Consider the following 113888-nt stretch of genomic DNA (forward strand, 5'->3'; position numbering starts at 1 on the left):
CACCATCGTCAAGGTGAGCATGCCGATGGTGACCCGCCGGCGCGTGGCCAGCTCGGGGAGGCTCATGCGGCTTTTCCGGGCTGCGTGTTGGACGCCACGGCGGGCTGGTTGGCTTCGTCGAGCACGTGCACCTCGGTGCCGTCACGGACCGCGTTGCGGCCGATGGTGATGACGCGCTCGCCGTCCTTGAGGCCGTCACGGACTTCGACGCGATCGCCTTCGACGTAGCCGGTCTTGACGATGCGGCGCTTGGCGACGAACAGCGGCACTTCCGGCTTGGCCTGCTCGGATGCGACCGCCTCGCCGGGCTTGCCCTTCTTCGCCTCGGGCTTGTCCGACTTCGGCTTGGGCGGCGCCGGCTCGATAATGAAGACCGAGCTTTCGCCGTCCTCCTCGACCAGTGCCGTGCGCGGCACCACCAGCGCGTCGTGGCGCTGGTCGTAGGCGACCTCGATGCGGCCGAACATGCCCGGCTTGAGCGTGCCGCTCTCGTCGCGGAACTGGCAGGTGGCGCGGAACGTGCCGCTGGCCGCGTCCACCACCGGCGCGATGCGCGCGATCGACCCGGCGAAGCTCTTTCCGCCGAGCGCGTCGACGCGCATCTGCACCGGCTGTCCGGTCTTGAGCGTGTCCAGGTCGCGCTCGGGCACGTTCAGCACGGCCTCGAGCGGATCCAGATCGACGACCTGGAACAGGTTCTGGTTGGTCTGCACGAGGTTGCCGATCTTGATCGAGCGCTTGGCGATGACGCCTGCGATCGGCGCGACGATGCGCGTATAGGAAAGGTCCAGCTGCGCCCCGGCGACCACCGCCTTCTGCATCTCGAGGTCGAACTTGTCGCGGTCGTAGTCCGCGCGCGGCGTGATCTTCAGCGCCAGGCCCTTCTCCGCCTTGTCATAGGCCGCCTGCGCCTTCTTCAGGGTGGCGTCGGACTGCGCCAGCTTGTTGCGCGCGGTGTCGTCGTCGAGCGTCGCGAGCAGTTGGCCTTTCTCGACGCGCTGTCCCTCCTCGACCAGGATCTTCAGCACGATGCCGGTGGTCTTCGCCACCACCTGGGCGTCGCCGACCGCCTCCAGCGTGGCGGTGCCCGAGTAGTTGGCGGTGACCGACTGGTGCTTCGCCGCGGCGACTTCGACCGGGATCGCGGTCTGCGCGTTCGCGCCGGCGTCCTTGCCTGGACCGCCGCCGCCGCAGGCGGCCAGGGAAACGGCCACGGCAGCGGCGAGGACGGACCAGCGGGCACGGCGAACCGCCCAGCGAAGGGAACTTGGCATGCGAGTCGGAAGCATAGGACGAGGTCCTGAGGGGGATTGATATGGTGTTATACTAAACTACATCACTATCCATGTGCAACTGCCGCATTCAACGCGGAAGTCACGGGGGCTGAAAGCTGCCGCTGGCCGGATCGCTCTCCCAGGACACGATCCGGTGCATCGAGGTTGCAGGCGGAAGCTTGATCGTCCTCGCGAGAGAAATCGTGAGCCGGTAGTCACGAGCCGGCGCCCCGCAATGGATGCGCGAGGCGCGCAAAAGGTTGCGGCAATTTGTCGCCAACCGGCCACGCGGCGCGATCGCCGGCCTCGCGTGCGCGCGGACCCGGTCCGAAATTCTTAACGACACGTTATACTCGCCGGGTTTTACGTCCGCGCGATCAACCCGGTACCGACATGACCCGAGCCTCCTTGCTGGCCCTCGCCCTGCTGACTTTCTCGCTGCCCTGCGCCGCCGCTGCCGAAAAGGGCGACGCCGCCGCCGGCAAGACCAAGGTCTACACCTGCTCCGGCTGTCACGGCATCACCGGCTGGAAGAACGCCTACCCGAACTACCACGTGCCGAAGATCACCGGCCAGAACTACGACTACCTGGTCACCGCGCTCAGTTCCTACAAGAAGGGCGAGCGTTCGCATCCGACCATGCGCGCGCAGGGCGAAAGCCTGTCCGAGCAGGACATCCGCGACATCTCCGCCTACCTTTCCAGCATCACGCCCTGAGTTCGGGCCGCACCGGAACAGTTCTCGACATGAAGCGCTATATCGCCCCGCTGTTGACCACGTTCGTCTTCTCGGCCGGCGCCGCCACGGCCGCCACGCCGGACCTCGAAGCCGGCAAGGCCAAGGCCGTCGTCTGTCAGGCCTGCCACGGCGCCGACGGCAATGCCGGCACCGATCCGCAGTACCCGCGCCTCGCCGGCCAGTACCGCGACTACCTCGCGCGCGCGCTGCACGAGTACAAGAAGGGCGAGCGCAAGAACCCGATCATGGCCGGCTTCGTCACGACCCTGTCGGACCAGGACATCGAGAACCTGGCGGCCTACTTCGCCAGCCTGCCGGGCAGCAAGCTCGGCGATCTGCACGGGCACGTGCAGGGCGAGTAAGGTCGGGATTCGGGATTCGAAGAAAGGCCCGCAGAACTGGCGGGCCTTTTTCGTTCCGGCGCATTGGATTCTTGGCGGCGCCTAGCCTCTCGCCGCCGCTTCCCGCCGCATGTACGGATGGGTGCCGCTGGCGTGATCGGTCGCGTCGGCGACGCCGGTCACTTCGGGGACCCGCTGCTTCAAGGTGCGCTCGACGCCGCCGCGCAGCGTCGCGTCGACCATGCCGCAGCCGTGACAGCCGCCGCCGAACTGCAGCACCACCACGCCTTCCGCCGTCACTTCGCGCAGCGAGACGCGGCCGCCGTGCGAGGCGAGCTGCGGGTTGATCTCCGACTCGATCACGTAGCGCACGCGCTCGACCACGCTCGCGTCTTCGCCCGGCACCGCGCCGCGCAGCGCCGGCGCGCGGATCGTCAGCTGCCCACCGGTCGGCGAGCGGTCGTAGTCGATCGTCGCGCCATCGAGGAACGGCACGCTGGCCGCGTCGACGAACAGCGAGTAGCCCTCGCACTCGACCTCCCATTCGCTGCCGTCGCGATCGGACGGCTCGGAGAATTCGAGCTGACAGTCGCCGCGCGGGGTACCCGGCTCGATCGCGCGCAGGCCGATGCCCAGTCCGGGCGTCTCCTGCTGCTCGACCAGCTTGCGGAAGTGTTCCTGTGCGGCAGCGGAAAGCGAAATCATGGAAGGCTCTGATTCTCGTGAAAGCATGCTCGTCGAAGCGTGCGGGCGGAATGTCCGCCGTCAATACAGCACCAGTTTAGTCCTGAATCGACCCTGCGTCATCCGCGGCTATACTTCGCGTCTTCCCGCACCGGATTCAAGCGATGACCGACCTCGCCTCGCTGCGCACGCAGCACTGCCAGCCGCGCAAGGGCAAGGACGCCGGCCTGTCGGCGGACGACGTCCGCAACACACTGGCCGCCCTGCCCGGCTGGACGGCCGACGCGAACGGCACGCAGATCACCAAAGAATTCCGCTTCGCCGACTATTTCCGCACCATGGCCTTCGTCAACGCAGTCGCCTCGATCGCGCATCGCGAGGACCATCACCCCGATCTGGAAGTCCACTACGACCGCTGCGTGGTGCGCTATTCCACGCACGACGTCGGCGGTCTTTCCTTGAACGACCTGATCTGCGCGGCGAAGGTCGAGGACCTGCGCGTTCCGGACTGAGCCGCCGCCTCAGCCGCAGCGCGCAACCGCGTCCGGGATCGCATCCGGCGCGTCGATCGTCAGCACGCGCGGGTGGCCGCTCTCGACGCCGTGCTCCAGCTCGTGCGCCCAGGTCACGTGATAGGGCATGTGCACGCCCCAGCCGCCCAGTTCGATCACCGGCTCGACATCCGAACGCAGCGAATTGCCGACCATCGCGAAGCGCATCGCCTGCGTGCCGCATTCGGCGATCACGCGCGCGTAACTGCGCGCATCCTTCTCCGACACGATCTCGATGCGCTCGAACAGGTCGCCCAGTCCGCACTGGGCGACCTTGCGCTCCTGGTGGAACAGGTCGCCCTTGGTGATCAGCACGACGCGATGCTTCGCGGCGACGGCCTCGACCGCGGCGCGGATGCCCGGCAGCAGTTCCACCGGATGCTCGAGTATGTTCTTGCCGAGCACGACGATGCGGTGGATGTCGCCGGCCGAGATCGCGCCGTTGGTCAGCTCGATCGCCGCTTCGATCATCGACAGGGTCATGCTCTTGGCGCCGTAGCCGAACAGCGCGAGGTTGCGCCGTTCCGCCGCGTGCAGCCGGCTGCGCACCTGGGCGTCGCCGGTGTCGATCCAGGCGCCGAGGATGCGCTCGAATTCCGCTCCCGCGTGCTGGTAGTAACCCTCGCTGTGCCATAGCGTGTCGTCGCCGTCGAAACCCACCAGCTCGATCATTTCCTTCGCCTCAGTCGATCCGCCGTCGCGCCGAGCGCGCGCAGCGCCTGCTCCATTTTCGCATCCCAGCGCAGGCCGCAGCTCAGCCGCAGGTGATGCCGGTAGTCGTCGCGGTTGGAGAACAGGTGCCCCGGCAGGGTGCCGATGCCCTGCCCGAGTGCGGCCTCGAACAGCGCGCCGCCCTCCACTCCGTCCGCCAGTTCCAGCCACAGCGCCATGCCCCCGGCCGGTTCGCTCACGCGCGTGCCGGCCGGCCAGTGCCGGGCGATGGCTTCGCGCCAGCGCTGCGCGTTGGCCGAAAGCTCGCGGCGCAGGCGGCGCAGCGGCCGGTCGACGTCGTGGTGCGCCAGGTAGTCGGCGATCGCCAGCTGCGGCAGGCTCGCCGTGGCCACGCTCGAAAAGCACTTCGCGCGCAGCAGTTCGCCGGTCCAGTGCGGACCGAGCGCCCAGCCGACACGCAGGCCGGGCGCGAGCGTCTTGGAGAACGAACCGCAGGTGATCACGCCGCCCTTGCGGTCGAACTTGCGCAGCGGCGGCGGCCGCTCGCCGGAATACGCCAGCTCGCCGTAGAGGTCGTCCTCGATCAGCACCACGCCGCGCGCCGCGCAGGCGGCGACCACCGCCTGCTTGTCCGCCTCGCCGGTCAGGCTGCCCACCGGGTTGTTGAAGTTCGGCACCAGCACGGCGGCGCGCACGTCGTGACGCGCGAGCAGCGCGTCGAGCTGCGCGGCGTCGATGCCGGTACCGACGCGGTTGGGCACTTCGACCACGCGCAGGCCGAGCGCGGCGACCGCCTGCAGCAGGCCGTAGTAGGTCGGTGTTTCCAGCAGCACGACGTCGCCCGACCGCGTGACGCTGCGCAGGGCCAGACTGATCGCTTCCATCGCACCGGCGGTTACCACGATCTCGTCCGGATCGACGTCCACACCGCACTGCGCGTAGCGCCGCGCGATCTGCAGGCGCAGGTCGGGATGTCCCTGCGGCGCGGCGTAGCGCAAGGCCTCGTCGCGATGGCGCCGCATCGTGCGCGCGACCGCCGCGGCGATGCCGGCCGCCGGCAGCAGGTCGAGCGCGGGTGTGGCCGCGTGCAGCGGCAGCAGATCCGAGCGCGTCAGCACGTCGAGCACGCCGAGCAGCGCCGGATTGCGCATCGGACGCGGCGCGCGTACTGCCGGGCGCGACGCGGCGCCGGACAGCGGCGGCGCCGTGCTGCGCACGTAGTAGCCGGAGCGCGGACGCGCCTCGACCAGGCCTTCGCGTTCGAGCTGCACGTAGGCCTCCACCGCGGTCGCCAGGCTCACCTGCTGCTGCCGCCCGACCCGGCGCAGCGAAGGCAGCCGTTCGCCGGCACGCAGCACGCCGCGGCGGATCTGTCCGCGCAGGGACTCGGCGACTCTTTCGTAGAGCAGGCTCATGCGGAAATCTGTACTGGTGTTCTTTGATGATAACTGCATCTGTATCGAGAACGCATCCGAGCCTAGGCTGCCCGTTCGTCCGATCGATCCGCCCGCATGCCGACCTCCCCGCCCAGCGAAACGCGCACCGCCCTGCTCCAGCTCGTCGCCGCCGAGATCCTGATCGGCTCGGTCGGCGTGTTCGCCCACGAGGGCGGACAGGATCCGGTCACGACCGTGTTCTTCCGCTGCGCCTTCGGCAGCGCGTTCCTGATCGCCTGGGGCCTGCTGCGGGGACAGTTCCGCGGCCTGATGCGCGAGCGCGAACTGATCGGCGCGGCCGTGTTCAGCGGCGTGCTGCTGGTGCTGAACTGGGTGGCGCTGTTCGCCGGCATGGCGCGCTCGTCGATCGGCGTGGCGACGATGGTCTACCACTTCTTTCCGTTCGCGATGCTCGGCTTCGCGGCCATGCTGTACGGCGAACGCACGCATCCGGCCGATCTCGCCTGGACCGCCGTGGCCTTCCTCGGCGTGGCCCTGTCGACCGATCCGCTCAAGCTGCTCGGCCGCGCCGACGCGAGCTACGCGATCGGCATCGGCCTGACGTTCGTGGCGGCATTGCTGTGCGGGGCGTCCCTGCTGCTGTCACGCCGGATCAGCCGCGAACGGCCGCTCGCGGTGGTGCTGGTCCAGTGCCTGACCGGCGCCGCGATGCTGGCACCGTTCACCGACTACGCCGCGGCCGCTCACGTCGGCCCGCACTGGATCTGGCTGGCCGGCCTCGGCCTCGTGCACAGCGGCGTATGCTACGTGCTGTTCTACTCGGCCTATCCGCGCCTGTCGGTCGCCACCATCGCGGTGCTGGCCTTCATCTATCCACTGGTCGCCCTGCTGCTCGACTACGTGCTGTACGGCCGCGCGCTGGCGCCGGTGCAGTTCGCCGGCATCGCGCTGATCGTGCTCGGCACGCTCGGCGTCAACCTGAAATGGCATCGAGCGCGGCGGCCAGCTCCGGCGCCAGCGGCGCGCTGAAGCTGTAGTCGCGCTCGCCCAGCGAGAATTCGAACCGGGCGGCGTGAAGGAACAGTCTTTTCAATCCCTTGTCGCGCATTCTTCGATTGAATTCCTTCTCGCCGTACTTCTCGTCGCCGGCCAGCGGGTGCCCCAGGTGCTGGGCGTGCACGCGAATCTGGTGGGTGCGGCCGGTCTCGAGCGCGACCTCGACCAGGCTGGCGCCCGCGTAGCGCTGCAGTTCGCTGAAGTGCGAACGCGACTCCTTGCCGTCCGGATCGACGCGCACCATGCGCTCGCCGCCCTGCAGCACCGACTTGCGCAGCGGCGCGTCGACGGTCAGCCGCGACTTCGGCAGCGCCCCCTCGATCAGCGCCAGGTAGCGCTTCTCGACCCGCCCCTCGCGGATCGCCGCCTGCAGCCCCGTCAGCGCCGAACGCTTGCGCGTCAGCACCAGCACGCCACTGGTGTCGCGGTCGAGCCGGTGCGCCAGTTCCAGCGTGTCGCGTGGACGCGCCGCCCGCAGCAGCTCGATCGCGCCGAAGCTGACCCCGCTGCCGCCGTGGCTGGCCACGCCGGCGGGCTTGTCGATGACCAGGAAATCGCGGTCCTCGTGGATGATCGCCGCCTCGACACGGCTCATCTGCCGATCCGGCGGCAGCGCCGGCTCGCCGCGCTCGGCCACGCGCACCGGCGGGATGCGCACCTCGTCGCCGGCGGCCAGGCGCCGGTCCGGCTTGGCACGGCTGCCATTCACGCGCACCTCGCCGGTACGGCAGATGCGGTAGATCAGGCTCTTGGGAACGCCCTTCAGGCGCGTGGCGAGGAAATTGTCCAGCCGCTGCCCGTCGCGGTCCTCGGAAACGACGGCGATCTGCACGCGCGGGCCTGCGTTGGCGTCGCGATTTGTCGCCGAAGTCTGTGTCTTCATTGAAAAAAAAGTCCCGAAACTGTTATGCTGCAAGTGCGTGTCGCGCCGTTCCCTGCCCCATCCGCGGGAGTACGGAACAGCCATCGACGCACCCGTCCATTGCGTCCTTTCGCGCCCAGCGCCCGCGGTGACTCCATCGGAGCGCGGCGCCGGAGCGAACGTTCATCGTAATGGCTCGGGTCGCGGATTGCTCGCCGTCGGAACGACGGCGCGGGTCCGCGGATGCGCACAACCCCACAACGCCGGCGCGCGGAAGCGCCGGTTTGGAAAACCGGCGCACCTGCCGCCGTCGGCCCGCGAAATGCGGGCATCGCGCAGCGCGACAACGCGCAGCGCCGACGACAGTCGAGCGCCCAACAGGAAAAACGACAATGAAGCGCATGTTGATCAACGCAACTCAGCGAGAGGAGTTGCGTGTCGCAATCGTGGACGGACAGAACCTCTACGACCTGGACATCGAGATCCCGTCCAAGGAACAAAAGAAAGCCAACATCTACAAGGCCCGCATCACCCGCGTCGAACAATCCCTCGAAGCCTGCTTCGTCGACTACGGCGCCGACCGCCACGGCTTCCTGCCTCTGAAGGAAATCTCCGACCAGTACTTCACGCCGGGCCTGAACCCGAACAAGGCCGGCATCCGCGAGCTGCTCAAGGAAGGCCAGGAACTGGTCGTCCAGGTCGAAAAAGAAGAACGCGGCAACAAGGGCGCCGCGCTGACCACGTTCATCAGCCTCGCCGGCCGCTACATGGTGCTGATGCCGAACAACCCGAAGGCCGGCGGCGTCTCGCGCCGCATCGAGGGCGAGGATCGCGCCAACATCAAGGAAGCGCTGGATCACCTGAACGTCCCCGACGAGATGGGCCTGATCGTGCGCACCGCCGGTCTCGGCCGCGACGCCGAAGAACTGCAGTGGGACCTGGACTACCTGCTGCAGCTGTGGAAGGCGATCTCCGAGGCCGCGCAGTCGCGCCCGGCGCCGTTCCTGATCTACCAGGAATCCAAGCTGATCATCCGCGCGCTGCGCGACTACCTGCGCAACGACATCGGCGAGATCCTGATCGACCACGAGGAGCTGTACCAGGACGCGCGCGAGTTCGTGCAGCAGGTCATGCCGAACAACCTGCGCAAGCTCAAGCTGTACCAGGACACCACGCCGCTGTTCTCGCGTTTCCAGATCGAGACGCAGATCGAGAACGCATTCGAGCGCAGCGTGCGCCTGCCCTCCGGCGGCTCGATCGTCATCGACCAGACCGAAGCGCTGACCGCGATCGACATCAACTCGTCGAAGGCGACCAAGGGCAGCGACATCGAGGAAACCGCGTTCAACACGAACTGCGAGGCGGCGGTCGAGATCGCGCGCCAGCTGCGCATCCGCGACGCCGGCGGCCTGATCGTGATCGACTTCATCGACATGGATTCGCCGCGCCACCAGCGCGAGGTCGAGGAAAAGCTCAAGGAAGCGCTCAAGCTCGACCGCGCGCGCGTGCAGGTCGGCCGCATCTCGCGCTTCGGCCTGCTGGAGATGTCGCGCCAGCGCCTGCGCCCGTCCCTGGGCGAATCGACCCAGATCGTCTGTCCGCGCTGCGAGGGTCACGGCCGCATCCGCGGCGTCGAATCGCTGTCGCTGTCGGCGCTGCGCCTGGTCGAAGAGCACGCCATGAAGGAAAGCACCGGCCAGGTGCTGGTGCAGGCGCCGCCGAGCGTGGCCAACTTCCTGCTCAACGAGAAGCGCCGCCAGCTCAGCGAGATCGAGGCACGCCACGACGTCAACGTCATCGTCGTCGCCGACGAGCAGCTCGAGACCCCGCACCTGGAAATCCAGCGCCTGCGCGCGGCCGACATCGGCGAAGAAACGCGCCCGAGCTACCAGCGCACGACCCCGGTCGCACCCAAGCCGCTGCCGACCATGCTGCGCCCGAGCGAGGAACCCGAACAGCCGGCCGTGGCCGGCGTGGTACGCGCCACCCCGGCGCCGGAACGCCCCGAGCCGGCCGCTCCCGCGCCCGCAGCGGCGGCACCCGCCGCACCGGTGCCGCCGGTCGCCCCGGCCGGTGGCCTGCTCGCCCGCTTCGTCGGCTGGTTCCGCGGCGACAAGCAGGCTTCCGCTACGGCCGCGCCGCCCACGGCTCCGGCCCCGGCGGCACGTACGCAGCCGGCGCGCAACGCGCAGACCGTGCGCAGTACGCCGGCCGGCAGCCGCCAGCCGCAGCAGCCATCGCCGCAGCAACGCCGCCAGGACAACCGCCGCGACGGCCGTCCGGGCGGCGAACAGCGCGGCGAACAGCGCAATGAGCAGCGCGGTGGCAACGCGGCGCAGAAGCAGGCCCAGCCGCAGCGCGGCAACCGCCGCGACGAGCGTGGCCCGCGCACTACCGGTGAACAGCCGGCCGTCGAGCCGCGTACGCAGACGCCCGCGCCGCCTTCGCGGCAGAACGAATCCGCACCGAAGACGCCGGCTCCGGCCGCAGCCGCCGCGGCAACGACTCCCGTGCCGGCTCCGAACGCCGGCGCGCAGACGCAGACCGCACCGAATGCCGATCCGAAACCGGCCGGCGAGCGCGACGAGATGCGCTCGCGCCGCCGCGGCCGCCGTGGCGGACGCCGCCGCCGCAAGGACGGCGCGATCACCGAAACGGGCAGTCTCGACGCTCCGCTGAACCAGGGCGACGTCGATTTCGACGACGAGGACGATGCGCCTGCCACTTTGCCGGCGAGCCCGGCCGAGCGCGCCGCGCCGAAGCCGCCGGCTGCCGCGAACGAGGAACCCCGCCAGCGCCCGGCCGCCAGTGCGGAGCCGAAGACCTCCACGCCGCCGGCGGTGACGCCTGCACCCGCCGCAGCGACGATCGCAGCGACGGCAGCGAGCGTGTCGGCGGTAGCTCCGGCTGCGCCGTCGCCGGTTTCCGTATCGCCCGCCTCTGCGCCGACGACGCCTGCGTCGATGCCTTCCGCGTCGACGCCGCCCCCCGCCGCCACGCCTGCGGCGCCCGCCGCGGAGCGTCCCGCTCCGGCCGCTCCGGCCGCCCCGGCCGCCGCCAGCGCGACGCCGTCGACGACGGGCTCGCAGGCAGCGACTCCGCCGTCCGCGACGCCCGCCCCTTCGACCGTGCAGGCCGCGGTGCGCGCAGCGATCCACTCGATCCCGGCGACGCCTTCCGCAGCGCCGCAGCCGACTTCGCCTGCCGGTGCAACGGCTCCGGCTCCGGCAGCGCCGTCTCCTGCAGCGTCGGCTCCGGCTCCGTCGGCTCCAGCTGCGGCGACGTCGTCTCCGACCGCTGCCGCAGCAGCACCGGTTGCGCCGCGTCCGGCGCCGACGGCGCCCGCTCCGAGTGCTCCGACGCCGGTGGCCGCTGCACCCGCGGCTCCTTCGCCCACCAGCGCTCCTGCACCGTCGCCGGTTGCTCCGCGATCGGGCGAAACGCCGGCCGCAGCCGAACGGCCAGCCCCGCCTGCGACGCCGGCCCCGGGCGTTCCCGAACGCGTGAAGACGGAAACGGAAGCGCGCGACGCCGTGCCCAGCCGCGGCCAGACGCTGGAATTGCCGCTGTCGCGTCCGACGCCGACGCCGGAAGTGGGCGTTCGCCGCAACGGCGAGGAAGCCGACAAGCCCGCGTCCGCGGCGAAGACCGAGGAACCGAAGCCGGCGGCTTCCGAACCGAAGGAATGACCCCCGCAGGCGGCGCGCCCGGCGCGCCGCCTAGCCGGTCAGCGCGCGTGCGCGGTTGTCGAGCATGCCGTGCATGTGCGCCAGATCGGCCAGGGCGACCGCATTGTCGACGCCGAGCTTCTCGAACAGGCGGTACTTGTAGGTCGCCACGGTCTTCGCGCTGAGCTTGAGCAGGCTGGCGATGTTCTGCATGTCGCGCCCCTGCGCGAGCATCAGCGCGACGTCGAGTTCGCGTGCCGACAGCGCGTCGAACGGCGACACCCGGTTGCCGTCGAGCACGCCGAGCGCCAGCGCCTCGGCCACGTCCGGCGACAGGTAGCGGCGTCCTTCGGCGACCTGGCGGACAGCGCGGACCAGTTCCTCCGCAGCGCAGCCCTTGGTGAGATAACCGCTGGCACCGGCCTCGATCAGCCGTTTCGGAAACGGCGCCTCGTTGACCACGGTGAGGATCACGATGCGCGTCGCCAGCTTGCTCCTGCGCACGCGATCGGTCAGCTCGATGCCGGTCAGACGCGGCATGTGCACGTCGACGAGTGCGACGTCCGGCTTGGTGCGGCGGATCAGCGCCAGGCCTTCTTCCCCGTCGGCCGCTTCGCCGACGATCTCGATGCCGGGCTGCCCTGCGAGAATCATCCGGAAACCGGTGCGGACCAGCTCGTGGTCGTCGACCAGCACGACTTCGATCATGCTCTCTCCCAAAGTCCCTTTGCTGCAGAATTGCGTCCTGTGCCCGACGGATTGTGCGCCTTGCCGACCGCGCCGTTCCGCGACACAGGACCCGGTATACTAGAAACCCTCGGTTGTAGACAGTGGTCGGTGCGCACTCCGAACGCGCCGCCGCCTGCGGCTCCGGAAGGTCGGAGCGGCAGCTTTCTCAATCCGGCTGGAATCCCCCGGAAGCGTGGCCGAGCGGTTTAAGGCACCGGTCTTGAAAACCGGCGTGGCAGCGATGCCACCGTGAGTTCGAATCTCACCGCTTCCGCCACCCGGCTTCCCGCCCGTCCCCACCGCCCCGCCCGGACGCGCCGTCCGGCCACAGTATTTCAGAATCTTCCCCCGCTTCCCTTCGTTCCTGTGCGCACCCATCGCAGTTATGATGCACTCCGTCTGCGGGGCCATCGGGGCAATCCGGCGCGATCGGCGGCCGCGGACCATCCATCAAACCTACCTAATGGAGCCCCGTCACAACGATGGCCACCAAACCGAAAACCTCGACATCCGGCAGTCGCATCAAACCCGTAACGGAAGCGCTCTCCAAGAGCGGACTGGTCGATCATCTCGCCAGCAACAGTGGTGTTGAAAAGCGTGACGTGCGGTCGGTTCTCCAGGCGCTCGAGCAGGTCGTCGCCGGTGCCGTGCACAAGAAGGGCGCCGGTCAGTTCACGTTGCCGGGCCTTCTGAAGATCACGGTGCAGGCCGTCGCGGCCAAGCCGCGTCGCAAGGGCATCGATCCTTTCACCAAGGAAGAGCGCTGGTTCGAAGCGAAGAAGGCGACGGTCAAGGTCAAGATCCGCGCGCTGAAGAAGCTCAAGGACGCGGCGCTCTAATCCGCCTCGTCGAGCAGCGACATCGAAGGCGTCGCCGGTCTTCCGGCGGCGCCTTTTTTTATGGGACGAATTTCATTGCGGCGGAACCCACGATGCGATCACGCGACGCGCACGTTCGGCGCTCCGTCCGCCAGGGTTCCGATGCGCCTGGCCTGCGCGAACCCGGCGCGCGCGAACACGCCCGTCACCGCATCGACCGCGTCGGCAGCGCAGGCGACGAGCAGCCCGCCGCTGGTCTGCGGGTCGGTGAACAGCGTTCGACGCAGCGCGACCTGCTGCGGCGAGAACTCCACGCGATCGCCGTAGGCCTGCCAGTTGCGCGCCGACGCGCCGGTCGCCAGGCCCGACTCGGCGAGCATCGCAGCCTCTGCCAGCAGCGGTACTTGCGCCGCGTCGACACGGGCCTCGACGCCGCTGGCACGGCAGATTTCCAGCAGATGTCCGAGCAGGCCGAAGCCGGTCACGTCGGTCATCGCGTGCACGCCATCGAGCGCGGCGAGTTCGACGCCGGGCAGGTTCAGCTGCGTCGTCGTGTCGATCAGCTCGCGGTACGCCGCCTCGCCCAGACGCCCCTTCTTGTACGCCGCCGAATAGATGCCGACGCCGAGCGGCTTGCCGAGCACGAGCACGTCGCCCGCACGCGCGGCGGCATTGGTGCGGATGCGGTCCGGATGCGCCGCGCCGATCACCGCGAGGCCGTAGATCGGCTCGACCGAATCGATGCTGTGGCCGCCGGCGACAGGAATGCCGGCGCGCGCGCACACCGACTCTCCGCCGCGCAGGATGTCGCGGATCGTCTCGCGCGGCAGCCGCTCGATCGGCATGCCGAGGATGGCCAGCGCGAACAGCGGCCGCGCGCCCATCGCGTAGACGTCGGAGATTGCGTTCGTCGCGGCGATGCGGCCGAAGTCGAACGGATCGTCGACGATCGGCATGAAGAAATCCGTGGTCGCGACGATCGCCTGCTCGTCGCTGATGCGATACACCGCCGCATCGTCCGCGGTCTCGCGGCCGACGAGCAGATCGGCGAACACGCCGGTCGCCGGAACGTCCCTGAGCAGATCGGCGAGCACGCCGGGAGAAATCTTGCAGCCGCAACCACCGCCGTGCGACAGCGAGGTCAGGCGCGGCGGCGTGGTGTCGGTAGTGTCCATCATCGGGTACTCGCGACTGGAGCGGAATGTGGGAGGTGGTTGCCGCCCTCCCCTCACCCGGCGCGCTGTGCGCGCCGACCTCTCCCGCAAGCGGGAGAGGTGGCTAGCTTCGCGGGATCGCTAACGAACTGCAACGAAGCCGGCTGTCCGTGAGAAGTGCGGCCATGGGCGGCTGCTCTGGACTGACCGACGCTGCCGGTCGCCGCAGCGGGCGAAAATCGTCACGGAGCAGCGATCATGGAAGATCGCAAAGACAACTGGCGGAAGGTAGCAGGAGTCGAACCTACCAGGGAGCGATCGACGCCCCCTACCGGGTTTGAAGCCCGGCCGCATCACCGGATGCGCCTGCCTTCCGGAATTTCCGCACGTCAGCGGCGATCGAGCCAGCCACCGTCGCCGCGCAGCACGTGCGCGTCGCGCGCGCGGCGAGTGTAGCCAACGCGATCGAAGAACTCCAAGATCTGGATGGCGCGCTTGCGGCCGATGCCGAGCGCGTCGCGGTACTGCGCCGCCTCAACCGCACCGAGCCGGCGAGCCAGCTCGTCGAGGATCGCGGCGAGTTCCGCGACGCGTTCGCTCGTGTAGAACAGGTCGCGCACCACCTGATGCGTGAATCCGCCCGCCGCGCTCCGGCGCAACGCGCGGCGCACGACGTCCTCGTCCGTCTCCACCGCCTGCGCCAGATCGCGTACCCACGGCGGATCGTAGCCGCCGGCCGCGATCAGCGGCTGCAGCCGTTGCAGCAGCCGCAGCTCGTCTTCGCTCGGCTCGACGCGATGTTCGGGCAGGTGCAGCCACGGTCCCTCGCGCTGGATTGCGGTGTCGGCCAGCAGATCCTCGAGCAGCCGCTGCCACGCTGCCTCGGCGAGCGCGGGTACGGCCAGGCGACGCAGCCGCCCCGCATCGACGCCGGCCTCGTCCGGCTGGCGCGCGTGGAACTCCCGCAACGCGGCGACGACGCGTTCGCGCAGGGCCTGCCAGTGCGCGGCGAGAATGACGAAACCGCCGCGGCTCGTCTCGATGCGGCGCGCCGAATCCGGCAATGCGATCCGCTCCGGCTCGCTCGCGCAGATGCGGACCAGATCCTCCAGTGCGATACCCTGCGGCGACTGTTCGAGCAAGGCGGCGATACCCTCGCCGGCCAGCAGGCGTTCGACGGAGGCCAGCCAGGCCAGGCGCGCCGGGCTGCGGCGCCTGCGCTCGGGCGGATCGGCATCCAGGACCGTGCCGCCGCCGATCGTGCACGCGGCCTGCGCATCGCGCACGATGAAGCGGTCGCCGGGAACGGCGCACATCGGCGCGTCGAACACCAGCTGCACGCGTCCGGATTCACCGGCACCCAGGCGTTCGGCGTCGAGCAGGACGACGTGCGCGACCTGGTGCGCGGTGCCGCAATGCACGTGCAGCGGCGTCCAGTTGCGCAGCAGCGCCGAAGCGCCGGGCAGCAGGCGCAGGTCCGCGTCCCAGCGCAGGCTCGGCCGGAACAGGCGCGCATCGGCCAGCCAGTCGCCGCGGGCGACCGCCTCGCGCTCGATGCCGGCGAGATTGAGCGCGCAGCGCTGCCCGGCGCGGCCGACGTCGGCCGCGCGGTTCTGCGCGTGGATGCCGCGCACGCGCACGGGCACGCCAGCCGGCATCACCGTCACGCTGTCGCCGACGCGCACGCGCCCCGCGCGCACGGTGCCGGTCGCCACCGTGCCCTGGCCGGCGAGCGTGAACACGCGATCCACAGCCAGGCGGAACAGGCCGCCCTCGTCGCGACGTGCGGCGGCCGCTGCGGCGCCGTGCAGGTACGCGCGCAGCGCCGCCACGCCCGGATCGCCCGCGGTCACCGCGTCGAGCGGAAAGACCGGCGCCCCTTTCAGCGCGGTCGGCTCGAGCAGGCCCGTAATCTGCGCCTCGACTTCGCGCACACGCGCCGCGTCGACGCGATCGGCCTTGCTCAGCGCGACCGCGCCGCGCGCCACGCCGAGCAGGTCGAGAATCGCCAGGTGCTCGCGCGTCTGCGGCATCACGCCGTCGTCGGCCGCGATCACCAGCAGGGCGAAGTCGACGCCGCCGGCGCCGGCGACCATCGTGTGCACGAGGCGCTCGTGTCCGGGCACGTCGACGAAGCCGAGCACCGGCTCGGCGTCTTCCGCTGCGCCGTCGACCGGCACGTACGCGTAGCCGAGTTCGATCGAGATCCCGCGCGCCTTCTCTTCCTTCAGACGATCCGTGTCGACGCCGGTCAGCGCGCGCACCAGACTCGTCTTGCCGTGATCGATGTGACCGGCGGTGCCGACGATCATGCGTGCAGCGCGCTCCACTGCGAGACGAACTCGGTCTCGTCCGCCTCGTCCAGGCAGCGCAGGTCCAGCCACAGTGCCTTGTCGGCGATGCGGCCGAGCACGGGACGCGGCAGCCCGCGCAGCGCGGCCTCGATGCGGCCGAGCCCGCCGCCTTTGCCGGTGCGCAGGCGCAGGCCGAAGCTCGGCAGCAGGTCCACCGGCAGCGCGCCGCTGCCGATCTGGCTGTGCATCGGCGCGACGTCGACTTCGCAGCGCGTTCCGAACGCCTGCTGCAGCGACGGCAGCAGCCGCTGCGCCTGCCGCTCGATCGACGCGACCGGACGCAGCAGCAGGCGCAGGGCCGGCAGGCGCTCGGGCAGGAGTTCGGGTTCGCGGTACAGGGCGAGCACGGCTTCGAGCGCCGCCAGCGTCTCCTTGCCGACGCGCAGCGCGCGCTTGAGCGGGTTCTTCTTCACGCGCGCGATCAGATCGGCGCGGCCGGCGAGGATGCCGGCCTGCGGGCCGCCGAGCAGCTTGTCGCCGCTGAACGTCACCAGGTCGGCGCCGGCGGCCAGGGTCTCGCGCACGGTCGGCTCCTTCGGCAGCCCCCAGCCGGAGAGATCGACGAGGCTGCCGCTGCCCAGATCGACGACGAGCGCAAGCGCGTGCGCGTGCGCCAGCGCGGCGAGCTCGCCTTCGCCGACGCTGGCGGTGAAGCCGCTGATCGCGTAGTTGCTCGCGTGCACCTTCATCAGCGCCGCGGTGCGCGCACCGATCGCCTCGGCGTAGTCGCGCGCATGCGTGCGGTTGGTCGTACCGACCTCGACCAGGCGCGCGCCGGCGCCGCGCATCACGTCGGGAATGCGGAACGCGCCGCCGATCTCGACCAGTTCGCCGCGGGAAACCACCACCTCGCGCCGGTTCGCCAGGGTGCTCAGCATCAGCAGCACGGCGGCGGCGTTGTTGTTGACGACGGTGGCCGCCTCGGCCCCCGTCAGCTCGACGACCAGGCCCTCGACGTGCGCGTCGCGGTCGCCGCGCCTGCCGCTGGCGAGATCGAACTCGAGGTTCACCGGCGCGGCGAGCGCGCGTGCGACCGCCTGCGCGGCCGACTCCGGCAGCGGAGCGCGGCCGAGGTTGGTGTGCAGCACGGTGCCGGTCAGGTTGAACACGCGGCGCAGGCCGGCGCGGGCTGAGTGCTCCAGGGCGGCCTCGACGGCGGCAGCGAAGCTCTCCGGCCGCAGGCGTTGCGCGTCGAGATTGCCGGCCAGCGCACCGGTGCGGCGATCGTCGAGTTCCGCGCGCAGCAGCGCGACGATGCGGCTGCGGCCGTGCCGTTCGACCAGCGCCGCGATCGCGGCATCGTTCAGCAGGCGATCCAGCGCCGGCAGCTCGCGGACCTGCGCCTTCGCGTGCGGCGCCCGCATGCGCTCAGCCCTGCTCCGCCGTCCACAGCAGCGGATTGCCGCTGGCGCGTTCGTAGCCTTCTTCGGCGAGCAGCAGGTCGAGCGCGAGGCTGGCCAGATCGTCGGCAACCGGCTCGAGCGCCGGGTCCTTCTCGTGGTAGAGAATCTTGCGGTAGCTGCGGCAGCGCGAGCAGCTCTCGGCGCGCACCGCCGCGTCGCCGTTTGCTTCGCCGGCGGCGGCATCGGTCAGCGAGTGGTAGGCGATGTCCTTGCCGTCGGCGCCGCACTGGCTGCACTGCACGCGCACCATGTGCCACTCGCAGGCGCACAGCGTGCAGTGCAGGTAGCGATAGCCCTGGTACGGGCGCTGCGCGCGCACCAGGCTGGCGACCGGCAGGCTGCCGCACAGCGGACACACGCCGGGCACGTCGAGCGGCTGCACGTCGCCGGCGGCGAAGCCGCTCGACAGCGCCGTCCAGTTCACCTGCAGCGCGGCCATCACGAACGGCGCGGACGCGACGTCGACCGCGCCGTCGCGAACGCCGAGCAAGGCGTCGGCCTGTGCTTCGAGCGCGTCGCCGGAAGCGGCGCGCACGCGGGCAGCCAGACGCGTCACTTCGGCGGGAAATTCCGTCTGCGCCAGGACCGCGGCGCAGATCGCCGACAGCGCCTCGCGCCACTGCGGCGCGCGCGCCCAGCTCGTCGCCGCCAGCGGCGGCATGCGGTGCTCGTGCGCCAGGGCCAGCTGCGCCGCAGTCGGCGGCGTCGCGGCGAAGTCGCCCAGCGCCGCGTGCTGAGTCTCGGCGAGCACCGCGCAGAACCGCAGGTAGTCGGCGATCGGGCTGCCCTGCGCGAGCGTGCGCAGGCGTGCGCTGCGCTGGGCGAACACCTGCGAACGCTCCGGCACGCGCACGCGCGGAATCGATCGCGAAGCGAGCGTTTCGATCTGACCGCGTTCGAGGATGCGCTGGCTCATGGGCTCGCTGCCGACGTGGCAGCGCCTATCCTCGCCGCTGCGGCGGCGCCCGTCCAGCGCGCATCGACGCGCAGGCTCCTACTTGCGGTCCGCGCCGGTCGCTTCGCGGAACCAGGCCCGGTGATGTTTCCAGGCCCAGCCGTAGCTGACCGTGCCGCGCGTCATCGCGCGCACCGACCCCTTGACCCAGATCGCCGCGTAGATGTGCACGACGATCGCGCAGATCAGCACCAGCGCGCAGACCGCGTGCAGCAGCGAAGCCAAGCGCACGAGTTCGACCGGCAGCGAGAAATACGCCCGCCACATCGCCAGGCCCGACAGCAGCAGGCCGAGCAGGCACGGCACGATGACGTAGAACAGCAGCTTCTGCCCGGCGTTGTAGCGGCCGACGTCCGGCAGATTCTCCTCGCGGTTGTCGAGCACGTCGTCCATCTGCCGCAGCCACTGGCTGTCGCGTGCTTCCCAGACGTTGTGCCGCCAGACCTTCGCGGCGAGGAAGGCGAAGGCGAACACCATGACCAGGCCGATGAACGGATGCAGGATGCGCGTCCACGGCCCGCCGCCGAACAGGTTCGTCAGCCAGAACAGCGCCGGATGGAACAGCGCCAGGCCCGACAGCGCGAGCAGGACGAAGCTGATCGCGACGGTCCAGTGATTGACCCGGGTGGAGAACTCGTAGCGGACGATCTCGCCGCCCTTGCGTTCGACGGTCATGGCGTGTCCTCCAGCTCGCGGCGCGCGGCCTCCTCGTCGTGCGCGTCGGTCTCGTTGCGGCCGACGCGCAGGTAGTGCAGGAACCCGGCCGCCGCCGTGGCGAGGATCGCGAACAGACCGAGCGGCTTGCCGATGCCCTTCCACAGGCCGACCATCGCGCTGATCTTCGGCTCCTGCGGCAGCCCGGCGTAGAGCTGCGGCTGGTCGGCGTGGTGCAGCACGTACATCACGTGCGTGCCGCCGACGCCCTGCGGGTCGTACAGCCCGGCGTGCTCGAAGCCGCGCGACTTGAGATCCTCGACGCGCTCGGCGGCGTGCTGCTGCATGTCCTGCTTGGTGCCGAACACGATCGCGCCGGTCGGGCAGGTCTTCACGCAGGCCGGCTCCAGACCCACGGCGACGCGGTCCGAGCACAGCGTGCACTTGTAGGCCTTCTTGTCCTGCTTGGAGATGCGCGGGATGTTGAACGGGCAGCCGGTGATGCAGTAGCCGCAGCCGATGCAGTTCTCTTCGTGGAAATCGACGATGCCGTTGGCGTACTGCACGATCGCGCCCGGCGACGGGCAGGCCTTGAGGCAGCCCGGATCGGCGCAGTGCATGCAGCCGTCCTTGCGGATCAGCCATTCCAGGTCGCCCTTGGGCGTCTCGTGCTCGGTGAAGCGCATCAGCGTCCACGACTGGTCGCTGAGGTCGTGCGGGTTGTCGTAGTGCCCGGTACAGGTGCCGACCTCGTCGCGCAGGTCGTTCCATTCCATGCAGGCGACCTGGCAGGCCTTGCAGCCGATGCACTTGGTCACGTCGATGAGCTTGGCGACCTGCCCCGTATGCGCGCCGCGCGCCTGCGGTTCGGGCAGGGTCGTCGCCGAACGTCGGATGATGTCGAGCGATTGCAGTGCCATCTTCGGGCCTCCTAGATCCTCTCGACCTTGACCAGGAACGACTTGAATTCCGGCGTGTTCGTGTTCGCGTCGCCGACGAACGGGGTCAGCGTGTTGGCGATGTAGCCCGGCTTGGCCACGCCGAGGAAGCCCCAGTGGATCGGCACGCCGACCGTGTGCACGGCCTTGCCCTCGATCGTAAGCGGCTTGATGCGCTTGGTGACCATCGCCACCGCCTCGATGTGCCCGCGGTGCGAGCTGACGCGTACGCGACTGCCGTTGCCGATGCCCAGCTCGTCGGCCAGCGCCGCGCCGATCTCGACGAACTGCTCCGGCTGCACGATCGCGTTCAGGCGGACGTGCTTGGTCCAGTAGTGGAAGTGCTCGGTCAGGCGGTACGTGGTCGCCACGTGCGGGAACTGGTCCGCCTTGCCGAACGCCTCCCGATCCTGCGCGAACACGCGCGCGGCCGGGTTGTTGAGCGCCTGCGGCTGGTTCGGATTGAGCGGATTGGTCGCCAGCGGCGTCTCGAACGGCTCGTAGTGCTCGGGGAACGGTCCTTCCGCCATGCCGGCGCGGGCGAAGAAGCGCGCCACGCCTTCCGGATTCATGATGAACGGCCCCATGCCGTTCTCCGGATTCTCGTCGGCCTTGAAGTCCGGAATGTCGGCGCCGCCCCAGGCGCTGCCGTTCCAGGCGATCAGCTTGCGCGACGGATCCCACGGCTTGCCGTGCGGATCGCAGGACGCGCGGTTGTAGAGCACGCGCCGGTTCGCCGGCCACGCCCAGGCCCAGTTGATCGTCTGGCCGATACCGGTCGGATCGGCGTTGTCGCGCCGCGCCATCAGATTGCCGGTCGGACCCCACGCACCGCAGAAGATCCAGCAGCCGCTGGCGGTGCTGCCGTCGTCGCGCAGTTCGGCGAAACCGGCGAGCTGCTCGCCGGCCTTGCGCGTGATCCTGGTCGGGTCCTTCGGGTCAGCGAGATCGGCCAGCGCGCTGCCGGAGTATTCGCGCGCGAGTTCCTCGGGAGCCGGACTGTGCGGCTGCGCATATTTCCAGGTCAGGTTGACGATCGGATCCGGGAACGCGCCGCCGTCCTTGCGATACGCATCGCGCAGGCGCAGGAACAGGCCGGCCATGATCTCCAGGTCGCTGCGTGCCTCGCCCGGCGGCTCGGCGCCCTTCCAGTGCCACTGCAGCCAGCGCGAGGAGTTGGTCAGCGAACCGTTCTCCTCGGCGAAGCAGGTGGTCGGCAGGCGGAACACCTCGGTCTGGATCTTCGCCGGATCGACGTCGTTGAGCGCGCCGTAGTTCTTCCAGAACTCGCTCGTCTCGGTGGCGAGCGGATCCATGATGACGAGGTACTTGAGCCTGGAGAAACTCGCGCTGAGCTTGGCCTTGTTCGGCGCGGCGGCGAGCGGATTGAAGCCCTGACAGATGTAGCCGTTCATCTTGCCCTGGTTCATCAGCTCGTAGGCCTGCAGCATGTCGTACTGCTTGTCGAGCTTGGGCAGGTAGTCGTAGGCCCAGTGGTTGTCCGCCGTCGCCGCGTCACCCCACCACGACTTCATGAAGCTGACGAAGAACTTGCGGTAGTTCTGCCAGTAGCTGAGCTGGTTCGGGCGCAGCGGCTTCTGTGCGCGCGCGCCGATGTAGCCGTCGAAATCCTGCTCCTTCTCGTTCGGCAGCGTCATGTAGCCAGGCAGCAGGTTCGACATCAGGCCGAGGTCGGTCAGGCCCTGGATGTTGGAATGTCCGCGCAGGGCGTTCATGCCGCCGCCGGCCACGCCGATGTTGCCGAGCAGCAGCTGCACCATCGCGCCGGTGCGGATCATCTGCGAGCCGATCGAATGCTGCGTCCAGCCGAGCGCGTACATGATCGTCATCGCGCGGTCCGCCGTGGCGGTGGAAGCGATCATGTCCCAGATCTGCAGCACCTTGTCCCTGGGCGTGCCGCAGACGCGCTCGACCATCTCAGGCGTGTAGCGCGCGTAGTGCTGCTTGAGCAGGTTGTAGACGCAGCGCGGATCGGCCAGGGTCGGATCGGTGCGGACGTAGCCGTCCTCGCCGCGCGCGTAGTCCCAGCTCGACTTGTCGTAGCTGCGCTTGTCCGCGTCGTAGCCGGAGTAGATGCCGTCGTTGAACGCGAACTCGTCCTTCACGATGAAGGAGAGGTCGGTGTAGTTGACGACGTACTCGCGCTGGATCTTGTCGTTCTCCAGCAGATGGCGGATCAGGCCGCCGAGAAAGACGATGTCGGTGCCGGTGCGGATCGGCGCGTAGACGTCGGCGACCGAGGCCGAGCGCGTGAAGCGCGGATCGACCACGATCAGCCTTGCCTTGTTGTGCGCCTTCGCTTCCGTGACCCACTTGAAGCCGCACGGGTGCGCTTCGGCGGCATTGCCGCCCATGATGAGGATCAGATCGGCATTCTTGATGTCGACCCAGTGATTCGTCATCGCTCCACGGCCGAACGTCGGGGCAAGACCTGCCACCGTCGGGCCGTGTCAGACGCGTGCCTGGTTGTCGAACGCCAGAAGCCCGAGGGAGCGCGCCACCTTGTGCGTGAGGTAGCCGACTTCGTTGCTCGACGCCGAGGCGGCGAGCATGCCGGTGGTCAGCCAGCGGTTGACGGTGAGGCCGTCGGCGTTCTTCGCGGCGAAGTTCGCGTCGCGATCGGCCTTCATCAGCCTGGCGATGCGATCGAGCGCCTCGTCCCACGAGATGCGCTGCCACGTGTCGGAGCCCGGTGCACGGTACTCGGGGTACTGCAGGCGGCTGTCGCTGTGGATGAAGTCGACCAGGGCCGCGCCTTTCGGGCACAGCGTGCCGCGATTGACCGGATGGTCCGGGTCGCCCTCGATGTGGAAGATGCTCGCCCGCGCGTTCTTGGCGCCGTCGCCGAGGCTGTACATGAGCACGCCGCAGGCAACCGAGCAGTAGGGGCAGGTGTTGCGGGTCTCGGTCGCGCGTGCGAGCTTGAACTGCCGCACTTCGGCCAGCGCTTGGCCGGGCGAGAAACCCATCAGCGCCAGACTCGAAGCTCCCAGGGTCGTCCCGGTGACCTTCAAGAACTGACGTCGAGTCATTGCAGACATGACGTTCTCCTCGATCGGGTCGCGCCGGAATCCTTCCCCGCGCCTTCCCGCGCCGCTCACGCAAACGTCGGACGACCTCTCGACCGACGACTTCGGAAATGCACCACACCGACGGCACCGAACGGGATCGAGTATAGGCCAAATCCGCGACACGCAACCCCTCGCGCGGCGTGGCGAGCCGCGCCGGCGACTACGCCTTTGGTCGAACGTCGAGGCGGCCTGCGCGCGGGGGACGCAGACGAAAAACCCGGCTTTCGCCGGGTTCTCGTGGAGTCGTTTTCCGCGGCGCCGGTCAGCGCGCCTGCGCCTTGCGATCGGCGGTTCGCCCGCCCTTCGCCGACGGCCCGGCCGACGGCTGCGGATCGAGATCGTTGAGCAGCGCGCGCAGGTCCACCGACACCGTCTCGCCGTCGCCGGCCAGATCGAGCGAAGCCATCGAGCGCTTGGACAGCGCCGAGCGGCTGACGTACAGCTCGCGGTCCGGCTGCGGCGGACGCTCCGCGCTGCACAGGTTCCGGTTGAGGCGCAGCAGGCTCGTGCCCGAACGCTGCCAGGGCTGGTCCGGCGAGAGCCGCTTGACCATCACGCTTTCGAGTTTGACGACGACGGTGTCGCCACTCACTTCGGTGCAACGACCGATACCGATATCGTAAGACATAGCAATCCTCATGAACGGAGTCCCGACGATCGGGCGCCCAGCGGCGCCGTGATCGCCGTGCGCCGGCCTCAGGCGGCGCTCGGGTAACTCGCGATTATGACGGACTCCGTGTAAATTTCCGTTATCCGGCGCCGATTTAGGCGCGGCCGGCCGCCTCGACGAAGGCCGCCACGCGCACGGCGACCGCCTGCGGCGCCTTCATCCAGGCGAAGTGGTCGGCCGGTATCCCGCCCAGATCCTCCGGCGCCAGCAGGTGCCGCTGCGCCGGCGACTGCGGCATCTTGCCGAGCAGCCAGTCCAGCGAGGCCTGCGGACCCAGCCAGTCGTCGCGCAGGCGCAGGGCCAGCAGCGGCAGGCGCAGGACCGCCAGGCGCCCTTCCAGATCCTCGTCCAGGCCGGCGGCGGCGTAGCGCCCGGTCCGGCCGCTGCGCGCCCAGTCGGCGATCAGCCCGCGCGCCTCGTTGCCGCCGAAACCGAGCCGCCGCCCCGGGAAATGCCCGCGCAGCGCGGCGATCCACGGGGCGATCGTGACGACCGGCCCGATCAGGCGGTACCAGGGAAAGGTGCGCCAGTACGGCGCCCCGCTGGCGACCAGGATCAGGCCGGCCTGCGCGTCCGGATCGAGCGCCGCCTGCAGCGTCGCGATCTGGCCGCCGAGGCTGTGCCCGCCGAGCCACAGGCGCGCCTGTGGAAAGGCGGCGCGCGCGGCGGCGAAGGTCGCCGGCAGATCCAGCGCGAGCAGTTCGCGGTAACCCCAGTCCGAATGCCGCCCGGCGCGGCGGTCGCTGGAACCGATGCCGCGCCATTCGTGCAGGGCGACGGCGATGCCGCGTGCGGCCAGTTCGCGTGCGAACGGCTGGTAATTGCGCGCCGCGACGCCGAGCGCCGGCAGCCACACGACGACGTCGCGCACCGGCCCCGGCGGAATCGCCTGCCACAGGTCGGCCGCGGCAGCGTCGGCCGCGACGACGCGCACGCTGGTCTCGCCGATGTCCGCGCCGGACGGATTCGTCATCGGCTAGATGTAGCCGGACTGGGCCGAACCGGTCAACGCCGCCGAGCGCGCATGCGAGGCATCGGCCGCGCGCCGCCACGGTTCGCGATCGAAGATCAGCAGCCGCGGATCGCAGCGATGGACTTTCGCGTAGATCGCCGCGGGCGGCGAGTCGAACGCCGGCAGCCGCAGGCACAGCTCGCGTGCGCCGACGTCGATCCGATACTCGCGGCCGCACGCATCGGTGGCCACCTGCTCGCCCGCCGAGCGCGGCAGCGGCAGACGCACGCGCGCGATCTCCTCGCGCCAGGCGACGACCAGCAGCAGGTCGTGCGGCCGCAGCGATCCGGCACGAGGCAGGTACAGCGGTCGCGTCGCATCCGGCGGGGCCGCCTCGTCGGCCAGCTCGAACCGGTTCGGCAGCGCCGCCAGCGCCAGCAGGCGCTTGCGGCTCAGGGCGATCTGGCTCGCATGGGCGTGCATGGCCTCGCGCTTGGCCTGCGCATCGGCGGCCGGCACCTCGAGCAGGCGGCCGTCGCCGGACGGCTTCTCGCCGTGCACGACGTAGCCCAGGCACAGGCAGCGATGCCCGCTGCGCAGCAGCGCCAGTTCCGCCAGCACGCGCAGCGCGCTGTGGTCCGGGTGACGGTCGGCCAGGTTCGGCAGCACCAGATGCGTCGGCGCGAACTGCGCGATCTCCTGCGCCAGCGCCTCGACCGCGCGGTCGTCGCGCATCAGCAGCGCGGTCAGCCCCTGGTCCGGCCAGCCGAAGAAGCGCGCCGGCGTCACCGACTTCGGCACGCCGAGGCGTTCCAGCGCGGCGCGCGCCTCGCCGCGGCGGCGGGTGCCCCAGCGCGCGCGTTCGCGCACGCCGATCTTCCAGCGCCGCTCCAGCCAGCGCTGCGGCCATGGATTGTTGTCGCCGTCGGTGGCGAACGCGACGCGCAGCGCGGAACCGGCGGCCAGCGCGGCGCGGATCAGGTCGCCTGCGGCGAGGGTCTCGTCGTCCGGATGCGGCGCCAGCACCAGCACGCGATCGGCGGAAGAAAGCTGCAGGGCCCCACTCATCGACGCTCCCACCCGCACCCCGTGACGTCCTGCGCCGCTCCGGCGCGAACGTAAAGACTAGCGCAAACCTCGCGCATATCGGCATGCCCGCGTTAAGGATGCGTGGTTCATCCGGGGTTGTCGTGAAAAAGGGAAAAATGCCGCGCCGTCTCCGCAGCCGATCCGATGAACGACGAAAACCGCACTCGCGGCGCGCTGCGCCTGCACGAATACCGCGACCAGCCCGGCGACCACTTCTATCGCGCGGCCATCCTGTTCGGCTTCGCCGCCCTGCTCTACGTGAGCTGGCGTCATCCGGCCTTCCACGGCCTGCTGCGCTCCGCGCGGCATCACGAATGGGGCCGTTACCTGGTCGGGCCGGCCGCCACCTGGGCGGTGCTCGGGCTGCTGATGCTGATGCTGCGCACCGCGCTGTGGTTCCGCTACCGCACGCCGCCGCTGGCCGATTTCGCGCAGGCGCCGGCGATGACGGTGGTGATTCCGGCCTACAACGAAGGCGAGATGGTCGCGCGCTCGATCGCTTCCGTCGCGCAGGCGCGCTATCCGCGCGAGCGGCTGGAGATCTTCGTCGTCGACGACGGCAGCAGCGACGACACCTGGCAGCACATCGAACGCGCCGCCGCGCAATTTCCCGACCTGGTCACCACCCTGCGCTTCGAGCGCAACCGCGGCAAGCGCGCCGCGCTCGAAGCGGGCTTTCGCCGCGGCCGCGGCGAGATCATGGTGACGATCGACTCCGACAGCGTGATCGAGCCGGACACCCTGCTGGCGATGGCCGGCGCGTTCGCCGATCCGAAGGTCGGCGCGGTGGCCGGCAAGGTCAGCGTGTTCAATCGCGAGGACGGCCCGATTCCGCGCATGCTGAAGGTGCGCTTCGCGCTCTCGTTCGACTTCCTGCGCGCCGTGCAGAGCACCTACGGCACCGTCTACTGCTGTCCCGGCGCGCTCGCCGGCTACCGCACCGAGGTCGTGCGGCGCGTGCTGGACGCGTGGATCCGCCAGCGCTTTCTCGGCCGCGCCTGCACCTACGGCGAGGACCGCGCGCTGACCAACGACATCCTCAACCAGGGCTACGACTGCGTCTACCAGCGCGCGGCGATCGTGCATACGCTGGTGCCGACGACCTACCGCCGCCTGTGCAAGATGTACCTGCGCTGGGACCGCAGCTACGTGCGCGAGGAGCTGCGCTTCCTCGGCAGCGTGATGTGGAAGCGCCCGCCGGTCGCGCGCGCGATGGCGCTGGCCGAATTCGTCACCGGCAACCTGCGCTATCCGATCGCGCTGGCGACGTCGCTGCTGCTGGTCGCGCTGGTCCCGCTGCGGCCGGACGTGCTGCTGCACTTCTTCAGCGCCCTGCTGCTGGTCTCCGCGTTCCACATGCTGTACTACCTGCGCAGCGAGCGCAGCTGGGATTTCCTCTACGGCATCGGCTATGCGTTCTTCTCCACGTTCGCGCTGTTCTGGATCTTTCCGTATGCGCTGTTCACCGCGCGCGCGCAGGGCTGGCTGACGCGCTGAACGCGGGCGGCGCCCGCGCAGCCGTCTTTCGCGAGCGCCGCCACTGCCCTAGACTGGGCGTTCTCCCGCATTCCATTCGAGGTATTCGTCCGATGCGCCAGTGATGCCGCCGTCCGCAGGACGGCCAGACCCGCCCCTCGCGCGAGGGGAAGTCCCCGGCATCTTCTGGAAACGACACGTGACGAATCCCCGCCTGACGCTCGACGGCGTCTCCTGCGTGCTGCCGGACGGCAGCACGCTGTTCTCCAATCTCTCCGAACAGTTCGACCACCGCCCGACCGGCCTGGTCGGACGCAACGGCTGCGGCAAGACCCTGCTGGCGCGCATTCTCGCCGGCCAGCGGGAGCCTTCCGCCGGCCGCTGCACACGCTCGGGCAGCGTGTACTACGTGCCGCAGCAGGTTTCGCGCGCCGACGGCCGTTCGGTCGCCGACCTGGCCAACGTGCGCACGGCGCTGGACGCGCTCGAGCGCATCGCCGCCGGAATCGCGCAGCCCGGCGATTTCGAGACCGTCGGCAACCGCTGGGACCTGCGCCAGCGCTTCCACGCCGAACTGGAACGCGCCGGCCTCGAACGGCTGCATCCGGACACGCCCGCCGGCGTGCTCAGCGGCGGCGAAGCCACGCGCGTCGCCCTGATCGGCGCCTTCGTCTCCGCAGCGGATTTCCTGATCCTCGACGAGCCGACCAACCACCTCGACGGTCCCAGCCGCCGCGCCCTGCTGGAGCAGCTGCGGCACTGGCCGAACGGCCTGCTGGTGATCAGCCACGACCGCCGGCTGCTGGACGGCATGGCGCGCATCGTCGAGCTGTCGGCCTCCGGATTGCGCAGCTACGGCGGCGGCCACGCGTTCTACGCGCAGCGCAAGGCCGAGGAGCGCGAGAGCGCGTCGCGCCAGCTCGAGCAGGCCAGGATCGAGCGCGAGCGTGGCGAGCGCGCGCTGCGCGACCAGCGCGAGCGGCAGGATCGGCGCCAGGCGCGCGGCCGGCGTCATGGACAGGAGGCCAACCAGGCGAAGATCCTGCTCGACCGCCAGAAACAGCGCGCCGAAACCTCCCATGGAAAGCTGCAACGGCAGCATGCAGCCGAGCGCGAGCGGCTCGATCGCGACGTGCGCAAGGCGTGGCACGCCGTGGAAGACGAAATCTCGATCGTGCTGCACGAACCCGCCGTCATGTCTGCGCAGAAGCGGGTGGCAGAACTCGACGCGGTGGCGCTGCCGTTCCTGCCGCCGTCCGCGTGCGAGGTTGACCTGATCCTCGGCGGACGGCAGCGCGTGGGCGTGGTCGGCCCGAACGGCAGCGGCAAGTCCACCCTGCTGAGGCTGCTGGCCGGACAGGTCGAACCGCTCGTCGGGCGCCGCGAGGTGCACGTGCCCGCCGCCTACCTGGACCAGCAGCTGGCGCATCTGGACCCGCGCGAATCGGCCATCGAACATCTGCTGCGCGTCGCCGGAAATACCGCGCAAAGCACGCTGCGCACGTGGCTGGCGCAGCTCGGACTGGACGCGGCGAGGATCGGCCTGCCGTGCGGCGAACTCAGCGGCGGGGAGCGGCTGAAGGCCGCCCTCGCCTGCGCGCTGTACGCCGACCTGCCGGCCCGGCTCCTGCTGCTGGACGAGCCCAGCAACCATCTCGACCTGCCTTCGCTGCAGGCGCTCGAAGCGACGCTGCGCAGCTACCGCGGCGCCCTGCTGGTGGCCTCGCACGACGAGGCCTTCCTGGACGGCCTCGCCCTCACCGACCGCCTGCGCGCGACGGCGCAGGGCTGGCGGCTGGAGCCCTGGTGAACGCCGGCCGGTGGCTCACTCGTCCGGCGCGTGCCGGATCTGACCTTCGCCGCGCACGACGAAGCGCTCGATCGTCAGCGCCTCGGCGCCCATCGGGCCGTAGGCGTGCAGGCGCGTCGTGGAGATGCCGATCTCGGCACCGAGCCCGAGTTCGCCGCCGTCGCTGAAGCGCGACGAGGCGTTGACCATGATCACCGCCGAGCGCAGCGCGCCGACGAAGCGCTCGATCGCCGCCTCGTCGCTGGCCGCGATGACTTCGGTGTGATCGGAGCCGTAGCGCCGGATGTGTTCGATCGCGGCATCGAGATCGTCCACCACGCGCACGGCGATGACCAGGTCGAGAAACTCGGCGGCATAGTCGGCCTCGTCCGCTGGCTCAACGTCCGGCGCCAGCGCGCGCGTGCGCTCGCAGCCGCGCACCTGCACGCCGCGCCGGCGCAGCGCCGCGACCGCGCGCGGCACGAAGGCCGGCGCGAGGTCGGCGTGCACCAGCAGGGTTTCGAGCGCGTTGCAGACCGCCGGGCGCGTGGTCTTGCCGTCGATCAGCAGGCGCAGCGCGAGTTCCGCGTCGGCGCTGGCGTCGACGTACAGGTGGCAGACGCCGCGGTAGTGCTTGATGACCGGCACGCGCGCGTGCTCGGCGACGAAGCGGATCAGGCTCTCGCCGCCGCGCGGAATCGCCAGGTCGACGAGATCGGTCAGCTGCAACAGCTCGAGCACGCTTTCGCGGCGCAGGTCCTCGATCAGCGTGATCGCCGCCGGCGGCAGGCCGCTCGCGCGCAGGGCGTCGCGCAGCGCGGCAGCGATGGCCTGATTGCTGTGGAACGCCTCGGAGCCACCGCGCAGCAGCACCACGTTGCCGGCCATGAAGCACAGCGCGGCGGCGTCCGCGGTCACGTTCGGCCGCGCCTCGTAGATCATCGCGATCAGGCCGAGCGGAATGCGCACGCGCTCGACGCGGATGCCGTTCGGCCGCGTCTCGCGGCGCGTGACCTGGCCGACCGGATCGGGCAGGTCGGCGACCGCGCGCACGCCGGCGGCGACGCCGGCCAGCCGTGTCGGATCCAGACGCAGCCGGTCGACCAGCGCGTCCGCACGTCCGGCCGCGATCGCGGCCTCGACGTCGAGCGCGTTCGCGGCGAGGATCGCCGCACACTGCCGCTCGATTTCGTCGGCCATCCGGTTCAGCGCCGCCCGCTTGGCCGTGGTCGACAGGGCGGCGATGGCGGCGGCCGCGTCGCGCGCTGCCAGCGCGAGTTCGCGCATCGATGCGTTCATGCGTTGGCCTCCTCGAATGCGACCAGATCGTCGCGACGGATCACCGTGTCGCCGTAGCTGAAGCCGAGGATCGCCTCGATCTCGCGTGTGTGCCGGCCGGCCAGCCGGCGCACTTCGCCGGCGGCGTACTGGCACAGCCCGCGCGCGACGACGCGCGCGCCGGCCTCGCCGACCGCCAGCACCTCGACGAGGTCGCCGCGGGCGAACTCGCCGTCGACGCCGACGATGCCGCCCGGCAGCAGCGAGGCACCGTCGAGTACCGCGCGCGCGGCGCCGGCGTCGACGCGCAGGCAGCCGCCGGAACCGGGCGCATGGCGCAGCCAGTACTTGCGTGCGGCCAGCCGCGACGCCGGAGCTTCAACCAGCGTGCCGCGCAGCTGCCCGTCGGCGAGGCTGGCGACGGCGGCCGCGTCGGTGCCGTTGAACAAGGCCGTCGCGATGCCGGCCTTGGCCGCCTTGGTCGCCGCCTCGAGCTTGGTGCGCATGCCGCCGGTGCCGAGCGCACTGCCGGCGCCGCCGGCCATCGCCAGTACCTCCGGCGTGACCGCCGCGACGCGTCCGATCGGCCGCGCCGCCGGATCGAGCCGCGGATGCGCGCTGTACAGGCCGTCGACGTCGCTGGCGATCAGCAGCAGGTCGGCGTCGACCAAGGCCGCGACGATCGCCGCGAGATTGTCGTTGTCGCCGAGCTTGAGTTCCTCCACCGCCACCGTGTCGTTCTCGTTGACGACCGGCACGCAGCGCAGGCGCAGCAGTTCGAGCAAGGTGTTGCGCGCATTCAGATAGCGGCGGCGGTTGCGCAGGTCGTCGTGGCTGAGCAGCACCTGCGCCACCGGCACGTCGAGCAGGCTCTGCCACAGCCCCACCATGCGCGTCTGCCCGAGCGCGGCCAGCGCCTGGCGCAGCACGAGGCCACCGGCGCGCCGCGCGTCCTGCGGTACGCGCGTGCGCCCCGCGGCGACGGCTCCGGACGACACCAGCACTACGTCGCGACCGCTCGCACGCGAGGCGGCGACGAAAGCCGCGAGCCCGCGCGCGTGGCGATCGGAAAGCTCGCCGTCGACGCCGGTCAGCAGGCTGCTGCCGATCTTGAGGACGGCGCGGCGCCAGGGCGGCAGGTTCTGGATATCAAAGGTCGCCACGATACGCACTCAAACTCACGAACGGAGCAAGCCCATTGCTCAACGCCTCGTCGGCGCGATTCACGATTCGAGGCAGGAGTCTCGCCACCTCGGCATACAACTGGTCTGTCGTCATCGCCTGAAAACGATCGAATTCCGCATCGTCCGGATGGCAGGCGAAAGACAGACGCCCGTGCAGGGAGCCATCTTGCCGAACCAAGTCGACGTCGACGGCGTGTCCGAAGAAGCGATCGTTCCTGCGCGCCAACGCACGAAACCCAAGGCCGTCCACGGCCAGCACCGTCTGGCCACTCATCCTCAAAATTCCCCCAGTCGCCTGCGCAACTCGTCCAGCCGCAGATCGGCCGCCGCGCCGGCAGACACGCGCGCCGCCAGGCTCGCCTCCGGAGTCCTGCCCTGCCCCGCCTCCGCGGCCGCCTCGGCGGCGCGGCGGTAGGCCTCGCGGAACGGCACGCCGGCGGCGGCCTGCTCGATCGCGACGTCGGTCGCGTACATCGACGGCTCGATCGCCGCGCGCATCGCCGCCTCGTTCCATTCCAGCCGCGCAAGCAGGTCCGGCAGCAGTTCGAGCGCCGGCAGGCCGCGGTGGAAACCGTGGAAGATCGCGCCCTTGGAGAACTGCAAGTCGCGCTGGTAGCCGGACGGCAGCGACAGCAGGTGCTCGATCTCGCTGCGCGCCGCGGCGACGCTGGCGTAGCTGGCGCGCATCAGCTCGACCACGTCCGGATTGCGCTTGTTCGGCATGATCGAACTGCCGGTGGTGTATTCCGGCGGCAGGCGCACGAAACCGAATTCGGCGGTGGTGAACAGCGACAGGTCCCAGGCCAGCCGGCGCAGGTCGAGCAAGGCGGCGCCGAGCGCCTCCAGTGCGCCGATCTCGAACTTGCCGCGCGAAAGCTGCGCGTAGACCGGGTTGACCTGCAGCCGCGCGAAGCCGAGCGCCTGGGTCGTGTGCGCGCGGTCGAGCGGCAGGTTCACACCGTAGCCGGCCGCGGTGCCGAGCGGGTTGGCGTCGATCCAGGCCAGCGTGTCGCGCGCGCGGCGCGCGTCGTCGATGAAGCTTTCGGCGAAACCGGCGAACCACAGCGCCGTCGAGGAGACCACCGCGCGCTGCAGGTGCGTATACCCCGGCAGCGGCAGCGCCTCGCGCGCAGCTCGCTCGAGGCAGACTTCGGCGGCAGCGCGGCAATGCGCCTGGAGCTCGCGCAGCCGCGCCTTCAACCACAGCCGCGTCGCCACCAGGATCTGGTCGTTGCGGCTGCGGCCGGTGTGCACCTTGCGCCCGGCGTCGCCGAGCCGCTCGATCAGGCGCGCCTCGATCGCGGAATGGCCGTCCTCGTAGCGCTCGTCGAGGACGAAGGCGCCGCTGCGGAAATCGGCCGCCAGCGCGTCGAGTTCGCGCACCAGCGCCGCCGCTTCTTCCGCATCGAGCAGGCCGATGTTGGCCAGTCCACCGACGTGCGCCTGGCTCGCCTCGACGTCGTGCAGGAAGAACTCGCGGTCGAGCACGACGTCGTCGCCGGCGAGGAAGCGCATGATGCGTTCGTCGGTACGGACTCCCTGTTTCTGCCAGAGCAGGTCACTCATAAGCGCCTCGAAGAATCCCGGTTGTCGTCATCCCCGCGAACGCGGGGATCCATCTTGATGGTTCTGCATATCCGTCAACAGCAAGACGGATGGCCAGCCTTCGGCTGCTGAAAATCGCCTCCCGCGTTCGCGGGAATGACGAGGTTTTTCCTCCCGCTCACGTGCCTGTCCTCGCGGTGCGCGCTTCGACCAGCCGCGCGATCGCGTCGTCCGGGGCCAGCTCGACGCGCTCGCCGCCGGCGCGGCGCTTGAGTTCGACCTGGCCGGCGGCAAGGCCGCGCGGACCGATCGCGATCTGCCACGGCAGGCCGACCAGGTCCATGTTGGCGAACTTGGCGCCGGCACGCTCGTCGGTGTCGTCGTACAGCACGTGCATACCGGAGGCTTCGAGCTTCGCGTACAGCGCGTCGCAGGCCGCCTCGACCGCGGCGTCGCCGGGCTTGAGGCCGATCAGTCCGACGTCGAACGGCGCGACCGGCTCCGGCCAGACGATGCCGTGCTCGTCGTGACCCGCCTCGATGATCGCGCCGACCAGCCGCGACACGCCGATGCCGTAGGAGCCGCCGTGGATCGGCCGCGAGGAGCCGTCCGGCAGGGTCACGGCGGCGCGCATCGGCTCGGAGTACTTGGTGCCGAAGTAGAAGATCTGCCCGACCTCGATGCCGCGCGTATGCAGCCTGCGCTCGGCCGGCACCTCGCTCTCGAAGCGCGCCGCGTCGTGCACGTCCGAGGTGGCGGCATACGGCGCGGTCCAGCGCCGGATCGCCGGTTCCAGATCGCCGGCGTAGTCCGTGTCCGCGGCGGGCACCGGCAGGTCGAGCAGTGCGCGGTCGCAGTACACGTCCGACTCGCCGGTGTCGGCCAGCACGATGAACTCGTGCGAGAGATCGCCGCCGATCGGGCCGGTTTCGGCGCGCATCGGGATCGCCCGCAGCCCCATGCGCGAAAAGGCGCGCAGGTAGGCGACGAACATGCGGTTGTACGAGCGGCGCGCGCCGGCCTCGTCGAGGTCGAACGAATAGCCGTCCTTCATCAGGAATTCGCGCCCGCGCATGACGCCGAAGCGCGGCCGCTGCTCGTCGCGGAACTTCCACTGCACGTGGTAGAGGTTCAGCGGCAGGTCGCGGTACGAACGCACGCCGGCGCGGAAGATCTCGGTGATCATTTCCTCGTTGGTCGGCCCGTACAGCAGCTCGCGCTCGTGGCGGTCGCGGATGCGCAGCATCTCCGGGCCGTAGGCGTCGTAGCGCCCGCTCTCGCGCCACAGGTCGGCCAGCTGCAGTGTCGGCATCAGCAGTTCCAGCGCGCCGGCGCGATCCATCTCCTCGCGCACGATGCGCTCGATGTTGCGCAGCACGCGCAGGCCGAGCGGCAGCCAGGCGTAGATGCCGGCGGCCTCCTGGCGGATCAGGCCGGCGCGCAGCATCAGACGGTGCGAGGCGATCTGCGCCTCGGCGGGATTGTCCTTCAGGGTGGGCAGGAAATAGCGGGAAAGACGCATGGGACACCTCGATCGGAAAAAGGGAGTTCGCACCGGCGACGCGCGAGCGTCACGGTCGTTCCGCCTCTTCCGCCTCGATCTCTTCCGCCTCGATGCCCTGCGTCTCGTCGAAGCCGAACGCCCGGTTGAGGTTCTGCATCGCCTGGGTCGCCGCGCCCTTGAGCAGGTTGTCCAGGGTCGCCACGATCACCACGCGCTTGCCGCCGGGAGCCAGCGCGAAGCCGCCGATCTCGGCGTGGTGCCTGCCAGCGATCGCGCTGACCCACGGCGCCTCGTCGACGACGCGCACCAGCGGCTCGCCGGCGTAGAACGCGCGGTAGCGTTCGCGCAGCGCGTCCGCCTTCGCCGCCTGCTGCAGCCACAGGTTCACCGTCATCGTGATGCCGCGGAAATGCGGCGCCACGTGCGGCATGAACTCCACCGGCAGGCCGAGCTGGCGCGTCACCTCGCGCTCGTGCACGTGATCCACCAGCGAATACGGCATCAGGTTGTCGCGCAGTTTTTCCGGATCGTTCTTGTCCGACGGCGTGGTGCCGGCGCCGGAATAGCCCGACACGCCGAAGCAGACCGGCGGCGCGGCGAGGTCGGCCTTCAGCGGTGCGATCGCCAGCTGCATCGCGGTCGCGTAGCAGCCCGGATTGCTGATGCGGCGCTGTCCCGCGTAGCGCGAGCGCGTGAGTTCGGGCAGGCCGTAGTACCAGCGCTCGTCGAAGCGATGGTCGGCGGAAAGATCGACGACGATCGTCTCCGGCGCCGTCGCATCGATCGCCGCCACGATTTCGGCGGCCTTTCCGTTCGGCAGGGCGAGCACGACCGCGTCGGCGCGCTTGTTCGCGACGTCCTCGTGCGAGAGGTTCTCGTAGCGCAACTCACCGCCGAATTCGGCGACATGGTCGGCCACGCGCTGGCCGTCGAGCTCGCGCGAAGAGACGAAGGCGAGCTCGAGCGAGGGATGCCGCGCGATCAGGCGGATCAGCTCGGCGCCGGTGTGGCCGCGCGCGCCGACGATGCCGACGGTTTTCCGGATGTCTTTCAAGCGGGTTCCTCCACGAATTCGACGTACGGCCGCCTCAGTCCGACAGGGTCGCCGGCCGCGTGCGGCAGTGTGCGACGCAACGCTCGATGTCGGCGAACTCGCGCAGGCCGTACCAGTACACCTTCCAGCGCGGTTCCTTGTAGCAGCCGTCGGATTGGGCGTAGTAGAACTGGTTGATCAGGTTGTGGTGGCGCGAGCGCCAGAACAGCTGCGGATTGTCCGCACGCATGACCTGCCAGGCGGCGCGGCCGAGGCCCTCGCCCTGCGCGTCGTCGGCGACGGCGAACTTGTCCAGGTAGGTGTAGCCCTCCTCGCGCGTCAGGATCAGCGCGGCGCGGTAGTTCTCGCTCAGATAGACCTTGTACGGCTGCGTGCGCTCGAAGTAGTCCGCCACCAGCTTGCGCTTGAAGCCGGCCTCGATCAGCGCGCGCAGGCGCTCGAGGTCGATGCCGGCCCAGCCGCCGTGCACGTCGACGCGTTCGCCGCGACGCACCAGCGTGCCGGAGCCCTTGTGCGTGAACAGTTCCTTCGCCAGCTCGTCCGGGCGCGTGATCGACACCGACGAGGACAGCGGCAGGTGATCGAGCAGCTCCTTGATCTGCTCGATCTTCACGCGCATGCCGCCGTTGATCCACGGTTGTGCGACGAGGTGCTCGTACTCGGTGCTGAGGTTGATCGAGTCGATGACCTTGCCGTTCGCGTCGAGCAGGCCGCCGGTGCCGGTCAGGAAGATGATCTTGTACGGCCTGAGCACGCGTACCAGTTCGTTCGCGGCGAAGTCGGCGTTGATGTTGAGGATCTGGCCGCCGGCCGTCTCGCCGAGCGAGGCGATCACCGGAATGGAACCGGCGCGCAGGGATGCCTCGATCGGCGCCAGATTGACACGCGAAACGCGACCGACCAGGCCGAGCGCGTCGCGGTCGATGAACTGCGCCTCGAACACGCCGGACAGGACCGAGGTCGCGCGCGCGTCGCCTTCCTGCAGCGCCTCGACCAGGTTGAGGTTCTGCGTCTGGAACACGCGGCGCACGATGGCGAGCGTCTCCGGCGTCGTCACGCGCAGGCCGTTGACGGTCTGCTTGGCGATGCCGGCGGCGGCCAGCTCCTCGTCGAGCTGCGGCCCGGCGCCGTGCACGACGATCGGCGTCAGGCCGACCTGCTGCAGGAAAGCGAGCGAGGACGTCAGCGCGTCGAGGTCGTCGCGCAGGACGGCGCCGCCGACCTTGACCACCGCGAAGCGCTTGGCGTCCAGCTGCGAGAAGCGTTTCAGGTACTGCTCGATCTCGCGCGCGCTCGCCATGCTCGAGAGCAGGCGCACGATGGTCTGGCGCACTTGCAGATGGGTTTCGGCGTTCATTCCTGCGTTCCTTCCTGAACGCGAGAGTCGAGAAGCGGCTGTCCGCGGCCGCACTGTTCAATGATGCGCTCGATGGTTTCCACGTAGCGTTGCAGTTGCTCCAGCGCGACCCACTCGTCGGCCGTGTGCGCCTGCGCGATGTCGCCGGGCCCGTAGACCAGGGTCGTGTAGCCGGCCTGCGAGAACAGCGCCGCTTCGGTCCAGAAGTCGACCGCGTTGCCGATCGGCAGGTCGAGCGCGTCGGCCAGATCGCGCGCGGCGAGGCGGCGCGCCTCCGCGCCGGCCACGTCGCCGCCCGGCAGCGGACCGCCGCGGAACGTCTCGGTGAATTCGACGGCGGCCGGTTCGGCGAAGCTGCGGAAGGTCGCCAGAAGTTCGTCGCCGTCCATCGACGGCAGCGGACGGAAGCCGAAGCGCAGCTCGGCGGTCGGCGCGATCACGTTCGCCTTGATGCCGCCCTCGATGCGGCCGATGTTGAAGCGCAGGCCGGTCAGGCCGCCGAAGCGCGCGTGCGCGAGCGACTCGACGTGGCCCATCGCGCGCGCGCTCCAGCGCACGGCCTGGTGCAGGGCGCTGTCAGCCGGAGTCTGCTCGCCGGAGGCGTGGCCGGCGCGCCCGGCGAAACGCATCAGCACCGAGCTGATGCCGCGGTGCGCGAGCACGGCTTCGCCACGCGTCGGCTCGGCCACCACCACGGCGTCGAAGGCCAGCTCCGCCGCGCGGTCCTTCAAGAACCCGGCGATGCAGCGCGCGTCGTTGGCTTCCTCGTCGCTGGTGAACAGGAAGGCGCAGTCGCCGCTCGTCGCGTTCGCGGCGGCGACGAAGGCGGCCGCGGCGCCCTTGATGTCGCAGGCGCCCAGGCCGATCGCGCGTCCGCCGTCCAGGCGCAGCTCGAACGGGCTCGCGCTCCAGTGCGGCGAGTCCGGCACGGTGTCCAGGTGCACGTTGAACAGCAGATTCGGCCGGCCGCGCATGGCCAGCAGGCTGACCGCACCGACGCCGTGGTCGGTCGTCGTGCATTGGAAGCCGGCGAGCTGCTCGCGCAGGTAGGCGAAGATGCCGCCTTCGTCGATCGCACGCGGCGGATTGCGCGTGTCGAAGGCGACCAGCGCACGCAGGTGCCGGAGGGTCGCGTCGAGCAGCTCGCTCATGCCGCCCCGCCCCGGTTCACTTCGGCCCACAAGGTGCTGCTCATGCCGAACAGCTTGATGAAGCCTTCCGCCTCGGCCACGCCCCAGTCGGCCGCCTGCGCGTAGGTCGCGCCCTTGGCGTTGAGCAGGTGCGGCGACTGGACCGCGACGGCGTCGACGCGGCCGCCGGCCGTCTCCAGCACGACCTCGCCGTTGACCGTCGCCTGGCTCGAGGCGAGAAAGGCCTCGAGGTCGGTCTTCAGCGGATCGTGGAAGAAGCCTTCGTAGACCAGTTCGACCCACTTGCGCGCCACTTCGGGCTTGAAGCGGTTCTGCTGCTTGGTCAGCACGGCCTCCTCCAGCGCGCGGTGCGCGACCAGCAGCGCGGCCAGGCCCGGCGCCTCGAACACGATGCGGCCCTTGAGGCCGATCGTGGTGTCGCCGGTGTAGAGGCCGCGGCCGACGCCGTAGGGCGCCAGCAGCTCGTTGAGCCGGGCCAGCAGCACGTGACCGGCGATCTTCTCGCCGTCGAGCGTGACCGCCTCGCCGCTGGCGAAGCCCAGGCGCAGGCGCAGCGGCGCGGACGGCCATTCCGCGCGCGGCTTGCACCAGCCGACCGCGCCGGCGCCGGGCGCCTGCCAGCGGTCGATCTCGCCGCCGGACATGGTGACGCCGAGCAGGTTCTCGTTGATCGTGTAGCTCTTCTGCTTCGCGCGCACGCCGAAGCCGCGTTCCTCGAGGTACTTCTGCTCGTAGGCGCGTACTTCGGTGTGCTCCTTCTGGATCTCGCGGATCGGCGCGACGATCTCGTAGTCGCCCTGCGACTTCACCGCGAGGTCGAAACGCACCTGGTCGTTGCCCATGCCGGTGCAGCCGTGCGCGATCGCGCGCGTACCCAGTTCCGCGGCACGCGCGAGCGCGGCGTCGACGATCAGGTAGCGGTCGGAAACGAGCAGCGGGTACTGGCCCTGGTAGCCCTCGCCGGCCCAGACGAACGGCTTGACGAAGCCGTTCCAGATCGCCGGACCGCCGTCGACCGTGCGATGCGAAGCGACGCCCAGTTCTTGCGCGCGCTGCTCGATGTAGGCGCGCTCCTGTGCGTCGACGCCGCCGGTGTCGGCGAACACGGTGTGCACGGCCCAGCCGCGCTCTTTCAGGTACGGCACGCAGAAGCTGGTGTCGAGGCCGCCGGAGAAGGCCAGGACGATGTCCTTGGTCGAGGACTGAGGGCTGAGGGCTGAGGGCTGGGAAGACATGTAAGATCCTGGAGTGGTTTTTTTTTGCGGATGGAACGTCCGAGCGCGCTGGGACGGGCTTTTCAGCCCCTGGCCCTCAGCCCTCGGCCCCGGCTCGCGAAGCGAGCGCTGCCATCACCGCCTTCTGCACGTGCAGGCGGTTCTCGGCTTCGTCGATCGCGATGCACGCCGGCGAGTCCATGACCGCGTCGGTCGCCTTCACGTTGCGGCGCAGCGGCAGGCAGTGGCTGAACACGCCGCCGTCGGTAAGCGCCATCTTGGCCTCGTCGACGATGAAGTGCTTGTGCGCGTCGCGGATCGGTTTCTCCTCGGCCCAGCGGCCGAAGTACGGCAGCGCGCCCCAGCTCTTGGCGTACACCACGTGCGCGCCGCGGTACGCCTCCTGCGGGTCGTGGCTGATCGTCAGCGAGCCGCCGCTCTCCGCCACGTTGTCGCGCGCGAAATCCATGTAGCGCGGATCGAGCAGGTATTCCGGCGTCGGGCACAGCACGGTCACGTCCATGCCGTAGCGCGTGGCGATCTGCAGGGCGGAGTTCGCCACCGCGGTGTTCAGCGGACGCGGATGGTAGGTCCAGGTCAGCACGTACTTCCTGCCGCGCAGGTCGCTCGTGCCGAAGTGCTGCTGCAGGGCCAGGACGTGCGCGAGCTCCTGCATCGGATGCGTGATCGTTTCCATGTTGATCACCGGCACCGTCGAGTACTTGGCGAACGCGTGGATCACGCGGTCCTCGCGGTCGACCGCCCAGTCCTGGAACTTCGGGAACGCGCGCACGCCGATCAGGTCGACGTAGCGCGACAGCACGCGCGCGACCTCGGCGATGTGCTCTTCGGTGTCGCCGTCCATGACCGTGCCGAAGTCGAATTCGATCGGCCAGGCGTCCTTGCCGGGCGCCAGCACGATCGCGTGGCCGCCGAGCTGGAACGCGCCGAGCTCGAAGCTCGTGCGCGTGCGCATCGAGGGATTGAAGAACAGCAGCGCGATCGACTTGCCCTTCAGCTGGTCGCCGAGCTTGTCGCGCTTGAACGCGGCGGCGTGCTCGAGCAGCGTGTCGAGCTCGGGGCGGGACCAGTCCTGGGTACTCAAGAAGTGTCGAAGCGTCATCGAGAAGCCTGTCGTCGGTGGAAAGGCCGGCCCGGAAGGCCGGTTCTGCTTCGCGCGGCGCGAGCCGTGCGCAAATCGTTCGTGTTCGGGATACGGCGGAATTGGAGGAGCCAGAAACGACGAAACCCGGCGCAAAGGCCGGGTTTTGTCGTCGAATCACATTGCAGACGTGCGACAGCCTACCCGGCGGGAATGACGCTTTCCGGTCGGCGCGCGCGCGAGGTCATGCCGGCGGCCATGCGGGCGCTGGTGACGATCTGCGGCTGGAGGGCGACGTTCTGCATGGGGCGCACGTTAACGGCAAACCTGATGCGGCGCAATAACCGGGCCGCAAATGCGACACGACCGGGCCGGGCCCGGTCGTCTTCCTTGTCCTGCGGTGGCCTACTCGGCCGGTTCGACGCTGACGCGTACGCGCAGCCGGTCGCCCGGATCGTAGTTCAGCCGCGACATGTAGACGTCGCCGCGATAGCGGTACTGCACGTCGTAGGCGACCACGCGGCGTTCGTCGCTGACGTCCTCGACCATTCGGCAGTGGCGCTCGACGTCGGTGTAGTAGCCGCCGTCGCCGCGGCCCGCGTTGTTGCCGACCGCTCCGCCGATGACCGCGCCGGCGACGGTGGCCGCCTTGCGCCCGTCGCCCTTGCCGACGGTGTTGCCGAGCACGCCGCCGACGATCGCCCCGAGCACGGTGCCGGCCGCACGGTTGCCGTTGTCGGCACGGCGCTCGACCGGAACCTCGTCGCAGACCTCCCGCGGCGAACTCGCCTGCACGCGGTCGTAGATCGGGTCGACGCGCAGCACGTCGGCCCACGCGACCTTCACATTGTCCGGGTCGGCGGGACCGCCCCGGTCATAGCCACGATCCTGCGCCTGCACCTGGGTTCCCGCCAGGGCCAACGCGATCGCAGCGAACAGCATCTTCTTCATTACCGTCTCCAGCAAAGACTCTCTCACCAGGAAATTCACCGCCGATCGTCGCCGGCTCGTGTCCGAATCTGCAGGGCTTGTGCAATCTCGGCGCGGATTACAGCAGCGGATCGCTGAACCCACGCCTAAGCCCTTCCCGACGTTCAGAAAACCGTCGGCGACCGCGGCAGCGGAGAAGCGCCCTGCTATCATCGAAGGCCGACCGAGGCCGATCCGATGCCACTGCGACTCCACAACAGCCTGACGCGCCGTACCGAGGACTTCGTTCCGACCGATCCGAACCGCGTGACGATGTACGTCTGCGGTCCGACCGTCTACAACTACGTCCACATCGGCAATGCGCGTCCGCCCGTGGTGTTCGGCCTGCTCGCCCGGCTGCTCAAGCGCCACTATCCGAAAGTCGTCTACGCCCGCAATATCACCGACGTCGACGACAAGATCAACGCCGCCGCGAAGGAAGCGGGCGTGCCGATCGAACGCATCACCGGGCGCTATACGGACGCGTATCGTGACGACATGGCGCGGCTCGGCGCCGACGTGCCGGACGTGGTGCCGCACGCGACCGCGCACATCGGCGAGATCGTCGCCATGTGCGAGCGCCTGATCGCCTCCGGCCACGCCTACGCGGCCGAGGGGCACGTGCTGTTCGACGTCGCCACATTCGACGACTACGGCCGGCTGTCGGGCCGCTCTACCGACGACATGATCGCCGGCGCCCGCGTCGAGGTCGCGCCGTACAAGAAGAATCCCGCCGACTTCGTGCTGTGGAAGCCGTCGACGCCGGACCTGCCCGGCTGGGACAGCCCGTGGGGCCGCGGCCGGCCGGGCTGGCACATCGAGTGCTCGGCGATGGCCGAGAAGCACCTGGGCGAGACGATCGACATCCACGCCGGCGGCAACGACCTGATGTTCCCGCATCACGAGAACGAGATCGCGCAGAGCACCTGCGCGCACGGCGGCAAGACCTTCGCGCGCTACTGGCTGCACAACGGCATGCTGACCTTCGACGGCAGGAAGATGTCGAAGTCGCTCGGCAACGTGCTGGTGCTGCACGAGCTGCTCGAGCAGCACCCGGCCGAGGTGCTGCGCTTCCTGCTGCTGAAGGCGCACTACCGGCAGCCGCTGGACTGGTCGGACACCGCGCTGCAGCAGGCGCGCGCGACGCTCGACGGCTGGTACAACCTGCTGCGCGACCTCGCCGACGTGCCCGCCGGCCCCGCGGCCGCCGCGGACGACGTCGAGGCCGCCCTGCTCGACGACCTGAACACACCGGCCGCGTTCGCGGTGCTGGCCAGGCTCGCCGACGCCGCGCGCGCGGCGAAGGCGCCGGAGGAACGCAGCGCGGCCAAGGCCGCCCTGCTCGCCGGCGGCGAGCTGCTCGGACTGCTGCAGCAGGACCCGGAAGCCTGGTTCAAGCAGGCCGTCGGCGTCGAGCTCGACGTGGCCGAAATCGAGCGCCTGGTCGCCGCCCGCACCACCGCCAAGCAGGCGCGCGACTTCCAGGAGTCCGATCGTCTCCGCGACCAGCTCCTCGGGCTCGGCGTCGTCGTCGAGGACACCCCGCAGGGGCCGCGCTGGAAATTCGTGAAAGCCGATGAACGCGCTGCCTGAGCCCGCCGAGGGCAGCGCCGAGCAGGCGCAGGCCGCGATCGCCGAGGAATTCGCGTTCTTCGGCGACTGGACCGAGCGCTACCAGTACCTGATCGACCTCGGCCGCAAGCTGCCGCCGATGCCGGACACCGACCGTACCGAGGCGAACAAGGTGCAGGGCTGCCAGTCGCAGGTCTGGCTGGTCGCCGGCGGCGACGCGAGCCGCCTCGATTTCCGCGCGATCAGCGATTCGTCGATCGTCTCCGGGCTGATCGCCCTGCTGCTGCGCGTGTATTCCGGCCGTTCGGCGACGGAGATCCTCGCCACCGAGCCGCGCTTCGTCGAGGCGATCGGCCTCGCCAAGCACCTCTCGGCGACGCGCTCGAACGGTCTCGCCGCGATGCTCGCGACGATCCGCCAGCACGCGCGCGACGCGCTCGGGCCGCAGGGTTCGACGCATCCGTAGCAGGGCACGATCCGGCCGGCTCCGGTCCCGGCCTCCGCCCGTTCCTCTGCGCCCCTTTCCAGCCACCGCCTCGACGCAGGCGGTGCGAGCCCGTGCGTGCCGGCGGCCAATCGCCGGCGCAATCCATGACGGACGCCGGAAATCACGAGAAATCAAGCTTCGATCATGATTCCGTCATTCCCGCCGGGCCCGGCTCTGCTCCAATTCCGCACTTCGTCAGAATCCGGTCCCGCCGATCCGCCATGAATGCACGTCCCGACTCCCGCCGCGTTTCCATTCCGCGCCAGGCACCGCTGATCGCCGCGCTCGCCCTCGCCCTCGGCGGCCTGTCCGATGCCGGCGCCGCCCAGGCCCCGCTGGCCGCCAACTTCGCGCAGGCCAGCAGCGTGCAGGCAAGCCTGCAGGCCTCGCGCGATGCGCTGCGCCGGCAGTTCCTGCTGCGCAACGGTCCCCTGCCAGTCGCTCCGGACCGGACCGCGGGCACCGTCACGGTCGACAACTGCGACGACAGCGGACCGGGCTCGCTGCGCGCCGCCTTCGAACAGGCGGTGTCGGGTGACGTCGTCGACCTGACCGGCCTCGCCTGCAGCACGATCAGCCTGACCAGCGGAGCGCTGACCAGCGGCGTCGACTACCTGACCCTGAACGGGCCGGGTGCCGACCGGCTGGCGATCGATGCGAACGGAAGCAGCCGCGCGATCGCCCTGATGGGCGGCTACGGCGAACTGAAGATCGACGGCCTGACGATCCGCAACGGCTCGTATACCTACGACGGCCCCGGCACCTACGGCGGCCTCGCCGACGGCGCCTGCGTGCTGGCCGAGCAGTACGTGACGATCAACAACAGCACCCTGGAGAACTGCAGCGCCAGCGGCAAGAGCGTGCACGGCGCCGCGGTCAAGGCCAACGGCCGGCTGACCCTGGTCAACAGCCTCGTCAGCGGCACCGAAGCCACGGCGGCGGCCGACGACATCTCCGCCACCATCACCGGCGGCGTGATCTCCGGCGGCGCCTCGTACCTGACCGACACCACGGTGCGCGACGCCACGGTTTCCGCCACCACCACCAGCGCCTACGGCGGGGTGCTGGGCGGCGGCGTGTTCGGCATGTACGGCGTGGTGATGACCGGCAGCACGGTCACCGGCGTCGACGTGCAGGTGTCCGCGGCCAAGGACGCCTACGCCAAGGGCGGCGGCGTCGGCTCGCCGATGACGGTGATCCTCGACCGCAGCACGGTCGCGGACAACTCGGTCCGCGGCACACCCGGCTTCGGCCCCGGCGAACAGGGCGTCTACCTCAGCGCGATCGGCGGCGGCGGCGTCTACGTCATGATCGTTCCGCGCTCCTCGCCGGTGCCGTCCACGATCGTCAACTCCACCATCAGCGGCAATTCGGCGCTGTGCGAGGGCGAGATCGGCGCCTACACGCGCGGCGGCGGCGGCGGCCTGGGCACCTGGGCGCCGGTGCCGGTGGCGATCGTCAATTCGACCGTGTCGGGCAATTCCACCAATCTCAACGGCGGCGGCCTGTACACGCGGGCGCGCGGCGCGCTGGCGCTGAGCAATGCGACGGTCACCGCCAATCGTGCCGACAACGGCGCGGCGATCGCCGATCTCGCCGACGAGGCGGCCTTCGCGTTCGCCACCGACAGCAGCATCGTCGCGGGCAATGCACCGCTCGCCGCGGCGAGCGCGGTCGATCTCGTCACCGCGCACGAGGTCAGCGGCGCGAACAACCTGATCGCCTCGGCGAACGTCACCCTGCCCGCCGACACGCTGAGCGGCGATCCGCTGCTCGGTCCGCTCGCCGACAACGGCGGCCCGACGCGCACGCACGCCCTGATGAGCGGCAGCCCGGCGATCGACGCCGGCGCCAATCCCGCGGACATCCCCACCGACCAGCGCGGCGAAGGCTACCTGCGCGTGTGGGGCGAAGCGGCGGACATCGGCGCGTTCGAGAGCCAGCCGCTGCCGGATGCGATCTTCGCCGACGGCTTCGACTGAGAGATGACCTGACCTAGGCTGCGCCGGCCTGCGCCGCGGCGCGGCCGGCCTCGTACACGCGCACGTGCGTGAGCGCCGCGGCCAGCAGCGGCGTGTCGAGGCCGAAGCCTTCGGCGCGCCGGCGCAGGTCGCCCAGGATGTGTTCGCCTTCGCTGCGCGCGCCGCGCTCGAGGTCGCGCAGCATCGAGGATTTCAGCGGCGAGCGTTCGGCTGTCAGGATGGCGAGCGCCGCCTCGGCCGCTTCCGCCGCCAGCGGATGCCCGCTGCGCGCGGCGACCTGCGCGCACTCGGCGTGCAGGCGGCGTACCAGTGCGGTCCCTTCCGCGGTCGCGACGATCTCGCCGACCGAACCGCGCATCAGGCAGGTGGCGCCGGCCAGGGTCGCGATGAAGACGAACTTGTCCCACATCGCGCCGAGCACGTCGGCACTGCCCGCGGCCTGCGGACCGATCGCGCGCAACGCCGCGTCGACCGCCACCGGAACCGGCTCGCCGTCGCGGCTGCCGAAGGTCAGGCGTTCGAGCGTGCCGAACTGGCGGATCGCGCCGTCCGCCTCCAGCGTCACCGAAATGTGGCACAGACCGCCGAGCACCTTGCCGGCCCCGAATGCGGCGTCGAGCGCATCCAGATGGCGCAGGCCGTTCAGCAGCGGCAGCACGCGGGTGGCGGCGCCGACCGCGGGGCGGATCGAGGCGATCGCCGAGTCGAGGTCGTAGGCCTTGCAGGAAAGCAGAACGAGGTCGTAGCTGGAATCGACGTCGACGATCGTGCGCACCGGCCCGGCGAAATCGCCGCGCGTGGCGAACACGCGCAGGCCGTGCTCGGCGAGCAGTGCGGCGCGCGCCGGCCGGACCAGGAAGGTGACGTCGGCGCCGGCCTCGATCAGCCGTGCGCCGAAGTAACCGCCGATCGCACCCGCACCGAGAATCAGGATCCGCACGCGGCACCTACATCGTATGTGTCGGCCGTTCCTGCGTGAGGATGCCGGCCAGGATGGATTCGATCTTCGTGCGCGCCGCGTCGCCGTCGGAGGAGTCGTTGAACTGCACGCCGATGCCGGCCAGACGGTTGCCCTGGGCGCCGCTGGGCGTGATCCACACCACCTTGCCGGCGACCGGCAGGCGATCCTTCTCGTCCATCAGCGAGAGCAGGATGAACACTTCGTCGCCGAGGCTGTAGCGCTTGGTGGTCGGCACGAACAGGCCGCCGCCGCGCACGAACGGCATGTAGGCGTTGAACAGCGCGCCCTTGTCCTTGATCGCCAGCGACAGGATGCCCTGCCGCGGCGCGCCGCCCGATGCCGGTGTCGCCATGTCTCATCCTCTCCCCGGATTGGTCTTCCGCCGCGGCCAGTCGCGCAACAGCTCGAGCAGGACCAGCTCCGGACGCAGCGGCGTGGCGAGCAGGCCGCGCGCGCGATTCGCGCGGCCGAACCACGCGGCAAGCTTGGGGATTTCGTCACGCGTGGTCAAGCCGAACGCGCCGGTTTCGCCACGTGCCAGACGTTCCGCTTCCTCGCGCGCGAAGGCGGCCGCGAACCAGAGCCGCAGCTCCGGCCGATCGGCGACCCAACGCTCGGCGACCTCGCTCGCCGAACGGCGCCCCTGCGCCAGCACGGCCAGGTCCTCGGCGCACTCGCGGCGCAGGTCGAGCGTCGCATCGCGGCTCCATTGCAGCGCCAGCCCCGGATTGCCGAGGCTGGCATCGAGCGCGGCGGCGGCACTCGACGCATCGACGCGCTGGCCGCGCAGCCAGGCCAGCGCCTCCTCGCGCGACGGCGAGCGCACCTCGACGCGCTGGCAGCGGCTGCGGATCGTCGCCGGCAGGCGCGCCGGTTCGTCGGCGACCAGCACGATCACCGTCGCCGGCGTCGGCTCCTCCAGCGTCTTCAGCAGCGCGTTCGCCGCAGCGGCGTTCAGGCGATCGGCGGGGTCGATCAGGGCCAGCTGCAGTCCGCCGAACTGGCTCGCCATCGCCAGCCGCTGCGACAGCGCACGGATCTGGTCGACCGTGATCTCGCTGCGCAGCTTGCCGTCGTCGCGCGTTTCCAGCGCGATGCGCACGAGGTCCGGATGCGAACCGGCCGCGCGCAGCGTGCAGCCGCGGCAGGCGCCGCAGGCGCTGCCGTCGGGCAGGCGCTGCGTGCACAGCGCCGCCGCCGCGAAGGCGTCGGCCAGCGCGCGCTTGCCCAGGCCGGATGGTCCCGCGATCAGCAGGCCGTGATGCAGGCGCTGCGCGGCGAGCGCGCCGGCGAGCATGCGCCAGGCGTCCGCCAGCCACGGCCGGTCCTTCATCGCGCCTCCCGCACGCGCGCGACGTAGGCGTCGATCGCCGCGCAGGCGGCTTCGCGCACGACCTCGACCGGGTGGCTCGAATCGATCACACGGAAACGCTCCGGCTCGGTCGCGGCGCGCGCGCGGTAGGTCTCGCGCACGCGCTCGAAGAAATCGGTCGCCTCGCGCTCGATGCGGTCGGCCTGCCCGCGCGCGCCGGCGCGCGCCAGGCCGTCGGCGATCGGCAGGTCGAGCAGCAGGGTCAGATCCGCCCGCACCGGCGCGGCCCAGGTTTCCAGTTCGGCGATGCGCGCGAACGGCTGGCCGCGCCCGCCGCCCTGGTAGGCGTAGCTCGCATCGGTGTAGCGGTCCGACAGCACCCAGCGTCCGGCCGCGAGCGCCGGACGGATCACCTCGTGCACGTGCTGCGCGCGCGCGGCGAACATCAGCAGCAGTTCGCTTTCGGCGCACAGGTCGCCACGCGCGGGATCGAGCACGAGCGCGCGCGCCGCCTCGCCGAACGGCGTGCCGCCGGGTTCGCGCGTGACCACCACCTCGATGCCGTGCGCGGCCAGCCGCGCCCGCAGCGCGGCCAGCACCGTGCTCTTGCCGGCGCCCTCGCCGCCTTCCAGCGTGATCAGCCTTCCGCTCATGGGTTGCGCCGCAGCTGGTACTTCTGCACCGCGCGGTTGTGCTCGTCCAGCGTCGGCGAGAACTCGTGGCTGCCGTCACCGCGCGCGACGAAGTACAGCGCGTCGCCGGCGGTCGGGCGGGTCGCCGCCTCCAGCGCGGGCCGGCCCGGCAGCGCGATCGGCGTCGGCGGCAGGCCGTCGCGCGTGTAGGTGTTGTACGGCGTGTCGGTTTCCAGGTCGCGCCGGCGGATGTTGCCGTCGTAGGCGGCGCCGATGCCGTAGATCACGGTCGGGTCGGTCTGCAGGCGCATGCCGAACTTGAGCCGGCGCAGGAACACGCCGGCGATCAGCGGGCGCTCGTCGCCGCGGCCGGTTTCCTTCTCGACGATCGAGGCCAGGATCAGCGCCTCATAAGGATTGTCGAGTTTCACGGCGTCGACGTCGCGCGCGGCCCAGACCTTGTCCAGCGCCTTGCGCATCGCCGCGTGGGCGCGGGCGAGCACGTCGAAGTCCGACTCGCCCTTGATCCAGGCGTAGGTCTCGGGCAGGAACCAGCCTTCGGGCCTGCCGTCGGCGATGCCGACCTTCTTCGCCACGTCCTCGTCCGACAGCGCGGACAGCGTCTGCGCCAGGCCGCTTTCGCCGGCCAGTGCCACGCGCAGCTGCTTGAACGTCCAGCCGTCGACGATGGTGAAGCGGTGCTGCACCACGTCGCCGGCAGCCATCCGGCGCAGCAGCTCGGGCGGCGTCAGGCCTTGCGGCAACGCGTATTCGCCGGCGTGCAGGCGCCCGGAGACGCCGAGCTCGCGGCCGAGGGCGCGCCAGCGCAGGTCGTCGAGCCAGCCCGATCCGGCCAGTCCTTCGCGGCGCAGCTGGGCGACGATGTCGCGATAGCTCGCGCCGCGCGCGACGTCGATCGTCGCGTCGGCACGCGCGATCGGCAGCGGGGTCTGCGTGAAGCGGCGGTAGTCGTACCAGCCCGCCGCCGCTGCGGCGATGGCGAGCACGACGAGAAGGAACAGGATGCGCAGCAGCGCGCCGCCGCGTTCGGCGCGTGGGGAGAGGCGGAATTTCGACGGCGACATGACTGCCGAGCTTAACCGGATTTCGTCGCGTTCCCCATCGCGGCGCATCAGGCGTCCCTACCGAGCGCGCGCAGCAGGCCGCGCGCCTTGGCCCGCGTCTCGTCGAGTTCGCGCTCGGCGACCGAGTCGGCGACGATGCCGGCGCCGGCGCGGAAACGGATGGTGTCGCCGTGCAGGGTCAGGGTGCGGATCAGGATGTTCAGATCGAGGTCGCCGTCGCGGTTCAGATAGCCGAACGAACCGGTGTAGGCGCCGCGGCCGACGCCTTCGAGGTCGGCGATGATCTGCATGCAGCGCACCTTCGGACAGCCGGTGATCGTGCCGCCCGGAAATACCGCGCGGATCGCCTGCCCCGGCGTGACGCCGGGGCGCAACCGGCCGCGCACGTTGGAGACGATGTGGTGCACGTGCGCGTAGCTCTCGATCTGCATGATCTCGTCGGCGAGGACGCTGCCGGGCACGCAGATGCGGCCGAGGTCGTTGCGTTCCAGATCGATCAGCATGACGTGCTCGGCGCGCTCCTTCGGATGACCGACCAGCTCGCGCACGCGGGCATCGTCGTCGTCACCGGCGAAGCGCGGCCGCGTGCCGGCGATCGGGCGCGTCTGCACGTGCTCGCCGTGGATCTCGATCAGGCGCTCGGGGGAGGAGCTGGCGATCGCCCAGTCCTCGTGCTGCAGCAGGCCGGCGAACGGCGCCGGATTGGCGCGGCGCAGGGCGCCGTACAGCGCGGCCGGCGACGGCGGCGAGGCGCAGCGCGCGCGCCACTCGCGCGAAAGATTGACCTGGAATACGTCGCCGGCGCGCAGGTGTCCGTGCACGCGCTCCACGCCGTCGAGGAAATCCTGCGGGGCGTCTTCTTCGAGGGCGTCGACGCGGCACGCCGCCGGCGCGAAAGGCTCCGCAGCATCGAGGTCCTCGCGCATCGCGTCGAGCAGGTGCGCATGCCCCGCCTCGGCGACGAGCAGGGTGCGATCGCGCTCGTGGTCGACCAGGATCGCCGCCGGACAGCGCAGTGCCAGCGCGACCGGCAGCGCCGCGTCGCGCGCCGGCGGCAGGCGCAGGCTGGGTTCGATCTGCGCCGCCAGCTCGTAGCCACAGTAGAGCAGCCAGCCGCCGCGGAACGGCAGGTCGCGATCGCCGCCGTGTCCGGACCGTTCCGCGCGCCAGGCCGCATCCAGCGCGTCGAGGAAGCTTCCGCCGCCGCGCATCGCGTGCAGCGCATCGAGGCGCAGGCTGGCCTGCGGAAAGGCGAACAGGATGTCGTGGCGCGCACGCGCATTGCCGCGGGCGGCGCTTTCGAGCAGACCCGGGTAGCGCTGCGGACGCGCGGCGGCCAGCGCCAGCAGGTCGCGGCCTCCGGCGATTTCGCGCACGAGATGGCTCATGGGAAAACCTTGCGGGCGCCGGTCACCGGTGTCGGGCGCGGAGCGCAACCGGCGCCGCGCCCGCGGGCTCAGATGCGGCGGAAGACCAGCGTGCCGTTGGTGCCGCCGAAGCCGAACGAATTGGACAGGGCGATGTCGAGCTTGGCCTCGCGCGCGGTGTGCGGAACGAAGTCCAGATCGCAGCCCTCGCCCGGCTCGTCGAGGTTGATCGTCGGCGGCAGCACGCCGTCGCGCAGGGCGAGGATCGAGAAGATCGCCTCGACGCCGCCGGCCGCACCGAGCAGGTGGCCGGTCATCGACTTGGTCGAGCTGACCGGGATCGTCTTCGCCGCATCGCCGAAGCAGGCCTTGATCGCCTGCACCTCGGCGATGTCGCCGACGCCGGTCGAGGTCGCGTGCGCGTTGATGTAGCCGACCTGCTCCGGGTTGAGCTTGGCGTCGGCGATCGCGATCGCCATCGAGCGGCGCGCGCCGTCGCCGTCTTCCGGCGGCGAGGTCATGTGGTAGGCGTCGCCGCTCATGCCGAAGCCAGCCAGCTCGCAGTAGATGCGCGCGCCACGCTTGACCGCATGTTCGTAGTCTTCGATGACCAGCACGCCCGCGCCGTCGGACAGCACGAAGCCGTCGCGGTCCTTGTCCCACGGACGGCTGGCGCGCTCCGGCTCGTCGTTGCGCGTGGACATGGCGCGCGCCGAGCAGAAGCCGCCCATCGCGGTGCCGACCGTGGCGTACTCGGCGCCGCCGGCGATCATGACGTCGGCGTCGCCGTACTGGATCATGCGCATGGCCAGGCCGATGTTGTGCGTGGCGGTCGTGCAGGCGGTCACGCAGGCGATGTTCGGCCCCTTCAGGCCGAGCATGATCGACAGGTTGCCGGAGGCCATGTTGACGATCGAGCTCGGCACGAAGAACGGCGAGATCTTGCGCTGGCCGGACTCATGGTAGGTGATCGCGGTCTTCTCGATCGTGTGGATGCCGCCGATACCGGCGCCGACGGCCACGCCGATGCGTTCCTCGTCGTGCTCGTGCGGATGCAGGCCCGCGTCGGCCAGCGCCTGCACCGAAGCGGCGATGCCGTAGTGGATGAACGGGTCCATCTTCTTGACGTCCTTCGCCGCGACGTACTGCGCCGGGTCGAAGTCGCGGACTTCACCGGCGATGCGCGTCGGGAACGACGAGGCGTCGAAATGCGTGACAGGACCGATGCCGCTCTTGCCGGCGGTGATGTTCGCCCACGCGGTGGCGACGTCGTTGCCGACGGGGCTGACGATGCCGAGACCGGTGACGACGACGCGACGCTTGGTCATGAGTGAAAACTCTTCGATTCGGGCGACCCGCGGGATCGCGGTGCTTTACTGAAAGGTGCGGCCATGGATGGCCGCTTCTGGACTCTCAGGATCGAAAGAACCGGCAAACCAGTTCTGACTTCCCGACGCAGCGATCAAGGACGATCGCACCGGTCAAAAGCAAAGCTGCGCCTCGCGGGCGCAGCATCGCATCAAGCTTGAAGGGCGGATCAGGCTTTGACGTGCGCCTTCACGTAGTCGATGGCCTGCTGCACGGTGGTGATCTTCTCGGCCTCTTCGTCGGGGATTTCGCACTCGAATTCCTCTTCCAGCGCCATCACCAGTTCGACCGTGTCCAGCGAATCGGCGCCGAGGTCGTCGACGAACGAAGCGTTCGGCGTCACTTCCTCTTCCTTCACGCCGAGCTGTTCGACGACGATTTTCTTGACGCGTTCTTCGATAGTGCTCATGTGTCTCTCTTGCCTCCCGATGGGAATTCGTGCGGTACGCGGAGTGCGGCGCGGTCCGCGGCGGGCGCCGTGCCCGAAGCCGCGGCATTGTAGTGGAAGCCGGAGCCGGGAACTACTGGAGGGCACGGGCGGCCGCGACGGCGGTCACGGCCCGGCACCCTCCGGCAGTCCGGCGGCATCAGGGCATATACATGCCGCCGTTGACGTGCAGGGTCTCGCCGGTGATGTAGGCCGCCGCCGGCGACGCCAGGAACGCGACCGCCTTGGCGATGTCCTGCGCCTCGCCCAGGCGGCCGAGTGCGATCTGGCCGAGCAGCGCGGTGCGCTGTTCCTCGGGCAGGGATCGCGTCATGTCGGTGTCGATGAAGCCGGGCGCGACGACGTTGACCGTGATGCCGCGCGAGCCGATCTCGCGTGCCAGCGACTTGGAGAACGCGATGATGCCGGCCTTCGCCGCGGCGTAGTTCGCCTGTCCGGGATTGCCGACCAGGCCGATCACCGAGGCGATCGAGATGATCCGTCCCTTGCGCGCCTTCATCATGCCGCGCAGCACCGCCTTGCTCGTGCGGTAGACCGACGTGAGATTGGTGTCGAGGATCGCCTGCCAGTCCTCGTCCTTCATGCGCATCAGCAACTGGTCGCGCGTGATGCCGGCGTTGTTGACGAGGATCGAGACCGCGCCCGACTCCTTGCCGATGGCCTCGATCAGCCCCTCGACCGCGGCGCCGTCGGTCACGTTCAGCACGCGCCCCGCGCCACCGCGCGCGGCCAGGCGTTCGCCGATGGCCTGCGCGCCGGCTTCGGTCGTCGCCGTGCCGATCACCTTCGCGCCGCGTTCGGCCAGTTCGTCCGCGATCGCCGCGCCGATGCCACGACTCGCGCCGGTGACCAGCGCGACTTCACCTTCCAGCAGCTTGCCCATCGCTTTGCCCGTATGTGTTTTGCGATCGTCCATGATTGCAGAAGACCGGACAGCCATCCACGACTGCCTTGCCCGAAACGGCGCGGGCGCGAACCTTAGTCAATCGCCGAGGCCGCCACAAGAAGGGCCGCAACGCAGGCGCGGAACTCGGTAAAAGATGCACGAAACCGATCGGACACCTCGGCGGACGGCCGTGCATCCGCCGAGCGCACGAATGCGCCGCCGCGAGGAACCGGAGAAGTCGCGCCGCCAATCCGCGGCGGCAGTCAGCTGCGCCAGTCGGCCAGCGCGCTCTCGAACTCGCCCGGCGTGCCCAGTGCGCGACCGTCGAGGGACTTGTCGATGCGCTTGACCAGACCGGTCAGGACCTTGCCCGGCCCGCATTCGGCCACGCGCGTCGCTCCCGCCGCGGCCAGCGCCTGCACGCACTGGGTCCAGCGCACCGGCAGGTAGAGCTGGCGCACCAGCGCCTCGCGGATCTCGGCGAGACCGGCGTGCGCGCGCGCATCGACGTTCTGCACCACCGGGATCGACGGCTGGCTCCAGTGGTACGCCTTGATCGCTTCGGCCAGCCGGTTTGCCGCTTCGCGCATCAGCGGCGTATGCGACGGCACGCTGACCGCGAGCTTGACCGCCTTGCGCACGCCGCGTTCGGCGAGCCTGGCCAGCGCCGCGTCGACCGCCGGCACGTGACCGCCGATCACGATCTGCCCGGGCGAGTTGTAGTTCGCCGGCGCGACCACGTGTTCGCCGGAAATCTCGCGGCAGACCTCCTCGACCACGGAATCCTCCGCGCCGAGCACCGCCGCCATCGCGCCGACGCCCTCGGGCGCGGCGTCCTGCATCGCCTGGCCGCGGATGCGCACCAGATGCGCGGCGTCGCGCAGCGAGATCGCGCCTGCCGCGACGAGAGCGGTGTATTCGCCGAGGCTGTGACCGGCCAGATGCGACGGCGTCGCCCCGCCCTGCTTGCGCCACAGGCGCCACACCGCCACGCCTGCCGCCAGCAGCGCCGGCTGCGTGTACTCGGTCCGGTTCAGCATCGCCTCCGGGCCGCCCTGCGACAGCGCCCACAGGTCGACGCCGGCGCCTTCGGACGCTTCGGCGAAGGTTTCACGCACGCCCGCGTGCAGCTCGCCGAGTTCGGCGAGCATGCCGAGCGACTGGGAGCCCTGGCCGGGGAAGACGAAGACGAGGGCTGAGGGCTGAGGGTCGAGGGCTGGGGAGGACATCGCAAGGTTCCTGGAACGTGAGGATTGAGGGCGACCGGGGCTGAAGCACGGAGCCGAAGAGGCCGTCCGGCGCTCCCGCTTTCAGCCCTCGGCCCTCTGCTCTCGGCCCTAATACTTCAGCAGCGCCGAGGACCAGGTGAAACCGCCGCCGAACGCTTCCAGCAGCAGGGTCTGGCCGCGCTGCACCTTGCCCGAGCGCACGGCCTCGTCGAGCGCCAGCGGCACCGAACCGGACGAGGTGTTGCCGTGGCGGTCCACCGTGACGATGACGCGGTCCATCGACAGCTTCAGCCGCTTGGCGGTCGCCTCGATGATGCGCAGGTTCGCCTGGTGCGGGATCAGCCAGTCGACGTCGGATTCGTGCATGCCGGCCGCTTCGAGCGTCTCGCCGACGATGCGGTCGAGCGTCTTCACCGCGACCTTGAACACTTCGTTGCCGGTCATCATGACGCGGATGCCGTGGTTCGGCTCCTGGTCGTTGAAGCCGGCGGAAACACCGACCGGGTTGTACAGCAAATGCTTGTACGCGCCGTCGGCATGCAGCTTGGTGGTCAGGATGCCGGGCTCGTTCGAGGCCTCGAGCACGACCGCACCGGCGCCGTCGCCGAACAGCACGCAGGTCGAGCGGTCGGTCCAGTCGAGCATGCGCGAGAGGGTTTCCGCACCGACCACCAGCGCCTTCCTGACCTGGCCGCTGCGGATGAACTGGTCGGCCACACCGAGCGCATACATGAAGCCGGAGCAGGCCGCATTGACGTCGAACGCGGCACAGCCGTTCGCGCCGAGGCGGTGCTGCAGCAGGCAGGCGGTCGACGGAAAGATGATGTCGGGCGTGGTCGTGCCGAGCACGATCAGGTCGATTTCGCTCGCCTTGACTCCGGCGGCGTCGAGCGCGTGCGTGGCCGCATAGAAGGCCAGGTCGCCGGTGGTCTCGCCGTCGGCGGCGCGGCGGCGCTCACGGATGCCGGTGCGCGAGGAAATCCATTCGTCGGTGGTGTCGACGACTTTTTCGAGATCGGCGTTGGTGACAATCTTTTCCGGCAGGTAGCTGCCGGTGCCGGCGATGCGTGAGTAGATCAGGACCGTTCTCCCGGCGGGGTCGTCAATGCCGCCGCCGCGGCGCAGGCCGCGGGGCGATCACGAGGAAAGGCCGCGCGCTGCGCGCCGCGGCCTCGCGGGCGGGGAAGCTCAGTCTTCCTCGCGCACCGGCGTCTTCGACTCGATGACCTTCTTGCCGCGGTAGTAGCCGTCCTTGGTCACGTGATGACGGATGTGCACCTCGCCCGACGTCGGGTCGGTCGACAGCTGCTTGGCCGTCAGCGCATCGTGCGAACGACGCATGCCGCGGGTGGACGGGGTTTTGCGACTCTTGGCAACAGCCATGACACTCTCCAATGATGATTCGTGGTGGCACGTCCTCGTGCCGAGCGGTCCTTCGATCCGCTCAATGCTTCTTCAGGGCGCCCAGCACCGCGAACGGATTGGGGCGTTCCTCTCCGGCCGCTTCGTCGGCCGGATCGTTCCATTCGAGCGGCGCGCCGGGCTTCATCGGCACCACCGGCAGGGCGAGGATCAACTCATCCTCGACGACGTCGGCGAGGTCGAGCTGTCCGTCCGGCACGAGCAGGGGCTCGTATCCTTCCGGCAGCGCCGCTTCCTCGTCCTCGCGCGCGATCAGGCCCAGGCGCTGGTCGATCTTCACCCGGTACACGAAGGTCTCGAGCGTGCGCTGGCAAACCAGCGGCAGGCCCGCCTCGACGTGCAGCGCGAGGTAGGCCACGCCCAATCCATCCTTGCCGAATTCGATCGTGTAGCGCGCCTCGCCTTCGCTCCCGGCCAGGCTGCCGCGCAGCCGCGGCATCGACGCCAGCGGCAGCGTGCCTTCGAAGACCCGCTGCGCCTGCACCTGGCGCGCAACATCCACGCGATCTGGCAGGGCCGCTGACATGGGCGCGCGATGGTAGGTGCGGACCCCCTTTCTGTCAACCGCAACCGGCTCCCGACGGCCATTTCCGGCACCTTCCGGCACCGGCGGCTGACGGCCTGACGCGAACGTGCTATCCACGCCGCATGAGCGCTCCCGCCAGTTTCGACCTCGTCCTCGCCTCCACCTCGCGCTACCGCAGCGAACTGCTGGCGCGCCTGGGACTGCCGTTCCGCACCGTCGCGCCGCAGGTCGACGAAGCGCCGCGCCCCGGCGAGGCGCCCCGCGCCCTCGCCTGCCGCCTCGCGCAGGAGAAGGCGGGAGCGGTCGCGGCGCTCTGTCCGGGCGCCCTGGTCATCGGCAGCGACCAGGTCGCCGAGCTGGACGGCCGCGCGCTCGGCAAGCCCGGCACGATCGCCGCCGCGCAGGCGCAGCTCGCGGCGAGCTCGGGCCGCAGCGTGCTGTTCCATACCGCGCTGTGCCTCGTCGACGCACGCGGCGGCGCCGCGCTCGACTGCGACCTGACCCGGGTCGTGTTCCGCACACTCGCGGCGGAGGAAATCGCCCGCTACGTCGCCGCCGAGCAGCCGCTGGACTGCGCCGGCGGCTTCAAGGTCGAAGGGCTCGGCATCAGCCTGTTCGAGCGCGTCGAGAACGAAGACCCGACCGCACTCATCGGCCTGCCGCTGATCCGCCTCGCGCGCCGGCTGCGCGAGGCGGGCGTGGCGATCTGAGCCGGCGCGGAACCTTGCGCGCAGCGTCGACTCCAACGCGCGACGCGATCGTCTTCCGCCGCCGTCGCGCGCCGCTACACTCGGGCCACCGCGGACCGGCGCACGCTTCGCCCCGCCCGCTCCGCCAGACCGCAAGGCTTCCATGATCGAATCCAGAACCGAGATCCCGAACGAACTGCGCGACTGCCTGGCGCGCGCGATCGCGCAGGTCAACACGGTCGTGCTCGGCAAGCGGCGCGAGATCCGCCTCGCCTTCGTCTGCCTGCTCGCCGGCGGGCATCTGCTGATCGAGGATCTGCCGGGTGTGGGCAAGACCACCCTCGCCCACGCGCTGGCGGCGACCCTCGGGCTGGGCTTCCAGCGCGTGCAGTTCACCTCCGACCTGCTGCCGTCGGACATCATCGGCGTGGGCATCTACGAACGCGAGACGAACCGCTTCAAGTTCCATCCCGGCCCGCTGTTCACGCAGCTGCTGCTCGCCGACGAGATCAACCGCGCGATGCCCAAGACGCAGAGCGCGCTGCTCGAGGCGATGGCGGAGGAACAGGTCACCGTCGACGGCACCACGCACCGGCTGGCGCCGCCGTTCTTCGTGGTGGCGACGCAGAATCCGCTCGACTTCGCCGGCACCTATCCATTGCCCGACTCCCAGCTCGACCGCTTCATGCTGCGCATGAGCCTGGGCTATCCCGACCGCGAGGCCGAACGCGCGATGCTTGCTTCGGCCGATCGCCGCGGCGTGCTCGAGGCACTGTCGCCGTGCCTGACGCCGGAGCAGATCATCGAGCTGCGCCACGCCTGCGCGTCGGTGTTCGCCAGCCCCGCCCTGATCGCCTACGTGCAGGCCCTGCTCGACGCCAGCCGCCAGCACGCCGACATCCGCATCGGCCTGTCGCCGCGCGCCGGCCTGGCCCTGCTCGCGGCGGCGCGCGCGCACGCGCTGCTCAGCGGGCGCTCGCATGCAATGCCCGAGGATGTGCAGGCCGTGTTTCCGTTCGTCGCCGCGCACCGCCTGACCCCGGGCGCCAGCGCCCGCGTCGATCGCGACAAGCTCGCCCTGCAGCTGCTCGAATCGACCCCGGTGAGCTGATGAGCGCTGCGCTGCGCGCGCGCCTGCTCGCCGCGGCGGAGCGCCGCCTGCCGGCGCTGACGCGCCTGCGTCGCGTCGAAGCGCTGCCGATCACCCTCGACCGCCGCCGCATCTACGTGCTGCCGACACCGTTCGGCCTGGGCTTCGCCGTGCTGCTGTTCGTGATGCTGCTCGGCGCGCTGAACTACGGCAACAACCCGGCCCTGCTGCTGACCTGCCTGCTCGGCGCCGCGACGGGAATGAGCGTGTTCTTCGGCTTCCGCATGATGAGTGGACTCGCCCTGGGCCAGGTCCGCGTCGCCGAAGCGCACGCCGAAGAGCCGTTCGACCTGCAGCTGCGCTTCGCCCCCGGCTCGCGTGCGCGCGCCAGCCTGCGCCTGCGCCGCGGCGAGGCCGAAACCGCCTTCGCCCTGCCTGCGGGCACCGAGCACGAGGTCGCGTTGCGCCTGGCCGGCGCCGAACGCGGCTGGTTCCGCCCGGGCCGCCTCCGCGTCTGGACCGAGTACCCCTTGGGAATCTTCCAGATGTGGAGCTGGCTGCATCCGGACGCGGAATTCCTCATCTATCCGGCATTGGAGACGCCGGCGCCGCCGCTGCCGGCCGGCGACGGCCGCCAGGGCGAACAGCTCGCCGCCGGCGCCAGCGAGGAACACGCCGGACTGCGCGACTACCGTTCCAGCGACCCCTCGCGGCTGATCGCCTGGAAGCCTTCGGTGCGCCACGACACCTTGCTCGTGCGCGACGTCGAACGCCGCTCTGGCGAGGCCTTGACCCTGGACTACGCCGCGCTGCGCGATCTCGACGCGGAAGCGCGCATCCGCCGCCTGGCGGCCTGGGTCTGCGCGGCCGAATCCGCGCAGCGCTCGTACACGCTGCGCCTGCCAGGCGAAATCGTCGGCCCCGGACTGGGCACCCTGCAGCGCCAGGCCTGCCTGCGCGCGCTCGCCCTGCTGCCGGGGGACGCGCATGACTGACCGCCTCGGCACGCGCCAGTTCGAGCTGCTCGCGGCCACCCTCGCGGCGACGCTGGCCACGCACCTGGGGCACCTGCCCGTGTGGCTGTGGGCTCCGCTCGCGGCGATCGTGCCGCTGCGCGTGTGGACGCGCCGGCGCGGAGCACCTGCGGTCAGCGCCTGGATTCGCGTGCCGCTCACGGCCCTGCTGCTCCTGGTCGTGATCGTCAGCTTCGGCAACGTGTTCGGCCGCGAACCGGGCAGCGTGCTCGGCGCGGGCCTGCTCGGACTGAAGCTGCTGGAAACCGAACGTGCACGCGACGCGCGCGTCGCGCTCGGCTTCGCCGCGTTCGTCCTGATGAGCGCGCTGCTGTTCACGCAGTCGCTCGGCTTCACCCTGCTGGTCTGCGCGGTGCTGGCCCTGCTGCTGGCGACGCTGGCCGCGCTGCAGCCGGCGCCGCTGCCGACGCGCGCGCCGCTGCGCGCGCACTTCCGCCTCGCCGCGGTGCTGCTCGGTGCGAGCCTGCCGCTGGGCGCGGCCGCGTTCGTGCTGGTACCCCGGCTCGGCTCGCCGCTGTGGGGCTCGCCCGGCAACGACACCGCCGCGCGCACGGGCCTGAGCGAGCGCATGACGCCGGGCGAGTTCAACGAACTGCTGTTCGACGACACGCCCGCGTTCCGCGTCGACTTCGACGCGGCCGTACCGCCGCCGCAGGCGCGCTATTTTCGCGCCATCGTGCTGTGGGAATTCGACGGTGCGACGTGGTCGCGCGAGCGCTGGCGCGGCGCGCGGCTGGCCGAAGACCTCGACGCGCAGACGCCGGCGCTCGACTATCGCATCACGCTCGAACCGACCGACCGCCCCTGGCTGCCGACCCTGGACATTCCGCTGGCCGCGCCGCTGAATGCGCGGCTGCTCGCCGACCGCGTCGTCGTGGCGGAAACGCCGGTCATCCAGCCGCGCGAATACCGCGCGCGTTCGGCCATCGGCTATCGCCTGGCCTCGAGCCTGGACAAGGCTTCGCGTGCGCGCGCCCTGGCCCTGCCGGAAGGATTCAATCCGCGCGCCCGCGCCCTCGCCGAAGGCTGGCGCCGCGAAGGCCGCGACGACCAGGCCGTCGCCCGCGCAGCGCTCGAATTGTTCCACGCGAGCTTCACGTACACCCTCAATCCGCCGCTGCTCGGACGCAATTCCGTCGATGACTTCCTGTTCGACACGCGGCGCGGATTCTGCGAACACTACGCCTCGGCCTTCGTGTTCCTGATGCGCGCGGCGGGCATTCCGGCCCGCGTCGTCACCGGCTACCAGGGCGGCTGGTGGAACGCCGCCAGCGCCTATCTGCTGGTACGCCGCTCCGACGCGCACGCCTGGGCCGAGATCTGGCTGCCCGGGCGCGGCTGGGTCCGCTTCGATCCGACCGCCGCGGTCAGCCCGGAACGCATCGAGCGCGGCGCCGCCGCCGCGAGCGGCGCCGAAGGCTGGTCGCAGACGGGATGGCTGCGTGACCTGCGCAACCGCCTCGACGTCGTGAACCGGCTGTGGACCGAAAGCGTCATCGGCTTCAACGCGCTGCGCCAGAAGGGCATGCTCACGCCGTTCGGCGTACCGGAAGCCAATCCGGGCGACCTGATGCTCGTGCTGTCCGCCATCCTCGGCGTTGCGATGCTGTTCGCCACGCTGTGGGCGATGCGCGGCACCGCCGCACCCGCGGACGGCGACGCGCTCGAGCACGCCTGGAAGCGCCTGCGCCGGCGCGCGGCACGCGCCGGCTTCGCCGCGCGCCCCGAGCAGGGACCGCTGGACTGGCTGCGACAGGTCCGCGCGCGCGAACCGGAGGCGGCCGCGGAACTGGCGCCGCTGATCGAGATCTATGCCGAGCTGCGTTACGCGCGCGCCGCGCCCGCGCCGGCCGAGGTCGATGCCTTCGCGCGCCGCGTGCGCGGCTATCGTCCGCGCCGGCGTGCCGCAAAGCCCGCCTGATGCGACGACGCATCGTTCAGCGCCGTCGAAGTAACATGCATCAATCCCCTACTCGTCCCCGATCGGTCCACACGCCATGAACAAGACCTTCACCCAGCTCCTAGCGGTCGCTCTCCTCGGCGGCGCCCTCGGCGCCTGCGTGACGGTGCCGCAGCCCCTGCAAGGCCAGTACACCAGCCTGACTCCGCGCGAAGCGGTGAACGGCAGTGCCGACGGCCAGAACGTGCGCTGGGGCGGCGAGATCATCAAGGTCGAGCCGAAGGCGACCATGACCTGCTTCGAAGTCCTCGCGCGCCGGCTCGATTCGGCCGCCCGGCCGATGCAGCGCGACGCCAGCGACGGCCGCTTCATCGCCTGCCGCAGCGGCTTCTACGATCCGGAGGAATTCGAGCGCGGCCGCGAAATCACCGTGGTCGGCCGCCTGACCGGCTCGGATCGCGGCAAGGTCGGCGAGTACGAATACACCTATCCGCACGTCGCCGCCGACACGATCTATCTGTGGCCGAAGCGTCCGCTCGTCGTGCGCACGCCGTCCTACGACCCGTGGCGCTACGGCTACGGACCGTACGGCCCGTGGGGCTGGGGCGGTCCGTACTGGGGACCGTTCTGGGGCGGTAGCGTGATCATCCACGACCGTCCGCATCCGCGGCCGCGCTGAGGCGGCGCCGCGGCCGGCTCAGCCCGGCGGCCAGTGCATCGTGCGGCCGGCGAGCAGGTGCAGATGGATGTGGTACACCGTCTGCCCGCCGTCGCGATTGCAGTTCATCACCAGGCGATAGCCGTCCTCGGAAAACCCCTGCGTGCCGGCCCAGCGCACGGCGGCGAGCACCAGCTTGCCGACCGTCGGCCCGTCGGCGTCGGACAGCTCGTTGAGCGTGGCGAACGGCTTCTTCGGAATGAACAGCACGTGCACCGGCGCCTGCGGATTGATGTCGCGGAAACCGAGCACCTCGTCGTCCTCGTAGACGATGTCGGCCGGAATCTCGCGGCGGATGATCTTGGCGAACAGGGTGTCGGTCATGGGATGGCCGGGATTCGGGATTCGTTGGATCATAAGACAAGCTTGTCCCAATCCCGAATCTCCAATCCCCGCACTAAAGCTCCTGCCGGCCCCCGAACGCGTGCGCCAGCGTGCCGCGGTCGATGAATTCCAGTTCGCCGCCGAGCGGCACGCCGTGCGCCAGCCGGCTCGCGCGCACGCCCGCGGCGCGCGCGAGCTGCGACAGCATGTGCGCGGTCGCCTCGCCTTCGACGGTGGGATTGGTCGCGACGATCAGTTCTTGCACCTCGCCTTCGGCCAGCCGGCCGGCGAGCAGGTCGAGGCCGAGCTGCTTCGGCCCGAGGCCGTCCAGCGGCGACAGGCGGCCGAGCAGGACGAAATACTGGCCGCGGTAGCCGGTCGCCTGTTCGATCGCCAGCTGGTCGACCGGCGTCTCGACCACGCAGAGCAGGCTGCGATCGCGCGACGGGCTGGCGCAGTAGCCGCAGACCGCCTCCTCGCTGAAGGTGCGGCAGCGCGTGCAGTTGCCGATGCGCTCGACGGCCAGCGCCAGCCGCTCGGCCAGCTTGCGCGCACCGTCGCGGTCGCGTTCGAGCACGTGGAAGGCCATGCGCTGCGCGCTCTTCGCGCCGACGCCGGGCAGGCAGCGCAGCGCGTCGATCAGGTCGGCCAGTAGCGGCGAGGAGGACATGTGGAGCGAGGGCTGGGATGGGGCTGAGGGCTGAGGGCTGAGGGCTGAGGGCTGAAAAGCGTACACACTCGCAGCGTCGCTGCCGCGGGCTTTTCCGCCCTCGGCCCTCAGCTCTCGGCCCTGTTCGTCAAAACGGCAACTTGAACCCGGCAGGCAGGTTCATGCCGGCGGTCAGGCCGCCGAGCTTTTCCTGGCTGAGCGCGGCGATCTTGTTGACCGCGTCGTTGATCGCCGCGGCGACGAGATCCTCGGCCATTTCCGCATCGTCCGCGAACAGCTGGCGGTCGATCGCCACGCGGCGCACTTCGTGGCGGCCGCTCATGACCACGCTGACCAGGCCGCCGCCGGACTGGCCGGTGACCTCGGTGCGCGCGATTTCTTCCTGCGCGCGCTTCATCTCTTCCTGCATGCGCTGGGCCTGCTGCATCAGGCCGGCAAGTGGACCTTTCATTGGATGTCTCCTGTGCGATCCGTCCGGATCGCCTCGGTCTGGAATGGTGGCACGAACCGTGAGGATTCAAGCTTCGGACGATCTGCCCGCGGCCGTACGGTTCAATTGTCGATCGGGCGGACGCTGTCGGGGATGACGCGGGCGCCGAAGGTGTCGATCAGCGATTGCACGACGGGATCGCCGTGCACGGCTGCCGCGGCCGCGCGCTGCCGTTCGCCGTCGGCGCGGGCGCGCTGCTCGGCCGGGCTCTCCGCGCCGTCGCCGCTGCGCTCGAACTTCACCTTGACCTCGCGACCGAGCGCGGCGCCCAGACGCTGCTCCAGCGTGCCGACCAGCGGGCCGTCGGCCAGGTGTTCGTGCGTCGGCCGGATCGCCAGCCGCACCAGCCTGTCCTCGATCGCGATCAGGCTCGAATTGCGCGCGAGCTCACCGACGGGACCGCGCAGCTCGGCCCGGTCGATCAGGTCGGCCCACGAAGCCGGAAGCGCGGCCGGCGCGCGCGGAGCGGGAACCTCTGCCGCGCGTGTCTCCATACGGGGTGCGACCGGGGTCGGCGCGACTGGCGATGCCGGCGTCGCGGGGGCGGCGGGCCTGGCCATCGGCGCTTCCGCGGAAGGCCGGGCGACGGTCGCCGCTCGGCTGCCCGCTGCGGCCGCCGCCGGCGCGAACGCGAGCATGCGCAGCAGGCTCATCTCGAATCCAACCCGCGGCGTCGGCGCCAGCGGCAGGTCGCGGCGGCCGGTCACCGCCATCTGGTACCACAGCTGCACGTCCTGAGGGGCCAGCCGGCCGGCCAGCTGCCCCAGCTCCGCGTCGCCCTCGTCGGCGGCATCGGGCACGAGCTGCACGAGCTGGATCCGGTGCAGCAGCCCGGCCAGTTCGTCGAGCACCTGGGCGAAATCCGGCGCGAAGCTGGCGATGCGCTCGACCTCGCCCATCAGCCCGGCGCCGTCGCCGGCCGCGAGCAGGTCCAGCAGCACGCGCACCTTGGCGCGCTCGACCGTACCGAGCATCGCGTGCACTTCGCCGGCGTGCAGGGCGCCGCCGCCGTGCGCGATCGCCTGGTCGAGCAGCGACAGCCCGTCACGCAGCGAACCGTCGGCGGCACGCGCCAGCACGTCGATGCCTTCGGCGTCGAACGCGATGCCTTCGGCGCCGAGGATCGAGCGCATCTGGCCGACGATCTGCTCGGCGGTCAGGCGCTTGAGGTTGAACTTGATGCAGCGCGAGAGCACGGTCACCGGCAGCTTCTGCGGGTCGGTCGTCGCCAGCAGGAACTTCACGTGCGGCGGCGGCTCCTCCAGCGTCTTCAGCAGCGCGTTGAAGGCGCTCTTGGACAGCATGTGCACTTCGTCGATCAGGTAGACCTTGTAGCGCCCGCGCGTCGGCGCGTACTGCGCGTTGTCGATCAGCTCGCGCACGTTGTCGATGCCGGTGTTGCTGGCGGCGTCGATCTCGAGCAGGTCGACGAAGCGCCCGGCGTCGATCTCCACGCAGGCCCCGCATTCGCCACACGGATTCGACGTGGGCCCGTGCTGGCAGTTCAGCGACTTGGCGAAGATGCGCGCGATGGTCGTCTTGCCGACCCCGCGCGTGCCGGTGAACAGGAAGGCGTGGTGCAGCCGCCCGCTGTCGAGCGCGTGCGCCAGCGCGCGCACGACGTGCTCCTGGCCGACCAGTTCGGAAAAGCGGCGAGGCCGCCATTTGCGCGCGAGGGCTTGGTAGGACATGGGGGATTCGGCGAGAGAGCTGGGATTGTAGCAAGTGCAGCCGGACGCCCGTCGCCGGACACCGGTTTACTTGTGCGACGCGGGCTGCACGGGTATCCTGCGCGGCTCGTTCGGGCGAGGGTGTACGTGCCCGGAACGTTCGGTCGCTCGAGGAACGCAGCGATCGAAGCCGCAGCGAAACGGAGAGGTGTCCGAGTGGTTGAAGGAGCACGCCTGGAAAGTGTGTAAACGGGTCAAACCGTTTCGCGGGTTCGAATCCCGCTCTCTCCGCCAGTTTTCCCCGCGCGCAAACGCGCACCGCCAGTTCATGGCGGCTCCGTCGGTTCTCCCGCGACGATAGCTTGCAAACCCCGCCAGGTCCGGAAGGAAGCAACGGTAGTGAGTGATTCGGGTGCCGGGATGTAGCTGGCGGAGCTGCCACCCCTCCTGTCGATTCCCCGCGCCGCGCCGTGTGTCACCGGCGCCGTGCGTCCGGTCTAGCATCGGTCCGCCATCAGACGGATGGCGCTCCGCCTCACATACCCTGTGCTCGCCCGGGTGACCATGCGATGGTGCGACCCCTGCCCCGCGCTCGCGGAAAGGCAGTCTCGCAGTCGGCACTGAATCTTGGGGAAATCGCAATGCGTGCAATACGTTCCTTCTCGTTCCCGTGGAAGGCGGCCTGCCTTCTGTCGCTGGCCGCGTTCGCGGCCTCCGCCGCGGTCGCCGCGACACCCACCGAACGCTTCTGGCAGAACGCGCAGGCGCACGCGCTGCCGGACGACGCGCCGAAGGCTTCGGTCTACCGTTCGCTGCAGCTCGATCTGGCCGGGTTGCGCGCGTACGTCGCCGATTCGCGCACCGGCGGCGCCGCGTTCGAGCTCGCCGTTCCGCGTCCGGACGGCACTTTCGCCCAGTTCCTGGTCACCGACTCGCGCACGATGCCGGCCGCATTGCAGGCGAAGTACCCGCAGATCGCCAGCCTCTCCGGCAGCGACTCCGCCGGCCGCAAGGTGCGCATCGACGTCTCGCCGTCGGGCTTCCAGGCGATGGTGTTCGAGAACGAAGGCGTCTGGCTCGTGCGCCCGGAGTCCTACGCCGGCGGCGACCGCTACCTGAGCTTCCGCCGCGCCGACCTGCCGGCGCCGAGCGAGCGGTTTCAGTGCGACGTGCACGGCGATGCGCCGGACGCCGACGGGCACGACCTGATGTCGCCGGTGGCACCGATGACGCAGACCGGCCAGACCGAGCGCGACTACCGCGCCGCCGTCGCTGCCAACCATTTCTACGTCGCCAAGGTCTGCCCGGGCAACCTGACCGTCGAGTGCGGACTGGCCGCGGTGGTCACGGCGATGAACCGCGTGAACCAGGTCTACGAGACCGAGCTCGCGGTGCACATGACGCTGATCGACAACAACGACCTGATCATCTATCCGGTGGCCGCGGGCGATCCGTATTCCAACGGCACCGGCGCGCTGAACCAGAACATCACCAATCTCAACAACGTCATCGGCCAGGCCAACTTCGACATCGGCCACGTGTTCACCACCGGCAGCGGCGGCGTCGCTCTGCGTCCGTCCGTGTGCACCAGCAGCAAGGCCGGCGGTACGACCGGATCGCCAAACCCTTCCGGCGACGCTTTCTGGATCGACTACGTCGCCCACGAGATGGGCCACCAGTTCGGCGGCAGCCATACCTTCAACTCCACCTCCGGCAATTGCGGCGGCACCAATCGCTCCGCCTCGGCTGCCTACGAGCCCGGCAGCGGCTCGACCATCATGGCCTATGCCGGCATCTGCGAAGAGAACGACCTGCAGCCGCACAGCGATCCCTATTTCCACGCCAAGAGCCTGGCCGAGATCAACACCTGGATGGACGGCACCGGCGGCTCCTGCGCGGCGGACACGCCGAGCACGAACGCCGCGCCGGTCATCGACACGGCCGGCCTGCCGGACGGCTACACGATCCCGGTCCACACTCCGTTCGTGCTGACCGGCGCGGCCACCGACGCGGACGGCGCCGACGTGCTGAGCTACAACTGGGAGCAGTACGACCTCGGCCCGGCGACGTCGCTGGCGCAGGGCGACACCGGCGCCGGCCCGATCTTCCGTTCCTTCAACGCGACGGCCGACGGCACGCGCGTGTTCCCGCGCATGCAGACGGTCCTCGGCGCCGCGCTGGTCAAGGGCGAAACCTGGCCGACGACGACGCGCGACCTCAAGTTCCGCCTCACCGTGCGCGACAACCACGACGTCCCGGGCACGCCGCAGTTCGGCGCCACCCAGAGCGCCGACGTCGCGATCCACGTGACCGACGACGCCGGCCCGTTCGTCGTCACGCGTCCGAACACCGCCATCACCTGGGGCCGCGGCGAGACGCACGCCGTCACCTGGGACGTCGCCGGCACCGACGCCGCGCCGGTCAGCTGCTCGGCGGTCGACGTCGACCTGTCCGTCGACGGCGGCAGCACCTGGCCGGATGCGCTGGCGACCGGCGTGCCGAACAACGGCCGCGCCGACGTGGTCGTGCCGCCGCAGCCGGACACGACGCAGGCGCGCGTACGCGTGCGCTGCGCCGACAACGTGTTCTTCGACGTGTCGAACGCGAATTTCTCCATCGCCGCGACCGGCGACCCGGATCCGGTGGGCGCCACGGCGAACGTGACTCCGGCCAGCCTCGACTTCGAAACCGACGTTTCGGGCGTGTCGACGCAGAACCTGCAGATCGGCAACACCGGCGATGCCGGCACGACGTTGAACTACAGCGTCGCCGAATCGACCGACGACTGCGCCACCACCACCGATGTCGCCTGGCTGAGCGCCGCGCCGGTTTCCGGCGACGTCGCCGGCGGCACGACCGCGGACGTCGTCGTCAGCGTCGACACCACGGGCCTGGGCATCGGCACGCAGACCGCCAGCCTCTGCCTCACCACCAGCGACGCGGCGCATCCGGCGTTCACGATTCCGGTGACGGTGCAGTTCAACCAGCCCGAAGGCGACCCGATCTTCGCGGACGGCTTCGACGGCGAGGCCACGACCTGCGAGCCGGTCCAGCTGCTGAACGATCCGAGCTTCGAGACCACCGGCGGCGGCACCGCGGTGTGGGACGGCGACGACAGCAGCAGCGGCGCTCCGCCGGTGTGCGACGTCTCGTGCAACTCCGACGAGACCTTCATGGCGCGTACCGGCGACTGGTTCGTCTGGTTCGGCGGCTGGGAGGAAGCCAACACGTCCTGGCTGAGCCAGAGCGTGGTCTTCCCGCAAGATCAGCCGCGCTGGCTCAACTACTGGATGGTCAACCTGATCGGCGTCGACAGCAGCGCGAGCCTGACGCTGAGCATCGACGCGAACGTCGTCCAGACCCTTCCCGCCGCGACCGGCGAGACGGCCTACAGCCTGCACAGCGTGGAAATCCCGGCCGCCTACCTCGACGGCCAGTCGCACGTCGTGCGCTTCGACTGGTCGGCGCAGGCGACCGGCGGCGCGATCGGCGAGGCCATCCTCGACGACGTCACGCTCGACTGCGCCGCGACGCCGGCGCATCTGGCGCCGTCGCCGGTGCAGATCGGCAAGCGCGTGCGCCGCTGAGGCGGCGCAACGACGCTCCCGCGAGACGGCGTCTCGCGGGAGCGTGCACACGGCAGTTCCGGCGGGGCCACGCCTCACCGCGCACGCCCGATGAAACCGTTACCGCGCGGCGCCGCGCCGCGCGAGATCAGGCCGGATCGACCGGTGTGTTGTCCGGATGCAGCCAGCCGGACTCGCCGTCGGCGTAGTGCTCGTTCTTCCAGATCGGCACGCGCCGCTTCACCTCGTCGATGATCCAGCGACAGGCCGCGAACGCGGCGTCGCGGTGGTCCGCGCTGACGCCGACCCACACCGCGAGATCGCCGATCGCCAGCCGCCCGGTGCGATGCACGCAGCGCGCCTCGCGCACGGTGAAACGCTGCACCGCCTCGGCGAGGATCGCCTCCCCTTCCGAACCGGCCAGCGGCGCATAGGCCTGGTAGTCGAGCCGCAGCACGGCGCGCCCGTCGTTGTGGTTGCGCACCCAGCCCTCGAAGCTGGCGCAGGCGCCGGCCGCGGCGTGGTCCAGCGCGCGGCGTTCGACACCGACGTCGATGGCTGCGTCCACCAGGGAAAACCGCTTCGTCGTCATCGTTCTTCTCTTGCCTCGTCCGCACTCGTACTGGCGGGCACGCCCGCCGATCCGCCGCGCGGGCTCATCCGCCGCTCACCGGCGGCAGGAAGACCACTTCGTCGCGATCCGACAGCGCATGGTCCCAGCCGACGAAGGCACCGTTCACCGCGACGCGCAGGCGCTCGGCGGCGAACGGGAATCCGTGCTCGCGCGCGACTTCCGCGTACAGGTCGCGCGGCGTGGCGGCACCGCTGTCGCGAACCTCCTCGGCGCGGCCGGCGCGATCGGCGAGGCTGGCGAAATACAGAAGCGTATAGCTCATGCGACCACCTTGCCCTGCACCACGCGCCGCTTGCCTCCGCGTTTCTCGACCAGATGCAGGCCGTCGATGACGATCTCGTGCGACAGCGCCTTGCACATGTCGTACACGGTCAGCGCGGCGACGCTGGCGCCGGTCAGCGCCTCCATCTCGACGCCGGTCTTGTGCGTGAGCGAGACCGTGCAGCGGATGCGCAGGTCCCGCCCGGTGACGAACTTCGCCTCGATGCGGCAGTTCTCGATCGGCAGCGGATGGCAGAACGGAATCAGTTCGTGCGTGCGCTTGACCGCCAGCGTGCCGGCGACGATCGCGGTGTCGACGACCGGCCCCTTCTTCGAGCGCAGGCCTTCGTCGCGCAGGGTTTTTGCCACCTTCGCCGGAAAGCGCACCCGCACTTCGGCGACCGCTTCGCGCCGCGTCGGCCGCTTGTCGCCGACGTCCACCATCGCGGGCCGCCCGGAATCGTCGATGTGGGTGAGCTTGTTCTTCGGCACGATCAGCCTCGGGATGGGTTCGTGGCACGCGCACGCACGGCTTCAGCCGCCGATTGCGTACATTTCCACGTGCTCGCGCGTGGCGAGCGTCGCCTCGCTGCGCAGTTCGCTGTAGCGGTCGTCGCGCGCCTTCCACACCGCGCCGATCAGGCCGGCCAGTTCGTCGTCACGCATCCCGGCGCGCAGCGGGCCGCGCAGGTCGTGGCCGTGGCTGGCGAACAGGCAGGTGTACAACCGCCCGTCGGCGGACAGGCGCGCGCGCGAACAGTCGCCGCAGAACGGTTCGGTCACCGAACTGATGAAACCGATCTCGCCGCCACCGTCGGCGAACGCGTAACGGCTGGCGACTTCGCCGCCGTAGTTCGGCTCCAGCGCGACCAGCGGCCAGCGCGCGGCGATGCGCGCGCGCAGCTCGGCGCTCGGCACGACCAGGTCGCGGCGCCAGTCGTTGCAGGTGCCCACGTCCATGTATTCGATGAAGCGCACGATGTGGCCGCTGCCGCGGAAGCGTTCGAGCAGGCCGAGCACCTCGCCGTCGTTGGTGCCGCGCATGACGACGACGTTGAACTTCAGCGGGCCGAAGCCGGCGCGTTCCGCCGCGGCGATCGCCTCCAGCACGACGCCGACGTCGCCGCGCCCGCCGGACATGCGGCGGAACGTCTCCGGCTCGATCGTGTCCAGGCTCAGGGTGATCCGGCGCAGTCCGGCGTCGCGCAGGTCCTGCGCGTGCGCGGCGAGCAGGCTGCCGTTGGTGGTCAGGGCGACGTCGTCGATGCCTGGCACGGCGGCCAGCTTGCGCACCAGCTCGGGCAGGTCGCGGCGCAGCAGCGGCTCGCCGCCGGTCAGCCGCAGCTTGTGCACACCCAGGTCCGCGAAGACGCGCGCCAGGCGCTCGATCTCCTCGAAACGCAGGCGCTCGGCCTTGCTGAGGAATTCGTGGTCGCGCGGATACTGGTCTTCCGGCATGCAGTACGGGCAGCGGAAGTTGCAGCGATCGACGACCGAAATGCGCAAGTCGCGCAGCACGCGTCCGTGCAGGTCACGCGGCGCGGCGGTGTCGAGCCTGAGCGGAATGGCCGTGCCCATCTCAGCCGGCCACCACCGGTTCGAGCGTGCGCAGCGGCGGCGCCAGCGCGAAGGAATCGTCGCGGCGCGCGACGCGATAGCCGCGCGCTTCCATGACCACGGCATCGGCAAGGCTGGCGTAGTGATAGAGCATGAGGCGGCGGCGCAGTTCGGCCGGATACTCGCGTTCCAGATCGTCGACGCCGGTATGCGACGGATTTCCGCTCAGGGCGCAGTCGTGCGCGACGAGTTCGTCGTGCGCGGCGTACCGCGCCAGCATCTCCGGCACCGGGCGCGTATCGCCGGTCCAGACGAAACTGCCGGCCAGGGACAGGCCGAACGACGAGTTCGGCGCGTGATGCCGCGTGGGAAACACGTCGAACCACAGGCCCTCGTGCCAGAAGCCGCGCGACAACGGCACCAGCGCGAACGCGTCCCAGAAGTTCGCGCCGCCCTCGGCCAGCACTTCCGGATAGTCGGCCACGCGCGCCTGCAGCAGCGGCACCAGCGCGGCGTGCGCGTACAGGCGCACGCGTCCGCGCAGCGCGGCGTCGAAATAGACGCGGTAGAACAGGCGCTCCAGTCCGCCGACGTGGTCCATGTGCGTGTGAGTGACGTAGATCGCGCGCGGCACCTCGCCGTAGCGGTCGAGATAGGCCGACAGCGCCTCCGGGCCGCAGTCGATCATCAGCAGCGGCGCGCCGTCGCGCTCGAGCACGCCGCAGGCCGAACCCAGCTCGGGCGACTGCGCGCCGCCGACGCCGAGGAAGCGCAGGACGAGAGTCACGACAGCACTCCGCGCGATCCGGACACCGGCCGCGACCGCGACATCGCCGCGTCGTAGGCGGCCAGCAGCGGCTGCCAGAAGCGCGCGTCGAACTGCGGCTCGCCTCGCGCGCCGAGCTTGTCGAACGAGCGGCGCAGGCGCGCCAGATTGGCCAGGCGCCAGCTTCGCGCCGGCTTGCGCAGGCGGCCGCGGTCGAAGTCGATCAGCCAGACCGTGCCTTCGCCGTCGACCAGCACGTTGTGCGCGTTGAGGTCGGCATGCCACACCTGCGCCTCGTGGAATGCGGCGATGGTGCGCCCGGTGTCGTGCGCGAGGCGTGGCGACAGCGCGCCAGCGGCCAGCCGTTCGGCCAGCGTCTGCGCATCGGCGATGCGGCGGGTCAGCAGGTCGGCGCGATAGCCGATGCCGTCGCGCACGTAGCGCGCGGCGACCGGGCGCGGCGCCGGCAGGCCGGCATCGACCAGCCGCGCGAGCAGCTCGAATTCGCGGAACGCGCGCGTGCGCGCGGCGCCGGTCCACAGGTAGCAATCGGCGCTGAGGCGCGCGACGAAACCGCCGCGGCGATAGTGGCGCAGCACGCAGGCCCCGGCCGGAGTGTCGACGAACGCGGCCGTGCCGCGGCCGGCGTTCGGCGATCCGCCGCCGGCCGGCCAGTGCGCGCGATCGAACCAGCGTTCGTCAGGCACGACGCCGAGCGAGCGGTCGTAGACGATCGCGCCGTTTGCGGTCGATTGAACTTGCGCCTCGATCATGCGTCTGCCAAGTTGCCGGCTTTGCGGGCGAAATGCCGCCCGCCCTCGATGACAGATGGTAGCAAGCGTTCCATGGATCAAGCTGCAACCGCGGGCGAAGCGCCCGATTCGCTCTGCCTGCTGCGCACCTCGGCCCTGGGCGACGTCACCCACGTGGTGCCGCTGGTGCGCACCCTGCAGGAACACTGGCCGCAGACGCGGCTGACCTGGATCATCGGCAAGCTCGAGCACCGCCTGGTCGGCGACCTGCCCGGCGTGGAATTCGTCGTGTTCGACAAGAGCGCCGGCCGCCTCGGCCGGCGCGCCGTCCGCGCCGAGCTGGCCGGGCGGCGCTTCGGCGCCCTGCTGCACATGCAGGTGTCCTGGCGCGCCAACCTGCTCAGCCGCGTCGTGAACGCGCCGCTGCGCATCGGCTACGACCGCAAGCGCTCGAAGGATCTGCACGGCCTGTTCATCAACTGCCGCATCCCGGCGCGCAGCGGCGAGCACGTGCTGGACGCGCTGGCGAGCTTCCTGGAGCCGCTGGGGCTCAGGCGCGAGGGACCGCCGCGCTGGGACATCGCGATCCCGGACGAAGCGCAGGCGTTCGCCGAAAAGCACCTGCCCGGCGACGCGCCGACCCTGCTGGTCAGCCCCGTGTCGAGCCACCGGCTGCGCAACTGGCGCGCGGAGCGCTACGCCGCCGTCGTCGACCACGCCTCGCTCGAACTCGGCTGGCGCGTCGCGCTGTGCGGCGGGCCGAGCGCGTACGAGCGCGAGTTCGCCGACGCGGTCCTGGCGCACACGCGCACGCGCCCGCTCGACCTGACCGGCAAGGACACGCTCAAGCAGCTGCTCGCGCTGATGCGGCGCGCGACCCTGGTGCTGTGCCCGGATTCCGGCCCGATGCACATCGCCAACGCCGTCGGCACGCCGGTGCTCGGCCTGCACGCGGCCAGCAATCCGCACCGTTCCGGCCCCTACTCGGACCGGCGCTGGTGCGTCGACCGCTACGACGATGCCGCGCGCAAGTACCGCAAGAAGCCGGCCGCCGCGCTGCCGTGGGGGACCAAGCTCGAACACCGCGGCGTCATGGACCTGATCGAGGTCGACGACGTGATCGAACGCCTGGAGGCGTTCGCCGCGCACCGCGCCGCCGCTCAGCGGTAGTCCTGGTAGGACTTTTCCTCGATCAGGGTCGAGCCGAGCTTCTCGTTGATCGTGCGCTTGACCGCCGCGCGCTCGTCGTTGCGGATGTAAACCGAGCGGGCCAGCTCGACGAACTCGGCGTCGAACGCCTTCGCCTTCTCCTTGAGCCGGATGCGGTCCTCGATGTCCCACAGGGCCTCGTTGACCGCGCGCAGCTGCGCGCGCTCCGTGCCAATGTCCACGCGCGACGCGGCATCGGCGTTCCAGGTGGCGTTCAGCAGATCCAGCTCCACACGCACGTTGGCGCGCTTGGCGGCGTCGCCGATGCGCTCGGACTTGATCTCGAGGATGGTGATCTTGTCGATCAGCTCGCCGTGGGAAATCGGAATGGAAATGGTGCTCATGGGCGATGCGGGATTCCGTGATGCCGGGAATGACCGCGATCATGGCCACGGCCGCAGGGCCGGTCAATCCGCGAGACGAAGCCGGGCCGCAGCGCGCACCAGCCGCTGTGTCCGCCGCGGACGGGATTTCGCGTATCCCCCGGCGTCAACATCGCAGAGGGTGCCGACATGTCGCGTTCGGAAAGCTCGCCCCGGCAGCGTTTGCAGGCCGGCCGCCGGCGCAACGGCGCACTTCCGCGGCTGGCGCTGGCCGCGCTCGGCGGAGGCCTGGCGGCGGCGGCCGGCGCGGCCGACTACGCCGCCGACCCCGCGTTCAACGGCGGCCACTACTACGCCGACGCCTTCGCATCGGACAGCAGCCTGCCCGATCACCACTACGCCGGCAGCAAGGTGGCCCGCGCCTCGAACGGCGACGTCGTCGTCGCCGCGCTGGTCGATGAAGGCTCGCTCGACCCCCAGCTGTACACCGCGGTGGGGTTGATCCGCTACGACCGCGCCGGCGTGCGCGTGCCGTGGACCGCTCCCGACCCGGCCACCACGCGCCATTTCGACAACTACGTGTTCGTGCCCGGCACCCGCAACGACGCCTCGATCGACGACCTGCGCATCGTCGACGGCCGCATCGTCCTGCTGCACACGTACCGGTCCGTACACGACCTGCCCGAATCCAGCCTCGGCTGGATTTCCGTCCTCGACGACGGCGGCCGGCTGCTCTGGTCCGACGTGCTCTATCTCAGCGATGGCTCTTCATGGGGCGTGCGCGGCGGCGGCCTGGCGACGTACGCCGACGCCGGCAGCACCTACGTGCTGGTCGCGAGCACCCACGTCGCCGCGAAACGGCCGCGATACCAGCGCTTCCGTCTGGAAGCCGGCGGCAACCTGACCCTGCTCGACGACGTCTGGCTGGCCACGTCCGCCTGCTGGAACGAGCAATGGCAGTGCGATGCGACCGGCATCGCCGTCAGCCAGGACGGCCCGGACGAGCCGCCGCGCATCTACGTCAGCTACGCGTTCCGCGGCTTCGACGGCGACGACGCCGACGTCGTCGTCTCGCGCATCGACCCGCACGGGAACGGCGACCCGGCGTGGGATCCGAACAACGTGCACTGGAACCTGTCCGACGGCGGCAGTCGCGACGACGTTCCCGTCGGCATCGCCGTGCGCCGGACCGGTGCCGGCTCGCCCTCTTCGCCGTATCGCGACGAGATCTTCGTCGCCACGCGCAGCGCGCGCACCTGCCGCCCGGGCATCGGACTGATCCGTTTCGACCACGACGGCGGGGTTGCGGGCCGGGTCCTCGCCGGCGGCAGCGCGTCGAACTGGGACTGCATCACCGGATCGACTTCGGCCGACGTGCCGAGCGGACTGGCCCTCGACGCGGACCGCCTCGTCGTGGTCGGCAGCCGCACGGTGCATTCGCGAAGGTTCACCTGGCCGGCGGACGCCCTCGTGCGCCGCTTCGGCTTCGACCTCGCCGTGCGCGGCGAGCAGACGTTCGCCTACCCGATCGGCTCGCCGCGGCAACGCGCCTCGGAATTCTCGGGCGCGGCGGTTTCCGGTCCGGACGAGATCGTCGCGACCGGCAGCCTGACCTATCCGGCGACGGCACCCGGCGGACTGGGCGGCAAGAGACAGGTGGGAACGCTGCGGCTTCGCTGGACGCCGTGACAGACGGGTTCGAAGAAGCGGTGCCGGAAAGGAGAACCGGACGCGGCCACGGTGTGGCGGAGAGGGTGGGATTCGAACCCACGTTACGGCATAACCGTAAACCGGATTTCGAATCCGGCGCATTCGACCACTCTGCCACCTCTCCGCAGGACTTCCGGCAGGCCCGAGTGCTAGGCCCGCCTCCGCGGCGTTCGTCCCTGGGCAGCTGCCTGGCGGCAGTCCGGGACGCAACGGAAGGGCGCGGATGATACGGGGCCGCGACGCGCGAGACAACCCGTCCGGCGCCGGACCTGCGCCTGCGCTACAGATCGCGGGCGACGCGGAAGCCGACGCGTGCGCTGCGCGCCTCGGCCGGCGCGGCCAGGCGAAAGGCGGAACGGACCTGGTCCGGATCGCTGCCCCAGGAGCCGCCGCGCACCACGCGCCGCTCGCAGCCGGGGTTGACCCAGGCCTTGCTGTCGCGCGGCGCGCGCACATAATTGTCGTGCCAGCAGTCCTCGATCCATTCCGAGACGTTGCCTTCCATGTCGTACAGGCCGTAGGTGCTCGGCGCGAACGTCTTCGCCGGCGCCGGGCCCCAGTAGCCATCGCTGTAGCGCGGGAACGCGCTCGACCAGCTGCGCTTGGACGGCGAGCGGTCGCCCTCGCCGGTGACGTTGCCGACCACCTTGTCCGGATCGCCGTCGCCCCACGGATAGCGCGTGCTAGAGCCGGCGCGCAGCGCGTACTCGAACTCGGCTTCGCTGGGCAGGCGGTATTTCTTGCCGGTGCGGTCGGACAGCCACGCCAGGTACGCGCTGGCGTCGTTCCACGACACGTTCACCACCGGCAGATCGTCGCCGGCGCGTTCACCGCGGTAGTCGTTCTGCCAGCTCATGCCGGAACGATTGACGATGCGTCCGGTGTTCTCCTCGTACACCGCCGCGCCGCCAAGCCGCTCGGCGTCGGTGGCGTACTTGCTCGCGCGCACGAACTCGCGGAACTGCCCGACCGTGACTTCGCTCTGGCCGAGCGCGAAACCGACCTCGATGCGCACGCGCCGCTGCGGTTCCTCGTTGTCCGAATGGCCCGGCTCGTCGGCCGCCGAGCCCATCACGAACTGCCCGGTGGGAATCACCACGATCGCCGGCGCGCTGCCGGCCGCGTCGAGGAAGCGGTCGCGCAGGACCTGCCCCGGCTTCAGGCTCGCGTACAGGCGCGCGTTGCGCAGGCGGAGGTTGAAATCGTCCAGCCCGCCGAGGTCCGCGCTGATCGACTGCGCCTTCTTCGCCAGCTCCTCGGCGAGGTCGGCGTTGCCGGAATCGAGCGCCGACCGCGCCTGCGCGAGCACCGTCTCGGCGCGCTGCCGGCGGATGCCCTCGATGCGCGCGCGCGTGTCGAGCAGCGCCTGCGAGCCGGGCCGGATCGCCGAGGCGAGTCCGAGCATGCGGTCGGCGTTTTCGAAGTTGTCCTGCGCCGCCTCGTTCAGGGCGTGGTCGAGATAGCCGCGCTCGATCTCCGCCAGGCCCGCGTCGACCAGGCGGTTGCCCGGATCCAGCTCGGCGGCCTTGCGGTAGATCGACAGCGCGTTCTCGTCTGCCGGCTCGGTGATGTTGCCCGTCTTCATCAGCTCGGCGGCGCGCGTGAGCATCGGCAGGATTTCGTGCAGGGTCTTCAGGCGCGCGCGCGCGGCGGTCAGCTCGCCGTCGGCATGCGGCAGCTCGGCGTACGCGGCGAGATAGCGCTGCGCCGTGTTCTCGTCGCCGCGATCGATCGCCGCCAAGGCCCAGTCGCGCAGCGCGCCGCCGATGCGTTCGAGTCCGGCCTCGGCCTCGACGTTGCCGTCGCCCTGCGACAGCGCGGAGCGGTACAGCGTGATCGCGCCGTTCTTCGGATCGAGCAGCGCGCCCTTCTCTTCCGCCGCGCGGGCGCGCTTGAGCAGCGCGGCGACCTCCTTGCTGGTCGGCGCCGGCGGCCCCATGCGGATCGCGTCGGCGAGCGAGGTACCGACCTCGGCGGGAGGCGCTTCCTCGACCGGCTCGCTGCGCGTCTGCGGTGCGCCCTGCTGCACGGCGGACCAGGTCGTCGGTGCACGCTGCCCGACCACGCTCGGCGCGGCCACCGGCTCCGGCGGCGGCTGCAGGTGGAACCAGCCCGGAAAGAAGCGGTATGCGAGCGCGAGCGCCAGCAAGACAATGCCGGCGGTGCCGCCGAGGGTGTGCTGCTTGCGCGTGAGTTCGCTACCGGGCATGGTGGTTCGATTATCCGTGCTCCACGCCGTCAGTAGAAGCGACGCGGCGCGCCCGGTTCAGCGAACACGAAGAGGAAACCGCCTTGGGCGAATGGATCGACCATCCCGACGCACTGACCCGCCTGCTCGAAAACCCGCCGGCGACGGTCGGGCTCGACACCGAATTCATGCGCATCGACACCTTCCTGCCGAAGCTGGCGCTGGTGCAGATCGAGATCGACGGCCGCATCGGACTGATCGATCCGGTCGCCGACGTCGATCTCGCGCCGCTCGCCGCGCTGCTCGGCGATGCGGCGCGCTGCTGCGTCATGCACAGCGCGAGCGAGGACCTGGAAGCGCTGGCGACGCGCCACTGCGCGCTGGCGCAGCTGTTCGACACGCAGATCGCCGCCTCGTTCGCCGGGCTCGGCGCCGGGCTCGGTTACCAGAAGCTCGTCAGCGCGCTGCTCGGCGTCGACCTGCCGAAGGCGGAGACGCGCTCGGACTGGCTGCGCCGCCCGCTCAGCGCGCAGCAGCTCGAGTACGCCGCGCAGGACGTCGTGCACCTGCCCGCCCTGCGCGCCGAGCTTTCTGCGCGCCTGGAAACGCGCGGCTACCTCGCCTGGTTCGCGCAGGACTGCGCGCGCCTGCTCGAACGGGCACGCCAGCGCGAACCCGATCCGGAGCCGCAGCAGTCGATGCGCGGCGCGGCCGACTGGCCGCGCGAGCGCCAGGCCCTGCTGCGCCGCGTGCTGCTCTGGCGCGACCGCACGGCGCGCGCGATCGACCGGCCACGGCCGTGGCTGCTCGACGACGCGCACGCATTGGACCTGAGCGCGCGTCCACCCGCCGATGCCGACGAACTGGCCGAACGCACACGCGGCCTGCGCGCGCTGCGCGGCGCGCAGCGCGCGGAACTGCTCGACGTACTGCAGCAGCCACTGACGCCGGAGGAGCTTCAGTTCGCGCCGATCCCGGCGGCGCCGTCGCCGCGCGAGAAGGCCGCGATCGCCGCGATGAAGGAGGTGGTCGCCGCGCGCGCGAAGGAGCTCGATCTGCCCGAGGGCCTGCTGTGCGCGCGCCGCCATCTCGAAGCCCTGCTCGCCACGCAGCGCTGGCCGGCTTCGCTCGACGGCTGGCGCCGCGACGTGCTGCACGATGCGCTGCTCGCGCGCCTGCCCGACTGAGCCGCATGCCTTAGCGAACTGCTTACACACGAGGTGGCGACTTCGGCCACACTGCCGCGCCGTTCGCCGAAGAAAGAAGGAACCTGCATGCGCCGCATCCGTCCGGGACGCTACGCCGCCCTCGCCCTCCTCGCCGCTCTCGCGCAGACCGCTACCGGCGTTCACGCCGAAAGCGACGCCCAGGTCTACGAGAACGCGATCGAACGCACCGCGCGGCTGTGTCCGGGGCACTCCGTCGAGCGCAGCACGCCGGGGGTCAAGGCGATCCAGGTCGGCGCCCTGCGCGTGCTGGCCAAGCGCGACGTGACGCTGTGTCCCGATCGCCGCCTCGACGCGGCGACGCCGGTGGTGTGGTACGGCCGCGCCAGCGCGTACGCGTGGAATCCCGAAGCGACCGGCGCCGTCGCCGTGCTCGCGACCCGGGTCGACGCGATGACGCGCAAGGAGGACTTCCCGGTCGAGACGCTGGTGTGGAACGCCGACGGCAGCGAAGCCAAGGGCGTCACCGTGCCCACGCTGGAACTGCGCCCGCGCCCGGCCGCGGCGTACTGAAAAGGCGGCGCTTCGAACACGTCCGTCGCCAGCGCGTTCAAGGCTCGAAGCCGTCGGCGAAGAGGCGGTCGCGGCCACCGTTGCGATGCAGCGCCCAGCCGTTGCGCATGACGATGCTCGACGGGCACGCACCGGTGCCGTAGTGGTTGTTCGGCACGCCCGCGTGGACGCCGCCGCCGTTGCCGTCCGGCGGTCCGAACAGCACCGTCGATTCCGGCAGCTGGTCGCAGGAGGCTGCCTGCGGCGCGTACCACTCGACCCAGTTGATCACGTAGCTCTTCAGCCACTGGTACGCGTGCGGCACGCGGATGTAACCGACCACTTGCGCCGTGCCGGCGGTCACGTCGCCCAGCTCGCCGACCCACCAGTCGCCGGCCGCATCGCTGCCTTGCACCCACACGCGCGTGCGATAGCGGTGGCCGGGCACCCACGCGTACGGAACCATCGTCTGGTAGCCGTCGCCTTCGCCGGTGAACGGCCGGCAGATCGCGCCGGGAACGTCGGCGCAGTTCGCAGCGTTCGCGCCCCAGATCGAAAAGATCGCGCGCTTGCCGTTGGCGTCCTTCTGGATGCCGATGTAGCCGCCGTCGCCGGTCACGATGCCGAACTGCGAGGAATAGAAATAGGCGAACGGCACCTGCCCCGGCCCCACCGTCGGTTCGTTGAGCGGCTGGATGTATCCGTCGAGGTTAAAGAAGCCTTCCGCCGGCTGGTCCGGCAGCCACCAGTCCGAGTAGGTTCCCTGCGGACCGACGGCGCGCGCCTGCGGAACGGCCGCAAGGACGACGCCGACGCCGAGCGCCGCATGCAGCAGGGTTCGCACCGTGATCGCGATCATTCTCCGGACCTCCCGTGACGGCGGACGGCGCCGAACGCACCGCTCCTCTGCCTGGGTTTCGCAAAACGCCGCGCCGGCGGCTCATGCGCCGCGCGGTTCCGTCCGGCCGCCGCTTCGCGCTTGACAAGCGCCGGGGCGATCTGGGCACACTCGGGACATGAACGCGCGCGGCACCACGACGATTACCGCGACCACCACGACGACCGTGGTGCGGGTGCCCGTGCGCGACTGATCCAAGAAGCCACGGCCCCGCCCTCGAAAGAGATGCGGGCCGCAGCGCTGGCGACCCGCCTCCCTCGAACCGGGGCCTCCGACCACCAGGAGGCCGTTCCATGTCCGATGCCGCCGTCGCCGCCGAGCCTGCGCCCGCGCGTGCCGCCGCCGTTCCGTTCGCCGCGCACAAGTTCGGCGGCTCCAGCCTCGCCGATGCGGCGTGCTTCCGCCGCGTCGGCGCGATCCTGCGCGCACAGCCCGGCGCGCGCCAGCTGGTCGTCGTCTCGGCCATGCGCGGCACCACCGACGCCCTGATCGCGCTCGCCGACGAAGCCGTACGCGGCGCGCCGGACTGGCGCGGCGGCTGGGAGCGCCTGCGCGAACGCCATCTCGACACGGCGCGCGAGCTGCTGGGCAGCGCGACGGTGGAAACGCTGGCCTGGCTCGAAGCGGAATTCGCGCGGCTGTCGAACCTGCTCGGCGCCCTCGCCGTGCTCGCCACGCCGAGCCGCGAAGCGCTCGAGGCGATCCAGGGACTGGGCGAAGTCTGGTCGGCGCACCTGCTGTCGCGTTCGCTGGCGCTCGACGGCGCCGGCTGCGCCTTCCTCGACGCACGCGAGGTGCTGGTCGTCGAGCACGGCGAGCTCGGCGCAATCGTCGACTGGGACGACAGCGCACGCCGCTTCGCCGACTGGCGCCGAGACAACGCGCAGGACCGGCTGGTCGTGACCGGGTTCGTCGCGCGCACGCACGCCGGCCGCGCCACGGTGCTCGGACGCAACGGCAGCGACTATTCCGCCGCGATCTTCGCCGCGCTGTGCGACGCCGGCGAGCTGACCCTGTGGGGCGACACCGACGGCGTGCTCTCGGCCGATCCGCGACTCGTTCCGGACGCCACGCCGCTGCCGCAGCTGAGCTACGACGAAGCCTGCGAACTGGCCTACTTCGGCGCCAAGGTCATCCATCCGCAGACGCTGACGCCGGCGATCGCGCGCGGCCTGCCGGTGCGCATCCGCAACACGTTCAACCCCGCGCACGCCGGCACCGCGATCGGCGGCGCAGCCGCGGCGCAGGCGGAACAGCCGCCGGTGAAAGGCATCAGCGCCGTGCGCGACCTCGCCGTGCTGACGCTCGAAGGCGCCGGCATGATCGGCGTTCCGGGCACCGCCGAGCGCACCTTCGGCGCGCTGCACGACGCCGGCGTGTCGGTGGTGATGATCTCGCAGGGCTCGTCCGAACATTCGATCTGCTGCGTGGTGCGCGGCGCCGACGCGAGCAGCGCGGAAGCGGCGCTGCGGCGCGCGTTCGCCGCCGAGATCGCGCGCGGCGAGATCCATCGCGTCAGCGTCAGCGGCGACATCAGCGTACTCGCCGTGGTCGGCGACGGCATGGCCGGCACGCCCGGCGTCGCCGCGCGCACCTTCGGCGCGCTGGCGCGCACCGGCGTGAACATCCGCGCGATCGCGCAGGGAGCCTCGGAGCGCAACATCTCCGTTGCCGTGGCCAGCGCCGACACCGCGCGCGCGCTGCGCGCCGTGCACGCGGCATTCTGGCTGTCGCCGCAGACCCTGTCGATCGGCCTGATCGGGCCGGGCAAGGTCGGCGCCGCCCTGCTGCGGCAGATCGAGGCGGCGCGGCCGCGGCTGCTGCGCGAGAACCAGCTCGACCTGCGCCTGCGCGCCGTCGCCACCAGCCGTCGCCAGTGGCTGGGCGAAGCCGGCGCGGCCGCGCAATGGCAGGAAGCCGCCGCGGCCGGCTGCGATCTGGACGCCTTCGCGCGCCACGTGCAGGCCGAACACCTGCCGCACGCGGTGATCCTGGACTGCAGCGCGAGCGGCGCGGTCGCCGAGCGCTACGCGGACTGGCTCGGCGCCGGCATCCACGTGGTCACCCCGAACAAGCAGGCCGGCGCCGGTCCGTCCTCGCGCTGGCGCGCGATCCGCGCGGCGACCGCGGGCGGCGCGCGCTTCCGCTACGAGGCGACCGTCGGCGCCGGCCTGCCGGTGATCTCGACCTTGCGCGACCTGCTCGACACCGGCGACGAGCTGCTGGCGGTCGAGGGCATCCTCTCCGGCACGCTGGCCTGGCTGTTCAACCGCTACGACGGCACGCAGCCGTTCTCGCAGCTGGTGCGCGAGGCGCACGCGCTCGGCTACACCGAACCCGACCCGCGCGACGACCTGTCCGGCACCGACGTCGCGCGCAAGCTGGTGATCCTCGCGCGCGAAGCCGGGGTCGGACTCGACCTCGCCGACGTCGCCGTCGAGAGCCTGGTTCCCGCCAGCCTGCGCGACGTCGACGCCGATGCCTTCCTGCAACGCCTGGACGAACTGGACGACGCGATCCAGGCGCGCTGCGCTGCGGCGCGCGCCGAAGGCCGGGTGCTGCGCTACGTGGCGCGGCTCGACCGCGACGGCACGGCCAGCGTCGGGCTCGCCGCGGTGCCGCTCGACCACGCCTTCGCGCACCTGCGCCTGACTGACAACATCGTGCAGTTCACCACGCAGCGCTACCGCGACAATCCGCTGGTCGTGCAGGGTCCGGGAGCCGGTCCCGAGGTGACCGCGGCCGGCGTGTTCGCCGACCTGCTGCGCGTGGCGGCGGCTCTTGGCGCGAAGCTGTAAGGCGTTCCCGTCTCCCGCTTGCGGGAGAGTGATTGCCGCTGTCGACCACGTCGTTTTTGTTTTCCTTCTCCCGCTTGCGGGAGAAGGTGGTCCGCAGGACCGGATGAGGGAATGCGCAGTGAATCGCCTCACTGCGAAAACCCTCACCCGCGCCTTCGGCGCGACCTCTCCCGCACGCGGGAGAGGTGAACACCCAAGAACATGATTGCCAATGGAGAAGTCCTCTTGAATCGCCAAGCCACCGCCTTCGCCCCCGCCAGCGTCGCCAACGTCGGCGTCGGCTTCGACATCCTCGGCCACACCGTCGACGGCCCCGGCGACCGCGTCACGGTGCGCCGCGTGGCCGAGCCCGGCGTGCGCATCGTCGCCATCCGCGGCAACTCGCAGCCGCTGCCGTTCGAGCCGGACCGCAACACCGCCGGCACCGCTCTGCTGGCGATGCGCAAGATGCTCGCGCTGCAGTTCGGCTTCGAGATCGAGATCGACAAGGGCATCCCGTTCGGCTCCGGCATGGGCGGCTCGGCCGCCTCGGCGGTCGCCGCCCTGGTCGCCGCCAACGCCACGCTCGACACGCCGCTGCCGCGCGCGCTGCTCTATCCGTTCGCACTGGAAAGCGAATACGCCGCCAGTGGCAGCCGCCACGGCGACAACGTCGGTCCGCTGCTGCTCGGCGGCCTGGTGCTGGCCACCGCCGACCGCCTGGTGAAGATTCCGGCGCCCGCGAACCTCCACTGCGCGCTGGTGCATCCGCAGGCGGTGCTGGAGACGCGCGAAGCGCGCGCGGCGCTGGCCGGCCACTACGCCCTGCCCGAATTCGTCGCGCAGAGCGCAAACCTCGCGCTGCTGCTGACCGGCTGCCAGGCCAACGACCTGGACCTGATCCGCGCCGGCCTGCGCGACCAGCTGATCGAGCCGCGCCGCGCGCCGCTGATCCGCGGCTTCGCTGCCGTGAAGCAGGCAGCGCTCGATGCCGGCGCGCTCGGTGCGAGCATTTCCGGCGCCGGTCCCAGCGCGTTCGCCTGGTGCGACGGCGAACGCGCCGCACACGACGTCGCCGAACGCATGCGCGCGGCGTTCCTGCAGGCCGGCCTGGCCAGCGAGAGCTGGGTCTCCCGCGTCGACGGACCGGCGACGGAGCAGGTCGCATGAACTTCCGCAGCACGCGCGAGCGCGCGCCCGCGCTCGGACTCGGCGAGGCGCTCGCCGCCGGCCTCGCCCCCGACGGCGGACTCTACGTGCCGCAGGAACTGCCGCACCTGAGCGCGGAGGACTTCGCCGGCCGCGACTCACTCGCCGACGTCTCGGCGACCTTGCTGCGGCCGTTCTTCGCCCGCGACGCGCTCGCCGCCGCGCTCGATGCGATCTGCGCCGACGCGCTCGCCCTGCCCGCGCCACTGCGCGCGATCGCACCGCGCACGCAGCTGCTCGAGCTGTTCCACGGCCCGACCGCGGCATTCAAGGATTTCGGCGCGCGCTTCCTGGCGGCCTGCCTCGCCGCGCGCCACGGCCCCGGCGATGCGCCGCTGACGGTGCTGGTCGCCACCTCCGGCGACACCGGCGCCGCCGTCGCGGCCGCGTTTCATCGCCGGCCCGGCTTCCGCGTGGTGATCCTGTATCCGGACGGCCGCGTCTCGCCGCGCCAGGCGCACCAGCTCGGCTGCTTCGGCGACAACGTCCAGGCGCTGCGCGTGGCCGGCTCGTTCGACGACTGCCAGGCGCTGGCCAAGCGTGCGCTCGCCGACGCCGCGCTGAAGGAACGCACGCCGCTGACCTCGGCCAACAGCATCAGCCTCGGCCGCCTGCTGCCGCAGATGAGCTACTACGCGCTCGCCGCGCTCGCGCACTGGCGCCGGCACGGCGAGGTGCTGAACTTCGTCATCCCGACCGGCAACCTCGGCAACGCCCTGGCCTGCATGCTGGCGCGCGCGATCGGTCTGCCGATCGGCGCGATCGCGCTGGCGACCAATGCCAATCGCGTGCTGCCGGAGTTCTTCGCCGGCGCCGAGTACGCGCCGCGCGCCAGCGTGCCGACCTTGGCCAACGCGATGGACGTCGGCGCGCCGAGCAATTTCGAGCGCCTGCGCTGGCTGTACCCGGACGCCGCCGCGCTGCGTTCGGCCTTTACCGCCGAAGCGGTCGAGGATGCGGAAATCCGCAACGTCCTGCGCGGCTGCCGCGAGCGCTACGGCACCCTGGTCTGTCCGCACACCGCCACCGCGCTGCGCGTGCTCGAGCGCCTGCGCACCCGCGGCGACGAGCGCGACTACGCCGTCGCCGCGACCGCGCATCCGGCCAAGTTCGACGAAGTCATCGAGCCTCTGATCGGACAACCGATCCAGGTGCCCGCGGCGCTGGCCGCCCTGCTCGAACGCCCCAGCCGCGCCGAGCCGCTCGCCGCCGACTACGCCGCGCTGCGCGCCCGCCTGGAAGCGCCGGCCGCGGCACCGTGAAACGGGCTGCGCAGCCGGCGATCGACACGGGCTTGGCGTTCCGCCCGGCAGACGCTATCATGCGCGCCCTCGCGCGGCCCGTGGCCGGCGAAGCACATCGTGGGGCGGTAGCTCAGCTGGGAGAGCGTCGCGTTCGCAATGCGAAGGTCGGGAGTTCGATCCTCCTCCGCTCCACCATTTGCTTCATCCAAGGCAGTCCAGAGAAGGCCGAAAACCCCCAAAAATCACGGGTTTCCGGCCTTTTTTGTGTCCGACGACGTACGCCCGAATCGGTTGGAATCCGGCGGTTCCGACAGTAACTTTGACAGTAGCTGGATGACCCCCATCCCGAGTTACTGCTCATGCCTCTGACCGACGTCACGATCCGCAAGGTTGCCGCCGCCAAGCCGCTCAGGCTCGTCGACGGCGAAGGCCTTTACCTGCTGGTCAACCCGAATGGATCGAAGTGGTGGCGCTTCGACTACCGCTTCGACGGCCGACGCAAGACGATCTCTCTCGGCGTGTATCCAGAGACTGCCCTGATTGATGCACGCACCAAGCGCGCGGAGGTAAAGCATCAGCTGGCCAACGGGGTGGATCCCAGCGTGAAGCGCCGGATCGAGCGGCACGTTGGCGAGGACACCTTCGAAGCCGTCGCCCGGGAGTGGTTCATGCGCTTCTCGCCCGGGTGGGCCAAGAGCCATTCCGACAAGATCATCCGGCGGCTGGAACTCAACCTATTCCCATGGCTCGGGAAGCGCCCGGCAGGTCAGATCGAACCGCTTGAGATTCTGGTCTGCCTACGTCGCATCGAAGGGCGCGGAGCACTCGATACCGCGCACCGTGCGCTGCAGAACGTCGGCCAGGTGCTCCGCTACGCCGTCGCCACCGGGCGTGCACCCCGCGACATCTCCGCGGACCTCCGCGGAGCGTTGCCGCCGGCCAGACACATCCATTACCCCACGATCGTCGAACCCAGGGAAGTCGGCGCCCTTCTCAACGCGATCGATAGCTACCGGGGCAGCGTCGTGGTGCGGTGCGCGCTGAAGCTATCTCCTTACGTGTTCACGCGCCCGGGCGAGCTGCGCAAGGCCTCCTGGTCGGAATTCGATCTCGACCGCGGCGAATGGCGGATTCCTGCCGAGCGGATGAAATCCCGTGTGCCTCATATCGTCCCGCTCTCGGAACAGGCCGTGGCGATCCTGCTCGAACTGAAGCCGCTGACCGAGTCGAGCGGGCTCCTGTTTCCCGGGCGCGACAACCAAAAGCCGATGTCGGACAACACCGTCAATGCGGCGCTCCGGCGGCTCGGCTACGAGAAGGACATGTTCACCGCGCACAGCTTCCGGAGCATGGCCTCTACCTTGCTCAACGAGCTCGGCTGGAATCCGGATGCCATCGAGCGCCAGCTGTCGCATGGCGAACGAAACAAGGTGCGTGCGGCCTACAACCACGCGCAGCACCTTCCCGAGCGCAGGAAGATGATGACCGCGTGGGCGGATCACCTGGACAGGTTGAAGCGGGATGCCAAGCGGGAACCGGCGGTCTCCAGGCACAAGAAGCGGGGCGTCAAGCTCGCAGCATGATTCGTGTGAGCCGCGGCTACGTCACGTCGAGAAGATCGCGGATGTCCTCGACTCGCCACGCGGTGATCCGCTGGCCGAGAGCGCGCGTTGGCTGAGGGTAGCGACCGGACTTTACACCCGCCCACCAGGTGGAACGCGATACCGGAATGATCGCGGCGATGGCCGCCCGCCCAGCGCGCGCGGGCCGTCCGATGATCTGATGAAGCCGGAGATATCCCCTGTCCGGCAGGGGACATGGCAATGCGCGATGCTCAACCGCCGATACCGACGTACCACTTACGGCTTTACTGGCCATGACATGCTTTCTCGCCTGAAGGCGCGACGCGCGCTATCGACGCCTTAGCTTCCACGTCAGGCCTCTAACGTCAAAGACCGGATCAGGCAGGAAGATCGCCTGAAACGACAGAGTCCGTACCTGGGAGGACGGTAGAAGACTCCCGCCGACAACGGCGTAGATCTTCCGAATCACGGTTGTCGCTTCCCACCAGCCATCTGATTGCAGAGCCCCACTCGATCATCAACAGGTCACGCAAACCTGCGTGGTTAGGGGATTTTCCTTCGGTTGATGCGGCTCTTCTACCGCCACTTTTACCGCAGGGGGCGCAGAGCTTTTGCTGGCGCGGGAGATGGAGCTCTTTGTTGTGATAGCGACGTTTCCGGCACCAAAGCACACCAGCTACTCGTCGACGGATTCCCTCGCTCACGCATAGTCTCAGGCGGATCAATTGCGCTGCAAAGTCGACCTTTGGTCGGCCTTCAGATTATTTGGGGCGGCTTGTGTGCCAGCTCGCCGAAAGCCCGATCTCTCGCGCTATGGCCCTAGGACTTGCGTCGTCGTCGCGTGTAGCGGGCCGGACTTCATACCCGCCCACCAAGCGGAACGCGACACCGGAGTGACCGCGGGAATGGCTAACCGCCCATCCGGTGTCCCGGACTGGACCGATACAGGCGTGTCGAAAACCGCGATCAGTCGAAGCCGTTCGTAAAGATGCGATCGACGACGACCGGTTGCGAGAGTTCGAACGCGCCGATGTCGGTGTCGGCTCCGAACACGCGCGGGTGACCAGCGCCGCGCTGGTCGCTGGCCAAACGTCCGGGATTGCTGCCGCGATCGATCGCGGGGCTGCCCGTGGCGAGCGCATGGGTCGGCGTCGGACCGCCGTAGTCGCCCAGCGGCAGCAGGCCGGGGTCCCCGATCAGTGTGTCGGAGGGCGGCGTGCCGTTCATGGCCGTGATGATGTCGTGGTCGCCTTGGACGACGAGGCTTGCGAGACTGCCGATGTCCGCGACGGAGCTGGCGCTCGTATTGCCGGCGACGATCGAACTCGTGATCGTGACCGTCGGCGCGAGCGGGGCGCCGTTCACGATGTTGCGCACGAAGATGCCACCGCCGCCGGCAACCGCATCTGCTGCGGCATTGGCTGCGATCGTGCTGTTGCGCACGAGCATGTTGCCGTAGGTCGCGTGCACGCCGCCGCCGTTGGTGCCGCTGGTGTTGCCGCTGATCGTCGAGTTTTCGATCGTGGTCGTGAATTCGCCGACCGTGCAGACGCCGAAGCAGCCCGGTGCGAACACAGCGCCGCCTTCGAGGTCGCTGTGGTTGTCCGAGAGCGTGCTGTTCCTGATCGTGACGTCGCCGGCCAAGGCGCAGATGCCGGCGGCGCGACCACGGCTTTCGTTGCCCGCTACCACCGACTCTTCCAGCGTGACGCTGCGCAGCGCGTAGAGTCCGCCGCCGCCGAAGGCCTGCGTGTTGCCGGCGGGGCCGCCGATCATGCTGTGGGTCACCCTGCTGCCGGCGAGCACGATACTGCCGCTGGAGAACACCGCGCCGCCGGCATATTTTCCGCCGTCGATGTAGCCGCGGGTGATGTCCAGATGGTCAAGCCTCAGGATGCCGCCGCCGTTGTGCAGGATGACGCGGTCCTGCCGATCGCCATCGAACGTCAGCGTGCGATCGCCCGGCCCGATGATCGCGATGCTGTTCGCGTTGGACGTGAACGCGCCACCGGTCAGCGTGATCGTGCAGTGAGACAATGCCGACAGGTCCACGACGCCGCCATCCGGGACATTGGCGATGGCCGCGCGCACGGCGCCTTCCGAGCAGTCGCTCACCGGTGGCGGTGGCGTCCCGGACTCGAACGCACCGATGTCGGCCGCAGCGCCGATCGTGCGCGGGAACGTGGAGCCGCGCTGGTCGAAAAAGAGGCCAGGAGACGGCCGGCCCGCTTCGATGGCCACGCTGCCGGGCGCGAGGGCGTGCGTCCACGTCGGGCCACCGTGGTCGGCCAGCGGCAGCAGGCCCGGATCGGTGGTGATCGTGTCCGGCGGCGCCGCTGGCGAGGAGCTCATGACGATGTTGTGGTCGCCGGCGATCGGTGGCGTCGGGCCCGCGATGTTGAACAGGGTAATGTCGTGGCCGTTGTTGCTGGCGGTGTTGTTGGCGACGATGCTGTTGGCGAGTCGCAGCGAGTAGCCGTTCACGCACACGCCGCCGCCACCCGCGCGCCACCCGTCAAACGGCTCCCTGGACGCGGTGTTGAAGGCGATCGTGCTGTCGGACACGTCCACCGGACTTCCGTACATGGACGCAACGCCGCCACCGTCCATCGCGGTGTTGCCGCTGATCGTGCTGGCCCTGACGCTCAGCCTGACCAGGACACCACCGATCGGCAAGTTCTCGTTTTGACGGATGGCCACGCCGCCGCCTTTCTGTATGGCGTGGTTGTCCGTGATCACGCTGTGGGCAATGGAGACGTTGCCCTGGCCGTACACGCCGCCGCCACCTTTCGCGTACGCCGTGTTGCCGCTGATCGTGCTGTACGAAACGTAGAGATTGCCGCCGGCGAAAATGCCGCCGCCTGCGCCGCCGCGATAGCTCACGATGCCGAGGACGGAAGGCAGGAGGGTGCCGCATGCGGCATTGCCGGACACGGTCGACCGGATCACCGAGACATCACCCTCCGCGAACACGCCGCCGCCATATCCCTCGTTGTACTGGTTGTTCCCGACGGGATAGCAGACCGAGGAGTTGGTCAGCGAGCTGTTCGAAAGGGTCACGCCACCGTCGGAGCGCACCGCACCGCCGGTACCGTTGTAGACGGTGTATTTGTCCTCGTCGCGGGGCGTGGTGTCATTGCCGTTCGTGATCGCGAGGTGGTCGAGCGTCAGCAGACCATGGCCGGTGTGATGGAAGACGCGGCTTGCATGGTTGCCGCTCAGCGTCAGCGAGGTGTCGGCCGGGCCCTGCACGGTGAGGTTGTCGACGGCAATGGCGATTTCGCCGGCGGTTAGCGTGATCGTGCAACTGGAGAGCGCGCTCAGGTCGATGGTGTCTCCATTGGAAGCGCCCTCGACGGCGTCGCGCAATGCGCTTTCGCTGCACGTGGTGACCGAGAGGGTCGAACCTATGCGGGTCGCAGCCGATGTGGCCGCATGCGCGTCGCGCGTAAGCGGGACGGCGGCGAACAGGGCGGTGAGGGCCGCCGCCAATGGCCGCATCGGAAACGGGCGGCGAACGCTTCCAGTCGCGTGCATGGGTGGTCCCGGCTAGGCGGCGCAGGCGCCACATCGTACGCCCATCGGAGTCCTCGCGCCCTGATCGTTGCAAACGCGCGGACGCTTCGGCCCTCGCCGTATCGGAATGTGGCGACGAGCCTCCTGTGCAAGGAAAGTTCCTAATACATGGGCATCCATGCATCCGACGAGGCGTCTTTGATCGCCTGGATGCCGAAGAGACGCAGCCCCTCATACGACAGCGGGCACTTCAGTACGAAGAAATCGGCCGCCCCGTCTGACTCAAACCCCGACGCCCAAGGTCCCGACGAAAGGGATGACGGCCACGCAAGTGCTGCGACAAGGCGCTCCCAACGCGAGCAGTGCGGAAGGCTCGTACAGCCGTTGCGACCGGATAGCCGCGCACGATCGTGGCCCTCCATTGCCACGTCGGCTGTGGAACGGATGAAGATGTCGACCATCTGGCGCGAGATAGACCACGTGGGAGTTGCGCGCCTTCACCCGCAGATCTATCCGGCCGGCGCGAAGCTTATCGCGGCAATCCCTAACGTACGCGAACGCACAGAGCGGGGGCCACTCACCGTATATGGTGGGCATATGAAGAGAAGATCTCATGCTTTTGCGTCATAGGATCTGAGGTCCTTTGGGCACACCAGCACTTCCAACTAAGGACGAAAGAGCATGTCTGCGTTGTGGTGCGCCTGCGCCGTCTCGTTGCCGCCTGAAGGAGACGCCATCCAGTTCCGTCTCGAGGGTCGGAACGCATTCGTGATCGGGACCTATGTCCCAGGATTCTTTCTGTCCCGCTGGGCGGAGTATGAGGTCGGTCGCGTCGTGTCGTGGCGAGATCTAGATCAGACCGAATCGATTGCCACAGCGTCACCTGATCCCTGAGCTCGATCGGCGCCGAACGCGGCTCCCACAAGTCGACCCTTTCGGAGAGATCACTTCCAAAGATGCGGCCACGTCGCCGCAACACTCCGGCTCGCCGGCCCGTTCATCCAAAAAGAGATCATCGATATGAGAACCCGCATCCGTTCACTGACAGCGCTCGCTCTGGCAACCGCCCTCCTTTCTACCGCCGCGTCCACCTCCATTGCGCAAACGAAGGGAGCCGACGACGGGACCAAGGCGAAGTCGGATCAACCCCTGTCCGACACCTGGATCACGACCAAGGTCAAGTCCGAACTGGCTACGACCGACGGCGTCAAGAGTATGGACATCAGCGTGACAACGGTCGACGGCGTGGTGACGCTGAAGGGCACACAGGTCACCGATGCCGCCGTGAGGAAAGCCGTAATCGCCGCCGAAATGGTCGACGGCGTAAAAAAAGTCGACGCAACGGGACTGACGGAAAAGCAGTGACGCGCGCGACTCACTCACGACACGAGAGGATTTTCCAATGAACGAAGACAAGATCAAAGGTCAATGGAAGCAACTTGCCGGCAAGCTTAAAACGAAATGGGGCAAGCTGACCGAAAACGACCTCAAAGTCGCCGAAGGTGATCGCGAATACCTTGCGGGAAAGGTCCAGGAACGCTACGGCATCGCCAAGGAAGAGGCGAAGAAGCAGGTCGAAGAATTTGGCCGAAAGCTGTAGATGAATTGGGCGGCGCCCCAGGGGCGCCGCGTCCTTTGGATCCACAATGGAAAGCCTCGCAACCGGTTCTTGAAGCCATCGGAAACATCGATCGCGTCGGTCATTCCGGACACCGGAGATGCCTGCGGAGGCCATTCTCTCAAGGTGAAATTATTTCCCTTCGTGCCGCGCTTCTTCCTCGCCCACCGCGCCTCACGCCAGGTTGACCTTCGGCCGCGCAACATTCCGCCGCCCTATTTTCCTGGCCTGCTGCTTGCACTGCCTCCCGCAGCCAACTTCGCCGGAACGGCAGGAGAACCATGATAGACGACACACATATATCGCCTGAGGAGGGCGGCCATGGATGATAGTGACGCTTTTGATATCGCCGCGACGATCGCGACGAGTGCAACCGCAAGTTCGATGGATGCAATCCTGCGGACACAACTGAGCGAGCGCAGAGTCCTCCTATTGCCGTTCGACGTCGCTGCCGCGCAGCCTACCTGGCTCCAAGTCATCGCGGACACGGAAGACGTGGCGGAGGCTGCGGACACCGTGCGGGAGGCCCTCACCATCCTGCTGAGGGAAGCGGAATCCGGCGCATTGCCGACGATCCGTGTCGTGCCCGAAGACGAATTGCTGCGGCACTCCCGGCGAGAAGCGATCCGCGATTGATCTGAATACCGCAGCTCGATCACGCTGCAAACAGCATGCTGCCGACTGCGACCCTTCGAGTCGGCTGCCGACCACCCTCGATCCGACAGACAGGTGCACAAACAATGGATGCCATTACGTTGCTCAAGAACGATCATGCCGAAGTACGCACGCTACTGGGCGACCTTGAAGCCACCACTTCTCGCGCCGTGAAGAAGCGCAGCGAGCTGGTCGTCAAGATCGATGCTCTTCTCAAGGCACACACCACGATCGAAGAGGAAATCTTCTACCCTGCCTTCAAGGCAGCCGGCGAGAAAGGCGACGACGACAAGATGTACTTCGAAGCGCTGGAGGAACATCGCGCAGCAGGCGAGCTGGTACTTCCCGATCTGCTGGCGACGGACGTGGGCAGCGAGCAGTTCAGCGGACGGGCCAAGGTCCTCAAGGAGCTGATCGAACATCATGCCGGCGAAGAGGAAAAGGAGATGTTTCCGCGCGCCAAGAAGCTGCTGTCACGGGAGGACCTGAATTCACTGGGCGAGCAGCTTGAAGCTCGCAAGCAAGAACTTCTGGCATGACCAACCGGCCCCGCAAGGAGCGCGCCGCCGAAGGCCAAATTCCGGAACACGACGACGGTCGAGATTGAGCCATCTGAGCCGTCAGTCGATCTTCGATCGATTCGCGAATCTCGTCACCTGGGTCGGCTCTCCGGGACGTTCCTGCCTGCTCCTGGGATGGGCGGCGACTGGGACGCTCCGCCGTTTCTCGGAGACGTGGCAGACCACATCGCAGAAGGAAAATCATGAGCCGCGATCGCAAAGACATTCACCCTGACGGGCATCACTCCGTTCCTGCGGCCGAATCCGCACGCGAGCGCGCCGCCCGGAAAGCTCACGAAAGCCATGCGCTGGACGAGGCGCTGAAAGAGACTTTTCCGACCAGCGATCCCGTTTCCCCCTTCATTCCCGCCATCCCGACGGAAAACGAGCCGGCAGCCGCCGAATCGGACAGCTGTGCTCATCCCGGCTGCACGTGCCCGGTCAGGGCACCGGAGATCTGGTGTTCGGAGGTTTGCCGCGATCAGCAGCAAGGATACGTGAATGCGAACGCGACCTGCATGTGCGAGCACGATACGTGCTGTCATCGGGACCGCGCCTCTATCCCTTGAGGGAACGCTCGAAAGACTCGCTCGTTGCAGCGGGCCTGAGTCCACCGGGCATTTGCTGCATTCAGGGATCGGAACGCGACCGGAAGCATATTGAACAACCAGCGAGTTCGCTTCGTATCAACACCTCCGAAGGATGCGGAGCGAGACCGCGCTTCCCCACGAGATGTTCCGACGGCCGTCCTGGCGCAACGCCGCCGCTACCGCACGTTGAATCCACCTTCGCATTCGACCACACGGTCGTGCGGCGGTGGGTCCGCACGATGTTGATGTATTCGGCCATGTACTCGGTGTCGCGCGGAACGGATACGGGGTGTTGCTCTCCACTGACCTGACACATGGCACACTCCCAGTCGGCGTGCCACAGGTGACATGCCTTGGATTCGAGTGTGTCGAATAGCCTGTCTGGCGTCTGTGCGTCGTCGTACATGGACGCTCAGGGAGTGCGCTCCTTCGCCGCTCGCGCGTGCGTGACGCGCTGAAGCTTGCTCCGCGTGCCGAGCCCGTCCTGATAGATCTGCAAATCGGCTAGATAGCAGGAGCATGCCGCGGCTTCGAGGCGGTCACGATTGAGGATGACGATCCTTCCACGTCTGTAGCGGATCAATCTTTTCGACTGCAGACTGCCGGCTGCGATGGTGACGCCGACTCGGCGTATGCCAAGCATGAACGCAAGGAACTCCTGAGTTACCTCGAACGAATCCGCGTGCGAGCGATCTTGGGTCATCAACAGCCATCGAGCTAGCCGCTGCTCCACGACGTGGAAGCGCGTGCAGGCAGCCGCTTGCGCGAGCTGACCGAAAAGAACGCCCACATACCGCCACAAGAGTTGACGTAGCGCGGGCACGTTTTCCAGTTGACGGCGAAACGTGGACGCCTTCATGCGCCAGGATGTTCCAGCGCCTTGAACCAGCGCGCGAAGCGGTGCCACATCGCTCCCCAAGACCAGTGCGTGTCCGCACATGCCCTCGCTGCCGACCATCCCGACTTCGAGAGCTGTCCGTTCTCGATCAATGACCGCCAGCATGGAGACGGAACTGTCGACCGGAAAGTAGACGTGACGGATGAGATCGCCACGCTCATAGAGGATGCGACCGAGAACCAGGTCGACGAGGGTACATTCGGCCAGAAAGCGATCGCGCGTCCTGGGCGGCAATCCGCCGAGCAAACGATTGGAGGCAGCACTATACCGCGCCGTCAACATCGAGCCTCTCCTGATTTGCCGGGCCTTATTCGGAAGCCATCGGGCAGACATGCCCTTTGAACTCGGAGTCGATCCCGAGCGGACGGAAGCCGCCCGGCGTGCGCCAAACACATGGAAGTTGCCGCGAAAGGAAGTGATCGTCTGTCGGACAACGCACATAGAGCGAGATGCGGATCTTGCGTTTCGGGGTGGTAACCCTCTCGCCTTCAGCGCCTCTGACGCGGCTTGATCGCCGATGCAGCGGAAGGAGCTTGATCACTTCCGCCAGGCAGCAGGCGGGCGAACTCTTTTCTGACCACTTCGTAGCATTCGCACGCCATGCCCTCCAGCCGTTGCCGGTCGAGCACGCGTATCCGGCCGCGGCTGTATTGGATCACGCCGGCGCGCTGCAGCTTCCCGGCCGCCTCGGTGACTCCTTCGCGGCGCACGCCCAGCATGTTAGCGATCAACTCCTGGGTCATCGTCAATTCGTTCGATGACAGCCGATCCAGACTCATCAGCAGCCAGCGACAGAGCTGCTGATCCACGGTGTGATGCCGATTGCAGACGGCCGTTTGTCCCATCTGGGTCAGCAAAGCTTGTGTGTAGCGCAAAAAGAGCTGTTGAACGTGTCCGGCGAGGACGAATTCGTCGCGGACGAACCGGGCTTTCATGCGAAACGCGTGTCCCCCGCTTTGCACAATGGCACGGCTGGGCGTCGTTCCACCTCCCATGAACAACGAAATACCGACGAGCCCCTCGTTGCCAACGATCGCGATTTCGGCGGACGAGCCATCCTCCATCACGTACAGCAGCGATACGATCGAGTCGGTGGGGAAATAGACGTAGGGCTGCTCGGTGCCCGATTCATAGATGACGTCTCCGAGGCCCAAAGGCACATGGGTGAGATGCGGGGCGAAACGCTCCCATTCCACCTCGGGCATCGCACGGAGCAGATGGTTTTGCCTAGGATCGGGTGGCGCAGTCTGCATGAGGACCACCGGACGCTCAACGGACGCCGCAATTCGAGGAACAACCGTCACGCCATCCTGCCTCGAGGCTGCGAGAGAGGCGTTGCGTTCGACAGCGTACAGAGTCGGATGGGCCACTTCCAGCCCGAAAGCTGGGTTCGGTAACGAACAGACACGTGGCAGCGGCCTGCACAGACTGAACGGAAGTATCGATCGACTCCTTCGACTGGAGCCTTCTCCTTGGATCCCATCGCCACGTGACGGCAATCCCCTGATGCCGATGCTTTCCCTGAAAGGTAGCTGGATCGAAGTGCGCGGGACGGCACTGCATCGACGGATCTCGACGGTATCGCCTTCCTGCCGCGCGGGAAACCTGGAAAGCCGACTTCGCGCGCGAGGCTTCGAACGACGGGTTGCACGCGAATCGCCGACGCCACCGGGCGGGACGAACGATTCCTCCACGCCGGCAGTGCCGCCAGCGGATTCGCCCCACTGCCCGTTTACCTCCACGAACAAAGGAGATTCCCCAATGAGCCGGAATGTATCGATGGATCGAAGTTTGGACGACAAGGAAGCAGAGGACGCATTCACGTCGGAAGGTGGATACGTAGCTCGCGAGCCCGAAGCGAGACGACCGGTTCCCGTATTCAGTACTCGTGCACGCCTGATGTCGGATTTCTCGATCAGCTACGACGGCCGCCGCTACCGATATGAAAGCTTCCGCTACGATCGGCTTGTGGATGCAATTGCCCACGCACGATCGATGCAGTCGCGGCGCGAGCTTCCGGCCGTCACGAAGCGCCGCTGATTCGTGCGGGACAAGGCGCCGACGCCCATCCCCCAACCGGATTTCCAAAAAGGAATGTTCGACGCTCGCACGAAAGGCAGAACGGATTGGCGACGTCTCGCGCGGAGATTTCCTAAGACACTCCCACGGAGTTCTCGCGCACCTCGCGAAACGAAACGAGACGTCGCGCTTGCTCGTCCCACAGCGCCAAGCGTACACACCGGAATCCTTCGACGAGGCCGAAGCGATTCACGGCGGCCAGTTCCGGCATCGCCCGCAGGACATCTGGGAAACGGTAGAACGGGATGCGGCTCGACAGATGATGCAAGTGGTGCAAGCCGATGTTCGCCGTCATCCATGCAAGGACGGCGGGAAGCGCGTAGTGCGAACTTCCGGCCAGTGCCGCTTCCCGGGCGTTCCAATCCGACGCCGTTTTCCAGTACGTATGCTCGAACTGGTGCTGCACGAAAAAAAGCCAGACGCCGATCGTCGCCGCAAGCACCAGCACGGGAAGCTGCACGGCGACGAAAACGCCGATGCCGACGACCTGGATCACCGCGATCGACGCGACCAGCACGGCGATGTTCGTTCCCATCGTGCTGACCCAGGGGCGCCAGCCCGCCGCCAGGAAGCCGGCGGGAATTCTGTTCTGCAACAGGAATATGTACATCGGCCCGATACCGAACATGACGGCAGGATGGCGATAAAGCCGGTAACGCAGCCGCTGCCAGCGGCCGCGGGCTAGATATTCCGCGACAGTCAGAGTGTCGACGTCGCCTATGCCGCGCTTCCCGAGATTTCCTTGCGTGGCGTGATGAATCGCGTGAGTCCGACGCCAATGATCGTACGGCGTCAGCGTGAGCACGCTGAGCAACCGGCCGAGCGCATCGTTCGCCGCCCTGGATTGGAAGAAGCTGTGATGCCCGCAATCGTGCTGCAGAAGGAACAAGCGAACGAGCATTCCTGCGGTGGGAATTGCCGCGACGGTGTAGAGCCAGAGGACGCCCCATGCCGACGCCGCGTACATCACTACCGATCCGACGAGAAACGAGATCAGGGTAACGGCGAGTTCCCCGATTGCACGGGCATTGTTCCCTCCGCGATAGGGCTCGAGAACGCGAACCCAATCGATGGCGGGGCGGGCGAGAGTGGCTAAATGCTCTGCCACAGCGCGGCTTCGGAAGGGAAAAGCCTGACATGGTCGGCGGGAAACGTCGACTGCAAGGTCTGCAGCAAACGCGCCTCCACTCCGGCAAGGTCGAAAAGATGCGGCGGCCCGCACAGGCAATAGCGATAGGCGGATTCACCACTCGCGGTCCGAGTGGCCTCCCGCAGGACAGTGACGTCTTCAGAGCCACACGCCGCCGCCCAAAGCCGCTTCAGGGCCATCGGACCAATCGACACGTCGTGGCGAAGGCGGAACCGAAATTGCGGAACTTGCATCTGCGACGGGGCTTTCATCGCTTCTCCAGCGGTGCACTTCGACAGGCGTACCGCAGTACGAGAGATGGCGGGACGAACAGCCGCGAAATCTCGGCGAAGAAGCGCCGAACGAAACATCAGCAGCAGATCCACCATACACGGGTTCGCTTCCGAACACCCGCTATTTAGCCATCCACTCGATGACACGAATGAAAACAGGAGCGGCTTGCTCTTCCTCGTCGACGATATCTTCGACGGCCACGTGCCCGGCACGAGCCATCGCAAGGGCGGATCGCCCCATCCGGAACGGACCCGCTCGAAGAACACGCTGTAGAGAAACTGTCGCTCGACAACCCTTCCACCGCAGCGTACCGTGCAGCGGCGCTTCATCCTGTCTCCATGCACGGCTGCCCGTCGTCCAAATCGCGGATGGTGCACGGTATTCTTCAGCAAACCCGCACTCGGCAACTGCGACAGCCTGGCTCGTCGCAACCACCACGAAGAGCTTCGCTCGCCACCTTGCCCGCGAGCGGACGCTGATCCACGACTCGGCAAATCCATACTGGCGACGAAGATCTCCGCCCGGGCACGGGATAGCTTCTTCGACTCCCGATATCGCCGCTCGCAGCTGCTCCAGCAGCGGGCGCAGGTCATTCGCATGAAAAGCAATCTGGACAGGCTTCCGAAGGAACCATCGGACCGGTTCACTCATCCTTTCTCGCAATTTCTCCGCATCGAGTCGGCGGCGGGCGCCGTCCTGCTGCTGTGCGCTGTGGCTGCGCTGGTCTTTTCCAATTCTCAGTGGTCCGGGCCCTACATGGCGTTCTGGGATACGGCGACAGGTTTTCGATGGGGAAATGCCGAATTCTCACGCTCGATCAAGCAGTGGATCATCGATGGCGCGATGACTTTGTTCTTCTTCGTCATCGCATTGGAGCTGAAACGGGAGATTGTACTCGGCGAACTGCGCAACATAAGACTTGCCGCTTTCTCGATCGCGGCGGCCCTGGGCGGAATGGCCGTTCCTGCAGTGCTGTTTGCGCTTCTGGAAGGCAACAGCGCAGCTCGCCATGCATGGGGTGTCGTCATGGCGACCGACACCGCCTTTGTGATCGGCTGCCTGGCATTGCTGGGCTCCCGCATTCCCCCAAGCCTGCGCCTGTTTCTTCTCTCGCTGGCGATCTTCGACGACATCGGAGCGATCCTGGTCATCGCGATCGCGTACGGCAGCGGGATCAACTGGCTTGCGCTCGGCTTGGCGGCATTCGCTCTGTTCGGCATCGCGATGATGAGACGCGTCGGCATTCGTCACATCGCCGTCTATGCAGTGGCCGGCATGGCAGTCTGGCTGGCGCTGGACGTCTCAGGAATCCATCCCACGCTTGCCGGCATGCTGCTGGGAGTGATGACTCCCGCCCGAAGCTGGGTAAACGACGGTCGCCTGCGTGCGATTCTCGGCAAGGTCGTCTCCTATCCCCATGGGGAGCACTGGAGCGGCGACACGGAGGAACGGCGGGATCTTCGACGGGCCGGCACGGCGGCTCGCGAAGCCCTCTCGCCGCTCGAACGGATCGAGATCTCGCTACATCCGTGGGTGGCCTTCGCCGTGCTGCCATTGTTCGCCCTGGCAAGCGCGGGATTGCCGCTGTCGCACGCAGAGATGGATTGGCGACTGGTTGCCGCGATCGTCGTCGGCCTGTTCGTCGGCAAACCGATCGGAGTGGTCTCCTTCAGCTATCTCGCGATCAGGGCACATTTCGCCATTCGTCCTGAAACGCTCTCGTGGCCACTGATCGTGGGAGGGGCCTTGCTGACGGGGATCGGGTTCACGATGTCATTGCTGATCGCCGAACTCGCTCTCGCGGAAGACAGTATGGTTTCGGCCAAGCTGGGAATTCTGTGCGCGTCCGCGCTGTCGTCCATCTGCGGCCTCGCCGTGCTGACCTGGCTGAGCGCCAAACGTCAGCGACTGCCGGATTCGGAGACGTCTCGTAAGGTGATGCGCTGACGGGGAGACGAAGGCGGCACGGATTCCGCGGCGATGGTCGGCCATCCCTCGTTTTCGGCCACGGCAATCGCCTGCAGGATTGCGCGATCACAAAACGACGAAATGATCGGCCCACGATCGCTTACGCAACGATGATTCTTTTCCGGGTTCACGACAGCGATCCTTCGGCAATCGCACATTGACCACTGACTCCGGAATCAGATGGAACAATTTCCAACTACCTCTCCCTTGAATTTGGGCGACGCACCCCTATGTCAACATGAGGGCCTTCCACGTACTGGCGAGCGCAGGAGCGCAACCAGCCACCCCTCCCCATTGCGAACGCAGCGAGCGCACGTCGATCCACGCGCAGCTCGCTTTTTGGTTGCTCCGACCTTTCGTTCCAATGGCACTGCCCTCTTTGCGCCTGATCTCGCAAGTCCGATGAGATCGCATCATGAATACGCCAACCCAAGACCCGCGCCGCATGCGCTGCTTCGCGACGTTCGAAACCTCGGCGTCCGACGACGACATCCGAATGCTGCTGCTCGGGGACTCGAACTGCGAAGAAGCCGAAATTCGCAACTCTTCCGATTCTCCTCCGAACGCCAGTTGGTTCGACGTCTATGCGGATGAAAACCGCCTGAAAGCCGCCATGCACTCCACCGTGTCAGTGCTTCTCGTCCTGGACGAGGCGGCCGATCGAGGCCTCTTGCACGACTTCAAAGTGCTCGCCGGCGCGCGCATCTGGAAGATGGGTACACGGAAGCTCCGCTGGAAACCGTGCAGGCACTATCGCTCCGAGGGAGCGCCTCAATGGGAATGACGATGCCAACGTCGTCCCCGCGCTCCGACGAGCCGTAGCGACGCCGCCATGACAGAGATGTGCCGGCGCTGAAACCTCTCGCATTCCTCCTCGAATGCCCGCATTTCGAACACGACTTCGGCAGGGAACTTTCGGTGCTCTCTCGCGCGCCGTTGGCGATACCATCCACGTGAGAAACCCATCGTCGAGTGCCGCGCGCGTGGACGCACCCGTTCATGGCGCTTTCGATTCGATCCCGCCGCTTTTCCGAACGACAGTTGACCCCATCTTTCCCATCCCGGCCGCAGGCAGCCGTGGAAGTGTTAGCCTCCAATTCCGATCCGTTCCGGAACCGCATCGATGAGATGGCTGTCGTTCTGGGGGAGTCGTCGCAAGCCCGCCTCCGCATGGCCCTACGCGACGGGCGAAGAGCCCCTGCGCGCCGAACTGCTGAACGCCGAACAGATGGAGGAGCGAGGGCGGGAACTCTCGCTCGAGCACGAGGCACGCGCCTCGCGTCGTACGGCCAATCCGCTGCTGCAGCGCCTCGGCCAGAACGCCGAGGTCATTCGTGGATGCTGCCGGTTGCTCGCCGACGCAATCAGGGACAACCACAAGGTCACTCCGGCCGGCGAATGGCTGCTCGACAATCTGTATCTCATCGACGAGCAGATCCGCACGGCGCGGCGTCATCTCCCCCGCCGTTACAGCTGGCAGCTGCCGGTGCTCGACAACGGCCCGTCCGCCGGCCTGCCGCGTGTCTACGACATCGCCCTGAAAGCGATCTCCCACGGTGACGGCCGCTTCGACGAGGAGTCGCTGCGCCGCTTCGTCGCCGCCTACCAGGAGACCGTGTCGCTGACGCTCGGCGAACTGTGGGCGATACCGATCGTGCTCCGGCTTGCGCTGGTCGAAAATCTCAGGCGCGTCGCCTACAGCGTCCGCTCCGACCGCATCGAACGCAACATCGCGATCCGTTGGGCGAATTCCCTGATCGAGGTCTCCCACCGCGATCCGACCAGCCTCATCCTGGTCGCCGCCGACATGGCGCGCGAGCGCCCGCCACTGTCGAGTTCGTTCGTGTCCGAGCTCGAGCACCGGCTGCAGCCGCTGGGAGAGGCCCTGTCATTGCCTCTCACCTGGATCGACCAGCGCTTGGCGGAGTCGGGTCTGAACAGCACCCAGCTCGTGCAGCGCGCCCAGCACGAGCAGGCCGCCGACCAGGTTTCCGTGAGCAACTGCATCGGCAGCCTCCGGCTCCTCGATGCGCTGGACTGGAAATCGTTCGTCGAGTCCGTCAGCACGGTCGAGAGCATCCTCCGCCGGGATCCCGCGGGCGTCTATCCGAGGATGAACTTCCCGACTCGCGACATGTACCGGCACGTGGTCGAGAGGACTGCCCGCGAGGCGGGTGTCGCGGAAGTCGCGCTCGCGTCCACGGTCGTCGAGATGAACCTCCAGTCCGTCGGCGACGATCCTTCGGCGCTGGATCGGCACGTCGGGTACTACCTGATCGGTGACGGCCACGCGGACCTGCGCCAGCGCTGCGGCCTCCAGCGGCGCGTCCTGGCTCCGGCTTCGAGGCGTCCCGGCAGCACGTCGCTGCCGCTGTATCTGCTGTCGCTGGTCACTTTGGGCGTCACGCTCCTGGGACCCGTGCTGAACCATCTCTTCGCGGACGAGATCGCCATCTGGCTCAAGGCCACCGCCCTTCTCCTGGCCTCGATCGGAATCAGCCAGCTCGCCGTCGCGCTGATCAGTCGCCTGTCGGCATTCGCCGTCGCCCCGCATCCGCTGCCGCAGCTGGACTTCCGCGAGGGCATTCCGCCCGAAGCGGCGACACTCGTCGCCATACCAACCCTATTGCCGAACGTGAACGCCGCCCGGCGTCTGGTCGACGATCTCGAAGTGCGCTATCTCGCCAATCGCGACGAGAACCTCCATTTCGCGCTGCTGACGGATTTCGCCGACGCTCCCGAGGCCGTCCTTCCATCCGACGGCGACGTCTTGGCAGCCGCCACCGAAGGCATCGAGAGGCTCAACGCGCGCTACGGGAACGGCCGATTCTTCCTGCTGCACCGGCCTCGGCAATGGAACGAGCACGAGGCGGCGTGGATGGGGAGCGAGCGCAAGCGCGGCAAGCTCGCCGATCTCAATGCGCTGCTTCGCGGCAACGGCGGCGACCGGTTCTCGAAGATTGTGGGCAATCCCGACCTGCTGCGCGGCACGCGCTACGTGATCACGCTCGACAGCGATTCGCAGTTGCCGCGCGACTCGGCTCGCGAACTCGTCGAGACTATGGAGCACCTGCTCAATCGTCCGCGCTTCGACAGGAGTCTGAACCTCGTCGTCGGCGGCTACGGCATCCTGCAGCCGCGTGTCGCCAGCGCGCTGCCTCAGGGCGGCATGTCGTCGTACGCGAAGCTTTTCGGCGGCGATGCCGGAATGGATCCCTATACGCGCGCGGTGTCCGACACCTACCAGGACCTCTTCGGCGAGGGCTCCTTCATAGGCAAGGGCATCTACGACGTCGACGCGTTCGAGCGAGTCACCGAAGGAAGGTTCCCTGACAACCGCATCCTGAGCCACGACCTGCTGGAGGGCTGCTACGCCCGCTCTGGCCTTGCGAGCGGGATCGAACTCTACGAGGTGTATCCGCAGACCTATCTCGCCGACGCCAAACGCCGGCATCGCTGGATGCGCGGCGACTGGCAGATCGCCGAATGGCTGTTCCCGTACGTGCCCACGGGCCACGGCGAGCGTGCCAGGAACCCTCTTTCCACGCTGTCCCGCTGGAAGATTCTCGACAACCTGCGTCGAAGCCTGGTTCCGATCGCACTCTTTGCGCTGCTGCTGCTCGGCTGGCTCTGGCTTCCGTCACCGGCCTTCTGGACGGCGCTCGTGATCGAGATCCTCGTCGTGGCGACGGTCGTGGATCTCGGACTGACGGTCGCCGGCCCGAGGGAAGAAAGCGGCTCCCTCGAACGTTTGAGAGGCTTTCTCGGCGACGCCGCACATCGTCTGGCGCAGATCGTCGTGAGCGCCGCGCTGCTGCCGTTCGAGGCATGGCTGAGCCTCGACGCGATCACGCGAACCTACTGGCGCGTGCACGTATCCCGCCGTCGCCTGCTGCAATGGAGCGTGTCGAGCAGCGTTCAGGCGCGCGATCGCAACCATCTGGGGGCGTCGATCGCCACCATGTGGATCGCGCCGGCGTCGTCGATCGCCATCGGCCTGTGCCTCCTGCACCGCGACAGCTTCCTGCTGGCGCTTCCGTGGCTGGTCGCGTGGGCCGCCTCGCCGATTCTCGTCTGGCTCCTCAGCGCCGCGCCAAGTCCGCGCACGCAGACGCTCTCCCCCACCCAGACCCTCTTTCTGCGCGGCGTCGCACGTCGGACGTGGAATTTCTTCGAGCATTTCGTCGGCGCCGAAGACCACTGGCTCCCGCCGGACAACTACCAGGAACATCCGATCCCCAAGACCGCTCATCGCACGTCGCCGACCAACATCGGGCTCTACCTGTTGTCGACACTCACGGCGCACGACCTCGGCTACCTGTCACTGAGCGAGCTGATCGAACGCCTGTCGCGGACCTTTGAAACGCTGGAGCGGCTGCCGCGCCACCACGGTCATTTCTACAACTGGTACAGCACGACGAGCTTGCAACCCTTGGCGCCGCTCTACGTCTCGACCGTCGACAGCGGCAACCTGGTCGCCCATCTGCTCACGCTGCGGCAAGGCTTGCTGGAGCGAAGACACGCGCCCGCCGTGACGTCGTCCGTCTTCGCGGGCCTGCGCGACTCGCTCTGCGTCGCGGTCGAAAGCGACCCGCATCCCGCACACGAGCGCTGGACGTCGCTCGCCCGCCTGCTCGACGAGCAGGAGACGCTGGCGCCCAGGACTGCCGGCGAGCTGCATGCGACGCTGACCGCGCTGGACGAGAAGCTGGACGGCCTGCGGGAGCCGGCCGCGGACGGAACCTTCGACGCGGCCCTCGAAATGCACCGCCGGATTCGCGCGACACTCGCCGACATCGAGCTCTTCTTCGGGTCGGCCGAAGCGGATGCCGCGAACCTGGCGCGCAGCCTCGGCTCAACCCTTCGCGATCTCGGCTCCTGCCGGGACCACGAGGGCAGCGGCACCGGCCGCCCGCCGGCGTCGGGCGCCTGCGACGCGCTCGAAGCCCTCGCCGCCCGCTGCACCGAACTCGCCCGCGTCGACTTCGACTTCCTCTACGACGAGGACCGCTCGCTGTTCACGATCGGCTACAACGTGACCGAGCGGCGACGCGACGCGGGCTTCTACGACCTGCTCGCCTCGGAAGCCCGGCTCGGCGTCTTCGTCGCGATCGCCCAGGGCGAGGTGGCCCAGGACACGTGGTTCTCGCTCGGCCGCCTGCTCACCCGTACGGCGGGACGGCAAGTCCTGCTGTCGTGGAGCGGCTCGATGTTCGAGTACCTGATGCCCCAGCTCGTCATGCCGTCGTTTCCGGGAACCCTGCTCGACGAGACCTTCCGCTCCGCCGTCGCGGGCCAGATGGCGTATGCGCGCAGCAAGCACGTCCCCTGGGGCATCTCCGAGTCGGGCTACAACATGACCGACGCCGCCCAGAACTACCAGTATCGCGCCTTCGGCGTGCCCGGCCTTGGGCTGCAGCGGGGCCTGGCGCAGGACCTGGTGATTGCTCCCTATGCCAGTGCCCTGGCACTGACCGTGCTGCCCGGCGATGCCGAGCGCAATCTGCGCACGCTGGCGGACAACGGCTGGCTGACTCCGTTCGGCTACTACGAGGCGATCGACTACACGAGCGAGCGGGTACCGCCCGGCGAGACCTGCGCCGTCGTGCGCTCGTTCATGGCGCATCACCACGGCATGACCCTGCTCGCCGTCGCGCACGCCGTGCTCGACCGGCCGATGCAGAAGCGCTTCGCGGCCGACCCTCAGCTCAAGGCGACCATGCTCCTGCTCCAGGAACGCACGCCGCGCTCCGTGATCAACTGGAGCAGCAATCCGGCCATGGTCGACGTGCGTTCGGCGGAGGACGCGCCGCAAACCGCGGTACGTGTCTTCGCGCAGGCCGATACGCGCCGGCCGGCGGTACAGCTGCTGACCAACGGCCACTACCAGGTGATGGTCACCAACAGCGGCGGCGGCTACAGCCGTTGGCACGATCTCGCCGTCACGCGCTGGCGAGAGGACGCCACACGCGACCCATGGGGAGTGTTCTGCTATCTGCGCGACATGGAAACCGGCAAGGTCTGGTCGAACACGCCGGTGCCCGTGCCGACGGCCGTCGACGCCTCCGAGGCGGTCTTCACCGAATCGTCGGTGGAGTTCCGCCGGCGCCTCGACGACATCGAGGCGCACACCCAGATCGTGGTGTCGCCCGAGGACGACATCGAGCTGCGCCGCATCCGCCTCACCAACCGGTCCCGTGTGCCGCGCACCGTCGAGGTCACGAGCTACGCGGAAGTGGTGCTGTCGTCGGGCGTCGCCGATTCGCTGCATCCGGCCTTCGGCAACCTGTTCGTGCAGACCCAGGTGCTGCCCGACCGCGATTCGATCCTGGCGACGAGGCGGACGCGAACCGGCGAGGACCCGCAGCGCTGGATGATGCACCTGCTGGCGCTGCACGGCGCGCAATCGCAGCGGACGTCGTTCGAGACCGATCGCCTGCGCTTCCTCGGACGCAACAACGGTGCCGGGAACGCCGCGGCGGCCCACTCGACCGGGGAACTCTCGGGCACATGCGGTTCCGTACTCGATCCCATCGTGTCGATCCGGCAGCGCGTACTGCTCCTTCCGGATCAACCGGTCGTGTTCGACCTCGTCCTCGGCGTCGCCTCGAGCAGGGAGCACTGCGTCGCGCTCATCGAGAAATACCGCGACCGGCACCTCGCCGACCGCGCGATCGAGATCGCCTGGACGCACAACCGGATAACGCTCGGACAGATCAACATCAGCGAAGTGGATGCGCAGATCTACGCGCGGCTCGCCGCAGCGATCCTGTACGCCGATCCCTCCCTCCGGAGCCGGGCATCGACGATCGCCAGCAACCGGCTCGCGCAGCCGGGCCTGTGGGCCCACGGCATCTCGGGGGACCTGCCGATCGTCCTGGTGCAATTGTCGGGGCCGGACAAGCTCGACCTCGTGCGCAGGCTGGTGAATGCGCACGTCTACTGCCGCATGAAGGGACTGGGCTTCGACCTGGTCATCTGGAACGAAGAGCGCGGAGGCTACCGACAGGCGCTTCACGACGAGATCATGGCGATCATCGGCACCAGTGCCGATGCAGGACTGCTCGACCGTCCGGGCGGAGTCTTCGTGCGCTCGATCGAGCAGATCAACCACGAGGACCGCGTGCTGATGCTATCGATCGCGCGCGTCGTCCTGTCGGACCAGGCCGGCTCGCTCCTGGAGCAGCTCAATCCGGACAGGACCCTGCGCAGCGACATCGTCGTGCCCGACCTGGTCGCCACGCGCGCACCCGAACCGGACAGCCGGCAATCCTTCCCGCTCCCGCCGCGCACGCTGGTCAACGATCTCGGCGGTTTCGGCGCCGACGGCACGGAATACATCATCGCCGTCGACGAAACGCACAAGACCCCGCTGCCGTGGGTCAACGTGATCGCCAACCCGCATTTCGGATGCGTCGTGTCGGAGAGCGGCTCCGGATACACGTGGCGCGACAACGCGCACGAGTACCGGATCACGCCCTGGAGCAACGATCCGGTCACCGACCCCTGCGGCGAGGCGTTCTACCTCCGCGACGAGGAAAGCGGCGCGTACTGGTCGCCGACGCCCAGCCCTTGCCCCGGGTACGGGCGCTACGTCGTGCGCCACGGCTTCGGCTACAGCGTGTTCGAGCACGTCGAAGGAGGCATCACCAGCCATCTGCGCGTGCACGTCGATCCCGACGCGCCGGTGAAGTTCTTCATGCTGAGGCTGAAGAACGACTCGCACCGCCCGCGGAAACTGTCGGTCACCGGGTACGTCGAATGGGTGCTCGGCGATCTGCGCGAAAAGACCGCCACGCACGTCGTCACGGAACTCGACGCAACCGGCGCGCTGATGGCGCGCAACGCTTACAGCATCGAGTTCCCGAGCCACGTTGCATTCTTCGACGTCGACAACGCACAACGCACCCTGAGCGGCGACCGCACCGAATTCATCGGGCGCAATTCGTCGCTGGGAAGGCCGGCTGCGATGTCGCGGCAATCACTGAGCGGACGCCTCGGCGCGGCCATGGATCCCTGCGGCGCCATACAGATTCCGATTGAACTCGCCGCAGGCGAGTCGCGTGACCTCATCTTCCGCCTGGGCGTCGGCCAGAATCGCGTGGAGGCGACGTCCCTCGTGGAGCGGTTTCGGCGCAACGGCTCCGCGCGGGCTTCTTTCGAGGCCGTGCAAGCGCAATGGCGCCGGCTGCTCGGCGCCATCACCGTGCGTTCGCCGGATCCGACGCTCGACGTGTTGAGCAACGGATGGCTGCTGTACCAGGTCGTCAGCTGCAGGCTGTGGGCGCGCAGCGGCTTCTACCAGTCCGGCGGCGCATTCGGCTTCCGCGATCAATTGCAGGACGCCATGGCGCTCGTGCACGCCGACGCGTCGCTGCTGCGCGAGCAGATCCTTTTGTGTGCTTCACGGCAATTCATCGAGGGCGACGTTCAGCATTGGTGGCATCCGCCGGCCGGGCGAGGCGTCCGCACGCAATGTTCAGACGACTTTCTCTGGCTTCCGCTGGCGACGGCGCGCTATGTCGAAGCGACCGCGGACGACACCGTCCTGGCCGAGCCGATCGGATTTCTCGAAGGCCGCCTGCTCAATCCCCGCGAGGAGTCTTACTACGACATGCCGCTACGCTCGCCCCAGAAGGCGGACCTGTACGAGCATTGCCGGCGAGCGATCGAGCGGGGCCTTCGCACCGGCTCGCACGGACTGCCGCTGATCGGCAGCGGCGACTGGAACGACGGGATGAACAACGTCGGCCGCGAAGGTCGCGGAGAGAGCGTCTGGCTCGGCTTCTTCCTCCATCACGTGCTGACGAAGTTCGAGCCGATCGCTCAGCGCCGCGGCGACGATACGTTTTCGCAGCGTTGTCGGGAGCATGCGGAAAACCTGAAACGGTCACTCGAGGAAACGGCCTGGGACGGCGACTGGTACCTTCGCGCCTATTTCGACGACGGCACGCCTCTGGGCTCGGCGAGCAACCGCGAATGCCGCATCGACGCGATCTGCCAGAGCTGGGCGAAGCTGTCCGGTGCCGCACCCGAGCATCGGGTCGAGCGCGCCCTGGATGCGGTGGATCGTCACCTGGTGGATGCGGACGGCAAGCTGATCAGACTGCTGGAACCGCCGTTCGACACCGCCGAACCCGATCCCGGCTACATCCGCGGCTACGTGCCGGGCGTCCGCGAGAACGGCGGGCAGTACACGCATGCCGCCGTCTGGACGGTCATGGCGTTCTTCGCCGCCGGCCGCGTCGAACGGGCATGGCAGCTCTTCGACATGATCAATCCGGTGCGGCACGCGCACAATCCCGGCGACGTCGACATCTACAAGGTGGAGCCCTACGTGCTCGCCGCCGACGTGCTCGCCGTTCCACCGCATGTCGGGCGCGGCGGCTGGACCTGGTACACCGGTTCGGCGGGATGGATGTACCGTCTGATCGCGGAGTCCATGTTGGGACTTTCCAGAAGTGGCGGTCGGCTGTTCGTGCGGCCGAACCTGCCGGCGAAATGGAACACGCTGGAAATCGACTATCGATTCGGCGAGGGGACGTATCGGATCCGTGTGGTACGCGCCGGAGAGGGCTCCACGGCGCTCGAAGTGAACGGCATTCCGCAGGAAGACATGAGCCTTGCGCTCGCGCCGGAACGCGCAGTCCACGAAGTGCTGGTGCGGATTGCGGGATAGAGGCAGCCCCGCGTTGGCACGATCCCGCCGGCTTCACTCCTTCAGGAAACAGCGCTCGAGTGGCTGAACGGTTCATGTGCCTGCTCCAGCGCGCTTTCGAGATCCTGCAGCAATACGTAAAGCATCTCGATCGCCTGCCACTCCGGCGTGGGCATCTGCCCATCGTGGTCGCTCCGTGCGCGGGCCAGCAAGGTCTCTAAAGCACGACTCTTCTGCCGATATTCCTCGAATGAAAGAAGCATGTGGGCATCCTCGCGTTGATCGAACACGCCGCCATCGGCGGACAGCCCCGGCACCACACGCAGGGTCGCCTCTCCGCCACTGTAGCCACTACGCCCCCTTCACCCGATCATCCACAGGTCACGCAAACCCGTGTGGTTAAAGGATCTTTCTTCGATTGATGCAGCTCTTCTACCGCCACTTTTAGCGCAAGGGGCGCAGAGCTTTTGCTGGCGCGGGAGATGGAACTCCTTGTTGGGATAGCGACGTTTTCCGACACCATCATCAATCGGTTGACAGCATACCAGCTACCTCGTCGTTCCCTCGCTCACACATAGCCTCAGGCAGATCATTGGCGCTGCAAAGTCGACCTTTGGTCGGCCTTCAGATTGTTTGGGGTGGCTCATGTGCCAGCTCGCCGGAAGCCCGATCTCGCGCGCTATGGGCCTAGAACTCGCGCCGTCGCGTGTAGTGGCCGGACTTCATACCCGCCCACCAAGCCGAACGCGACACCGGAGTGACCGCGGGAATGGCTAACCGCCCATCCGGTATACCGGGCTGGACCGATACAGGCGTGTCGAAAACCGCGATCAGTCGAAGCCGTTCGTGAAGATGCGATCGACGATGACCGGTTGCGAGAGTTCGAACGCGCCGATGTCGGTGTCGGCGCCGAACACGCGCGAGTGACCAGCGCCGCGCTGGTCGCTGGCCAAACGTCCGGGATTGCTGCCGCGATCGATCGCAGGACTGTCCGTGGCGAGCGCATGGGTCGGCGTCGGGCCGCCATAATCGCCCAGCGGCAGCAGGCCGGGGTCCAGCACCAGGGTGCCGCCGGGCGGCCCACCGTTCATGGACAGGATGATGTCGTGGTCGCCCTGGACGACGAGGCTCATGAGACTGCCGATGTCCGCAAAAAGGCTGGCGCTTGTATTGCCGGCGACGATCGAACTCGTGATCGTGATCGCCGGTGCGAACTGGACGCCGTTCACCACGTTCCGGACGAAGATGCCACCGCCACCGGCCGCCGCATCCTGTGCGTCATTGAATGCGATCGTGCTGTTGCGCACGACCACGTTGCCGTAGGTGACGTGCACGCCGCCGCCGTTGCTGCCGGTGGTATTGCCGCTGATCGTCGAATTCTCGATCGTGGTCGTGAACTCGCCGACCGTGCACACGCCGAAACAACCCGGAGCGAACACGCCGCCGCCTTCGAGGTCGCTGCGGTTGTCCGAGACCGTACTGTTCCTGATCGTGACGTCGCCGGCCAAGGCGCAAATGCCGGCGGCGCGACCGCGGCTTTCGTTGCCCGAAACCACGGACTCGTCCAGCGTGACGCCACGCAGCGCATAGAGTCCGCCACCGCCGAAGGCCTGCGTGTTGCCGACGGGACCGCCGATCATGCTCTGGGTCACCCTGCTGCTGGCGAGCACGATACTGCCGCTGGAGAACACCGCGCCGCCGGCATATTTTCCGCCGTCGATGTAGCCGCGGGTGATGTCCAGATGGTCAAGCCTCAGGATGCCGCCGCCGTTGTGCAGGATGACGCGGTCCTGCCGATCGCCATCGAACGTCAGCGTGCGATCGCCCGGGCCGATGATCGCGATGCTGTTCGCGTTGGACGTGAACGCGCCACCGGCCAGCGTGATCGTGCAGTGAGACAATGCCGACAGGTCCACGACGCCGCCATCCGGGACATTGGCGATGGCCGCGCGCACGGCGCCTTCCGAGCAGTCGCTCGCCGGTGGCGGTGGCGTCCCGGACTCGAACGCACCGATGTCGGCCGCAGCGCCGATCGTGCGCGGGAACGTGGAGCCGCGCTGGTCGAAAAAGAGGCCAGCAGACGGCCGGCCCGCATCGATGGCCACGCTGCCGGGCGCGAGGGCGTGCGTCCACGTCGGGCCACCGTGGTCGGCCATCGGCAGCAGGCCCGGATCGGTGGCGATCGTGTCCGGCGGCGCCGCTGGCGAGGAGCTCATGACGATGTTGTGGTCGCCGGCGATCGGTGGCGTCGGGCCCGCGATGTTGAACAGGGTAATGTCGTGGCCGTTGTTGCTGGCGGTGTTGTTGGCGACGATGCTGTTGGCGAGTCGCAGCGAGTAGCCGTTCACGCACACGCCGCCGCCACCCGCGCGCCACCCGTCGAACGGCTCCCTGGACGCGGTGTTGAAGGCGATCGTGCTGTCGGACACGTCCACCGGACTTCCGTACATGGACGCAACGCCGCCACCGTCCATCGCGGTGTTGCCGCTGATCGTGCTGGCCCTGACGCTCAGGCTGACCAGGGCAGCACCGATCGGCAGGTTCTCGTTTTGACGGATGGCCACGCCGCCGCCTTTCTGTGTGGCGTGGTTGTCCGTGATCGCGCTGTGGGCAATGGTGACGTTGCCCTCGCCGTACACGCCGCCGCCGCCCTTCGCGTACGCCGTGTTGCCGCTGATCGTGCTGTACGAGACGTAGAGATTGCCGCCGGCGAAAATGCCGCCGCCTGCGCCGCCGCGATAGCTCACGATACCGAGGACGGAAGGCAGGAGGGTGCCGCATGCGGCATTGCCGGACACGGTCGACCGGATCACCGAGACATCACCTTCCGCGAACACGCCGCCGCCATATCCCTCGTTGTACTGGTTGTTCCCGACGGGATAGCAGACCGAGGAGTTGGTCAGCGAGCTGTTCGAAAGGGTCACGCTACCGTCGGAGCGCACCGCACCGCCGGTACCGTTGTAGACGGTGTATTTGTCCTCGTCGCGGGGCGT

Annotated in this window: 96 protein-coding genes, 5 tRNA genes and 1 other RNA gene (1 of these 102 running past the window's edge); 39 read left to right on the plus strand and 63 right to left on the minus strand. The window is 69.0% G+C overall.

From position 1 onward, the window contains the following. Both ACFO6Q_RS16060 and ACFO6Q_RS16065 read right to left on the minus strand, forming a co-directional pair. Positions 1-66 carry the start of an efflux RND transporter permease subunit gene (locus ACFO6Q_RS16060; RefSeq protein WP_380022113.1) on the minus strand. The gene continues 3399 nt to the left of window position 1, outside the view, so the window shows 66 of its 3465 coding nt (coding positions 1-66); it begins with the start codon at positions 64-66; its stop codon lies beyond the left edge, outside the window. Further along, complete coding sequence (locus ACFO6Q_RS16065; protein ID WP_417323384.1) at positions 63-1214, minus strand: efflux RND transporter periplasmic adaptor subunit; 1152 nt, start codon at positions 1212-1214, stop codon at positions 63-65. Before ACFO6Q_RS16065 ends, ACFO6Q_RS16060 begins: the two co-directional genes overlap by 4 nt. Positions 1215-1667: 453 nt before the next feature. On the opposite strand from ACFO6Q_RS16065, the gene ACFO6Q_RS16070 reads away from it, so the two are divergent. Then, complete coding sequence (locus ACFO6Q_RS16070; RefSeq protein WP_380022115.1) at positions 1668-1991, plus strand: c-type cytochrome; 324 nt, start codon at positions 1668-1670, stop codon at positions 1989-1991. 29 nt (positions 1992-2020) lie between these two features. After that, positions 2021-2374: a c-type cytochrome gene (locus ACFO6Q_RS16075; RefSeq protein WP_380022116.1), complete on the plus strand. Its 354-nt coding sequence runs from the start codon at positions 2021-2023 to the stop codon at positions 2372-2374. A gap of 81 nt (positions 2375-2455) precedes the next feature. Here ACFO6Q_RS16075 and ACFO6Q_RS16080 read toward each other — a convergent pair whose 3' ends face one another. After that, positions 2456-3058: an NfuA family Fe-S biogenesis protein gene (locus ACFO6Q_RS16080; RefSeq protein WP_380022117.1), complete on the minus strand. Its 603-nt coding sequence runs from the start codon at positions 3056-3058 to the stop codon at positions 2456-2458. Between the two features lie 143 nt (positions 3059-3201). Between ACFO6Q_RS16080 and ACFO6Q_RS16085 the strand changes: the two genes are divergently transcribed. Next, complete coding sequence (locus tag ACFO6Q_RS16085) at positions 3202-3549, plus strand: 4a-hydroxytetrahydrobiopterin dehydratase (RefSeq protein WP_380022118.1); 348 nt, start codon at positions 3202-3204, stop codon at positions 3547-3549. Positions 3550-3558: 9 nt separating this feature from the next. On the opposite strand, the gene ACFO6Q_RS16090 is transcribed toward ACFO6Q_RS16085, so the two are convergent. Beyond that, positions 3559-4260 carry an HAD family hydrolase gene (locus ACFO6Q_RS16090; RefSeq protein WP_380022119.1) on the minus strand — a complete coding sequence of 234 codons (702 nt, stop codon included), beginning with the start codon at positions 4258-4260 and terminating at the stop codon, positions 3559-3561. Beyond that, complete coding sequence (locus ACFO6Q_RS16095; RefSeq protein WP_380022120.1) at positions 4257-5675, minus strand: aminotransferase-like domain-containing protein; 1419 nt, start codon at positions 5673-5675, stop codon at positions 4257-4259. Before ACFO6Q_RS16095 ends, ACFO6Q_RS16090 begins: the two co-directional genes overlap by 4 nt. A 96-nt stretch (positions 5676-5771) precedes the next feature. Between ACFO6Q_RS16095 and ACFO6Q_RS16100 the strand changes: the two genes are divergently transcribed. Next, a complete protein-coding gene (locus tag ACFO6Q_RS16100; protein ID WP_380022121.1) occupies positions 5772-6686 on the plus strand; it encodes a DMT family transporter in 915 nt (304 codons plus the stop codon). Here ACFO6Q_RS16100 and ACFO6Q_RS16105 read toward each other — a convergent pair. Further along, positions 6631-7596: an RluA family pseudouridine synthase gene (locus ACFO6Q_RS16105; RefSeq protein ID WP_380022122.1), complete on the minus strand. Its 966-nt coding sequence runs from the start codon at positions 7594-7596 to the stop codon at positions 6631-6633. The genes ACFO6Q_RS16100 and ACFO6Q_RS16105 overlap by 56 nt on opposite strands. Positions 7597-7967: 371 nt before the next feature. On the opposite strand from ACFO6Q_RS16105, the gene ACFO6Q_RS16110 reads away from it, so the two are divergent. Next, complete coding sequence (locus ACFO6Q_RS16110) at positions 7968-11264, plus strand: Rne/Rng family ribonuclease (RefSeq protein WP_380022123.1); 3297 nt, start codon at positions 7968-7970, stop codon at positions 11262-11264. Between the two features lie 30 nt (positions 11265-11294). On the opposite strand, the gene ACFO6Q_RS16115 is transcribed toward ACFO6Q_RS16110, so the two are convergent. After that, positions 11295-11951, minus strand: coding sequence for a response regulator (locus ACFO6Q_RS16115; protein ID WP_380022124.1), 657 nt, complete (start codon positions 11949-11951; stop codon positions 11295-11297). A gap of 208 nt (positions 11952-12159) precedes the next feature. Between ACFO6Q_RS16115 and ACFO6Q_RS16120 the strand changes: the two genes are divergently transcribed. Beyond that, positions 12160-12249, plus strand: a tRNA-Ser gene (locus ACFO6Q_RS16120). Between the two features lie 205 nt (positions 12250-12454). Then, positions 12455-12811: an HU family DNA-binding protein gene (locus ACFO6Q_RS16125; protein ID WP_380022125.1), complete on the plus strand. Its 357-nt coding sequence runs from the start codon at positions 12455-12457 to the stop codon at positions 12809-12811. A 98-nt stretch (positions 12812-12909) separates the two neighbouring features. Here the strand turns inward: ACFO6Q_RS16125 and selD are convergent, their stop codons facing one another. The 11 genes from selD to ACFO6Q_RS16180 form a co-directional block, all read right to left on the minus strand. Then, positions 12910-13965 carry a selenide, water dikinase SelD gene (gene selD, locus ACFO6Q_RS16130; RefSeq protein ID WP_380022220.1) on the minus strand — a complete coding sequence of 352 codons (1056 nt, stop codon included), beginning with the start codon at positions 13963-13965 and terminating at the stop codon, positions 12910-12912. A 258-nt stretch (positions 13966-14223) separates the two neighbouring features. Continuing rightward, positions 14224-14319, minus strand: a tRNA-Sec gene (locus ACFO6Q_RS16135). Positions 14320-14333: 14 nt separating this feature from the next. Next, positions 14334-16256 carry a selenocysteine-specific translation elongation factor gene (gene selB / locus ACFO6Q_RS16140; protein ID WP_380022126.1) on the minus strand — a complete coding sequence of 641 codons (1923 nt, stop codon included), beginning with the start codon at positions 16254-16256 and terminating at the stop codon, positions 14334-14336. Continuing rightward, a complete protein-coding gene (gene selA / locus ACFO6Q_RS16145; RefSeq protein WP_380022127.1) occupies positions 16253-17662 on the minus strand; it encodes an L-seryl-tRNA(Sec) selenium transferase in 1410 nt (469 codons plus the stop codon). Before selA ends, selB begins: the two co-directional genes overlap by 4 nt. Positions 17663-17666: 4 nt before the next feature. Then, on the minus strand, positions 17667-18617 hold the full coding sequence (gene fdhE, locus ACFO6Q_RS16150; protein ID WP_380022128.1) for a formate dehydrogenase accessory protein FdhE: 951 nt from the start codon (positions 18615-18617) through the stop codon (positions 17667-17669). 78 nt (positions 18618-18695) lie between these two features. Beyond that, the gene (locus ACFO6Q_RS16155) at positions 18696-19331 is read right to left on the minus strand and encodes a formate dehydrogenase subunit gamma (RefSeq protein WP_380022129.1); all 636 of its coding nucleotides are present in this window, start codon (positions 19329-19331) and stop codon (positions 18696-18698) included. Next, positions 19328-20230: a formate dehydrogenase subunit beta gene (fdxH, locus tag ACFO6Q_RS16160; RefSeq protein ID WP_380022130.1), complete on the minus strand. Its 903-nt coding sequence runs from the start codon at positions 20228-20230 to the stop codon at positions 19328-19330. Before fdxH ends, ACFO6Q_RS16155 begins: the two co-directional genes overlap by 4 nt. Positions 20231-20241: 11 nt before the next feature. After that, a complete protein-coding gene (gene fdnG / locus ACFO6Q_RS16165; RefSeq protein WP_380022131.1) occupies positions 20242-23310 on the minus strand; it encodes a formate dehydrogenase-N subunit alpha in 3069 nt (1022 codons plus the stop codon). A gap of 292 nt (positions 23311-23602) precedes the next feature. Further along, positions 23603-23968 carry a hypothetical protein gene (locus tag ACFO6Q_RS16170; RefSeq protein WP_380022132.1) on the minus strand — a complete coding sequence of 122 codons (366 nt, stop codon included), beginning with the start codon at positions 23966-23968 and terminating at the stop codon, positions 23603-23605. A 136-nt stretch (positions 23969-24104) separates the two neighbouring features. Next, a complete protein-coding gene (locus ACFO6Q_RS16175) occupies positions 24105-24983 on the minus strand; it encodes an alpha/beta hydrolase family protein (protein ID WP_380022133.1) in 879 nt (292 codons plus the stop codon). Positions 24984-24986: 3 nt separating this feature from the next. Further along, positions 24987-26030 (minus strand): PIG-L deacetylase family protein, encoded by a 1044-nt coding sequence (locus tag ACFO6Q_RS16180; RefSeq protein ID WP_380022134.1) that lies wholly within the window; start codon positions 26028-26030, stop codon positions 24987-24989. A gap of 165 nt (positions 26031-26195) precedes the next feature. Between ACFO6Q_RS16180 and ACFO6Q_RS16185 the strand changes: the two genes are divergently transcribed. Both ACFO6Q_RS16185 and ACFO6Q_RS16190 read left to right on the plus strand, forming a co-directional pair. Continuing rightward, positions 26196-27548 (plus strand): glycosyltransferase family 2 protein, encoded by a 1353-nt coding sequence (locus ACFO6Q_RS16185; protein WP_380022135.1) that lies wholly within the window; start codon positions 26196-26198, stop codon positions 27546-27548. 178 nt (positions 27549-27726) lie between these two features. Beyond that, positions 27727-29337 carry an ABC-F family ATP-binding cassette domain-containing protein gene (locus tag ACFO6Q_RS16190; protein WP_380022136.1) on the plus strand — a complete coding sequence of 537 codons (1611 nt, stop codon included), beginning with the start codon at positions 27727-27729 and terminating at the stop codon, positions 29335-29337. A 15-nt stretch (positions 29338-29352) separates the two neighbouring features. On the opposite strand, the gene ACFO6Q_RS16195 is transcribed toward ACFO6Q_RS16190, so the two are convergent. The 11 genes from ACFO6Q_RS16195 to ACFO6Q_RS16245 form a co-directional block, all read right to left on the minus strand. Then, entirely contained in the window at positions 29353-30615 is a 1263-nt protein-coding gene (locus tag ACFO6Q_RS16195) for a glutamate-5-semialdehyde dehydrogenase (protein WP_380022137.1), read from the minus strand. After that, entirely contained in the window at positions 30612-31760 is a 1149-nt protein-coding gene (gene proB, locus ACFO6Q_RS16200) for a glutamate 5-kinase (protein ID WP_380022221.1), read from the minus strand. The genes ACFO6Q_RS16195 and proB overlap by 4 nt, the downstream gene beginning before the upstream one ends. Beyond that, on the minus strand, positions 31744-32052 hold the full coding sequence (locus ACFO6Q_RS16205) for a hypothetical protein (RefSeq protein ID WP_380022138.1): 309 nt from the start codon (positions 32050-32052) through the stop codon (positions 31744-31746). Before ACFO6Q_RS16205 ends, proB begins: the two co-directional genes overlap by 17 nt. Positions 32053-32054: 2 nt before the next feature. Further along, positions 32055-33344: an argininosuccinate lyase gene (gene argH / locus ACFO6Q_RS16210; RefSeq protein ID WP_380022139.1), complete on the minus strand. Its 1290-nt coding sequence runs from the start codon at positions 33342-33344 to the stop codon at positions 32055-32057. Between the two features lie 157 nt (positions 33345-33501). Beyond that, positions 33502-34845 carry a proline--tRNA ligase gene (gene proS, locus ACFO6Q_RS16215; protein ID WP_380022140.1) on the minus strand — a complete coding sequence of 448 codons (1344 nt, stop codon included), beginning with the start codon at positions 34843-34845 and terminating at the stop codon, positions 33502-33504. Positions 34846-34894: 49 nt separating this feature from the next. After that, positions 34895-35881, minus strand: coding sequence for an N-acetyl-gamma-glutamyl-phosphate reductase (gene argC, locus ACFO6Q_RS16220; protein ID WP_380022141.1), 987 nt, complete (start codon positions 35879-35881; stop codon positions 34895-34897). 34 nt (positions 35882-35915) lie between these two features. Next, positions 35916-37238, minus strand: coding sequence for an acetylglutamate kinase (locus ACFO6Q_RS16225; RefSeq protein ID WP_380022142.1), 1323 nt, complete (start codon positions 37236-37238; stop codon positions 35916-35918). Further along, on the minus strand, positions 37235-38389 hold the full coding sequence (locus ACFO6Q_RS16230; RefSeq protein ID WP_380022143.1) for an acetylornithine deacetylase: 1155 nt from the start codon (positions 38387-38389) through the stop codon (positions 37235-37237). The genes ACFO6Q_RS16225 and ACFO6Q_RS16230 overlap by 4 nt, the downstream gene beginning before the upstream one ends. Further along, positions 38386-39624 carry an argininosuccinate synthase gene (locus tag ACFO6Q_RS16235; protein WP_380022144.1) on the minus strand — a complete coding sequence of 413 codons (1239 nt, stop codon included), beginning with the start codon at positions 39622-39624 and terminating at the stop codon, positions 38386-38388. Before ACFO6Q_RS16235 ends, ACFO6Q_RS16230 begins: the two co-directional genes overlap by 4 nt. Before the next feature lie 76 nt (positions 39625-39700). Further along, complete coding sequence (locus tag ACFO6Q_RS16240) at positions 39701-40726, minus strand: N-acetylornithine carbamoyltransferase (RefSeq protein ID WP_380022145.1); 1026 nt, start codon at positions 40724-40726, stop codon at positions 39701-39703. Positions 40727-41110: 384 nt separating this feature from the next. Further along, positions 41111-41656, minus strand: a complete 546-nt coding sequence (locus ACFO6Q_RS16245; protein ID WP_380022146.1) for a glycine zipper 2TM domain-containing protein — start codon at positions 41654-41656, stop codon at positions 41111-41113. A 216-nt stretch (positions 41657-41872) separates the two neighbouring features. On the opposite strand from ACFO6Q_RS16245, the gene cysS reads away from it, so the two are divergent. The 3 genes from cysS to ACFO6Q_RS16260 all read left to right on the plus strand — a co-directional run bounded on the left by cysS (position 41873) and on the right by ACFO6Q_RS16260 (position 45715). After that, entirely contained in the window at positions 41873-43267 is a 1395-nt protein-coding gene (cysS, locus tag ACFO6Q_RS16250) for a cysteine--tRNA ligase (RefSeq protein WP_380022147.1), read from the plus strand. Further along, positions 43251-43712 carry a SufE family protein gene (locus tag ACFO6Q_RS16255; protein WP_380022148.1) on the plus strand — a complete coding sequence of 154 codons (462 nt, stop codon included), beginning with the start codon at positions 43251-43253 and terminating at the stop codon, positions 43710-43712. Before cysS ends, ACFO6Q_RS16255 begins: the two co-directional genes overlap by 17 nt. A gap of 242 nt (positions 43713-43954) precedes the next feature. Continuing rightward, the gene (locus ACFO6Q_RS16260) at positions 43955-45715 is read left to right on the plus strand and encodes a choice-of-anchor Q domain-containing protein (RefSeq protein WP_380022149.1); all 1761 of its coding nucleotides are present in this window, start codon (positions 43955-43957) and stop codon (positions 45713-45715) included. 13 nt (positions 45716-45728) lie between these two features. On the opposite strand, the gene panE is transcribed toward ACFO6Q_RS16260, so the two are convergent. From panE to ACFO6Q_RS16325, 13 genes are all read right to left on the minus strand, one after another. After that, the gene (panE, locus tag ACFO6Q_RS16265; RefSeq protein WP_380022150.1) at positions 45729-46655 is read right to left on the minus strand and encodes a 2-dehydropantoate 2-reductase; all 927 of its coding nucleotides are present in this window, start codon (positions 46653-46655) and stop codon (positions 45729-45731) included. A 7-nt stretch (positions 46656-46662) separates the two neighbouring features. After that, entirely contained in the window at positions 46663-47028 is a 366-nt protein-coding gene (locus tag ACFO6Q_RS16270) for a PilZ domain-containing protein (RefSeq protein WP_380022151.1), read from the minus strand. 3 nt (positions 47029-47031) lie between these two features. Further along, positions 47032-48009, minus strand: coding sequence for a DNA polymerase III subunit delta' (gene holB / locus ACFO6Q_RS16275; protein WP_380022152.1), 978 nt, complete (start codon positions 48007-48009; stop codon positions 47032-47034). After that, positions 48006-48641 (minus strand): dTMP kinase, encoded by a 636-nt coding sequence (gene tmk / locus ACFO6Q_RS16280; protein WP_380022153.1) that lies wholly within the window; start codon positions 48639-48641, stop codon positions 48006-48008. The genes holB and tmk overlap by 4 nt, the downstream gene beginning before the upstream one ends. Next, positions 48638-49705 (minus strand): endolytic transglycosylase MltG, encoded by a 1068-nt coding sequence (gene mltG / locus ACFO6Q_RS16285; RefSeq protein WP_380022154.1) that lies wholly within the window; start codon positions 49703-49705, stop codon positions 48638-48640. The genes tmk and mltG overlap by 4 nt, the downstream gene beginning before the upstream one ends. Positions 49706-49752: 47 nt before the next feature. Further along, complete coding sequence (locus ACFO6Q_RS16290) at positions 49753-51093, minus strand: aminodeoxychorismate synthase component I (protein ID WP_380022155.1); 1341 nt, start codon at positions 51091-51093, stop codon at positions 49753-49755. Positions 51094-51161: 68 nt separating this feature from the next. Beyond that, positions 51162-52400 (minus strand): beta-ketoacyl-ACP synthase II, encoded by a 1239-nt coding sequence (gene fabF, locus ACFO6Q_RS16295; protein WP_380022156.1) that lies wholly within the window; start codon positions 52398-52400, stop codon positions 51162-51164. 209 nt (positions 52401-52609) lie between these two features. After that, the gene (gene acpP / locus ACFO6Q_RS16300; protein WP_300620945.1) at positions 52610-52849 is read right to left on the minus strand and encodes an acyl carrier protein; all 240 of its coding nucleotides are present in this window, start codon (positions 52847-52849) and stop codon (positions 52610-52612) included. Between the two features lie 178 nt (positions 52850-53027). Continuing rightward, positions 53028-53771 (minus strand): 3-oxoacyl-ACP reductase FabG, encoded by a 744-nt coding sequence (gene fabG / locus ACFO6Q_RS16305; protein WP_380022157.1) that lies wholly within the window; start codon positions 53769-53771, stop codon positions 53028-53030. A gap of 266 nt (positions 53772-54037) precedes the next feature. Then, the gene (gene fabD, locus ACFO6Q_RS16310; protein ID WP_380022158.1) at positions 54038-55003 is read right to left on the minus strand and encodes an ACP S-malonyltransferase; all 966 of its coding nucleotides are present in this window, start codon (positions 55001-55003) and stop codon (positions 54038-54040) included. A gap of 108 nt (positions 55004-55111) precedes the next feature. After that, positions 55112-56083, minus strand: coding sequence for a beta-ketoacyl-ACP synthase III (locus tag ACFO6Q_RS16315; RefSeq protein ID WP_380022222.1), 972 nt, complete (start codon positions 56081-56083; stop codon positions 55112-55114). Between the two features lie 108 nt (positions 56084-56191). Beyond that, entirely contained in the window at positions 56192-56386 is a 195-nt protein-coding gene (rpmF, locus tag ACFO6Q_RS16320; RefSeq protein ID WP_380022159.1) for a 50S ribosomal protein L32, read from the minus strand. Positions 56387-56447: 61 nt separating this feature from the next. Further along, a complete protein-coding gene (locus ACFO6Q_RS16325) occupies positions 56448-56951 on the minus strand; it encodes a YceD family protein (RefSeq protein ID WP_380022223.1) in 504 nt (167 codons plus the stop codon). 122 nt (positions 56952-57073) lie between these two features. Between ACFO6Q_RS16325 and ACFO6Q_RS16330 the strand changes: the two genes are divergently transcribed. The 5 genes from ACFO6Q_RS16330 to ACFO6Q_RS16350 all read left to right on the plus strand — a co-directional run bounded on the left by ACFO6Q_RS16330 (position 57074) and on the right by ACFO6Q_RS16350 (position 62343). Then, on the plus strand, positions 57074-57661 hold the full coding sequence (locus tag ACFO6Q_RS16330; RefSeq protein WP_380022160.1) for a Maf family protein: 588 nt from the start codon (positions 57074-57076) through the stop codon (positions 57659-57661). A gap of 142 nt (positions 57662-57803) precedes the next feature. Next, positions 57804-58751, plus strand: coding sequence for an AAA family ATPase (locus tag ACFO6Q_RS16335; protein WP_380022161.1), 948 nt, complete (start codon positions 57804-57806; stop codon positions 58749-58751). Next, positions 58751-59725, plus strand: a complete 975-nt coding sequence (locus ACFO6Q_RS16340) for a DUF58 domain-containing protein (protein ID WP_380022162.1) — start codon at positions 58751-58753, stop codon at positions 59723-59725. The genes ACFO6Q_RS16335 and ACFO6Q_RS16340 overlap by 1 nt, the downstream gene beginning before the upstream one ends. Continuing rightward, positions 59718-61685 (plus strand): transglutaminase TgpA family protein, encoded by a 1968-nt coding sequence (locus ACFO6Q_RS16345; RefSeq protein WP_380022163.1) that lies wholly within the window; start codon positions 59718-59720, stop codon positions 61683-61685. Before ACFO6Q_RS16340 ends, ACFO6Q_RS16345 begins: the two co-directional genes overlap by 8 nt. 76 nt (positions 61686-61761) lie before the next feature. Next, positions 61762-62343 (plus strand): Slp family lipoprotein, encoded by a 582-nt coding sequence (locus ACFO6Q_RS16350; RefSeq protein WP_380022164.1) that lies wholly within the window; start codon positions 61762-61764, stop codon positions 62341-62343. Between the two features lie 18 nt (positions 62344-62361). On the opposite strand, the gene ACFO6Q_RS16355 is transcribed toward ACFO6Q_RS16350, so the two are convergent. From ACFO6Q_RS16355 to dnaX, 4 genes are all read right to left on the minus strand, one after another. Then, on the minus strand, positions 62362-62706 hold the full coding sequence (locus ACFO6Q_RS16355) for a histidine triad nucleotide-binding protein (protein WP_380022165.1): 345 nt from the start codon (positions 62704-62706) through the stop codon (positions 62362-62364). 73 nt (positions 62707-62779) lie between these two features. Further along, positions 62780-63376 (minus strand): recombination mediator RecR, encoded by a 597-nt coding sequence (gene recR / locus ACFO6Q_RS16360; protein WP_380022166.1) that lies wholly within the window; start codon positions 63374-63376, stop codon positions 62780-62782. Between the two features lie 127 nt (positions 63377-63503). Beyond that, positions 63504-63827 (minus strand): YbaB/EbfC family nucleoid-associated protein, encoded by a 324-nt coding sequence (locus tag ACFO6Q_RS16365; protein WP_380022167.1) that lies wholly within the window; start codon positions 63825-63827, stop codon positions 63504-63506. 101 nt (positions 63828-63928) lie between these two features. Next, on the minus strand, positions 63929-65557 hold the full coding sequence (gene dnaX / locus ACFO6Q_RS16370) for a DNA polymerase III subunit gamma/tau (RefSeq protein ID WP_380022168.1): 1629 nt from the start codon (positions 65555-65557) through the stop codon (positions 63929-63931). 181 nt (positions 65558-65738) lie between these two features. On the opposite strand from dnaX, the gene ACFO6Q_RS16375 reads away from it, so the two are divergent. The 3 genes from ACFO6Q_RS16375 to ACFO6Q_RS16385 all read left to right on the plus strand — a co-directional run bounded on the left by ACFO6Q_RS16375 (position 65739) and on the right by ACFO6Q_RS16385 (position 69123). Beyond that, positions 65739-65830 (plus strand) — tRNA-Ser (locus ACFO6Q_RS16375). A 44-nt stretch (positions 65831-65874) separates the two neighbouring features. Further along, an RNA gene (ffs, locus tag ACFO6Q_RS16380) (signal recognition particle sRNA small type) lies at positions 65875-65971 on the plus strand. Between the two features lie 206 nt (positions 65972-66177). Next, positions 66178-69123 (plus strand): reprolysin-like metallopeptidase, encoded by a 2946-nt coding sequence (locus ACFO6Q_RS16385; RefSeq protein WP_380022169.1) that lies wholly within the window; start codon positions 66178-66180, stop codon positions 69121-69123. A 127-nt stretch (positions 69124-69250) separates the two neighbouring features. Here the strand turns inward: ACFO6Q_RS16385 and ACFO6Q_RS16390 are convergent, their stop codons facing one another. From ACFO6Q_RS16390 to ACFO6Q_RS16415, 6 genes are all read right to left on the minus strand, one after another. Further along, positions 69251-69694 (minus strand): molybdenum cofactor biosynthesis protein MoaE, encoded by a 444-nt coding sequence (locus ACFO6Q_RS16390; protein ID WP_380022170.1) that lies wholly within the window; start codon positions 69692-69694, stop codon positions 69251-69253. A gap of 64 nt (positions 69695-69758) precedes the next feature. After that, positions 69759-69998 (minus strand): MoaD/ThiS family protein, encoded by a 240-nt coding sequence (locus ACFO6Q_RS16395; RefSeq protein ID WP_380022171.1) that lies wholly within the window; start codon positions 69996-69998, stop codon positions 69759-69761. After that, positions 69995-70495 (minus strand): cyclic pyranopterin monophosphate synthase MoaC, encoded by a 501-nt coding sequence (gene moaC / locus ACFO6Q_RS16400; protein ID WP_380022224.1) that lies wholly within the window; start codon positions 70493-70495, stop codon positions 69995-69997. The genes ACFO6Q_RS16395 and moaC overlap by 4 nt, the downstream gene beginning before the upstream one ends. A gap of 36 nt (positions 70496-70531) precedes the next feature. Beyond that, on the minus strand, positions 70532-71575 hold the full coding sequence (moaA, locus tag ACFO6Q_RS16405; protein WP_380022172.1) for a GTP 3',8-cyclase MoaA: 1044 nt from the start codon (positions 71573-71575) through the stop codon (positions 70532-70534). 1 nt (position 71576) lies between these two features. Further along, entirely contained in the window at positions 71577-72341 is a 765-nt protein-coding gene (locus ACFO6Q_RS16410; RefSeq protein ID WP_380022173.1) for an MBL fold metallo-hydrolase, read from the minus strand. Further along, complete coding sequence (locus tag ACFO6Q_RS16415; RefSeq protein WP_380022174.1) at positions 72338-73093, minus strand: 3-deoxy-D-manno-octulosonic acid kinase; 756 nt, start codon at positions 73091-73093, stop codon at positions 72338-72340. Before ACFO6Q_RS16415 ends, ACFO6Q_RS16410 begins: the two co-directional genes overlap by 4 nt. 72 nt (positions 73094-73165) lie before the next feature. On the opposite strand from ACFO6Q_RS16415, the gene ACFO6Q_RS16420 reads away from it, so the two are divergent. Next, entirely contained in the window at positions 73166-74242 is a 1077-nt protein-coding gene (locus ACFO6Q_RS16420) for a glycosyltransferase family 9 protein (RefSeq protein WP_380022175.1), read from the plus strand. Here the strand turns inward: ACFO6Q_RS16420 and ACFO6Q_RS16425 are convergent. Continuing rightward, complete coding sequence (locus tag ACFO6Q_RS16425) at positions 74233-74625, minus strand: DUF6165 family protein (RefSeq protein WP_380022176.1); 393 nt, start codon at positions 74623-74625, stop codon at positions 74233-74235. The genes ACFO6Q_RS16420 and ACFO6Q_RS16425 overlap by 10 nt on opposite strands. Before the next feature lie 168 nt (positions 74626-74793). Between ACFO6Q_RS16425 and ACFO6Q_RS16430 the strand changes: the two genes are divergently transcribed. Further along, positions 74794-76293 (plus strand): hypothetical protein, encoded by a 1500-nt coding sequence (locus tag ACFO6Q_RS16430; RefSeq protein ID WP_380022177.1) that lies wholly within the window; start codon positions 74794-74796, stop codon positions 76291-76293. Between the two features lie 54 nt (positions 76294-76347). Here the strand turns inward: ACFO6Q_RS16430 and ACFO6Q_RS16435 are convergent. Together ACFO6Q_RS16435 and ACFO6Q_RS16440 are read right to left on the minus strand one after the other, a co-directional pair. Beyond that, positions 76348-76438: transfer RNA gene (locus tag ACFO6Q_RS16435), tRNA-Ser, on the minus strand. A gap of 156 nt (positions 76439-76594) precedes the next feature. Next, positions 76595-78523: an SUMF1/EgtB/PvdO family nonheme iron enzyme gene (locus ACFO6Q_RS16440; RefSeq protein ID WP_380022178.1), complete on the minus strand. Its 1929-nt coding sequence runs from the start codon at positions 78521-78523 to the stop codon at positions 76595-76597. A gap of 83 nt (positions 78524-78606) precedes the next feature. Here ACFO6Q_RS16440 and ACFO6Q_RS16445 point away from each other — a divergent pair, with 83 nt between their 5' ends. Both ACFO6Q_RS16445 and ACFO6Q_RS16450 read left to right on the plus strand, forming a co-directional pair. Next, positions 78607-79689: a ribonuclease D gene (locus tag ACFO6Q_RS16445; protein WP_380022179.1), complete on the plus strand. Its 1083-nt coding sequence runs from the start codon at positions 78607-78609 to the stop codon at positions 79687-79689. Between the two features lie 87 nt (positions 79690-79776). Continuing rightward, a complete protein-coding gene (locus ACFO6Q_RS16450) occupies positions 79777-80241 on the plus strand; it encodes a hypothetical protein (protein WP_380022180.1) in 465 nt (154 codons plus the stop codon). A gap of 37 nt (positions 80242-80278) precedes the next feature. Here ACFO6Q_RS16450 and ACFO6Q_RS16455 read toward each other — a convergent pair whose 3' ends face one another. Further along, a complete protein-coding gene (locus tag ACFO6Q_RS16455; RefSeq protein WP_380022181.1) occupies positions 80279-81079 on the minus strand; it encodes a DUF3472 domain-containing protein in 801 nt (266 codons plus the stop codon). 332 nt (positions 81080-81411) lie between these two features. Here ACFO6Q_RS16455 and thrA point away from each other — a divergent pair, with 332 nt between their 5' ends. The 5 genes from thrA (at position 81412) to ACFO6Q_RS16480 (ending at position 87931) form a co-directional block, all read left to right on the plus strand. After that, positions 81412-83916 (plus strand): bifunctional aspartate kinase/homoserine dehydrogenase I, encoded by a 2505-nt coding sequence (thrA, locus tag ACFO6Q_RS16460; RefSeq protein WP_380022182.1) that lies wholly within the window; start codon positions 81412-81414, stop codon positions 83914-83916. A 225-nt stretch (positions 83917-84141) separates the two neighbouring features. Next, a complete protein-coding gene (locus ACFO6Q_RS16465) occupies positions 84142-85065 on the plus strand; it encodes a homoserine kinase (protein WP_380022183.1) in 924 nt (307 codons plus the stop codon). After that, a complete protein-coding gene (gene thrC, locus ACFO6Q_RS16470; protein WP_380022184.1) occupies positions 85062-86366 on the plus strand; it encodes a threonine synthase in 1305 nt (434 codons plus the stop codon). The genes ACFO6Q_RS16465 and thrC overlap by 4 nt, the downstream gene beginning before the upstream one ends. A gap of 101 nt (positions 86367-86467) precedes the next feature. Next, positions 86468-86543: transfer RNA gene (locus ACFO6Q_RS16475), tRNA-Ala, on the plus strand. Positions 86544-86707: 164 nt separating this feature from the next. Next, complete coding sequence (locus tag ACFO6Q_RS16480) at positions 86708-87931, plus strand: tyrosine-type recombinase/integrase (RefSeq protein ID WP_380022185.1); 1224 nt, start codon at positions 86708-86710, stop codon at positions 87929-87931. A 966-nt stretch (positions 87932-88897) separates the two neighbouring features. On the opposite strand, the gene ACFO6Q_RS16485 is transcribed toward ACFO6Q_RS16480, so the two are convergent. Continuing rightward, the gene (locus tag ACFO6Q_RS16485; protein ID WP_380022186.1) at positions 88898-91468 is read right to left on the minus strand and encodes a choice-of-anchor Q domain-containing protein; all 2571 of its coding nucleotides are present in this window, start codon (positions 91466-91468) and stop codon (positions 88898-88900) included. Between the two features lie 999 nt (positions 91469-92467). On the opposite strand from ACFO6Q_RS16485, the gene ACFO6Q_RS16490 reads away from it, so the two are divergent. The 6 genes from ACFO6Q_RS16490 to ACFO6Q_RS16515 all read left to right on the plus strand — a co-directional run bounded on the left by ACFO6Q_RS16490 (position 92468) and on the right by ACFO6Q_RS16515 (position 94848). Further along, positions 92468-92812, plus strand: coding sequence for a BON domain-containing protein (locus tag ACFO6Q_RS16490; RefSeq protein WP_380022187.1), 345 nt, complete (start codon positions 92468-92470; stop codon positions 92810-92812). 37 nt (positions 92813-92849) lie between these two features. Next, on the plus strand, positions 92850-93047 hold the full coding sequence (locus tag ACFO6Q_RS16495; protein ID WP_380022188.1) for a CsbD family protein: 198 nt from the start codon (positions 92850-92852) through the stop codon (positions 93045-93047). A 69-nt stretch (positions 93048-93116) separates the two neighbouring features. After that, positions 93117-93350 (plus strand): hypothetical protein, encoded by a 234-nt coding sequence (locus ACFO6Q_RS16500; protein WP_380022189.1) that lies wholly within the window; start codon positions 93117-93119, stop codon positions 93348-93350. Between the two features lie 36 nt (positions 93351-93386). Beyond that, the gene (locus ACFO6Q_RS16505) at positions 93387-93701 is read left to right on the plus strand and encodes a hypothetical protein (protein ID WP_380022190.1); all 315 of its coding nucleotides are present in this window, start codon (positions 93387-93389) and stop codon (positions 93699-93701) included. A 104-nt stretch (positions 93702-93805) separates the two neighbouring features. Continuing rightward, positions 93806-94258, plus strand: coding sequence for a hemerythrin domain-containing protein (locus tag ACFO6Q_RS16510; RefSeq protein WP_380022191.1), 453 nt, complete (start codon positions 93806-93808; stop codon positions 94256-94258). Positions 94259-94482: 224 nt separating this feature from the next. After that, a complete protein-coding gene (locus ACFO6Q_RS16515) occupies positions 94483-94848 on the plus strand; it encodes a hypothetical protein (RefSeq protein WP_380022192.1) in 366 nt (121 codons plus the stop codon). A gap of 433 nt (positions 94849-95281) precedes the next feature. Here the strand turns inward: ACFO6Q_RS16515 and ACFO6Q_RS16520 are convergent, their stop codons facing one another. Next, positions 95282-96049, minus strand: a complete 768-nt coding sequence (locus ACFO6Q_RS16520) for a Crp/Fnr family transcriptional regulator (protein ID WP_380022193.1) — start codon at positions 96047-96049, stop codon at positions 95282-95284. A gap of 206 nt (positions 96050-96255) precedes the next feature. Next, a complete protein-coding gene (locus tag ACFO6Q_RS16525) occupies positions 96256-97020 on the minus strand; it encodes a Crp/Fnr family transcriptional regulator (protein WP_380022194.1) in 765 nt (254 codons plus the stop codon). Between the two features lie 508 nt (positions 97021-97528). On the opposite strand from ACFO6Q_RS16525, the gene ACFO6Q_RS16530 reads away from it, so the two are divergent. Then, entirely contained in the window at positions 97529-97807 is a 279-nt protein-coding gene (locus ACFO6Q_RS16530; RefSeq protein ID WP_380022195.1) for a hypothetical protein, read from the plus strand. A gap of 112 nt (positions 97808-97919) precedes the next feature. Here ACFO6Q_RS16530 and ACFO6Q_RS16535 read toward each other — a convergent pair whose 3' ends face one another. Together ACFO6Q_RS16535 and ACFO6Q_RS16540 are read right to left on the minus strand one after the other, a co-directional pair. Next, the gene (locus ACFO6Q_RS16535) at positions 97920-98954 is read right to left on the minus strand and encodes a fatty acid desaturase (protein ID WP_380022196.1); all 1035 of its coding nucleotides are present in this window, start codon (positions 98952-98954) and stop codon (positions 97920-97922) included. Next, a complete protein-coding gene (locus ACFO6Q_RS16540; protein WP_380022197.1) occupies positions 98939-99364 on the minus strand; it encodes a hypothetical protein in 426 nt (141 codons plus the stop codon). Before ACFO6Q_RS16540 ends, ACFO6Q_RS16535 begins: the two co-directional genes overlap by 16 nt. A gap of 502 nt (positions 99365-99866) precedes the next feature. Here ACFO6Q_RS16540 and nhaA point away from each other — a divergent pair. The 3 genes from nhaA to ACFO6Q_RS16555 all read left to right on the plus strand — a co-directional run bounded on the left by nhaA (position 99867) and on the right by ACFO6Q_RS16555 (position 110916). Next, entirely contained in the window at positions 99867-101216 is a 1350-nt protein-coding gene (gene nhaA / locus ACFO6Q_RS16545) for a Na+/H+ antiporter NhaA (protein ID WP_380022198.1), read from the plus strand. Between the two features lie 436 nt (positions 101217-101652). After that, on the plus strand, positions 101653-102021 hold the full coding sequence (locus ACFO6Q_RS16550) for a hypothetical protein (protein WP_380022199.1): 369 nt from the start codon (positions 101653-101655) through the stop codon (positions 102019-102021). Positions 102022-102360: 339 nt separating this feature from the next. Continuing rightward, positions 102361-110916, plus strand: coding sequence for a glycoside hydrolase family 94 protein (locus tag ACFO6Q_RS16555; protein WP_380022200.1), 8556 nt, complete (start codon positions 102361-102363; stop codon positions 110914-110916). A 41-nt stretch (positions 110917-110957) separates the two neighbouring features. Here ACFO6Q_RS16555 and ACFO6Q_RS16560 read toward each other — a convergent pair whose 3' ends face one another. Both ACFO6Q_RS16560 and ACFO6Q_RS16565 read right to left on the minus strand, forming a co-directional pair. Continuing rightward, a complete protein-coding gene (locus ACFO6Q_RS16560) occupies positions 110958-111185 on the minus strand; it encodes a hypothetical protein (protein ID WP_380022201.1) in 228 nt (75 codons plus the stop codon). A 540-nt stretch (positions 111186-111725) separates the two neighbouring features. After that, on the minus strand, positions 111726-113888 hold a 2163-nt coding region (locus tag ACFO6Q_RS16565), incomplete at its 5' end, for a choice-of-anchor Q domain-containing protein (RefSeq protein ID WP_380022202.1).

The sequence above is a fragment of the Dokdonella ginsengisoli genome, assembly GCF_042652785.1.
GTDB lineage: Bacteria > Pseudomonadota > Gammaproteobacteria > Xanthomonadales > Rhodanobacteraceae > Dokdonella_A > Dokdonella_A ginsengisoli.

Coding starts and splice junctions, on each gene's coding strand:
- ACFO6Q_RS16070 (WP_380022115.1), top strand. CDS start 1,668: ATGACCCGAGCCTCCTTGCTGGCCCTCGCCCTGCTGACTTTCTCGCTG.
- ACFO6Q_RS16075 (WP_380022116.1), top strand. CDS start 2,021: ATGAAGCGCTATATCGCCCCGCTGTTGACCACGTTCGTCTTCTCGGCC.
- ACFO6Q_RS16080 (WP_380022117.1), bottom strand. CDS start 3,058: ATGATTTCGCTTTCCGCTGCCGCACAGGAACACTTCCGCAAGCTGGTC.
- ACFO6Q_RS16085 (WP_380022118.1), top strand. CDS start 3,202: ATGACCGACCTCGCCTCGCTGCGCACGCAGCACTGCCAGCCGCGCAAG.
- ACFO6Q_RS16090 (WP_380022119.1), bottom strand. CDS start 4,260: ATGATCGAGCTGGTGGGTTTCGACGGCGACGACACGCTATGGCACAGC.
- ACFO6Q_RS16095 (WP_380022120.1), bottom strand. CDS start 5,675: ATGAGCCTGCTCTACGAAAGAGTCGCCGAGTCCCTGCGCGGACAGATC.
- ACFO6Q_RS16100 (WP_380022121.1), top strand. CDS start 5,772: ATGCCGACCTCCCCGCCCAGCGAAACGCGCACCGCCCTGCTCCAGCTC.
- ACFO6Q_RS16105 (WP_380022122.1), bottom strand. CDS start 7,596: ATGAAGACACAGACTTCGGCGACAAATCGCGACGCCAACGCAGGCCCG.
- ACFO6Q_RS16110 (WP_380022123.1), top strand. CDS start 7,968: ATGAAGCGCATGTTGATCAACGCAACTCAGCGAGAGGAGTTGCGTGTC.
- ACFO6Q_RS16115 (WP_380022124.1), bottom strand. CDS start 11,951: ATGATCGAAGTCGTGCTGGTCGACGACCACGAGCTGGTCCGCACCGGT.
- ACFO6Q_RS16125 (WP_380022125.1), top strand. CDS start 12,455: ATGGCCACCAAACCGAAAACCTCGACATCCGGCAGTCGCATCAAACCC.
- selD (WP_380022220.1), bottom strand. CDS start 13,965: ATGGACACTACCGACACCACGCCGCCGCGCCTGACCTCGCTGTCGCAC.
- selB (WP_380022126.1), bottom strand. CDS start 16,256: ATGATCGTCGGCACCGCCGGTCACATCGATCACGGCAAGACGAGTCTG.
- selA (WP_380022127.1), bottom strand. CDS start 17,662: ATGCGGGCGCCGCACGCGAAGGCGCAGGTCCGCGAGCTGCCGGCGCTG.
- fdhE (WP_380022128.1), bottom strand. CDS start 18,617: ATGAGCCAGCGCATCCTCGAACGCGGTCAGATCGAAACGCTCGCTTCG.
- ACFO6Q_RS16155 (WP_380022129.1), bottom strand. CDS start 19,331: ATGACCGTCGAACGCAAGGGCGGCGAGATCGTCCGCTACGAGTTCTCC.
- fdxH (WP_380022130.1), bottom strand. CDS start 20,230: ATGGCACTGCAATCGCTCGACATCATCCGACGTTCGGCGACGACCCTG.
- ACFO6Q_RS16170 (WP_380022132.1), bottom strand. CDS start 23,968: ATGTCTTACGATATCGGTATCGGTCGTTGCACCGAAGTGAGTGGCGAC.
- ACFO6Q_RS16175 (WP_380022133.1), bottom strand. CDS start 24,983: ATGACGAATCCGTCCGGCGCGGACATCGGCGAGACCAGCGTGCGCGTC.
- ACFO6Q_RS16180 (WP_380022134.1), bottom strand. CDS start 26,030: ATGAGTGGGGCCCTGCAGCTTTCTTCCGCCGATCGCGTGCTGGTGCTG.
- ACFO6Q_RS16185 (WP_380022135.1), top strand. CDS start 26,196: ATGAACGACGAAAACCGCACTCGCGGCGCGCTGCGCCTGCACGAATAC.
- ACFO6Q_RS16195 (WP_380022137.1), bottom strand. CDS start 30,615: ATGAACGCATCGATGCGCGAACTCGCGCTGGCAGCGCGCGACGCGGCC.
- ACFO6Q_RS16205 (WP_380022138.1), bottom strand. CDS start 32,052: ATGAGTGGCCAGACGGTGCTGGCCGTGGACGGCCTTGGGTTTCGTGCG.
- argH (WP_380022139.1), bottom strand. CDS start 33,344: ATGAGTGACCTGCTCTGGCAGAAACAGGGAGTCCGTACCGACGAACGC.
- proS (WP_380022140.1), bottom strand. CDS start 34,845: ATGCGTCTTTCCCGCTATTTCCTGCCCACCCTGAAGGACAATCCCGCC.
- ACFO6Q_RS16225 (WP_380022142.1), bottom strand. CDS start 37,238: ATGAACGCCGAAACCCATCTGCAAGTGCGCCAGACCATCGTGCGCCTG.
- ACFO6Q_RS16230 (WP_380022143.1), bottom strand. CDS start 38,389: ATGAGCGAGCTGCTCGACGCGACCCTCCGGCACCTGCGTGCGCTGGTC.
- ACFO6Q_RS16235 (WP_380022144.1), bottom strand. CDS start 39,624: ATGTCTTCCCAGCCCTCAGCCCTCAGCCCTCAGTCCTCGACCAAGGAC.
- ACFO6Q_RS16240 (WP_380022145.1), bottom strand. CDS start 40,726: ATGACGCTTCGACACTTCTTGAGTACCCAGGACTGGTCCCGCCCCGAG.
- ACFO6Q_RS16245 (WP_380022146.1), bottom strand. CDS start 41,656: ATGAAGAAGATGCTGTTCGCTGCGATCGCGTTGGCCCTGGCGGGAACC.
- cysS (WP_380022147.1), top strand. CDS start 41,873: ATGCCACTGCGACTCCACAACAGCCTGACGCGCCGTACCGAGGACTTC.
- ACFO6Q_RS16255 (WP_380022148.1), top strand. CDS start 43,251: ATGAACGCGCTGCCTGAGCCCGCCGAGGGCAGCGCCGAGCAGGCGCAG.
- ACFO6Q_RS16260 (WP_380022149.1), top strand. CDS start 43,955: ATGAATGCACGTCCCGACTCCCGCCGCGTTTCCATTCCGCGCCAGGCA.
- ACFO6Q_RS16270 (WP_380022151.1), bottom strand. CDS start 47,028: ATGGCGACACCGGCATCGGGCGGCGCGCCGCGGCAGGGCATCCTGTCG.
- holB (WP_380022152.1), bottom strand. CDS start 48,009: ATGAAGGACCGGCCGTGGCTGGCGGACGCCTGGCGCATGCTCGCCGGC.
- tmk (WP_380022153.1), bottom strand. CDS start 48,641: ATGAGCGGAAGGCTGATCACGCTGGAAGGCGGCGAGGGCGCCGGCAAG.
- mltG (WP_380022154.1), bottom strand. CDS start 49,705: ATGTCGCCGTCGAAATTCCGCCTCTCCCCACGCGCCGAACGCGGCGGC.
- ACFO6Q_RS16290 (WP_380022155.1), bottom strand. CDS start 51,093: ATGAGCCATCTCGTGCGCGAAATCGCCGGAGGCCGCGACCTGCTGGCG.
- fabF (WP_380022156.1), bottom strand. CDS start 52,400: ATGACCAAGCGTCGCGTCGTCGTCACCGGTCTCGGCATCGTCAGCCCC.
- acpP (WP_300620945.1), bottom strand. CDS start 52,849: ATGAGCACTATCGAAGAACGCGTCAAGAAAATCGTCGTCGAACAGCTC.
- fabG (WP_380022157.1), bottom strand. CDS start 53,771: ATGGGCAAGCTGCTGGAAGGTGAAGTCGCGCTGGTCACCGGCGCGAGT.
- fabD (WP_380022158.1), bottom strand. CDS start 55,003: ATGTCCTCCCCAGCCCTCGACCCTCAGCCCTCAGCCCTCGTCTTCGTC.
- rpmF (WP_380022159.1), bottom strand. CDS start 56,386: ATGGCTGTTGCCAAGAGTCGCAAAACCCCGTCCACCCGCGGCATGCGT.
- ACFO6Q_RS16325 (WP_380022223.1), bottom strand. CDS start 56,951: ATGTCAGCGGCCCTGCCAGATCGCGTGGATGTTGCGCGCCAGGTGCAG.
- ACFO6Q_RS16330 (WP_380022160.1), top strand. CDS start 57,074: ATGAGCGCTCCCGCCAGTTTCGACCTCGTCCTCGCCTCCACCTCGCGC.
- ACFO6Q_RS16335 (WP_380022161.1), top strand. CDS start 57,804: ATGATCGAATCCAGAACCGAGATCCCGAACGAACTGCGCGACTGCCTG.
- ACFO6Q_RS16340 (WP_380022162.1), top strand. CDS start 58,751: ATGAGCGCTGCGCTGCGCGCGCGCCTGCTCGCCGCGGCGGAGCGCCGC.
- ACFO6Q_RS16345 (WP_380022163.1), top strand. CDS start 59,718: ATGACTGACCGCCTCGGCACGCGCCAGTTCGAGCTGCTCGCGGCCACC.
- ACFO6Q_RS16350 (WP_380022164.1), top strand. CDS start 61,762: ATGAACAAGACCTTCACCCAGCTCCTAGCGGTCGCTCTCCTCGGCGGC.
- ACFO6Q_RS16355 (WP_380022165.1), bottom strand. CDS start 62,706: ATGACCGACACCCTGTTCGCCAAGATCATCCGCCGCGAGATTCCGGCC.
- recR (WP_380022166.1), bottom strand. CDS start 63,376: ATGTCCTCCTCGCCGCTACTGGCCGACCTGATCGACGCGCTGCGCTGC.
- ACFO6Q_RS16365 (WP_380022167.1), bottom strand. CDS start 63,827: ATGAAAGGTCCACTTGCCGGCCTGATGCAGCAGGCCCAGCGCATGCAG.
- dnaX (WP_380022168.1), bottom strand. CDS start 65,557: ATGTCCTACCAAGCCCTCGCGCGCAAATGGCGGCCTCGCCGCTTTTCC.
- ACFO6Q_RS16385 (WP_380022169.1), top strand. CDS start 66,178: ATGCGTGCAATACGTTCCTTCTCGTTCCCGTGGAAGGCGGCCTGCCTT.
- ACFO6Q_RS16390 (WP_380022170.1), bottom strand. CDS start 69,694: ATGACGACGAAGCGGTTTTCCCTGGTGGACGCAGCCATCGACGTCGGT.
- ACFO6Q_RS16395 (WP_380022171.1), bottom strand. CDS start 69,998: ATGAGCTATACGCTTCTGTATTTCGCCAGCCTCGCCGATCGCGCCGGC.
- moaA (WP_380022172.1), bottom strand. CDS start 71,575: ATGGGCACGGCCATTCCGCTCAGGCTCGACACCGCCGCGCCGCGTGAC.
- ACFO6Q_RS16415 (WP_380022174.1), bottom strand. CDS start 73,093: ATGATCGAGGCGCAAGTTCAATCGACCGCAAACGGCGCGATCGTCTAC.
- ACFO6Q_RS16420 (WP_380022175.1), top strand. CDS start 73,166: ATGGATCAAGCTGCAACCGCGGGCGAAGCGCCCGATTCGCTCTGCCTG.
- ACFO6Q_RS16425 (WP_380022176.1), bottom strand. CDS start 74,625: ATGAGCACCATTTCCATTCCGATTTCCCACGGCGAGCTGATCGACAAG.
- ACFO6Q_RS16430 (WP_380022177.1), top strand. CDS start 74,794: ATGTCGCGTTCGGAAAGCTCGCCCCGGCAGCGTTTGCAGGCCGGCCGC.
- ACFO6Q_RS16440 (WP_380022178.1), bottom strand. CDS start 78,523: ATGCCCGGTAGCGAACTCACGCGCAAGCAGCACACCCTCGGCGGCACC.
- ACFO6Q_RS16450 (WP_380022180.1), top strand. CDS start 79,777: ATGCGCCGCATCCGTCCGGGACGCTACGCCGCCCTCGCCCTCCTCGCC.
- ACFO6Q_RS16455 (WP_380022181.1), bottom strand. CDS start 81,079: ATGATCGCGATCACGGTGCGAACCCTGCTGCATGCGGCGCTCGGCGTC.
- thrA (WP_380022182.1), top strand. CDS start 81,412: ATGTCCGATGCCGCCGTCGCCGCCGAGCCTGCGCCCGCGCGTGCCGCC.
- thrC (WP_380022184.1), top strand. CDS start 85,062: ATGAACTTCCGCAGCACGCGCGAGCGCGCGCCCGCGCTCGGACTCGGC.
- ACFO6Q_RS16480 (WP_380022185.1), top strand. CDS start 86,708: ATGCCTCTGACCGACGTCACGATCCGCAAGGTTGCCGCCGCCAAGCCG.
- ACFO6Q_RS16485 (WP_380022186.1), bottom strand. CDS start 91,468: ATGCACGCGACTGGAAGCGTTCGCCGCCCGTTTCCGATGCGGCCATTG.
- ACFO6Q_RS16490 (WP_380022187.1), top strand. CDS start 92,468: ATGAGAACCCGCATCCGTTCACTGACAGCGCTCGCTCTGGCAACCGCC.
- ACFO6Q_RS16495 (WP_380022188.1), top strand. CDS start 92,850: ATGAACGAAGACAAGATCAAAGGTCAATGGAAGCAACTTGCCGGCAAG.
- ACFO6Q_RS16505 (WP_380022190.1), top strand. CDS start 93,387: ATGGATGATAGTGACGCTTTTGATATCGCCGCGACGATCGCGACGAGT.
- ACFO6Q_RS16510 (WP_380022191.1), top strand. CDS start 93,806: ATGGATGCCATTACGTTGCTCAAGAACGATCATGCCGAAGTACGCACG.
- ACFO6Q_RS16515 (WP_380022192.1), top strand. CDS start 94,483: ATGAGCCGCGATCGCAAAGACATTCACCCTGACGGGCATCACTCCGTT.
- ACFO6Q_RS16520 (WP_380022193.1), bottom strand. CDS start 96,049: ATGTTGACGGCGCGGTATAGTGCTGCCTCCAATCGTTTGCTCGGCGGA.
- ACFO6Q_RS16525 (WP_380022194.1), bottom strand. CDS start 97,020: ATGCAGACTGCGCCACCCGATCCTAGGCAAAACCATCTGCTCCGTGCG.
- ACFO6Q_RS16530 (WP_380022195.1), top strand. CDS start 97,529: ATGAGCCGGAATGTATCGATGGATCGAAGTTTGGACGACAAGGAAGCA.
- ACFO6Q_RS16540 (WP_380022197.1), bottom strand. CDS start 99,364: ATGGTGGATCTGCTGCTGATGTTTCGTTCGGCGCTTCTTCGCCGAGAT.
- nhaA (WP_380022198.1), top strand. CDS start 99,867: ATGAAAAGCAATCTGGACAGGCTTCCGAAGGAACCATCGGACCGGTTC.
- ACFO6Q_RS16550 (WP_380022199.1), top strand. CDS start 101,653: ATGAATACGCCAACCCAAGACCCGCGCCGCATGCGCTGCTTCGCGACG.
- ACFO6Q_RS16555 (WP_380022200.1), top strand. CDS start 102,361: ATGAGATGGCTGTCGTTCTGGGGGAGTCGTCGCAAGCCCGCCTCCGCA.